The organism is Pseudarthrobacter sp. MOO14 (genome assembly GCF_058267675.1).
The window spans coordinates 3,625,327-3,738,818 of sequence record NZ_CM177849.1 but is presented as its reverse complement, the minus strand read 5'-3'; the positions used below and the strand labels follow the sequence as shown (position 1 = coordinate 3,738,818).

106 protein-coding genes, 1 tRNA gene and 1 riboswitch (2 of these 108 only partly in view) are annotated in these 113,492 nt (G+C 65.8%); of the genes, 43 read left to right on the top strand and 64 right to left on the bottom strand.

Going from position 1 to position 113,492, the window contains the following annotated elements; all coding sequences use genetic code 11:
• On the top strand, window positions 1-131 hold the 3' end of the coding sequence (locus AC4EEV_RS17320) for a TetR/AcrR family transcriptional regulator (RefSeq protein ID WP_043424020.1). Its footprint begins 541 nt before the window's first position; only the last 131 of its 672 coding nucleotides appear in the window; the start codon falls outside the window, past its left edge; the stop codon is at window positions 129-131.
• Complete coding sequence (locus AC4EEV_RS17315; RefSeq protein WP_491329574.1) at window positions 128-1,813, top strand: MDR family MFS transporter; 1,686 nt, start codon at window positions 128-130, stop codon at window positions 1,811-1,813. The genes AC4EEV_RS17320 and AC4EEV_RS17315 overlap by 4 nt, the downstream gene beginning before the upstream one ends.
• Before the next feature lie 89 nt (window positions 1,814-1,902).
• On the opposite strand, the gene AC4EEV_RS17310 is transcribed toward AC4EEV_RS17315, so the two are convergent.
• Together AC4EEV_RS17310 and AC4EEV_RS17305 are read right to left on the bottom strand one after the other, a co-directional pair.
• Window positions 1,903-2,373, bottom strand: coding sequence for an NUDIX hydrolase (locus AC4EEV_RS17310; protein WP_109863460.1), 471 nt, complete (start codon window positions 2,371-2,373; stop codon window positions 1,903-1,905).
• A gap of 44 nt (window positions 2,374-2,417) precedes the next feature.
• Window positions 2,418-2,963, bottom strand: a complete 546-nt coding sequence (locus tag AC4EEV_RS17305) for a prepilin peptidase (protein WP_491329573.1) — start codon at window positions 2,961-2,963, stop codon at window positions 2,418-2,420.
• 60 nt (window positions 2,964-3,023) lie between these two features.
• On the opposite strand from AC4EEV_RS17305, the gene AC4EEV_RS17300 reads away from it, so the two are divergent.
• Entirely contained in the window at window positions 3,024-3,818 is a 795-nt protein-coding gene (locus tag AC4EEV_RS17300; protein ID WP_491329572.1) for a hypothetical protein, read from the top strand.
• A gap of 42 nt (window positions 3,819-3,860) precedes the next feature.
• Window positions 3,861-4,508 (top strand): GNAT family N-acetyltransferase, encoded by a 648-nt coding sequence (locus AC4EEV_RS17295; protein WP_491329571.1) that lies wholly within the window; start codon window positions 3,861-3,863, stop codon window positions 4,506-4,508.
• 217 nt (window positions 4,509-4,725) lie between these two features.
• Here AC4EEV_RS17295 and phoH2 read toward each other — a convergent pair whose 3' ends face one another.
• Window positions 4,726-6,144 (bottom strand): RNA 5'-3' helicase PhoH2, encoded by a 1,419-nt coding sequence (phoH2, locus tag AC4EEV_RS17290; RefSeq protein ID WP_109863464.1) that lies wholly within the window; start codon window positions 6,142-6,144, stop codon window positions 4,726-4,728.
• 239 nt (window positions 6,145-6,383) lie between these two features.
• A complete protein-coding gene (locus tag AC4EEV_RS17285) occupies window positions 6,384-7,145 on the bottom strand; it encodes an isoprenyl transferase (RefSeq protein WP_018761888.1) in 762 nt (253 codons plus the stop codon).
• Between the two features lie 149 nt (window positions 7,146-7,294).
• Between AC4EEV_RS17285 and trhA the strand changes: the two genes are divergently transcribed.
• On the top strand, window positions 7,295-8,038 hold the full coding sequence (trhA, locus tag AC4EEV_RS17280; protein WP_018761889.1) for a PAQR family membrane homeostasis protein TrhA: 744 nt from the start codon (window positions 7,295-7,297) through the stop codon (window positions 8,036-8,038).
• Between the two features lie 7 nt (window positions 8,039-8,045).
• On the opposite strand, the gene AC4EEV_RS17275 is transcribed toward trhA, so the two are convergent.
• Window positions 8,046-8,375, bottom strand: a complete 330-nt coding sequence (locus tag AC4EEV_RS17275) for a hypothetical protein (protein ID WP_109863465.1) — start codon at window positions 8,373-8,375, stop codon at window positions 8,046-8,048.
• Between the two features lie 98 nt (window positions 8,376-8,473).
• Window positions 8,474-9,379 (bottom strand): mycothiol conjugate amidase Mca, encoded by a 906-nt coding sequence (gene mca / locus AC4EEV_RS17270; RefSeq protein ID WP_018761891.1) that lies wholly within the window; start codon window positions 9,377-9,379, stop codon window positions 8,474-8,476.
• Between the two features lie 128 nt (window positions 9,380-9,507).
• On the opposite strand from mca, the gene AC4EEV_RS17265 reads away from it, so the two are divergent.
• A complete protein-coding gene (locus AC4EEV_RS17265) occupies window positions 9,508-9,966 on the top strand; it encodes a DUF4307 domain-containing protein (protein ID WP_491329570.1) in 459 nt (152 codons plus the stop codon).
• A gap of 151 nt (window positions 9,967-10,117) precedes the next feature.
• Window positions 10,118-10,612 (top strand): transcription elongation factor GreA, encoded by a 495-nt coding sequence (greA, locus tag AC4EEV_RS17260; protein ID WP_018761893.1) that lies wholly within the window; start codon window positions 10,118-10,120, stop codon window positions 10,610-10,612.
• A 104-nt stretch (window positions 10,613-10,716) separates the two neighbouring features.
• Here greA and AC4EEV_RS17255 read toward each other — a convergent pair whose 3' ends face one another.
• Genes AC4EEV_RS17255 through AC4EEV_RS17240 form a run of 4 tightly spaced genes read right to left on the bottom strand, consistent with a single transcriptional unit; the run spans window position 10,717 to window position 14,898 of the window.
• The gene (locus tag AC4EEV_RS17255; protein ID WP_491329569.1) at window positions 10,717-11,331 is read right to left on the bottom strand and encodes a rhomboid family intramembrane serine protease; all 615 of its coding nucleotides are present in this window, start codon (window positions 11,329-11,331) and stop codon (window positions 10,717-10,719) included.
• 8 nt (window positions 11,332-11,339) lie between these two features.
• Window positions 11,340-12,578 (bottom strand): threonine ammonia-lyase, encoded by a 1,239-nt coding sequence (gene ilvA / locus AC4EEV_RS17250; protein ID WP_109863468.1) that lies wholly within the window; start codon window positions 12,576-12,578, stop codon window positions 11,340-11,342.
• Window positions 12,579-12,581: 3 nt separating this feature from the next.
• On the bottom strand, window positions 12,582-13,898 hold the full coding sequence (locus tag AC4EEV_RS17245) for an AI-2E family transporter (protein ID WP_240617806.1): 1,317 nt from the start codon (window positions 13,896-13,898) through the stop codon (window positions 12,582-12,584).
• Between the two features lie 25 nt (window positions 13,899-13,923).
• Window positions 13,924-14,898, bottom strand: coding sequence for an aldose 1-epimerase family protein (locus tag AC4EEV_RS17240; protein ID WP_491329568.1), 975 nt, complete (start codon window positions 14,896-14,898; stop codon window positions 13,924-13,926).
• 100 nt (window positions 14,899-14,998) lie between these two features.
• On the opposite strand from AC4EEV_RS17240, the gene galT reads away from it, so the two are divergent.
• Both galT and galK read left to right on the top strand, forming a co-directional pair.
• Window positions 14,999-16,153 carry a galactose-1-phosphate uridylyltransferase gene (gene galT / locus AC4EEV_RS17235; protein ID WP_491329567.1) on the top strand — a complete coding sequence of 385 codons (1,155 nt, stop codon included), beginning with the start codon at window positions 14,999-15,001 and terminating at the stop codon, window positions 16,151-16,153.
• Window positions 16,150-17,331 (top strand): galactokinase, encoded by a 1,182-nt coding sequence (gene galK / locus AC4EEV_RS17230; RefSeq protein WP_491329566.1) that lies wholly within the window; start codon window positions 16,150-16,152, stop codon window positions 17,329-17,331. The genes galT and galK overlap by 4 nt, the downstream gene beginning before the upstream one ends.
• Window positions 17,332-17,440: 109 nt before the next feature.
• Here galK and AC4EEV_RS17225 read toward each other — a convergent pair whose 3' ends face one another.
• The 28 genes from AC4EEV_RS17225 to AC4EEV_RS17090 all read right to left on the bottom strand — a co-directional run bounded on the left by AC4EEV_RS17225 (window position 17,441) and on the right by AC4EEV_RS17090 (window position 46,692).
• Window positions 17,441-18,340: a Bax inhibitor-1/YccA family protein gene (locus tag AC4EEV_RS17225; RefSeq protein WP_491329565.1), complete on the bottom strand. Its 900-nt coding sequence runs from the start codon at window positions 18,338-18,340 to the stop codon at window positions 17,441-17,443.
• Window positions 18,341-18,488: 148 nt separating this feature from the next.
• Window positions 18,489-19,202 carry an ABC transporter ATP-binding protein gene (locus AC4EEV_RS17220; protein WP_018761901.1) on the bottom strand — a complete coding sequence of 238 codons (714 nt, stop codon included), beginning with the start codon at window positions 19,200-19,202 and terminating at the stop codon, window positions 18,489-18,491.
• The gene (locus tag AC4EEV_RS17215; RefSeq protein ID WP_285320106.1) at window positions 19,189-20,136 is read right to left on the bottom strand and encodes an ABC transporter ATP-binding protein; all 948 of its coding nucleotides are present in this window, start codon (window positions 20,134-20,136) and stop codon (window positions 19,189-19,191) included. Before AC4EEV_RS17215 ends, AC4EEV_RS17220 begins: the two co-directional genes overlap by 14 nt.
• Window positions 20,133-21,377, bottom strand: a complete 1,245-nt coding sequence (locus AC4EEV_RS17210) for a branched-chain amino acid ABC transporter permease (protein ID WP_018761903.1) — start codon at window positions 21,375-21,377, stop codon at window positions 20,133-20,135. Before AC4EEV_RS17210 ends, AC4EEV_RS17215 begins: the two co-directional genes overlap by 4 nt.
• The gene (locus tag AC4EEV_RS17205; RefSeq protein ID WP_018761904.1) at window positions 21,374-22,381 is read right to left on the bottom strand and encodes a branched-chain amino acid ABC transporter permease; all 1,008 of its coding nucleotides are present in this window, start codon (window positions 22,379-22,381) and stop codon (window positions 21,374-21,376) included. Before AC4EEV_RS17205 ends, AC4EEV_RS17210 begins: the two co-directional genes overlap by 4 nt.
• 153 nt (window positions 22,382-22,534) lie before the next feature.
• A complete protein-coding gene (locus AC4EEV_RS17200) occupies window positions 22,535-23,767 on the bottom strand; it encodes a branched-chain amino acid ABC transporter substrate-binding protein (protein ID WP_018761905.1) in 1,233 nt (410 codons plus the stop codon).
• A gap of 246 nt (window positions 23,768-24,013) precedes the next feature.
• Window positions 24,014-24,087 (bottom strand) — tRNA-Leu (locus AC4EEV_RS17195).
• 105 nt (window positions 24,088-24,192) lie between these two features.
• Window positions 24,193-25,659, bottom strand: coding sequence for an NAD(P)/FAD-dependent oxidoreductase (locus AC4EEV_RS17190; RefSeq protein WP_491330908.1), 1,467 nt, complete (start codon window positions 25,657-25,659; stop codon window positions 24,193-24,195).
• Between the two features lie 34 nt (window positions 25,660-25,693).
• Complete coding sequence (locus AC4EEV_RS17185; RefSeq protein WP_018761907.1) at window positions 25,694-27,109, bottom strand: S8 family serine peptidase; 1,416 nt, start codon at window positions 27,107-27,109, stop codon at window positions 25,694-25,696.
• Between the two features lie 4 nt (window positions 27,110-27,113).
• Entirely contained in the window at window positions 27,114-28,061 is a 948-nt protein-coding gene (locus AC4EEV_RS17180) for a Ppx/GppA phosphatase family protein (protein WP_491329564.1), read from the bottom strand.
• Window positions 28,058-28,729, bottom strand: coding sequence for a DUF501 domain-containing protein (locus AC4EEV_RS17175; protein ID WP_133832122.1), 672 nt, complete (start codon window positions 28,727-28,729; stop codon window positions 28,058-28,060). The genes AC4EEV_RS17180 and AC4EEV_RS17175 overlap by 4 nt, the downstream gene beginning before the upstream one ends.
• 27 nt (window positions 28,730-28,756) lie before the next feature.
• The gene (locus AC4EEV_RS17170) at window positions 28,757-29,437 is read right to left on the bottom strand and encodes an FtsB family cell division protein (RefSeq protein ID WP_491329563.1); all 681 of its coding nucleotides are present in this window, start codon (window positions 29,435-29,437) and stop codon (window positions 28,757-28,759) included.
• 137 nt (window positions 29,438-29,574) lie between these two features.
• A complete protein-coding gene (eno, locus tag AC4EEV_RS17165; RefSeq protein ID WP_018761911.1) occupies window positions 29,575-30,855 on the bottom strand; it encodes a phosphopyruvate hydratase in 1,281 nt (426 codons plus the stop codon).
• 118 nt (window positions 30,856-30,973) lie between these two features.
• Window positions 30,974-31,546, bottom strand: coding sequence for a MazG nucleotide pyrophosphohydrolase domain-containing protein (locus AC4EEV_RS17160; protein WP_240617821.1), 573 nt, complete (start codon window positions 31,544-31,546; stop codon window positions 30,974-30,976).
• Between the two features lie 79 nt (window positions 31,547-31,625).
• Entirely contained in the window at window positions 31,626-32,762 is a 1,137-nt protein-coding gene (locus AC4EEV_RS17155) for an adenosine deaminase (protein ID WP_018761913.1), read from the bottom strand.
• Between the two features lie 39 nt (window positions 32,763-32,801).
• A complete protein-coding gene (locus tag AC4EEV_RS17150; protein ID WP_018761914.1) occupies window positions 32,802-33,533 on the bottom strand; it encodes a DedA family protein in 732 nt (243 codons plus the stop codon).
• Between the two features lie 134 nt (window positions 33,534-33,667).
• The gene (locus tag AC4EEV_RS17145) at window positions 33,668-34,297 is read right to left on the bottom strand and encodes a DedA family protein (protein WP_285320112.1); all 630 of its coding nucleotides are present in this window, start codon (window positions 34,295-34,297) and stop codon (window positions 33,668-33,670) included.
• Between the two features lie 6 nt (window positions 34,298-34,303).
• Window positions 34,304-35,626, bottom strand: a complete 1,323-nt coding sequence (locus AC4EEV_RS17140) for a thymidine phosphorylase (RefSeq protein WP_018761916.1) — start codon at window positions 35,624-35,626, stop codon at window positions 34,304-34,306.
• Window positions 35,623-35,973 (bottom strand): cytidine deaminase, encoded by a 351-nt coding sequence (locus AC4EEV_RS17135; protein ID WP_240617822.1) that lies wholly within the window; start codon window positions 35,971-35,973, stop codon window positions 35,623-35,625. Before AC4EEV_RS17135 ends, AC4EEV_RS17140 begins: the two co-directional genes overlap by 4 nt.
• Before the next feature lie 98 nt (window positions 35,974-36,071).
• Entirely contained in the window at window positions 36,072-37,580 is a 1,509-nt protein-coding gene (locus AC4EEV_RS17130) for an ABC transporter permease (RefSeq protein WP_109863480.1), read from the bottom strand.
• Complete coding sequence (locus AC4EEV_RS17125) at window positions 37,577-38,971, bottom strand: ABC transporter permease (RefSeq protein ID WP_491329562.1); 1,395 nt, start codon at window positions 38,969-38,971, stop codon at window positions 37,577-37,579. Before AC4EEV_RS17125 ends, AC4EEV_RS17130 begins: the two co-directional genes overlap by 4 nt.
• The gene (locus AC4EEV_RS17120) at window positions 38,964-40,559 is read right to left on the bottom strand and encodes an ABC transporter ATP-binding protein (protein ID WP_491329561.1); all 1,596 of its coding nucleotides are present in this window, start codon (window positions 40,557-40,559) and stop codon (window positions 38,964-38,966) included. The genes AC4EEV_RS17125 and AC4EEV_RS17120 overlap by 8 nt, the downstream gene beginning before the upstream one ends.
• 225 nt (window positions 40,560-40,784) lie before the next feature.
• On the bottom strand, window positions 40,785-41,897 hold the full coding sequence (locus AC4EEV_RS17115) for a BMP family lipoprotein (RefSeq protein ID WP_109863483.1): 1,113 nt from the start codon (window positions 41,895-41,897) through the stop codon (window positions 40,785-40,787).
• 264 nt (window positions 41,898-42,161) lie between these two features.
• Window positions 42,162-43,178, bottom strand: coding sequence for an NADP-dependent oxidoreductase (locus AC4EEV_RS17110; RefSeq protein WP_491329560.1), 1,017 nt, complete (start codon window positions 43,176-43,178; stop codon window positions 42,162-42,164).
• Window positions 43,175-43,606 (bottom strand): organic hydroperoxide resistance protein, encoded by a 432-nt coding sequence (locus AC4EEV_RS17105; RefSeq protein WP_109863485.1) that lies wholly within the window; start codon window positions 43,604-43,606, stop codon window positions 43,175-43,177. The genes AC4EEV_RS17110 and AC4EEV_RS17105 overlap by 4 nt, the downstream gene beginning before the upstream one ends.
• Before the next feature lie 47 nt (window positions 43,607-43,653).
• The gene (locus tag AC4EEV_RS17100) at window positions 43,654-44,088 is read right to left on the bottom strand and encodes a MarR family winged helix-turn-helix transcriptional regulator (protein ID WP_018761923.1); all 435 of its coding nucleotides are present in this window, start codon (window positions 44,086-44,088) and stop codon (window positions 43,654-43,656) included.
• A gap of 152 nt (window positions 44,089-44,240) precedes the next feature.
• A complete protein-coding gene (locus AC4EEV_RS17095; RefSeq protein ID WP_109863486.1) occupies window positions 44,241-45,458 on the bottom strand; it encodes an amidohydrolase in 1,218 nt (405 codons plus the stop codon).
• Window positions 45,459-45,558: 100 nt separating this feature from the next.
• Window positions 45,559-46,692, bottom strand: a complete 1,134-nt coding sequence (locus AC4EEV_RS17090; protein ID WP_026264626.1) for a mannose-1-phosphate guanylyltransferase — start codon at window positions 46,690-46,692, stop codon at window positions 45,559-45,561.
• A gap of 327 nt (window positions 46,693-47,019) precedes the next feature.
• On the opposite strand from AC4EEV_RS17090, the gene sdhC reads away from it, so the two are divergent.
• The 5 genes from sdhC to AC4EEV_RS17065 all read left to right on the top strand — a co-directional run bounded on the left by sdhC (window position 47,020) and on the right by AC4EEV_RS17065 (window position 51,438).
• Complete coding sequence (gene sdhC, locus AC4EEV_RS17085; protein WP_026264627.1) at window positions 47,020-47,355, top strand: succinate dehydrogenase, cytochrome b556 subunit; 336 nt, start codon at window positions 47,020-47,022, stop codon at window positions 47,353-47,355.
• Window positions 47,356-47,358: 3 nt separating this feature from the next.
• A complete protein-coding gene (locus tag AC4EEV_RS17080; protein ID WP_018761927.1) occupies window positions 47,359-47,820 on the top strand; it encodes a succinate dehydrogenase hydrophobic membrane anchor subunit in 462 nt (153 codons plus the stop codon).
• Window positions 47,821-47,928: 108 nt separating this feature from the next.
• Window positions 47,929-49,728 carry a succinate dehydrogenase flavoprotein subunit gene (gene sdhA / locus AC4EEV_RS17075; protein WP_018761928.1) on the top strand — a complete coding sequence of 600 codons (1,800 nt, stop codon included), beginning with the start codon at window positions 47,929-47,931 and terminating at the stop codon, window positions 49,726-49,728.
• Window position 49,729: 1 nt separating this feature from the next.
• Window positions 49,730-50,512, top strand: coding sequence for a succinate dehydrogenase iron-sulfur subunit (locus AC4EEV_RS17070; protein ID WP_018761929.1), 783 nt, complete (start codon window positions 49,730-49,732; stop codon window positions 50,510-50,512).
• Window positions 50,513-50,673: 161 nt separating this feature from the next.
• Window positions 50,674-51,438, top strand: a complete 765-nt coding sequence (locus AC4EEV_RS17065; RefSeq protein ID WP_018761930.1) for an alpha/beta hydrolase family protein — start codon at window positions 50,674-50,676, stop codon at window positions 51,436-51,438.
• Between the two features lie 37 nt (window positions 51,439-51,475).
• Here the strand turns inward: AC4EEV_RS17065 and AC4EEV_RS17060 are convergent, their stop codons facing one another.
• On the bottom strand, window positions 51,476-52,777 hold the full coding sequence (locus AC4EEV_RS17060) for an ABC transporter substrate-binding protein (protein ID WP_491329559.1): 1,302 nt from the start codon (window positions 52,775-52,777) through the stop codon (window positions 51,476-51,478).
• Between the two features lie 318 nt (window positions 52,778-53,095).
• Here AC4EEV_RS17060 and AC4EEV_RS17055 point away from each other — a divergent pair, with 318 nt between their 5' ends.
• On the top strand, window positions 53,096-55,363 hold the full coding sequence (locus AC4EEV_RS17055) for a hypothetical protein (protein WP_491329558.1): 2,268 nt from the start codon (window positions 53,096-53,098) through the stop codon (window positions 55,361-55,363).
• A 17-nt stretch (window positions 55,364-55,380) separates the two neighbouring features.
• On the opposite strand, the gene AC4EEV_RS17050 is transcribed toward AC4EEV_RS17055, so the two are convergent.
• From AC4EEV_RS17050 to glyA, 10 genes are all read right to left on the bottom strand, one after another.
• Window positions 55,381-56,304, bottom strand: coding sequence for a YihY/virulence factor BrkB family protein (locus AC4EEV_RS17050; protein WP_196803324.1), 924 nt, complete (start codon window positions 56,302-56,304; stop codon window positions 55,381-55,383).
• Between the two features lie 106 nt (window positions 56,305-56,410).
• Entirely contained in the window at window positions 56,411-57,115 is a 705-nt protein-coding gene (locus AC4EEV_RS17045) for a 2'-5' RNA ligase family protein (protein WP_018761935.1), read from the bottom strand.
• Between the two features lie 4 nt (window positions 57,116-57,119).
• Complete coding sequence (gene trpS / locus AC4EEV_RS17040; RefSeq protein WP_018761936.1) at window positions 57,120-58,163, bottom strand: tryptophan--tRNA ligase; 1,044 nt, start codon at window positions 58,161-58,163, stop codon at window positions 57,120-57,122.
• A gap of 16 nt (window positions 58,164-58,179) precedes the next feature.
• The gene (locus tag AC4EEV_RS17035) at window positions 58,180-59,013 is read right to left on the bottom strand and encodes an exodeoxyribonuclease III (protein ID WP_026264634.1); all 834 of its coding nucleotides are present in this window, start codon (window positions 59,011-59,013) and stop codon (window positions 58,180-58,182) included.
• 10 nt (window positions 59,014-59,023) lie between these two features.
• Complete coding sequence (locus AC4EEV_RS17030) at window positions 59,024-59,587, bottom strand: hypothetical protein (protein WP_026264635.1); 564 nt, start codon at window positions 59,585-59,587, stop codon at window positions 59,024-59,026.
• A gap of 65 nt (window positions 59,588-59,652) precedes the next feature.
• Window positions 59,653-60,489, bottom strand: a complete 837-nt coding sequence (locus AC4EEV_RS17025) for an ABC transporter permease (RefSeq protein WP_491329557.1) — start codon at window positions 60,487-60,489, stop codon at window positions 59,653-59,655.
• Window positions 60,486-61,334: an ABC transporter permease gene (locus AC4EEV_RS17020; protein ID WP_491329556.1), complete on the bottom strand. Its 849-nt coding sequence runs from the start codon at window positions 61,332-61,334 to the stop codon at window positions 60,486-60,488. The genes AC4EEV_RS17025 and AC4EEV_RS17020 overlap by 4 nt, the downstream gene beginning before the upstream one ends.
• Window positions 61,327-62,268, bottom strand: coding sequence for an ABC transporter ATP-binding protein (locus AC4EEV_RS17015; RefSeq protein ID WP_206073950.1), 942 nt, complete (start codon window positions 62,266-62,268; stop codon window positions 61,327-61,329). The genes AC4EEV_RS17020 and AC4EEV_RS17015 overlap by 8 nt, the downstream gene beginning before the upstream one ends.
• Before the next feature lie 160 nt (window positions 62,269-62,428).
• Window positions 62,429-63,331 (bottom strand): bifunctional methylenetetrahydrofolate dehydrogenase/methenyltetrahydrofolate cyclohydrolase, encoded by a 903-nt coding sequence (locus AC4EEV_RS17010; RefSeq protein ID WP_491329555.1) that lies wholly within the window; start codon window positions 63,329-63,331, stop codon window positions 62,429-62,431.
• A gap of 3 nt (window positions 63,332-63,334) precedes the next feature.
• Window positions 63,335-64,633, bottom strand: coding sequence for a serine hydroxymethyltransferase (glyA, locus tag AC4EEV_RS17005; RefSeq protein ID WP_133832107.1), 1,299 nt, complete (start codon window positions 64,631-64,633; stop codon window positions 63,335-63,337).
• 148 nt (window positions 64,634-64,781) lie between these two features.
• Window positions 64,782-64,867, bottom strand: a riboswitch (ZMP/ZTP riboswitch).
• Between the two features lie 43 nt (window positions 64,868-64,910).
• On the opposite strand from glyA, the gene purU reads away from it, so the two are divergent.
• Window positions 64,911-65,771 (top strand): formyltetrahydrofolate deformylase, encoded by an 861-nt coding sequence (purU, locus tag AC4EEV_RS17000; protein WP_018761944.1) that lies wholly within the window; start codon window positions 64,911-64,913, stop codon window positions 65,769-65,771.
• Window positions 65,772-65,879: 108 nt separating this feature from the next.
• Window positions 65,880-66,398, top strand: coding sequence for a gamma carbonic anhydrase family protein (locus AC4EEV_RS16995; protein ID WP_133832106.1), 519 nt, complete (start codon window positions 65,880-65,882; stop codon window positions 66,396-66,398).
• Window positions 66,399-66,418: 20 nt separating this feature from the next.
• Here the strand turns inward: AC4EEV_RS16995 and AC4EEV_RS16990 are convergent, their stop codons facing one another.
• Entirely contained in the window at window positions 66,419-68,152 is a 1,734-nt protein-coding gene (locus AC4EEV_RS16990) for a flavin monoamine oxidase family protein (RefSeq protein WP_491329554.1), read from the bottom strand.
• The gene (locus AC4EEV_RS16985) at window positions 68,149-69,675 is read right to left on the bottom strand and encodes an amino acid permease (RefSeq protein WP_491329553.1); all 1,527 of its coding nucleotides are present in this window, start codon (window positions 69,673-69,675) and stop codon (window positions 68,149-68,151) included. The genes AC4EEV_RS16990 and AC4EEV_RS16985 overlap by 4 nt, the downstream gene beginning before the upstream one ends.
• A gap of 172 nt (window positions 69,676-69,847) precedes the next feature.
• Between AC4EEV_RS16985 and AC4EEV_RS16980 the strand changes: the two genes are divergently transcribed.
• Window positions 69,848-71,461, top strand: coding sequence for a PucR family transcriptional regulator (locus AC4EEV_RS16980; RefSeq protein ID WP_491329552.1), 1,614 nt, complete (start codon window positions 69,848-69,850; stop codon window positions 71,459-71,461).
• On the opposite strand, the gene AC4EEV_RS16975 is transcribed toward AC4EEV_RS16980, so the two are convergent.
• Complete coding sequence (locus AC4EEV_RS16975; RefSeq protein ID WP_491329551.1) at window positions 71,458-72,366, bottom strand: nitrilase-related carbon-nitrogen hydrolase; 909 nt, start codon at window positions 72,364-72,366, stop codon at window positions 71,458-71,460. The genes AC4EEV_RS16980 and AC4EEV_RS16975 overlap by 4 nt on opposite strands.
• Window positions 72,367-72,603: 237 nt before the next feature.
• Between AC4EEV_RS16975 and AC4EEV_RS16970 the strand changes: the two genes are divergently transcribed.
• The 4 genes from AC4EEV_RS16970 (at window position 72,604) to AC4EEV_RS16955 (ending at window position 77,958) form a co-directional block, all read left to right on the top strand.
• A complete protein-coding gene (locus tag AC4EEV_RS16970) occupies window positions 72,604-73,794 on the top strand; it encodes an ROK family transcriptional regulator (protein ID WP_018761950.1) in 1,191 nt (396 codons plus the stop codon).
• 131 nt (window positions 73,795-73,925) lie between these two features.
• Entirely contained in the window at window positions 73,926-75,485 is a 1,560-nt protein-coding gene (mmsA, locus tag AC4EEV_RS16965) for a multiple monosaccharide ABC transporter ATP-binding protein (RefSeq protein WP_018761951.1), read from the top strand.
• 45 nt (window positions 75,486-75,530) lie between these two features.
• On the top strand, window positions 75,531-76,814 hold the full coding sequence (gene mmsB, locus AC4EEV_RS16960) for a multiple monosaccharide ABC transporter permease (protein ID WP_018761952.1): 1,284 nt from the start codon (window positions 75,531-75,533) through the stop codon (window positions 76,812-76,814).
• Between the two features lie 49 nt (window positions 76,815-76,863).
• Window positions 76,864-77,958 (top strand): substrate-binding domain-containing protein, encoded by a 1,095-nt coding sequence (locus tag AC4EEV_RS16955; protein WP_043424015.1) that lies wholly within the window; start codon window positions 76,864-76,866, stop codon window positions 77,956-77,958.
• A gap of 78 nt (window positions 77,959-78,036) precedes the next feature.
• On the opposite strand, the gene AC4EEV_RS16950 is transcribed toward AC4EEV_RS16955, so the two are convergent.
• Window positions 78,037-79,422 carry a pectate lyase family protein gene (locus tag AC4EEV_RS16950; RefSeq protein ID WP_491329550.1) on the bottom strand — a complete coding sequence of 462 codons (1,386 nt, stop codon included), beginning with the start codon at window positions 79,420-79,422 and terminating at the stop codon, window positions 78,037-78,039.
• Between the two features lie 352 nt (window positions 79,423-79,774).
• Between AC4EEV_RS16950 and AC4EEV_RS16945 the strand changes: the two genes are divergently transcribed.
• From AC4EEV_RS16945 to AC4EEV_RS16915, 7 genes are all read left to right on the top strand, one after another.
• Window positions 79,775-81,208 carry an ABC transporter permease gene (locus AC4EEV_RS16945; RefSeq protein WP_491329549.1) on the top strand — a complete coding sequence of 478 codons (1,434 nt, stop codon included), beginning with the start codon at window positions 79,775-79,777 and terminating at the stop codon, window positions 81,206-81,208.
• Between the two features lie 2 nt (window positions 81,209-81,210).
• Window positions 81,211-81,918, top strand: coding sequence for an ABC transporter ATP-binding protein (locus tag AC4EEV_RS16940; RefSeq protein ID WP_018761956.1), 708 nt, complete (start codon window positions 81,211-81,213; stop codon window positions 81,916-81,918).
• A 119-nt stretch (window positions 81,919-82,037) separates the two neighbouring features.
• Window positions 82,038-83,108 (top strand): Gfo/Idh/MocA family protein, encoded by a 1,071-nt coding sequence (locus AC4EEV_RS16935; RefSeq protein ID WP_491329548.1) that lies wholly within the window; start codon window positions 82,038-82,040, stop codon window positions 83,106-83,108.
• 270 nt (window positions 83,109-83,378) lie between these two features.
• Window positions 83,379-84,185 (top strand): hypothetical protein, encoded by an 807-nt coding sequence (locus AC4EEV_RS16930; RefSeq protein ID WP_285320125.1) that lies wholly within the window; start codon window positions 83,379-83,381, stop codon window positions 84,183-84,185.
• Between the two features lie 91 nt (window positions 84,186-84,276).
• A complete protein-coding gene (locus AC4EEV_RS16925; RefSeq protein ID WP_491329547.1) occupies window positions 84,277-85,224 on the top strand; it encodes a hypothetical protein in 948 nt (315 codons plus the stop codon).
• A 272-nt stretch (window positions 85,225-85,496) separates the two neighbouring features.
• The gene (locus AC4EEV_RS16920) at window positions 85,497-86,693 is read left to right on the top strand and encodes a serine/threonine-protein kinase (protein ID WP_491329546.1); all 1,197 of its coding nucleotides are present in this window, start codon (window positions 85,497-85,499) and stop codon (window positions 86,691-86,693) included.
• Complete coding sequence (locus AC4EEV_RS16915) at window positions 86,690-87,184, top strand: hypothetical protein (RefSeq protein ID WP_491329545.1); 495 nt, start codon at window positions 86,690-86,692, stop codon at window positions 87,182-87,184. Before AC4EEV_RS16920 ends, AC4EEV_RS16915 begins: the two co-directional genes overlap by 4 nt.
• A gap of 88 nt (window positions 87,185-87,272) precedes the next feature.
• Here the strand turns inward: AC4EEV_RS16915 and AC4EEV_RS16910 are convergent, their stop codons facing one another.
• A complete protein-coding gene (locus AC4EEV_RS16910) occupies window positions 87,273-89,492 on the bottom strand; it encodes an NADP-dependent isocitrate dehydrogenase (protein ID WP_491329544.1) in 2,220 nt (739 codons plus the stop codon).
• Between the two features lie 325 nt (window positions 89,493-89,817).
• Here AC4EEV_RS16910 and AC4EEV_RS16905 point away from each other — a divergent pair, with 325 nt between their 5' ends.
• Together AC4EEV_RS16905 and AC4EEV_RS16900 are read left to right on the top strand one after the other, a co-directional pair.
• Window positions 89,818-90,789: a trypsin-like serine peptidase gene (locus AC4EEV_RS16905; protein WP_491329543.1), complete on the top strand. Its 972-nt coding sequence runs from the start codon at window positions 89,818-89,820 to the stop codon at window positions 90,787-90,789.
• Window positions 90,773-90,946, top strand: coding sequence for a hypothetical protein (locus AC4EEV_RS16900; RefSeq protein ID WP_018761963.1), 174 nt, complete (start codon window positions 90,773-90,775; stop codon window positions 90,944-90,946). Before AC4EEV_RS16905 ends, AC4EEV_RS16900 begins: the two co-directional genes overlap by 17 nt.
• A gap of 109 nt (window positions 90,947-91,055) precedes the next feature.
• On the opposite strand, the gene purH is transcribed toward AC4EEV_RS16900, so the two are convergent.
• Window positions 91,056-92,741, bottom strand: coding sequence for a bifunctional phosphoribosylaminoimidazolecarboxamide formyltransferase/IMP cyclohydrolase (gene purH, locus AC4EEV_RS16895; RefSeq protein ID WP_018761964.1), 1,686 nt, complete (start codon window positions 92,739-92,741; stop codon window positions 91,056-91,058).
• A gap of 143 nt (window positions 92,742-92,884) precedes the next feature.
• Between purH and AC4EEV_RS16890 the strand changes: the two genes are divergently transcribed.
• Window positions 92,885-94,237: an MFS transporter gene (locus AC4EEV_RS16890; protein WP_491329542.1), complete on the top strand. Its 1,353-nt coding sequence runs from the start codon at window positions 92,885-92,887 to the stop codon at window positions 94,235-94,237.
• Window positions 94,238-94,246: 9 nt separating this feature from the next.
• Here the strand turns inward: AC4EEV_RS16890 and purN are convergent, their stop codons facing one another.
• Window positions 94,247-94,822, bottom strand: coding sequence for a phosphoribosylglycinamide formyltransferase (purN, locus tag AC4EEV_RS16885; protein WP_133832093.1), 576 nt, complete (start codon window positions 94,820-94,822; stop codon window positions 94,247-94,249).
• 39 nt (window positions 94,823-94,861) lie between these two features.
• Here purN and AC4EEV_RS16880 point away from each other — a divergent pair, with 39 nt between their 5' ends.
• Window positions 94,862-95,293 carry a hypothetical protein gene (locus AC4EEV_RS16880; RefSeq protein WP_133832092.1) on the top strand — a complete coding sequence of 144 codons (432 nt, stop codon included), beginning with the start codon at window positions 94,862-94,864 and terminating at the stop codon, window positions 95,291-95,293.
• Between the two features lie 16 nt (window positions 95,294-95,309).
• Here AC4EEV_RS16880 and AC4EEV_RS16875 read toward each other — a convergent pair whose 3' ends face one another.
• Window positions 95,310-96,626: a cell division protein PerM gene (locus AC4EEV_RS16875; RefSeq protein WP_491329541.1), complete on the bottom strand. Its 1,317-nt coding sequence runs from the start codon at window positions 96,624-96,626 to the stop codon at window positions 95,310-95,312.
• A 380-nt stretch (window positions 96,627-97,006) separates the two neighbouring features.
• Window positions 97,007-97,474: a PRC-barrel domain-containing protein gene (locus tag AC4EEV_RS16870; protein WP_018761969.1), complete on the bottom strand. Its 468-nt coding sequence runs from the start codon at window positions 97,472-97,474 to the stop codon at window positions 97,007-97,009.
• Between the two features lie 256 nt (window positions 97,475-97,730).
• Between AC4EEV_RS16870 and AC4EEV_RS16865 the strand changes: the two genes are divergently transcribed.
• Window positions 97,731-98,885, top strand: a complete 1,155-nt coding sequence (locus AC4EEV_RS16865) for a glycosyltransferase family 4 protein (RefSeq protein WP_026264643.1) — start codon at window positions 97,731-97,733, stop codon at window positions 98,883-98,885.
• Complete coding sequence (locus AC4EEV_RS16860; RefSeq protein WP_491329540.1) at window positions 98,882-100,249, top strand: UDP-glucose dehydrogenase family protein; 1,368 nt, start codon at window positions 98,882-98,884, stop codon at window positions 100,247-100,249. Before AC4EEV_RS16865 ends, AC4EEV_RS16860 begins: the two co-directional genes overlap by 4 nt.
• Window positions 100,250-100,252: 3 nt before the next feature.
• Here AC4EEV_RS16860 and AC4EEV_RS16855 read toward each other — a convergent pair whose 3' ends face one another.
• Window positions 100,253-101,116, bottom strand: a complete 864-nt coding sequence (locus AC4EEV_RS16855; protein ID WP_491329539.1) for an HAD hydrolase family protein — start codon at window positions 101,114-101,116, stop codon at window positions 100,253-100,255.
• A 203-nt stretch (window positions 101,117-101,319) separates the two neighbouring features.
• Here AC4EEV_RS16855 and AC4EEV_RS16850 point away from each other — a divergent pair, with 203 nt between their 5' ends.
• Window positions 101,320-101,589, top strand: a complete 270-nt coding sequence (locus AC4EEV_RS16850; protein WP_133832087.1) for a GlsB/YeaQ/YmgE family stress response membrane protein — start codon at window positions 101,320-101,322, stop codon at window positions 101,587-101,589.
• Window positions 101,590-101,817: 228 nt separating this feature from the next.
• On the top strand, window positions 101,818-103,932 hold the full coding sequence (locus AC4EEV_RS16845) for a putative bifunctional diguanylate cyclase/phosphodiesterase (protein WP_491329538.1): 2,115 nt from the start codon (window positions 101,818-101,820) through the stop codon (window positions 103,930-103,932).
• 11 nt (window positions 103,933-103,943) lie between these two features.
• Here the strand turns inward: AC4EEV_RS16845 and AC4EEV_RS16840 are convergent, their stop codons facing one another.
• Window positions 103,944-104,387 carry a hypothetical protein gene (locus AC4EEV_RS16840; protein ID WP_491329537.1) on the bottom strand — a complete coding sequence of 148 codons (444 nt, stop codon included), beginning with the start codon at window positions 104,385-104,387 and terminating at the stop codon, window positions 103,944-103,946.
• Between the two features lie 220 nt (window positions 104,388-104,607).
• Between AC4EEV_RS16840 and AC4EEV_RS16835 the strand changes: the two genes are divergently transcribed.
• A complete protein-coding gene (locus AC4EEV_RS16835) occupies window positions 104,608-105,159 on the top strand; it encodes a dihydrofolate reductase family protein (RefSeq protein ID WP_018761976.1) in 552 nt (183 codons plus the stop codon).
• A gap of 1 nt (window position 105,160) precedes the next feature.
• Here AC4EEV_RS16835 and AC4EEV_RS16830 read toward each other — a convergent pair whose 3' ends face one another.
• Both AC4EEV_RS16830 and mmuM read right to left on the bottom strand, forming a co-directional pair.
• The gene (locus AC4EEV_RS16830; protein WP_491329536.1) at window positions 105,161-105,511 is read right to left on the bottom strand and encodes a DUF3846 domain-containing protein; all 351 of its coding nucleotides are present in this window, start codon (window positions 105,509-105,511) and stop codon (window positions 105,161-105,163) included.
• A gap of 85 nt (window positions 105,512-105,596) precedes the next feature.
• Complete coding sequence (gene mmuM / locus AC4EEV_RS16825) at window positions 105,597-106,538, bottom strand: homocysteine S-methyltransferase (protein ID WP_491329535.1); 942 nt, start codon at window positions 106,536-106,538, stop codon at window positions 105,597-105,599.
• Window positions 106,539-106,630: 92 nt separating this feature from the next.
• Here mmuM and AC4EEV_RS16820 point away from each other — a divergent pair, with 92 nt between their 5' ends.
• The 3 genes from AC4EEV_RS16820 to AC4EEV_RS16810 are packed head-to-tail and all read left to right on the top strand — an operon-like array spanning window position 106,631 to window position 108,654.
• The gene (locus AC4EEV_RS16820; RefSeq protein ID WP_491329534.1) at window positions 106,631-107,101 is read left to right on the top strand and encodes a hypothetical protein; all 471 of its coding nucleotides are present in this window, start codon (window positions 106,631-106,633) and stop codon (window positions 107,099-107,101) included.
• Window positions 107,098-107,847, top strand: a complete 750-nt coding sequence (locus AC4EEV_RS16815) for a cyclase family protein (protein WP_133832081.1) — start codon at window positions 107,098-107,100, stop codon at window positions 107,845-107,847. The genes AC4EEV_RS16820 and AC4EEV_RS16815 overlap by 4 nt, the downstream gene beginning before the upstream one ends.
• Before the next feature lie 30 nt (window positions 107,848-107,877).
• Window positions 107,878-108,654 carry an IclR family transcriptional regulator gene (locus AC4EEV_RS16810; protein ID WP_491329533.1) on the top strand — a complete coding sequence of 259 codons (777 nt, stop codon included), beginning with the start codon at window positions 107,878-107,880 and terminating at the stop codon, window positions 108,652-108,654.
• 15 nt (window positions 108,655-108,669) lie between these two features.
• Here the strand turns inward: AC4EEV_RS16810 and AC4EEV_RS16805 are convergent, their stop codons facing one another.
• The gene (locus tag AC4EEV_RS16805) at window positions 108,670-109,443 is read right to left on the bottom strand and encodes an IclR family transcriptional regulator (RefSeq protein WP_018761982.1); all 774 of its coding nucleotides are present in this window, start codon (window positions 109,441-109,443) and stop codon (window positions 108,670-108,672) included.
• A 148-nt stretch (window positions 109,444-109,591) separates the two neighbouring features.
• Entirely contained in the window at window positions 109,592-111,031 is a 1,440-nt protein-coding gene (locus AC4EEV_RS16800; protein ID WP_491329532.1) for an amino acid permease, read from the bottom strand.
• Between the two features lie 293 nt (window positions 111,032-111,324).
• Here AC4EEV_RS16800 and AC4EEV_RS16795 point away from each other — a divergent pair, with 293 nt between their 5' ends.
• Entirely contained in the window at window positions 111,325-112,377 is a 1,053-nt protein-coding gene (locus AC4EEV_RS16795) for a homoserine dehydrogenase (RefSeq protein ID WP_018761984.1), read from the top strand.
• Window positions 112,370-113,492, top strand: the 5' portion of a protein-coding gene (locus AC4EEV_RS16790; RefSeq protein ID WP_491329531.1) for an aldehyde dehydrogenase family protein. 293 nt of this gene lie beyond the right edge of the window; 1,123 of the gene's 1,416 nt are visible here — the first part of the coding sequence; its start codon is at window positions 112,370-112,372; the stop codon falls past the right edge of the window. Before AC4EEV_RS16795 ends, AC4EEV_RS16790 begins: the two co-directional genes overlap by 8 nt.

Genomic DNA, 113,492 nt, shown 5'->3' with positions numbered 1-113,492 from the left:
TGGCCTATTTCTCCGACGGCAACACACGCCCGTACCGGGACCTGCTCCTGGAGAACATCTCCGCTGCCAGCCTGCTCTTCTCCCAGCCATTCGACATTCCGGACCCCACCGCCGCAGAAGGACAATCATGAGTACCGCCACCACCAAGGCGCCGGCAGGCCCACTCCTGCTGACGCAAAAACGCATCTGGATCATCTTTTCCGCGCTGATCGCCGGAATGCTGTTGTCCAGCCTGGACCAAACCATCGTTTCCACCGCCATGCCCACCATCGTGGGCAAGCTGGGCGGCGTGGAACACCAGGCCTGGATCACCACGGCCTACCTGCTGGCCACCACCATCGTCATGCCCATCTACGGCAAATTCGGGGACATCCTGGGCCGCCGCAACCTGTTTTTGGTGGCCATCGCACTCTTCACCCTCGCGTCCGTGGGCTGCGCACTGGCCACGGATTTCTGGGGCTTCGTCATCTTCCGCGCCATCCAGGGCCTGGGCGGCGGCGGCCTGATGATCCTGTCCCAGGCCATCATCGCCGACATCGTGCCCGCCAAGGAGCGCGGCAAGTACATGGGCCCGCTGGGCGCCATCTTCGGCCTGTCGGCCGTGGCCGGCCCGCTGCTGGGCGGCTTCTTCGTTGACCACCTCACCTGGGAGTGGGCCTTCTACATCAACATTCCGGTGGGCGTTGCCGCGTTCGCCATCGCCTGGTTCGCCCTGACGCTGCCCAACAAGAAGGCCGACAAGCGGATCGACATCCTGGGCGTGGTCCTGCTCTCCGCGGCCACCACCTGCCTGATCTTCTTCACCGACTTCGGCGGCAAGAAGGACGAAGGCTGGGATTCACCCCTCACCTGGGCATTTGGCGCCGGCCTGCTGGTCTCCGCCGCCGCGTTCGTGCTGGTGGAGCGGCGCGCCGAGGATCCGATCATCCCGCTGAGCCTGTTCCGGAACCGGATCTTCATCAACGCCACAGCCATCGGCTTCACCCTTGGCCTTGGCATGTTCTCCGCCATCGCCTTCGTCCCGACGTTCCTGCAGATGTCCTCGGGTACGTCGGCCGCCGAATCCGGGCTGCTGATGCTGCCCATGATGGCCGGCCTCATGGGCACGTCCATCTACTCAGGCATCCGGATCTCCAAGACCGGCAAATACAAGATGTTCCCCATCCTGGGTGCCGCGTTCACCATGGCCGCCATGCTGTGGATGACCACCCTTGCCGCCAGCACCCCCATCTGGGTCATCTGCCTCCAGCTGTTCGTGTTCGGCGCCGGGCTGGGCCTGATCATGCAGGTAGTGGTCCTGGTGGTCCAGAACTCCGTCCCTGCGGACCAGATCGGCACCGCCACCAGCACCAACAACTACTTCCGCGAGGTTGGCGCCGCCATGGGCGTCGCCGTCTTCGGGTCCATCTTCACCACGCGCCTCTCCGAGGCCTTGACCGCTGCCTTCACGGGGGCGGGAGCCTCCGCCGAGCAAGCCGGACAGTCCACCCGGACGCTGGACCCGCAGGCGTTGAGCCAGCTTCCCGCACAGTTGCGCGACGCCATCGTGAACGCCTACGCGGATTCGCTGGCACCCGTGTTCTGGTATCTGCTGCCGTTCATTGCCGTGGCATTGCTGCTGGCCCTGACGCTCAAGCAGATCCCGTTGTCGGATACCGCCGGTATGGTGGCACGCGGCGAGGCAGTCGGCGGGGAGGAAGCAGAACGGCTCGCTGCCGGGCTGCCCGCCAGCTCCGCGGCCCGCGCTGCGGAGGCCGGTGTGGACGAGCATGCCAAGGACGACGACGGCGAGCTGGTCTCCCCGGGCCGCTGACCGTCGACGGAGGCCCGGGGAAGCCCTGGCGGGCCGGGTGCCGGGCCGGGGCCCGCAGGGCCGCCTGAGACCAACAGGGTTTGGCACTCCTACGGCTCGAAGTAGACGGCTCCTGCCGGCGTCAGCGCCTGACGGATGCTGGTCAGGTGGCCCGGCATGAGCTCGGGAAGCTCGTCCAGTCCGAACCAGCCAACCGCCAGGGACTCGTCATCGTTCACCCTGGCGTCGCCGGACACGTAGCGGCACAAGAACACGACATCGAGGAATTCGCAGACGTCGCCGTTCGGGTAGGTCACCGGACCTACCGCCCCCACGGATACCACGCGTTCGGCTTCCGCCACCACGGCCGTTTCCTCAAAGATCTCCCGGACCAGGCCCCGGGCAGGCTGCTCCCCCGGGTCCAGCATCCCGCTGATCAGGGCCCACTGCCGGTTGTCCGCCCGCTGGGCCAGCAGGATCCTGCCCCCGTCATCGACCACCACGCCCCGTACGCCGGGAACCCAGAGGGGGTCGTTGCCGATCTTCTTGCGCAGTTTCAGAACGTATTCAGGTGCAGGCATAATGCCAGCCTACCCAAGGCCAAAGACGTCCCAAGGCCGTAAACCTAAGCCGGCAGCAGCATGGCGGCCGCGGCCCCGGCAAGCATGAACGGGCCAAACGGGATGGCGGACTTCAGCGTTCCCCTGCGGGCCGCCAGCAGCGCCAGCGACCACAGGCCGCCGAGCAGGAACGCGAGGAAGGTGCCGGCGAAGAGATGTCCCCAACTGAGGTAGCCAAGGTACATGCCCAACACGCCCGCCAGCTTCACATCGCCGAATCCCATCCCGGGCGGATAGGCAAGGCGAAGGACGAAGTAGAAAAGCCAGAGGATCGCGGCCCCCGCCAGCACCCTGACAACAGGCATGATGGGGTTGCCGTTCGGATCCCCCGCGGCCGCCACCGCCCCGCCCCAGCCCGTCGCCGCTGCGGCCAGGAGAAGGAATCCTGCCACGGCATAGGAGGGAAACACGATTCGGTTGGGCAGGAGATGGTGCCGGACATCGATAACGGTGAGCCGCACAGCCATCACCACAAAGTAGAGGCAGGCGGCCAGCACCAGCCAGAAGGCCACGGGGGTGTACTGCCACAGGTCGCCCAGTCGTCCGATCACCCCTCGGATGCTACTGGATCCGGCAGTACCGGCCGTAGCGCCGCCGCGTAAACTGTGGATATGTCGACCTGGGAGTCCCGGCGCCGGACGGTTCCGGACCCTCCTGGCACACCCGCGGATCCGGCTGCCGCGTTCCGGAACCTGTGCCGGTCATCCCCCTGGAAGTGGCAGTCCCTGAGGTTCGAGTACTGGGACCAGCCATTCGATGCGGCTCCCGGACCGGGGGCGCCGTTCGTCCGGGCATGGCTGCGGCGGCCCGGGGCGCTCCGGCTGGAGAGTCCGGATGGCCTGGTGCTGCACAGCACCACCGGAATCAACGATTCCCGTGGTGACTTCTACGTCAGCTCCACCCGCAAGTCCTGGCTCCTGCCGCCCCATCTGGTCACCCCCGTCTATGACGACGCCGGACAGGTCCGCCGCAGGCCTGAGGCAGCGTACGGCGAACCGGGTTTCGGCAACGGACGCTTCTCGGCCGCCCTGGACCCCGTTGAGCTCGCCGGCAACGCTCCGGTTCCCATCGAATTCCCGGGCAGCAACGCACTGGACATCAAGGACATCCACCATGTCGAGCACGAAGGCAGGGCCGCCCTGGAAGCGGTGGTGGTCCCTAACGCCGCCTACCACCCGGGGAATGCCGCTGCTCCGCTGTGCCTTCCCGGGCGCACGCGCCTCCGCGTGGACGTGGGCACCGGGGTCTGCGTCGCCAGCCGGTCACTGGAACCGGGGACCGGTGATTACGGGCATTGGATCCGCATCATTGCCGTGGACGAATACATGCTTGATGACCTGTTCCTGGCCCAGTCCATGAACCTCACAGACGTCCGGCGGCACATCACCTGGGACCTCCCCGCCTGAGCGTGACAGGTACCGGCGGTGACGATCAGCTAGGCTTCGCGGATGACTTCCCTGAGCTCCATCTGGCCCCTGTTCGACCTTCGGCTGGCCACACCCCGGCTTGAGCTCCGGCCCATCACCGATCAGGACGTGCCCGCCGCCGTGGCAGCGGCCCGCAGCGGCATCCACGAGGCCGGCCGCAACCCGTTCAGTATGCCCTGGACGGAACTTCCGGACGACGAACTGGGCCCGAACATGGCCCGCTGGTACTGGCGGTGCAGGGCCGAATGCTCCCCGGAAAACTGGACGTTGCTGCTTGGCATCTGGCACGAGGGACGTTTTGTCGGCTGCCAGGACGTTGGTGCCAAGGACTTCGCAAGCCTCAAGACCGTCAGCACCGGCTCCTGGCTTCAGCAGTCCGTCCAAGGGCGCGGACTGGGCACGGAGATGCGTGCTGCCGTCGTGCTCTGGGCCTTTGACTGGCTGGGCGCCGACGTGGCCGAATCCGAGGCCGCATCCTGGAACGACGCCTCCCTGGGCGTCTCGCGCTCCCTTGGCTACGAACTGAACGGGATCACCCGCAAAGCCTGGGGTACCAAGGTCGAAACGCTCCAGCACGTCCGCCTCACCCCCGAAACCTTCAATCGCCCCGAATGGATGCTGAAGGTGGAGGGCCACGAAGCAGCGGCCAAGTTCCTGAAGGTCGCGTAAGTCCGGGCTGGGTTGGCCGGGCAGTGGCCGGGTCCGTCCGCTTCGAGCCCTTCGCCGTCGCTTAGACACCTCCCGGCGCGCCGCTACGCGAAGGACTCGAACCGGACATGTGCGCAGCTCGCCGAACGACCGCAGGTGCCCCTATGCGTCGTGTCTAAGCGACGGCGAAGGGCCGTGGCCCGGCGAACCCGGCCACGGCCCCTTGCCAACTCAGGTACTAGCCTTCGAGCAGCTCCGTCACCAGCGCTGCGATGGGCGAGCGCTCTGAGCGGGTGAGGGTGACGTGGCCGAAGAGCGGGTGTCCCTTCAGGGTTTCGACGACGGCGGCGATTCCGTCGTGGCGCCCGACGCGGAGGTTGTCCCGCTGGGCGACGTCGTGGGTAAGGACGATCTTGGAGTTCTGTCCCATTCGGCTCATCACCGTCAGCAGCACGTTCTTCTCCAGCGACTGCGCCTCGTCCACGATCACGAAGGCGTCGTGCAGGGAGCGGCCGCGGATGTGCGTGAGCGGCATGACCTCGAGCATGCCGCGGTCCATGACTTCCTCCACCACTTCCTGGCTGACCAAGGCCCCGAGCGTGTCGAAGACGGCCTGGGCCCAGGGGTTCATCTTTTCGGATTCCGAACCGGGCAGGTAGCCAAGTTCCTGGCCGCCCACGGCGTAGAGCGGCCGGAACACAATCACCTTCCGGTGTTCGCGGCGTTCGAGTACGGCCTCGAGGCCCGCACAAAGGGCGAGCGCCGATTTTCCGGTGCCGGCGCGTCCGCCAATGGACACGATGCCGACGCCCGGATCCATCAGCATGTCGATGGCGAGCCGCTGCTCGGCGGACCGGCCGTGGAGGCCGAAGACATCTCGATCGCCCTTGACCAGGCGCACCTGCTTGTCCGCCCCCACCCGGCCCAGGGCCGAGCCGCGGTTGGAAAGCAGGACCAGGCCGGTGTTGACGGGCAGTTCCGCCGCGGCGGGGATGAACACGGGTTCGTGCCCGTACAGGGTAGAGATCTCCTGTTCGTCGGCTTCGATTTCGGCGACACCGGTCCAGCCTGAGTCCTTGACGAGCTCATTGCGGTATTCGTCGGCGGTAAGGCCCATGGCGGACGCTTTGACCCGCATGGGGAGGTCCTTGGAGACCACAGTGACGTTGCGGCCCTCGTTGGCCAGGTTCTTGGCGACGGCAAGGATCCGGCTGTCGTTGTCACCGCTGCGGAAGCCCAGTGGCAGTACCTCCGCCGAAATGTGGTTGAGCTCCACCACCAGGGTGCCGCCGTCGTCACCAATGGGAATGGCCTGGTTCAGTCCGCCGTGCTTGACCCGGAGGTCGTCCAGGAGCCGCAGGGCCTTCCGGGCGAAGTAGCCCAGTTCGGGGTCGTGCCGTTTTGCCTCAAGTTCGGTGATCACAACGATTGGCACCACGACTTCATGCTCGGCGAACCGCAGGAGTGCCCGGGGGTCCGAGAGCAGGACTGACGTGTCGATGACGAAGGTGTGGATGTCGGCTTCCCTTCCGGAGACAGCGAAACCGGCCGCAGCATCAGTTGCTGCGCCGGTTTCAAAAGTGGCGCGCTCGGCGCGAGAGGTAGCTTTTCCGCCCTGTCCAGCCAGGACCTCGGGCAGTCGTTCAGAAGTAGCCACATCGACTCCAGCCCCGGGCACCAGCCCGGAATTGTTATTGGTGAGGCGGCTCGGCCACGAGGCCGGGTCCGGCCTCCCATACAACCGGTGCGATGTTTCGCTCCATGTATTGGCCTCCCCGATCAGCCGGCGGTTTTGCCTGCTGATGGATATAACGTAAATCCACCCGGCCAAGTTTCCGCAACCATTACGCGGCGATTCCCGTTGCGCGTCGATTAACTCGTGCTGAACCGGGGGTGTCAGGCGCCGAAGCGCCGCTGCCGCCCGGCGTAGTCACGCAGGGCGCGGAGGAAATCGACTTTTCGGAAGGCAGGCCACAGGGCCTCGCAGAAATAGAACTCGCTGTAGGCGCTTTGCCACATGAGGAAGCCGGAGAGCCGTTGCTCCCCCGATGTCCTGATCACCAGGTCCGGGTCAGGCTGGCCGCGGGTGTAGAGGAAGCGCGAGATGTCATCGACGCACAGGTCGTCGGCGAGCTTGGAAATGTCCATGCCCTTGGCGACGGCGTCGTGCAGGAGTTCGCGGACGGCGTCGACAATTTCCCGCCTTCCCCCGTACCCGACGGCGACGTTGACGTGGATCTTTTCCCGCACCGGAGTCCGCGCAGTCAGCTTGTTGAGCCGCTCGGCCAAGTAGTCCGGAAGCAGTTCAGGGGCACCCATCGCGTGGACGGAAATATTGGCGTCGTCATCGAGCCGGTCCAGCGTGTTGGCGATGATGCCCATCAGGAGGTCCAATTCCTCGCTGGACCGGTTCATGTTGTCAGTGGACAGCATGTACAGCGTGACCACCTTGACGCCGAGTTCCTGGCACCAGCCGAGGAACTCATGGATCTTGTCCGCGCCCGCCTGGTGGCCTTGGCTGGTGGGGGCGTTGAACTGCTTGGCCCAGCGCCGGTTGCCGTCTACCATGACGCCAATGTGGCGGGGAATCCGGTCGCGCGGGAGATCCTTCAGCAGCCGGCGTTCGTAGTAGCCATAGAGGAACCCGGGCAACTCCACGCGTCCACTCACCTGACTTTCCTGCCGTACGTACATCCACATCCTAGGCTACCGCCAGCAGCGCTCCGGGACGCGCCGGGGTCCGGGAGGCGGATCCGACGCTAAGTTACCAACGAGTAACTTACCGATGCGTAAGTTATTCTGGACCAATGAACAGCGACGCTCCGCACAGTTCCCGGCCGTCCGGGCCGGAGGGCAGCAACCCCGGCGACGGGCCCGGGCCCAACGCAGTGGATGATGCTGCCGTCCGCCTGGCGGAACTGCTGATGATCAAACCGAAATGGCGGGGTTGGATCCACACCGTCACCGCCCCGCTGGCGCTTGCCGCGGGCATCGTCCTGGTTGTCCTGGCCCCTACCGCGGACCGGCGGATCACCTCTGCCGTCTTTGCGGCCACCGGCGTGCTGCTGTTCGGTGTCAGTGCCGTCTACCATCGCGGAAATTGGTCCCCACGGGTCAAGCTGGTCCTCAAGCGGCTGGACCACACCAACATCATGCTCGTCATCGCCGGCACCTACACGCCGCTGGCATGGACGCTCCTGGAACGCCCGCAGGCGGTGATCCTCCTGTGGGTCATCTGGTCCGGGGCCATCCTTGGCGTGCTGTTCCGGCTGTTGTGGACCGATGCGCCCCGCTGGCTGTACGTGCCCATCTACATCGCGCTGGGCTGTGGCGCCCTGTTCTACCTGCCGCAGTTCTTCCAGGCGAGCCCGGCTTCAGCGGTCCTGATCTGCGTGGGCGGAGTTCTCTACATCACCGGCGCCGTCTTCTACGCCCTGAAGAAGCCAAACTTCAGCTACCACCACTTCGGCTTCCACGAACTGTTCCATGCACTGACGGTGCTGGCTTTCGCAGCGCACTTCGTTGCCATCGCACTGGCCGTCCTGGCCTGACGCCGGTTTACTCCCCCGGCCGCTGGAGCCCGTTTCCGTTGGACTCCGGCGCTGCCGGGCGCGGGCCGTCGTCGAGCCCGTCCTGCGCGTCAGCCGCCTCCACGTCTGCCGCGGTTGCGGCCGCCATGCGTTCTTCCTCCACCTGGGCGCGGTAGCGCACCCGGCGGATCCGGCGCACCATATCGACGATCAGCAAGGCCGTGGCCACCACGAAGAAGGCCGTCATGACGAACCCCAGCAGGCCGGGGGTCACCTGGTCCTCGGAGATCCCGTCCCGAAGCGTTGGAGTGGGCAACGGGGTCGGCGTGGTGGCGAGGCGGAGGAGCAGTGAATGCACGATTGATACCTTTTGGTGGAACGGATGCAGCAGGAGGCGGACAGCACGGGCCTGGGACGCACCCGACTTCTACGCTTGATAGAAAAAGCCTGCTCTGACTATCTTAGCCCGGCGAACAAGTCCTTCTCCGGGAGCTCGGACGGCACCCTCGAATGGATCAGGGAGTAGTCCTCCCAGGGCCAGGTCCGGCGCTGCATGTCGGGTGAGACGGCGAAGAAGAACCCCAGCGGGTCCACCTGCGTCCGGTGGGCGCGCAGGGCGTCGTCACGAACTTCAAAGTAGTCGCCGCAGTCGATCTGTGTGGTGGTGGGGTGCGGCGCCGGCGGCGGGGTGTGGCCCTCGGCGTCGGATTCGAGCCACGCGGCCAAACGCTCGGCATACGGGGACTGGAGGCCAGCCTCTTCCAGCGCAAAGTGCAGGGCCCGGAACCGTTCGGGGCTGAAGGCGCGGTCGTAGTAGAGCTTGCTCGGCTCCCACGCCTCCCCCGCGTCCGGGTAGCGTCCCGGATCGCCGGCGGCTTCGAAAGCTTCCACAGCCACACGGTGGGCCATGATGTGGTCAGGGTGGGGGTAGCCGCCGTTTTCGTCGTAGCTGAGGATGACGTGCGGTTTGAACGAACGGACCAGCCGCACCAGCGGCGCCGCAGCCCGTTCCAGGGGCAAGGTGGCGAACGAACCGGCCGGAAGCGGCGGAAGGGGATCGCCTTCGGGAAGTCCGGAGTCGACGAATCCAAGCCACGCCTGCTTGATGCCAAGGATGGAGGCTGCGTTGGCCATTTCCAGCCTGCGGGCACCGGCCATGTCCCGCTTCGGGTGTGGTTCGCCTTCGACTGCCGGGTTCTGGATGTCGCCGCGCGACCCGTCCGTGCAGGTTGCCACCATGACATCCACGCCCGTGGCTGCGTACATGGCCATGGTCGCAGCGCCCTTGCTGGATTCGTCGTCCGGGTGGGCATGGACTGCGAGCAGCCGGAGCGGCACCTGGGAGTTGCTGGACGCTGTCATGGAAAGGACGGCTCCTTATTCTTGTTTCGCGGCTTGTGGCAGCCGAAGGATGTTGAAGCGGGCGTCGTGCCCCACCGGCGGCCACGGCCGCCGCAGAGAGCCGGCGGAAAGGGCACTAAACTGGTCTGGTGACTTCCCCGGACCAGCCGGCCCAACCCGCGCCCGCAGACACTAGCCTAGCCAATCGGTATGGTGCTAAAAAGCGCCGGTTCACTCCCAAGGCCACCCGCACCGCCATCGGCATCGCCCTCGCGGCCGGAATCGGGTTCCTGGCATGGGTTTCGACGTCGAATTCCCTGTCCGGGGTGACGTACAAGGACATCGGCTACAGCACCACCGATTCCACCGTTGCCGAGGTCGACTTCCAGGTCACCCGCGAGCCCGGAAACGCCGTGAAGTGCGCCGTCAAGGCACTGGATTCCAAGTTCGCCGTCGTCGGCTGGAAGGTGGTTGACATCCCGCCGTCGGCGGCGGATGGAACGGCCGACGGCGGCAGGACAGTCGCCCAGCGCGTCACCGTGCTCACTGAGTCGGAGTCCGTGTCGGGCCTGGTGGACAGCTGCTGGATTCCCAGCCAGGCGCAATAAGGGATGTGACCGGCGACTCGTCCAGGTTGGGTTATCTCCAAGTGATTGACTACACTGGATAGATACCTTTACCCCGCTGAGCTGGTTGCTGCTCCACAAGTGGCCACCATGGCGGGGTCTTTTGCATGTAGGACCACCAGAGGAGAAGTCCGTGTCTACCACCAACAGCGCTTCTGCAGCCTGGCTCACCCAGGAAGCTTTTGACCGCCTGAAGGCAGAGCTGGACCACCTTTCCGGCGCAGGCCGGGCGGAGATCGTCCAGAAGATTGAAGCAGCGCGGCAAGAGGGCGACCTCAAGGAAAACGGCGGTTACCACGCAGCCAAGGAGGAGCAGGGCAAGATTGAAGCCCGCATCCGCCAGCTGACCGTGCTGCTTCGGGATGCCCACGTGGGCGAAGCACCTGCCGATGACGGCATCGTGGAACCGGGCATGATCGTGGTGGCCAAAATCGCCGGGGACGAAGAGACGTTCCTGCTGGGCTCCCGTGAAATCGCCGGCGACTCGGATCTGGATGTCTTCAGCGAAAAGTCGCCGCTGGGTGCCGCCATCGTGGGCCATAAGGAGGGGGACACCCTCAGCTACGTCGCTCCGAACGGCAAAGACATCAAGGTGGAGATCCTCTCCGCCAAGCCCTACGCAGCCTAGCCTTCGCCGGCCTGGCCGACGCTGGCACACTGCGGCGGCCGTCCCCTCAGGGGACGGCCGCCGCAGTGTTTAAAGCCGACCGTGCCGGCACACAGGCGCTTTGCTCAGGGCCCCACGGTTGCCGGGACGCGGGGCCGGAGCAGGAGCGCAGCCACGACACCGCCGGCAGCACCGCCCAGGTGCGCTTGCCAGCTAACGTAACCGGCAACGAACGGCAGGGCGCCCAACAGGATGCTCCCGTAGCCCATGAACAGGACCACGGCGAGCAGGATCTGCCGCCAGCTCCGGTTGAAGAAGCCTCGCACCAGGAGGAACGAGAACAACCCGAAGACCAGGCCGGATGCCCCCACGGTAACGCCGTCGCCAATGAGCCACACGGTCAGGCCGCTGCCCAGCCAGCTGAAGGCCAGCGCGGTCAGGAAGACGCGCAGCCCGGACAGGAACACCAGGAACCCGAAGATAACCAGTGGAAAACTGTTGGAGAGCAGGTGGTTCAGGTTGGCGTGCAGCAGCGGGAAGGTGAAGATGTCCAGCAGCCCGTCGGCGCTCCTGGGCCGCAGCCCGAATGTCCTGACCAGCGCGCCCATCATCAGCGAGTTGGCCACCTCCAGGGCGAACAACAGGGCAAGGAAGCCGCCCAGCACCGCCAGGCCGCCCTTCGCGCGCGACGCCAGGGTTTGGCGCCCGGGGAGGCGTCCGTTACCAGCAGGTCCGGCCATGCCCTGTCCTAATGGACCACGATCGGCTGGAAACCTTCAGCGCGGAGTGCGCTGAGGACCTGCTCACCGTGCTGGTGGCCCTTGGTCTCAAGATTCACCGTGATGGATACGTCGCCCATGCTGATGGAACCACCCACGCGGGTGTGGTCCAGGCCGGTGACGTTCGCATCGTTTTCGGCGATGATGCGCGCAATGGTTGCCAGGGAGCCGGGACGGTCGTCCAGCATCATTCGAACGGTCATGTAGCGACCGGCGGCAGAGAGGCCGCGCTGGATGACCTTGAGCATCAGCATGGGATCGATGTTGCCGCCGGAGAGGACGGCCACGGTGGTTCCCGGGTTCTCGATCTTGCCGTCCATCAGGGCCGCGACGCCCACCGCACCTGCGGGCTCCACCACCATTTTGGCCCGTTCCAGCAGGAAGATCAGGGCACGGGCCAGGGAGTCCTCGCTGACGGTGACCACGTCATCGACCAGTTCGCGGATTATGCTGAAGGGCAACTGCCCCGGGCGGCCCACGGCGATGCCGTCAGCCATGGTGGAAACCTTCTTCAGCGGCACCAGGGCATCGGCGGCCAGCGAGGGCGGGTAGGCGGCGGCATTCTCCGCCTGGACGCCGATGATGCGGATCTCGCGGCCGAGTTCCCTGGCCCGGGCCTTGATGGCGACGGCGACCCCAGCAAGGAGCCCTCCGCCACCCACGCCCATGAGTACGGTGTCGACGGTGGGCACCTGCTCCAGGATTTCGAGGCCAACGGTCCCCTGCCCTGCCACGACGTCCACGTTGTCGAACGGGTGGACGAAGACCATTCCGGTCTCATTGCTGTAGCGCTGTGCTTCGGCCAGCGCCTCGTCAACGTTGTGTCCATGGAGGATCACTTCGGCGCCATGGCTGCGGGTCGCGGCGAGCTTGGGCAGAGCCACTCCCAGGGGCATGTAGATGCGGGCCTTGATGCCCAGGCTCTTGGCGGCAACGGCTACACCCTGGGCGTGGTTGCCGGCGGACGCTGCCACCACGCCGCGCTTCTTCTCGTCCGCGGAGAGCCGCGCCATGCGGACGTAGGCACCGCGCACCTTGAATGACCCGGCCCGTTGCAGGTTTTCGCATTTGAAGTAGACGTCACCGCCCACCATGCCGCCCAGCGCGCGGGACGATTCCACGGGGGTGCGCGCAATAATCCCGTCAAGCAGCTTCTGCGCCTCAAGGACATCGTCCAGTGTGACGGGAAGGGTTTCAAGGATCTTCACGGACTACTCTCCTCTGGATTCGGCTCCGGTGCCCTCTCGGGAGGCGGTGCGGGCATCGCGGTTTTCGGCTGTTGCGCCGGCCGCCTCCAGCCCCGCATCGGATGCAGCCTGCGGTTCAACGTCCTCGATGGTGTTGTCCCCGCCCGCTCCTGCTGTGATGGGCTTTCCGGCGATGACCGGCACTTGTTCATGTTCCCACGTTCTTGCGGCAATGTAGCGAACGGCCGAGTTTGCTACGGCCAGGATGGGTACCGAAAAGAGCGCCCCGGGGATTCCGGCGAGGTACGAGCCCGCCGCAACGCTGAGGATTACCGCCACAGGGTGCAGCGAGACGGCCTTGCCCATGACCAGGGGTTGCAGGATGTGGCCCTCGAGTTGCTGGACCAGCAGGACGATGGCCAGCATGACCAGCGCGTTGACCGGGCCGTTGGCCACCAAGGCGAGCAGGATGGCGACGGCGCCCGTCACCAGGGCGCCCACCACCGGGATGAAGGAGCCGAGGAAGACCAACACGCCGAGCGGAAGCGCCAGCGGGACACCGATTATGGCCGCGCCTACGCCGATACCGATCGCGTCGACGGCAGCGACGAACATCTGGATGCGCGCATAGCTGACCATTGACGCCCAGCCCTTGCGGCCTGCACCGAACGTCGCTGCCCGTGCCTTTCGGGGCAGCAGCCTGACCAGGAAAGCCCAGATCCGGTCTCCTTCCAGCAGGAAGAAGATAAGGATGAACAGTGACAGGAGCATCCCGGCCGCAAAGTGTCCGGCGGTGCTGCCGAAGGAGAGCGCACCGCTGAGGATGCTGCTGCTATTGTTCTGCAGCGCGTCACTGGCGTCTTTGACGTACTGGTCCACCTGGGCGTCCGTGAGGTGCAGGGGGCCCGTGGACAGCCAGTCCTGGACCTGCCGTATGCCTTCGAGGGCCTGTGACCAGAGTTCTCCGAACCCGACCGCAAGCTGGCGGCCCACCAGGGCCAGCGCACCGGCGATGACCCCGATGAAGCCCAGGACCGTCACGGCCACGGCGAGGCCGGCGGGCAGGCGCCGGCGTTTCAACCAGTGCGTGACCGGACTCAGGAGTCCTGCAAGGAGCGCGGCCACCATGATCGGAATGATCAGGAGCGTGATCTTGCTCAGCAGCCACACGAGGGTTCCTGCCATCAGCAGGATCAGTCCCAGCCGCCACGACCAGGACGCCGCAATGCGGACGCCGTAGGGAATGTCCTTGTCGAGTTCACGATCCGTCAGCACCCTCAGCGGGGCAGCGGGGGCAGAAGGTTGGTTTGCCTGGGTTACGGCGTCCTCATGTGGCGTCATAACCCAATACTTCCGCAGCCTTGCGCTAATGGGAAACCAACGCCCCGGCCGGGGCCGGGACATAGTCAATCCCCCATTCGATGCTGAAGGATTCGCCCGGCGCCAGCCAGCGAAGGCCGTCTCCGGAGTTGAAAGCGTTCGCTGGTCCGGTCATCGGTTCCACGGCCACGGCGCGGGTCCGGCCGGGGTATTCGGTGCTGACGAAAACGTGGACATAGCGGCAGGCTTCGTCCTGCCAGAGCGACACCGCGGCGCCGTCGGCGGCGGCCAGGGTGTGCCGCGCCCTGCCCCCGTCGTAGCGCAGGTCGGTCAAGGCGACATCCACTGCGAGATTGGCAATCGCGCTGCCGGAGCGGAAGTCGGTATCTCCGTCCACCGGCGCCGTGCTGCGCGGGATCAGGCGGTCATCGGCCACCAGCCGGGTTTCGGCGGCGACTGTCAGCTTCAGGTCCTCGACCGGCGTGTCGCCGACCCGCAGGTAGGGGTGTGCGCCCAGGACGAAGGGAGCCGGAGCCGTGGAATCGTTGATGAGCGTCTGCCTGACGTGCAGTCCCAAGTCGTCGGTGAGCTGGTAGTGCACCCGGTGCCGGGCCAGGAAGGGGTACCCATGCTGCGGAAAGACGGTGGCTTCAAGTTCCACCGAATGTTCCGACCTCCCCACGAGGGAGTAGCCGGTGTTCCGGAGGAGTCCGTGGCTGGCGTTGTTGCGGGACACTTCCGTGATGTCCAACTGTTGCTTCTTCCCGTCCAGGAACCAGGTCCCGTCCTCCACCCGATTGGCCCAGGGCGCCAGCGTAATCCCGGTGGCGCCGGGAGCGATCTGGTCATCGCCGTAGGTTTCCGTGAGCAGGACACCGCCCCGGTGGTACGAGCGCAGGCCTGCCGCCAGCTCGGTGACCACGGCCGCGGCATCGCCACGGTGCAGCTCGTATTGGCGGCCGGTCGCGCAGGACGGGAGGGACGCGGCACCTTGGTTTTCGGGTTCGGAAGAGGCAGTCATGGGCCTACCGTACAACGGGCGGCACCGCACCCGCATGAGCGTCACTGTTACTTTTTGTTGTTAACTATTCTTTCTTGAGCGTTTATGAGAAACTTTTGCCATGACAGGGATGACCACCACCACGCTCTCCGACGGTCGGGAACTGATGTACTTCGACGATGCGGGCAGCACCACGCCCCGGACCGCGGAACTCACCACGGACCATCGCGGGCTGCCGCCCAGGGGCGAACCGGGCGAGATCCGGTTCGACGCCCTCACCGGGGAATGGGTGGCTGTGGCTGCCCACCGGCAGACACGGACACACCTGCCTCCGGCGGACCAATGCCCCATTTGCCCCACCACTGACTCGAACGCGTCAGAGATTCCGGCTTCCGACTACGACGTGGTGGTATTCGAAAACCGCTTCCCGTCCCTCGGCCCTGCGTTGGGGCCCGTTCCGGCGGTTCCGGGATGGGGAACGAAAGGTCCCGCCTACGGGCGCTGCGAGGTTGTCTCCTTCACTCCTGAACACACCGGTTCGTTCAGCGGACTGACCCGGGAACGGTCCCGCACGGTGATCGAGGCGTGGGCACAGCGCACCGCTGCGCTCAGCGCCATGGCCGGCATCAAGCAGGTGTTCCCGTTTGAGAACCGGGGCGCCGATATCGGCGTGACGCTGCATCACCCACACGGACAGATCTACGCCTACCCTTACGTCACACCCCGCGCCGGCGTCCTGGGCGCTGCCGCCCGGAAGTACTACGACGCCAAGGACGGGAGCGAAACCCTGACCGGCTCCCTGCTGCGTGCAGAACGCGAAGATGGCAGCCGGATGGTGGTGGAGGGGACGCATTTCAGCGCCTATGTGCCCTTCGCCGCCCGGTGGCCCCTGGAGATCCACTTGGTGCCGCATCGCCACGTCCCCGACCTTGCCGCCTTGGACGGGGAGGAGAAGGACGAGCTGGCGGAGGTGTACCTCGACCTGCTCAAGCGGGTGGATGCCCTCTACCCCACGCCCACGCCCTACATCTCCGCGTGGCACCAGGCTCCCCTGGATGAAGTCCTCCGCCCGGCCGGCTACCTCCACCTGCAGCTGACCTCCCCGCGCAGGGCAGCGGATAAGCTGAAATACCTCGCCGGCTCGGAGGCAGCGATGGGCGCGTTCATCAACGACACCACGCCGGAAAGCGTGGCGGAGCGCCTGCGCAGTGTCTCTGTCCCGGCGTCCACAGAGCCGTCCGCCGTGGCGGCCGCACCAGAAGGAGCTTCCGCGTGAGCAGCCAGGACCAGGCCGGCACAGCCCAGGTTTCCGCCGTCGATCTCGCCGTCCGCTTCGCCGAGGCTTTCGGTGGCACTGCAGACGGCGTGTGGCAGGCGCCGGGCCGGGTCAACCTCATCGGCGAGCACACCGACTACAACGAAGGGTTCGTGCTTCCGTTCGCCATCGACCGCACCGCCCGGGTGGCCGTCGCGGTCCGCCCGGACCGGACCGTGCGGCTGCTGTCCACGTACGGTGACCAAGGCGTCGTTACCACCTCGCTGGAGTCCCTGCAGCCCGGAACAGCCAAGGGCTGGACCAAGTACCCCCTGGGTGTAATGTGGGCCCTCCGGGAGCGCGGCATCGACGTCCCCGGCCTGGACCTGCTCCTTGACTCCACGGTGCCGCTGGGCGCCGGCCTGTCGTCGTCGCACGCCATCGAATGCGCCGTGATCTCCGCACTCAACGACCTCACCGGCGCCGGGCTTACGGCCCAGGAGATGGTGCTGGCAACGCAGCGTGCGGAGAACGACTTCGTGGGCGCGCCCACGGGGATTATGGATCAGTCCGCGTCGCTGCGCGGCGCCAAGGGCCATGCGGTGTTCCTCGACTGCCGGGACCAGAAAGCCGCCCTGGTTCCGTTCGAGACAGAACCCGCCGGCCTGGTGCTGCTGGTCATCGACACCAAGGTGTCCCATTCCCATGCCGACGGCGGCTACGCCTCCCGGCGCGCGTCCTGCGAGCTCGGGGCGGAGGTCCTCGGGGTCAAGGCGCTGCGGGACGTCCAGGTGGGTGACCTTGAAGAGGCTGCCGGGCTGCTCGATGAGGTGACGTTCAGGCGGGTGCGGCACGTGGTGACTGAAAACGACAGGGTGCTCCAGACCGTCGAACTCCTGGACGGTGCCGGCCCGGTTGCCATCGGACCCCTGCTGGATGCCAGCCACGCCTCCATGCGGGATGATTTTGAAATTTCGTGCCCGGAGCTGGACCTGGCCGTGGACACGTCACGGGCGAACGGGGCCCTCGGTGCCCGCATGACCGGAGGCGGGTTCGGCGGGGCAGCGATCGCCCTGACCCCCGTGGATGCGGAGCAGAGGGTGCGGACCGCCGTCGCGAAGGCCTTCTCCGACGCCGGCTTCACGGCACCGGACATCTTCACTGTGTCCCCTGCCGCCGGCGCCATGCGTATTGCCTAGGCGGGCTACCGCTCAGCCCTGACGGGCTGCGGACGCAAAAGGCCGCGGGCCCCACCGTTTGGTGGGGCCCACGGCCTTTGCTGACGACGGCGGCAGTTGCCGCCGGTGCCTAGTCGTCGCCGCGCAGGATGGCCAGCAGGCGGATGATTTCCACGTACAGCCAGACCAGCGTGACGGTGAGGCCGAAGGCCGCCGTCCAGGAGAAGCGCTGCGGAGCGCCACTGCGGACTCCGGCCTCGATGCTGGTGAAGTCCATGACCAGCGAGAAGGCGGCAAGCCCAATCGCCAGCAGGCCGATGACGACGCCGATCATGCCGCTGCGCAGGCCGAAGGGCTCCTGCGTCAGGCCGGTCATCATCATGACAAGGTTGACGATGGAGAACAGGGCGTAGCCGCCGAGTGCGATCATGAAGAAGCGCATGGCCTTGGGTGTTGCACGCACCTTGCCACTCTTGAACAGCAGGAGGGTTACGGCGAAGACCGAAAGCGTGCCGACGACTGCCTGCAGGCCCACACCTGGGTACTGCGTATCCAGGATCCGGGTCAGGCCGCCAAGGAAGAGTCCTTCCAGGGCGGCATAGGCGAGGATGAGTGCGGGCGAGGGCTGCTTCTTGAACGTGTTGACCAGGGCCAGCACGAAACCGCCCAGGGCTCCGACGATCATCAGCAGGGAGGCCAGCCCCAGGCCAACGGTCAGCGTGATGGCTGCGCCTACCAGCACGGCGCCGAGGCAGGCCGCGGTCTTCATGATGACGTCGTCGAACGTCATCCTGCCGGTGTCGGCGGGGCCGGCAGACGGCTGGTTGTACATCTGCTGGAGTTGTTCGTCCGTCATGCCCTGGGATTGGGTGCCCCACCCCTGCTGGCCGTAGGACGGCTGGCCGTACGGCTGCTGACTGTACGGCGCCTGGCCGTAAGGAGCACCGTACGGAGCCTGCGGGACAGGCGGTGCCTGGGTGGCGCCACGGAAACTCTTTCCGTTGAAGATCGGGTTGCCGCCAAGTGCCATTGCGCAATTCCTCCATGTGGGTGTGGGTGATGAGCTGATTGTTACGCTACCAAGTCCCACGTGGAGGCCGTGGTGAAAGTTCCCGCGGGGCCCGGTTGCAACCGAACCGTGACCGTTGCCTCCCGGACAACCGGGCCCCGCAGGGCAGCTATCCCACGCCCAGGTAGGCCTCTTTGATGGAGGGATCTTCCAGCAATTGCTTGCCGGTGCCACTGTGCGTGATCTCGCCGGTCTCCAGGACGAAGGCCCGGTGCGCTCCCGCCAGGGCCTGGTTGGCGTTCTGCTCCACCATCAGGACGGTGGTGCCTTGGTTGTTGATCTCCTTGATGATCTTGAAGATCTGCCGGATGAACTGCGGTGCCAGCCCCATGGACGGCTCGTCCAGCAGGAGCAGCTTCGGGTTGGACATCAGGGCCCGTCCGATGGCGAGCATCTGCTGCTCGCCCCCGGACATGGTTCCGCCGAACTGCTTCTCGCGTTCCTTCAGCCGCGGGAACAAGTCGAAGACGCGGTCCAGGTCCTTGGATACGCCGCTTCTGTCCTTGCGCCCGAAGGTGCCCATGTCGAGGTTTTCCATCACCGTCATGCCCGGGAAGATCCCACGGCCCTCGGGCGCCTGCGAAATCCCGTGCACCACCCGGATGTGCGCCTTCATCTTGGTGATGTCCTGGCCCGCGAAGGTGATCTTTCCCTCGGAGCAGTTCAACAGGCCGGAGATGGTGCGCATGGTGGTGGTCTTGCCGGCGCCGTTGGCGCCGATCAGCGCCACCACTTCGCCTTCTTCCACCGTGAAGGAGATGTTCCGCAGCGCCTGGATGCGGCCGTAGTGGACGGAAACGTCCTCAAGTTCAAGCAACGTCATCTTCGGGCTCTCCTAGGTAGGCGGCAATGACCCTCGGGTCTTCGCGGATCTCGCGCGGCAGTCCGTCCGCGATCTTCTTCCCGAACTCCAGCACCACGATCCGGTCGGTGACACCCATCACGAGCTTCATGTCGTGCTCGATCAGCAGTACGGTGTAACCCTCGTCCCTGATGGTGCGGATGAGCGCCATCAGCTCCTCTTTCTCGGCCGGGTTGAAGCCGGCGGCCGGCTCGTCGAGGCAGAGTACCTTCGGATCGGTAGCCAGTGCCCGGGCGATCTCCAGCCGGCGCTGGAAACCGTAAGGCAGCTGGCGGGACAGGACGTGGGCGTGGCTGCTGATGCCCACGAAATCAAGCAGTGCCATGCCGCGCTCGATGGCGGACTTTTCCTCCTTGATGTGGGTGGGCAGTCGCAGCAGGGCCCCGCCAACGCTGGTCCGGTGCCGCGCGTCCAGGCCCACCACCACGTTTTCCAACGCCGTCATTTCGCCGAAGAGCCGGATGTTCTGGAAAGTGCGGGACAAGCCCAGACGGGTGATCTTATGCTGCTTGATGCCGTTCAGGACCTGGCCCTCCAACACCACCTTCCCGCTGGTGGGCTTGTAGACCCCGGTCATGGCGTTGAAGCAGGTCGTCTTGCCGGCGCCGTTGGGACCGATAAGCCCCAGGATCTCGCCGCGCTTGATGTTGAAGCTGACGTTGTCCAATGCCACGAGGCCGCCGAACTTGATCGTGAGGTTCTGGACCTCCACGATGTTGTCGCCCACCGCAACCGCGATATCGCGGTCCGGTGCCACTTTCTCGGCCAGTTCCTGGTCCACCCCGGCTTCGGCCAGGGCTTCGATGTCCATTTCGGGTGCTGCAACTGCCGGGCTGCCCTTGTCCGGCTGCTCCCCGACGCTGCCGGAGCCGGCCTGCCGTTCCTCGGAACTCATGCCTCCGCTCCCCTCTCTCCGGCCGTGCGGGTCCCGGGGCCGGCTGTTGGATTGTCCGTGTCTTTGGTTTGCGTGTCCCGGGCCGCGACCTTATTGAAAGCTGTCCGGCCATAGGCGAGCAGGCGCTGCCGTGCCGGGAGCAGCCCCTGCGAGCGGAAGATCATGATCAGGACCAGGGCGATGCCAAAGATCAGGTATTTGTACTCGGCGATGGCCGTGAACCTCAACGGAATGTAGCTGACCAGGGCCCCACCCAGGATGGCGCCGACCTTGTTGCCGGCCCCGCCGAGCACGACGGCAGCGAGGAACAGGATTGAGGTGGTGACGTCGAACTTCTGGTTATTGACGAACCCCACCTGCCCGGCAAAAAGCGCGCCGGAAAGGCCGCCGATCGCGGCGCCGATGGCAAATGCCCACACCTTGTACTTGAAGGTGGGAACACCCATGATTTCAGCTGCGTCCTCATCCTCGCGGATGGCGATCCAGGCGCGGCCAACCCGGCTGCGCTCCAGGTTGCCCACCAGGAGGGTGACGATGATGATGATGGTCAGGGTCAGCCAGTACCAGGGCACACCGTTCGAGTTGGAGAAGATGGGCGTACCGTCAGCTTCGGTACCGGGCGGATGGCCGACGTTCTGGAAACCGACCTGGCCCTTCATGGCGGGAATGATCGTGGCCAGGATGCGGACGATCTCACCAAATCCAAGCGTCACGATGGCCAGGTAGTCGCCCCGAAGCCGGAGGGTGGGGACACCCAGCACCACGCCGAAGAACATTGTCACGGCCATGGCCACCGGAATGGTCCACAGGTAAGGGATGTGCAGGAAGGGTGAATCGGGGCTGGTCAGCATCGCCGCACAGTATGAGCCAACGGCGAAGAAGGCAACATACCCAAGGTCCAGCAGGCCTGCGTATCCCACCACCACGTTGAGGCCTACCGCGATGAGGGCAAACCGTGCCATATCGAAGCATGCCAAGGCGAAATTGTTGCCCGGCTCGGTGGTGATGATGGGCGGGTTGAGCAGCGGGAGCAGGTAGGCCAGGACAACGACGATGACCAGGAATGCCCACTGCTGCTGGCGCGACAGGGCGTGCCACCGGTCGGAGAAGTACCCGGACTTGCGTTTCCCGCGCTGGCGCAGATCGCTCCTGCCGGCCGCCTTGGACGAGGCTTCCCGGTCCTCAGCAGCCTGTGCGGCGGCCGCCGTCTGCAGCGGCGTGGGTCCATCCGTCATGCTCATGCTTTGCTCCTTCCAAGGGACGTGCCCAGGATGCCTTCGGGCCGCAGCAGCAGCACGAGCACCAGCACCACGAAGGCCACGACGTCGGTCCACTGCGAGTTTCCGAGCAGGATCTGGCCGTAGTTGCCGATCAAGCCGAGCAGCAGTCCACCCAGCAGGGCGCCGCGGACGTTGCCGATGCCCCCGAGCACGGCTGCGGCGAAGGCCTTGATGCCGAGGACGAATCCGCCGCTGTACTGGACACCGGAGGGGATTTTCATGACGTAGAACAATGCTGCGGCTCCTGCGAGCAGGCCCCCGATGATGAAGGTGGTAATAATGATGCGCTCTTTGTTGACACCCATCAACGTCGCGGTGTCCGGGTCCTGGGCGACTGCCCTGATGCCGCGGCCGGTGCGGGACTTGCTGATGAAACGGTCGATGCCGACCATCATGATGACGGCTGCGATGATGATCACCAGCTGCTGGGAATCGACGATGGTGCCGAAGACATCAAAGATGGGGGTGGGCCGGAACATTGTCAGCGCAAGTTCGGGGCTGGGACCGCGCCACAGGTAGATGAGGTACTGGATGGTGAACGAGGCGCCAATGGCGGTGATCAGGAAGACCAGGCGCGGGGCGTTGCGTTGCCGGAGCGGTTTATAGGCAATGCGCTCAAGCAGGAAGGCCGTGACTGCGGAGGCCAGCATGGCAAGGACCAAGGCCAGCAGCAGGTTCAGGATGATGGCCCAGATGTCGAGGCGGGGAACGGACGGGCCGAAGCCCAGGCTGCTCAGGGTGAAGAAGACGGCGTAGCAGCCAACGATGAACACTTCAGAGTGTGCGAAGTTAATCAAGTTCAGGACGCCGTACACGAGGGTGTAGCCAAGGGCGACCAGCGCGTAGATGGCGCCGAACGTCAGGCCGTCAAAGGTGGCACTCCAGAAATTCTGGGCCAGGGACGGTATATCGAAAGTGATCCAGTCATTTTCAGTCGGGAGCAGTGGGACGAGAGAGGGAAGCATGGGAACATCCTGATCCAGTTGCACGGGGCCTTGTGGGCCCGGCCGAGGGACTTATGTCTAGTGACGTAGCTTGGTCCTGGGTTTGTTGCCAAGCGAAGAAAAGGCTGTGGGGGCCTGCAGTGCTGGCCCCCACAGCCGATTCCCGCCGGTTTGCTACTCCCCGATGGGGCCGATCGGAACGATCTTCCCGTTTTCCACCTTGTAGCCGTAGACGGTCGGAGCCTGGAGCTCGCCCTTGGCATCCCACTTGTAGTGCTTGCTGAAGCCGTCCTTGTCGTAGGACTTCACCCACGACAGCAGATCTGCGCGGCTCTGCTTGCCCGCGTCGATGCCGGACAGGAGCACCGTTGCGGCATCGTAGCCTTCGATGGAGTACGTACCGGGCTCGGCGCCCTTGGAGACGTCCTTGTAAGCGGATGCGAAGTCCGGGATCAGTTCACCCGGGAGGCAGGGGCAGGTGAAGTAGGCGTTGTTCGAGGCATCGCCTGCCTGCTTGATGAACTGGTCATCCTTGACACCGTCGGGTGCCACGAATGTTCCGGTGAATCCCTTTCCAACCAGCTGCTGGTCGAACGGTGCGCCTTCGGCGTAGTAGCCGGCGTAGAAGACGGCGTCGGCCTTGGCGTTCATGATCTTGGAGATGACTGCGGAGAAGTCCTTCTGCCCCGTGGTTACCTTCTCCGTGCCGGCCAGGGCACTGCCCAGGCCTGCAGAGGTGGAGGTGCCCAGGCCGATGCCGTAGTCGGAGTCATCCTGGACCAGGTATACCTTCTTGGCCCCGAGCTTGCCGGTGAGGAACTTCGCGGCGGCCGGCCCTTGGACGGCGTCGTTGCCGAGGCCGCGGAAGAAGGTGGTCCAGCCGTTTTCGGTCAGCGTGGGGTTGGTGGCCGACGGGGTGATGTGGACCAGGCCCTTCTGCTCGAAAATGTTGCCGGTTGCCTTGGACTCGCCGGAGAACGGCAGGCCGATGACACCAAGGATGTCGGGCTCGCTCACCAACTGGGTCACCGGGCCGGTGGCCTTGTTCGGGTCACCTTCGGTGTCGAACTTCTTGAACTGGACCTGGCAGCCCGGGTTGGCCTTGTTGTGCTGGTCGATGGCGAGCTGGATGCCGTTGAAGATGTTGACGCCCAGCTGTGCGTTCGGGCCGGTCTGAGCGCCGGCATAGGCCAGCGTGGTGGTGGCCGGGCAGGTTGCCTTGCCGTCGCCGGCCGGCTTGACCGCGCCGGAAGGAACATCCACCTTCGAAATGGCGGGGATGTTCACTTTGCTGGAGGAGCCGGAGCTTTCGGTGGTGCCGGGGCCCGCCTGGTTGGCGCAGGCCGACAGCAGCATGCTGAATGTGGCTGCTGCTGCCAACGAGGTGAGGACTTTCTTTCGGTACATTTGTCTGCCTTCCGAAACAGGGCCATGCGATGCGCGTGCGGATCAATGGGGCGCTGCGGCGCCCGAAAATGGGACCAGGTATTCCTGATTTAGGTTCAAGCTAGTGCATGGAAGGCAGCGAATCTAAGTGACTGAGGTCACAGCCTTATAACAGTCGTTGCCTATGTGGAATTAAATGGCGAAAGCCGCCTGCAATGCAGGCGGCTTTCGATGGTGGGGGCGTAAGTTCCCCGTGCGTCGCAGTTGTACCCCAGGTGGGACTCGAACCCACAACACGCGGATTTTAAGTCCGCTGCCTCTGCCAATTGGGCTACTGGGGCGCCGGGTCAATGGTACCTGCCGGCGACGTATTGCAGGGAAACGCCGACGGCGGCCGTCCCCGGGAAAGGGAACAGCCGCCGTCGGCGTGCTGAAGCGCGGAGGCGCTACTTGGCGTTTGCCGCCACCGTTTCCTTAGGAGCGGTCGTGGCGGATGAACCGGAGCCGGACGCAGGAACGGCTGCGGGTGCAGCCGCAGGCTTGGGAGCCGGGGTGGCCGCCGCGACGAAGGCGCCGCGCGGGTTGTCCAGGTCCAGCAGCTGCGTGGTGTCGCGGCCGGCAAAGAAGCTGATGATCCAGTTCAGGATGACGCGGAACTTGCGCTCAACGGTGGGCATGGCCATGCCGTGGTAACCGCGGTGTGCCAGCCAGGCAAGACCGCCCTTGAGGCCGATCCGGCCCAGGAGGTTGATGTTGGCAACACCCTTCCATTCGCCGAAGCCGGCCACGGCACCGAGGTTCTTGTGCTTGTAGTCCCCCAGCGGCTTTTCCCAGCGCGAGGCCCAGAGGTTCTTCGCGAGGCGCTTGGCCTGGCGGAGGGCGTGCTGGGCGTTCGGGACGCAGGTGCCGTCCGGGAGGCCCTTCCCGGTGAGGTCCGGAACAGCCGCGATGTCACCGGCTGCCCAGGCGTTCTCCACGATGCCTTCGTCGCCGGCGATGCGCAGGTCCGGCAGGACGCGGACGCGGCCGCGCGGCTCGAGCGGGAAGTCGGTGGAACGGACCATGGGATTGGCCTGCACGCCTGCAGTCCACACCAGGGTGTCGGCCTCGAATTCCTGCGCGGGCGTCTTGTCCGGCAGGTTGATGAGTTTCAGGCTGCCCTCGGCGCTGTCCAGCGACGTGTTCAGCAGGACCTCGATGCCACGGCTGCGGAGGTGCTCCACGACCCAGTCGGCCTGCTTGGCGGTGACCTCGGGCATGATGCGGCCCATGGCTTCAACCAGGACGAAGCGGATTTCCTCCTGCTTGACGCGCGGGTTGTTGCGCACGGCGGCGCGGGCGAGGTCTTCCATTTCGGTAATGCACTCGATGCCGGCGAAGCCGCCGCCGACCACCACGAAGGTGAGGGCCTTGGTGCGAGCAGCGGGGTCCGTCATGGTGGAGGCAACTTCGATGCGCTCCAGCAGCTTGTTGCGCAGGGCAACGGCTTCTTCGATGGTCTTCAGGCCGATGCCCTTGTCCGCCAGGCCCTTGATGGGGAACGTGCGGGTGATGGCGCCGGCTGCGAGGACGACGTCGAAATAGGGAACCTCAAAGTTTTCGCCGCCGTCGGCGGGTGCCACCACAGCCGTCCGGTTGACGTGGTCGATCGAGGTGACGCGGCCCTGGATCAGTTCCGTCTGCTTGAGGTGCTGGCGGTGGGACACCACCGCGTGGCGGGCTTCGATGTTGCCGCCGGCCACTTCGGGAAGGAAGGGCTGGTAAGTCATGTAGGGCAGGGGATCAACGACGGTGACAATTCCACCGGCATTCGCGATCTTCTTCTGCAGTTTCAGTGCTACGTACAGGCCGACGTACCCGCCGCCGACGACGAGTACCCTGGGACGGTCCTGGAGCTGTGGGGTGGTTGCCAGAGTTTAAGGATAGCGCAGTTTGTGAAAATCTTCACTAACTTGGTCGCTGGTCCGTAACGTGACGTTCCCGGGGCAGATCCACCCGTTCCACCACTCCTGTGTCCGGGTCCTCCCTGGCCAGGGCCGGGTTGCGGGATGCCCGCCTGAGCTGGAAGGCCGCTGCCGCGATGATGGCCACGAACAGGGCGGCGAAACCAATCACGACGGCGGCGCCGATGGCACTGTCGCGCTGCGAGGGGGCCTTGGCGGCGGGGACGGTTGCCTCCGGCAGGGTTGGCGCGGCGCTGGGCACCGGGGTGGCGGAGGGAAGCGGGGTTGCCGGTGCTGCGTTGCCGCGCCGGTGGACCCGGATCCATTCGGCAATGGTGCCCAGCGGGTTCACCGACACTTCCGGGACCTCTGCCTTGAGGGCGGCCTCCGCGTTGAGGATGCCGTAGCCGTACAGCGGGTCCTTTCCGGGGGCCCCGGCATCCTTCGCCGTTGAGACGATCCTGTTAATGACCTGCTCGGCACTCATGTCCGGCCATTTGGACCGGATCAGGGCGGCCACCCCGGCAACGATCGGCGTGGACCCTGACGTTCCGGCCCACTCCGCGTAGCTCCCGCCGGGGAGCCCGCCCACCAGGTTCTCCGCAGGCGCGGCCACCCCGATGCTGATCCCTTGCGAGGAAGCATCCACGCTGGCGGTGTTCTTGCGGTCCAGGCCGGCGACGGTGAGGACACCGGGAATGGTTGCGGGAGCGCCCACCTGGGTGTTGCCGCCTACCCGGTTGCCGGCCGCGGCCACGATGACCACGTCCTTTTGTTCGGCATACAGGAACGCCGCATCCCAGCTTTGGGGCCATTGGGGTGTGGTGCTGCCGAGCGAAATGTTGATGACCTTGGCACCGTTGTCCACGGCCCAGCGGACGGCCTCTGGAATCTGGTCCTGGTCGCTCTTGCCGGAAGGGTTCGGGGAACCCAGCCAGGTGGAAACGGAAAGGAGCTGCGCTTCCGGCGCCACGCCCATGATCCCGTCCGGCGGCGTGCCGGCGGGCCCGGGGCTGGGGCTGGGGCTGGGCGAGGGACTGGCCGGCTGGTGCCCGCGGCCTGCCAGCATGGTGGCCACCAAGGTGCCGTGTTCGGGCTTGGAACCGACGCTTTTCTGGCCGTCCGGCTGGCCGGATCCGGACGCGTCATAGCCGCCGGTGACCACACCTTTGAGGTCCGGGTGCTGGGCGTCTATGCCGCTGTCGATGACGGCTACCTTGACTCCGGCGCCTTTGGAGACCTCCCAGGCCTTGGTGATGCCGGAATCTGCCAGCCAATATTCCTTGTCGCGCCAATCGTCGGCCTTGGCGGCCGGGGCGGTAAAGAGGCCGGCGCACAGGCAACATGCTGCGAGCAGGACAGCGACAAGGGCCGCGGCGGCCCGGCGCGCAGGCGGGGTCGGAGCTGGGGTGGACTGCATGCGGCTAGCCCATGCCCAGGGCGATGCCGTCAAGGATGTCGTGCTCGCTCGCGGTGGCGGAGGTGATCCTGCCGCCGGTCAGCGTGCCCATCCGTTCCAGGATGCGGCGCCATACCAGTCCCCCGGCGCCAATCACATCCACCCGGCCCGGGTGCATGTACGGCAGGTCCGCGCGCCGGGCGCGGGTCATCTCGAGCAGGTCACCGGCCGCGGCCGTGACGACCTCGATGGGCAGCTCAGCGCCGTGGATGGCCTGCGGCGAATATTCGGGCAGGCGGAGGGCGTGCGCGGTGATGGTGGTGACGGACCCGGCCACACCGACGACGGCGGTTGCGCGTTCGAGCGGAACGTCGCGTCCGGCGCGGTCCAGGGCGGCGTCAACGTCGGCTTCGGCGGCCGCCACCTGTTCGGCGGTGGGCGGATCATCGCGCAGGTGCCGCTCCGTGAGGCGGACACAGCCAATGTCCACGGACTTGGCGGCCGTGACCCCGGCCGCGGTGCCGAGGACGAATTCGGTGCTTCCGCCGCCGAGGTCGACCACCAGGACTTCGTGGCCGTCCAGGATGGGCAGCACACTGCTGGCGCCGGCGAAGGACAAGGCCGCTTCCTCATCACCGGAAATGACCTCCGGTTCAACTCCCAGCAGGTCCCGGATGCCGTCTACGAAGACGTCGCGGTTGCGTGCGTCGCGGGTTGCCGAGGTCGCAACGAACCGGGTGCGTTCCGCGCCGTGCTCACGGATGAGGCGGGCATAGTCTGCGGCGGCGGCAAAGGTGCGTTCCAGCGCTTCCGGAGCCAGTTCGCCGGTGGCGTCCACCCCCTGGCCCAGCCGGACCACGCGCATTTCCCGGACGACGTCGGTCAAGGCCGCACTGCCGCTGCTCCGGTCGATGTCCGCGATCAGGAGCCGGATGGAGTTGGTGCCGCAGTCGATGGCGGCCACGCGCGTCATTCCGCCACCCCGGCGTCGCGGGCAGGCTTTCGCACGGGCGCGGGGCGGCCAACGATGTCCGGCAGGCCCTGGGGGCCGTGGCGGCTGAGATCCCGGGACGGCGCTGCCCCGGTGGTGTCCCAGGCGCCGTCACAGTAGCATTTGTCCGCCGTCCACCACTCGCTGATCATTCCAAGGGCCTGGTCGCCGAGCGGGTTGACGCCGGGACCGGACGCCAGGGAGTGGCCCACGAGGACGTGCAGGCACTTGACGCGTACGGGCATGCCGCCGGCCGAGACGCCGTCGATTTCCGGCACCGGGCCGATGCCGGAACGCTCTCCGATCGCATTCCGGGCGGCCAGGTATTCGTCATGGGCCGACCGGTAAGCCGCAGCGAGGGCGGGGTCCCCGGCGAGCTGGTCATTCATCTCATTCATGACGCCCGCAGCTTCCAGCCTGGACACCGCGGAGGTGATCACCGGATGGGTCAGGTAGAACGTGGTGGGGAACGGGGTCCCGTTGCTGAGACGGGGGGCGGTCGCGGCGACGAGCGGGTTGCCGCAGACGCACCGTGCCGGAATTTCCACGACATCGCGGACAGGACGTCCCAGCTGCCTGCTCAGTACGTCAAGGTCGTGTGCTGTCGGTTGGCGGGATTCGTCCCGGGCGGCTTCCGTGCTGTGTTCCATTGTCGCGGGCCGTCCTTCCTGTGCGGTTCAGTCTGTGGCCGCGCGCCTGATGGACTCCCACAGGGAATCCACCCACGGCAGATCGGCGGGGTCTTGTGCTGTTGCGCCGGCGGGGCTACTGCTCTCTCCGGCCGGTTCATCGCTGCCAAAAACCCAGTAGCCGGTTTCGCCCGGCATAACCATGTTAATGCGGTCGCGGGCCTGCTGCTTGACGTAGTTGGGGTCCTGCCACCGCGAAACCTGCTGCCGGAGGGCATCCCCCTGGGCCTGGCGTGCGGCGATATCGGCATTCAGCGCGTCGATTTCGGCCTTTTTGTCGAAGAAGATCTTCACCGTGGGCGCCAGCATGATGGTGATGGCCACCATCACCACGGCCAGGGCCAGCATGCGGCCCGAGAACGCTTTGGCGGGGACGGGGTGCTGATCGCCATCGCTGTCCCGGCCGTCCTTGCCGTCAATGGAGCTGCTGCCCTTGCGTCCGGCGGACGCCTTGGGCGTGGTTGGCTCCCCCGACTTTCCGGCCGGGCGGCCTGCAGTTCCGCGGCTGCCGGCGCCATGTCCCGGTGACGCGCCTGCTGCGCCGGTGTCCTTGGCCGGGCGGAAATCCGCCCGGATGACCTCGGCCCCGCCGGAGGTACCGTCGTCGGCCGTATCCTTTGCCGGACGGGCGGGGGTGACCTTGGGAACTTTGGGGCGGCGGGTAGCCATGACACTCCTGAAACGCAGCCTCCCTGGGCCGCCACTATCTGTGCTGGACAAACACTGCTGGGACCATTGCTGCGAAAAGCAACAGCGGTGGCTATGGTCTTCCAACCATAGCCACCGCCGATGGGTTTAGCCGGTTACTAGCCCTTGAAACGCGGGAAGGCGCTGCGGCCGGCGTAGCGTGCGGCGTCGTCGAGTTCCTCTTCGATGCGCAGCAGCTGGTTGTACTTGGCAACGCGCTCGGAGCGGGCAGGTGCGCCGGTCTTGATCTGGCCTGCGTTGGTGGCCACCGCGATGTCGGCGATGGTGGTGTCCTCGGTTTCACCGGAGCGGTGCGAGGTGATGGTGGTGTAGCCGGCGCGCTGGGCCAGGCTGACGGCGTCCAGGGTCTCGGTCAGGGAACCGATCTGGTTGACCTTGACCAGCAGGGAGTTGGCCGTCTTGGTGTCGATGCCGCGCTGCAGGATGGACGGGTTGGTGACGAAAAGGTCATCGCCCACCAGCTGGACCTTGTCGCCGATGGCGTCGGTGAGGGTCTTCCAGCCTTCCCAGTCGTTCTCGTCCAGCGGGTCCTCGATGGACACCAGCGGGTAGTCGGCAACGAGTTCGGCGTAGTAGGCGCTCATCTCGCTGGCGGACAGGGCCTTGCCTTCGAACTGGTAGGCACCGTCCTTGAAGAACTCGGAGGAGGCGACGTCCAGGGCCAGGGCGATGTCCTTGCCCGGGGTGTAGCCGGCGTTCTTGATGGCTTCCTGGATCAGGTCCAGTGCCGCGCGGTTGGACGGCAGGTTCGGGGCGAAGCCGCCCTCGTCGCCCAGGCCGGTGGACAGGCCCTGTTCCTTCAGGACGGACTTGAGGTTGTGGTACACCTCAACGCCCCAGCGCAGGCCCTCGGAGAAGGTTTCGGCGCCGATAGGGGCGATCATGAATTCCTGGATGTCGACGTCGGAGTCGGCGTGGGACCCACCGTTGAGGATGTTCATCAGCGGCACGGGCAGGACGTGGGCGTTCGGGCCGCCCAGGTACTTGTAGAGGGGCAGGTCGGCGGATGCTGCGGCAGCGTTGGCGACGGCCAGGGAGACGCCCAGGATGGCGTTGGCGCCGAGTTTGCCCTTGTTGGGGGTGCCGTCCAGGTCCAGCATGGCCTGGTCGATGCTGCGCTGGTCGGTGGCGTCGAAGCCGGTCAGGGCGGGGGCGATCTGGTCGATCACGGCGTCGACGGCCTTCTGCACGCCCTTGCCGAGGTAGCGGCCCTTGTCGCCGTCGCGCAGTTCAACGGCTTCGTGCTCACCGGTGGAAGCACCTGAGGGAACTGCGGCGCGGCCGATCTGGCCGTCGGACAGCAGGACTTCAACTTCAACAGTGGGGTTGCCGCGGGAATCAAGGATCTCGCGGGCGTGGATGGCATCGATAAGCGCCATGAATTTGCTCCTTATGGGCGATTAACGGGGGGAATCAGGCAGAAAACTCGACGTACTCGTCAGGGACTAGCGTAGTCGAGAGTGCTCCGGGTTACTCAAACCGGTCAAGGCCCGGACGTCATGATGCCGCTTGGTCGCCGTGGTAGCGGCGTACGGCGGTACGGAGGGCGCGCTCGCCGTCCATGCCGCGGTCCCGGGCCGAACGCACGACGGCGAGCAGCAGGGTTCCCAGTTCTTCCTCGCTTTCGGGGACGGGAACCCCGTCGGGCAGCCCGAGCCCTGCCCGGGCCGCCCGGTCAAGCGATTTTTGCGCCTTGGCCAGCGCCGGGAGGGCAGCGGGGACTCCTTCGAAGGCATGGCGCCGCTCCGGGCGCTCCGCCCGTTTGACCGCATCCCACGTCTGCTCGATTTCCGCCACCGTGGCGGGGAAGGTGTCCTGCAGGGAACCGTCGGGCCGGAAGACGTGGGGGTTCCGGCGGACCATTTTGGCAGCCAGTCCGCGCGCGACGTCGTCGAACGTGAACGCGCCTCGTTCCTCGGCAAGGCGGGCGTGCAGCACCACCTGGAGCAGGACGTCACCGAGCTCGCCCTGGAGTTCGGCGTCGGGGTGGCCCTCCTCGATGGTCTCAGCCACCTCATAGGCCTCCTCGAGGAGGTATTCCACCAGCGAGGCGTGCGTCAGGGCACCCATCCAGGGGCAGTGCTCGCGCAGCTGGGACATCTTTTCCAGCAGCTCCGCAGTGGCGGAGCTGCCGGGAGGAGGATCCTGGTCAGCCAAGGTTGGCGTAGGCGTCGTTGATGTATTCCACCAGTGCTTCCTTCTCCTCCAAGGGCAGGAAGGACGCCTCGGCCGCGTTCAGGGTCAGCTCCAGCAGGTCGTCAAGGTCGTAGTCGAACGTCTCCACCAGCAGGTTGAACTCGTCCGTCAGCGTGACGCCGCTCATCAGGCGGTTGTCGGTGTTGATGGTGACGTTGAAGCCCAGCTGGTACAGCATGTCCAGCGGGTGGCTCTCGATACCCTCGCCAAATTCGGCGATGGCTCCGGTCTGGAGGTTGGAGGACGGGCAGATTTCCAGGGCGATGCCGCGGTCACGAACCCAGCTGGAGAGGTCGCCGAGGGTGACCAGGCCGACGGTGTCGCCGGCCTCGTCGTCATCGTCGAATTCCACCATGATGTCCTCGGCGATCCGGACGCCGTGCCCCAGGCGGAGGGCGCGGCCGTCCACCAGTGCAGACTGGATGCTCTCCAGCCCCGCAGCCTCGCCGGCGTGCACCGTGGCGGGGAAGTTGTGCTGGGCCAGGTAGGTGAACGCGTCCTTGAAACGGCTGGGCAGGAAGCCGTCCTCGGCCCCTGCGATGTCAAAGCCCACTGCGCCCTGGTTGCGGTGGCGCACGGCGAGTTCGGCGATTTCCTGGCCGCGGTCCGCGTGGCGCATGGCGGTGATCAGCTGGCCCACCTGGATCTCCCGGCCGCTCTCCGACACGGCCTCGACGCCGGCTTCCAGGCCGTCCTGGACCGCTTCCACGGCTTCATCCAGGCTGAGCCCCTTCTGCAGGTGCTGCTCCGGCGCCCACCGGACCTCGCCGTAGACCACGCCGTCATCCGCCAGGTCTTCGACGAACTCCTTGGCCACGCGGAACAGGCCGTCGTAGGTCTGCATTACGGCCACGGTGTGGTCGAAGGTTTCCAGGTAGCGGACCAGGGACCCGGAGTCGGCGGATTCGCGGAACCACTCCCCCAGGGCAACCGGATCCGTCGAGGGGAGGGTGTGCCCCACGGCTTCCGCCAGCTCGATAATCGTTGCCGGACGGAGTCCCCCGTCCAAGTGGTCGTGAAGGGAAACCTTGGGCAGGCTCTTCAGGTCGAAATCAATGGCAGGGGCAGCGTCAAGAATGGGCTCAGTCACGTTCCCACCTTAGGGTGGGGCGGGGTTCAAAGCCAGCCGCTACTTGGCTGCGGGACCCGCATCGGCCGATGGCACCGTTAGGGGCCGGGTGCCGGGCCGTCCTTCCTGGCCCGGGGTGTTTTCGGCCCATCCGTCCACGTCGGCGTCAGCCTCGGGCGCATCGTGGCGTCCGAGCCGTTTGTGCCACCAGCGCAGGGCGTGGTCGATCACGACGCCCAGGACTATCGCGAAGACGACGGCAATGCCGGCGCTCAGGAGCGGGTTGTGGTGCAGCCATGGGAAGGAGCTGGCCAGCACCCCGATGCCCAGGGAGTAGCCCACCCATGTGACGCAGGCAAAGGCGTCGAAGACGAAGAACCTGCGGTGTGAGAACCCGGTGCTGCCGGCCACGTAGTTGACAGCCACCCGGCCCCAAGGGATGTACCGGGCGGTGAAGATGAGGACCGCACCGCGCTTCTCGAGCTCGTAGCGGGCCCAGGCGAAGACTTTCCGGACCTTGGGCCGGCGCATCCACGCCCACCGGTCCAGTCCGATCTTTCGGCCGAGCATATAGGCCATGTTGTCGCCGCAGATCGCGCCGATCAGGGCGGTCAGACCAAGGATCCAAAGATTGGGTTCGCCGCTGTGCCGCGAGAAAGCCGCCAAAGCCACAATGAGAGTCTCACTGGGCACCACCATGGCGAAGCCGTCCACGAAGAAGAACACCAGCAGTACGGGGTAGATCCACCACTGGCCCGCTGCATGGAGCACGGCCTCATTAATAAACTCCACGCGGTGTTGCTCCTGTAAAAAAATGGCACGGCCGAAGCGCCGCAGCCAAAGCGGAAATCGTTCCTAAGTGTCCCATGGCGGGGACGCAGTACGCTACGCCCCGGCGCCCGGAATTATCCGGTTAAACGCGGGGCTCAGGTCCCGGGTTCCCGGATCCGTTCCACCACGTTGGGTTTACCCCGGAATTTGTTGATCACCAGGTCCACCAGGATGCCCAGGGCTACGGCACAGACAATGGCGATCGCGGCGCCCAGGACGTGGTTGTCCTCGAACCATTGGCCGAAGAACAGCCCGATCGTCACGGAGTATCCGGCCCACAGGCTTGCGGAAAGGACCGTCAGCCCCACGAACCGCAGGTGGGGATAGTGGGTGACTCCGGCGGTCAGGTTGACCGCCACGCGGCCGATCGGAACGAACCGGGCCACCAGGATCAGCGACGCCGGCCGCTTGCGCAGTTCCCGGCCCGCCCAGCGGAAGGCGGCCTGCATCCGCGGTCCGCGCATCCAGGCCCAGCGGGTGGTGCCCACCCGCCGGCCCAGGAGGTAGGCAATGTTGTCGCCCGCGAAGGCTCCGGCGGCAGCCACCCCTGCCAGAAGCAGGGGGTTGGGGACATCCGCGGTGGCGGCGACGGCGGCGAGGCCCACCACCACGGATTCACTGGGCACGGGCGGGAAGAAGCCGTCAATGACGCAGCACGCCAGCACCAGGACCAGCACCCAGGGCTGTCCGGCTGCGGCGAGGATGAAGTCGTTGATGGCCTGCATTGGTACCTATGCTATGCGGTCAATGATGAGCTGCTGGGCAGGCCGTGAACCATCCGGCGCGATGACCACCGCGTGTTCGAGGGCTTCCCGGGCGCGGGCAAACCGGTCCGGTGTGTCCGTAAGCAGGGTCATCAAGGGTTCCCCGGCCCTGACGGTGGCGCCCGGTTTGGCGTGCATCCGCACCCCGGCTCCGGCCTGGACGGCATCCTCCTTGCGGGCACGGCCGGCCCCCAGCCGCCAGGCGGCAACCCCGACGGCCAGGGCGTCGAGTTCCACCAGCACTCCGTCTGCGGGGGCGTAGACGACATCGGATTCCCTGGCTGCCGGGAGGGGGGCATGCGGATCGCCACCCTGGGCGGAGATCATCCGGTTCCAGACGTCCATGGCGCGGCCGTCCTTGAGCGCGGCGGCGGGGTCGGCGTCGTGCACTCCCGCAGCGGCGAGCATCTCTTCGGCGAGCCTGACGGTCAACTCCACCACGTCTTCCGGTCCGCCACCGGCGAGGACCTCCACGGACTCCTCGACTTCGATGGCGTTGCCGGCTGTGAGGCCCAGTGGCGTGTTCATGTTGGTCAGCAGCGCAACCGTGTTGACGCCGGCGTCCTTGCCCAGGGCCACCATGGTCTCGGCCAGTTCCCGGGCCCGGGACTCATCCTTCATGAACGCTCCGCTGCCCACTTTGACGTCCAGGACCAGCGAGCCCGTGCCCTCGGCGATCTTCTTGCTCATGATGGACGAGGCGATGAGCGGGATGGCTTCCACGGTGCCGGTCACGTCACGCAGCGCGTAAAGCTTCTTGTCCGCCGGGGCCAGGCCTGCGCCGGCGGCGCAGATCACTGCCCCGACGTCCTGGAGTTGGGCCAGGATCTCACCGTTGGTCAGGTTTGCGCGCCACCCGGGAATCGACTCAAGCTTGTCCAGGGTGCCGCCCGTGTGGCCCAGGCCGCGGCCGGAGAGCTGCGGGACGGCGACGCCGAACACCGCCACGAGCGGGGCCAGCGGCAGGGTGATCTTGTCCCCTACCCCGCCGGTGGAGTGCTTGTCCGTGGTGTACTTCAGGCCGCCGTCGGGGCGCCGAAGGCTGGAGAAGTCCATTCGCTCCCCTGACGCGATCATGGCGGCGGTCCAGCGGGCAATTTCCGCCCGGTCCATGCCGTTGAGCAGGATGGCCATGTTCAAGGCCGCCATCTGTTCATCGGCAATGGCTCCACGCGTGTAGGCGTCGATGGTCCAGTCGATCTGTTCGGGGCTCAGAGTGCCTTTGTCCCGCTTGATGCGGATGATGTCCACGGCATCGAATGCCTCGGCGTTGCTGGTGGTTTGGGTCACCGGGTCTCCTCCAGATGTTGGGGGCCAAATGCGTCGGGCAGCACCTGGTCCATCGTCCTGATGCCTTGGGTGGTCATGACTTCCATGTCCGGGGCGCGGAATTCGTACAGCAGCTGGCGGCAGCGGCCGCACGGCATCAGGACCGTGCCGCCGGCATCGACGCAGTAGAAGGCGCGCAATTGGCCGCCGCCGGTCATGTGCAGATTGCCTACCAAGGCGCATTCGGCGCAGAGGGTGAGGCCGTAGCTGGCGTTCTCGACGTTGCAGCCGCTGACGATCCGGCCATCCGTGGTGAGGGCGGCCGCCCCCACCGCGAAATTCGAATACGGCGCGTAGGCATTTGCCATGGCGGCAACGGCGGCAGCCTCGAGGGCGGCCCAATCGACGCCGGTACCTCCGCCGGGCTTGCATTGGTTGCCGGGGGCTCCGGTTTCTGTCACCGTGGTCACCCCTTGACGTACGGGATGCCGTCGGCCGCGGGCGGCCGGGACCGCCCCACGAGGCCGGCCACGGCGATGACGGTCAGGGCGTAGGGGAGCATCGCCATGAACTGGCTGGGCACGGGCGAGCCAATGATGGTGATGATGCTCTGCAGGTTGTCGGCGAAGCCGAAGAGCAGGGCGGCCAGGAAGGCCCCGATGGGATTCCAGCGCCCGAAGATCATGGCGGCAAGGGCGATGTAGCCGCGACCGCCGGACATGTCCTTGCTGAAGGCGTCCACCGACACCAGGGTGAAGAAGGAACCACCGATGCCGGCGATCGCGCCGCCCATCAGGACGTTGATGAAGCGGGTGCGGTTGACGTTGATGCCCACGGTGTCCGCCGCCTGGGGGTGTTCGCCGACGGCGCGCACCCGCAGGCCCCATTTGGTGTGGAACAGCCCGACGTAGACCACGATCACGGCCACGTACATGAGGTAGCCCACCAGGGACTGGCGGAACAGGATGGGTCCGATGATCGGGATGTCTGCAAGGAACGGGATATCCACTGCCTGGAGCCGGCCGGGCTTGTTGAGGTGTTCCGGGTCCGCCGTGAGCAGGGTGGAGAACAGGAAGCTGGTGAGGCCGCTGATCAGGACGTTGAGGACCACGCCGACGATGATCTGGTTGACGAGGTACTTGATGCTCACCACGGCCAGGACCAGGGACACGAGTGCGCCGGCGACGGCCGCCGAAATGAGTCCCACGTAGACATTGCCTGTCACGGTGGCTACGACGGCGGCGGAGAACGCACCGAGCAGGAGCTGTCCTTCGATGGCGATGTTGACCACGCCGGCCCGTTCGCACAGCACTCCGGACAGCGACCCGAACACCAGTGGTACGGCCAGTGTCACCGCTCCTGCCATCAGGCCGCCCAGGGAAATGGACGGTTCGGGGTCACGGCCGCCGGCGACGATCCAGATCATGAACCCGACCAGGAAGACGACGGCGAAGAGACCGCCCAGCCATCCGGGGGTGCGCCGCCGTTGCAGGGTCAGCAGGATGGCGTACCCGGCCAGGCCGAGCAGCAAGAGGGCGCAAATCCAGCCGAAGACCATCGAGGGCACGGTGATCTTCTCCACCTGGGCAACGCCGAGGGCGGCGAGGCCCAGGACGACGACGGCAGCGATGGTGGTGGCGGGAATCCAGCGGTCCACTCCCCCGCCCTCGCGGCGCTGGCTGATCCAGCGGTAGCCGAGGTAACCGGCGGCAGCCAGCGCCACGACAAGGGTGATCCAGGCTGCGGTGGACGAGGCGTTTGGGTCGCGGGCTTCGGCGATCCGGAACCCGGCGGATTTTGTGTTGGCGAGGAATCCAAACAGCACGGTGCCCAGGATGGCGAGCAGGCCCAGGCCGACGCCGGCCTTCCAGCTCACCAGTTCCGTTGTCCCTGCCCGGCCTGCGGCACGGTTGGCTCCGGTGGTTTTCCCGGTTCCAGGTTGTTTGCTCGCGGGAGATTGTGTGGTGGCGCTCATGCTGCCGCTCCGCTCTTGACGCCGCCGGTATGCGAACCTGCGGTCCCACTTGTGGTGGTCTTCTTCTTACGGGGGTTGAGTCCGAATATCGCACGGACCAGCGGCGGTGCTGCGATGAACAACACGATCAGGGACTGGATGACGAGCACAATGTCGATGGGGGTTTGCGTCTGTGCCTGCATTGCCACGCCGCCGGCGCGGAAAGCGCCGAACAGCAGGCCCGCAAAGAAGGTTCCCCACGGCGTGGAGCGTCCCAGCAGAGCGACGGTGATGGCGTCAAAGCCGATGGAAGCGGCCACACCGCCGGAAAGGTACTTTTCCGTGCCGGACACCTGCGCCACCCCGGCCAGGCCGGCCAGCGCACCCGCGATCGCCATCACCAGGATGGTGCTGCGGGCAACGTTGATGCCGGCGGTACGGGCCGCGCTCGGGTTTGCCCCAACGGCGCGGAACTCAAAACCGATCGTGGAGCGGTTCAGCAGCCACCAGACGAAGGCGGTGGCCGCTATCGCAACCAGGAACCCGGCGTGCAGGCGGAACTGGGGTCCGAGCAGTTCGGGGAACAACGCGGTGGAGTCAAGGAACGGGGAGATCGGGTTGGTGGAACCCTTGCGCTGGAAAGCGGGGGTGGTGAGCAGGAAGAGCAGCAGGAAGTTGGCGATGTAGTTGAGCATGATGGTCACGATCACCTCGTGGGCGCCGGTCCGCGCCTTCAGCAGGCCCACGACGCCACCCCAGACCGCGCCGCCAACCAGGCCGGCGAGGATGACGACCAGCAGGTGCAGGCCGATGGGCAGGTGCCAGGCGAAGCCAACGTAGGCGCCGAAGAGCGCACCGAAGATGATCTGCCCCTGGGCGCCAATGTTGAACAGGCCGGCGCGGAACGCCAACGCGACGCCGAGCCCGGCACAAATAAGCGGAGTTGCGACCGTGAGGGTCTCGGTGATCGGGTACAGCTGGGCGGCCAGGTCGGCGCCGGCCCAGTTGAAGATGGACCCCTGCACCAGTGCGGTATAGGGACGGATGACCTCGGTCAGGAGGTCTCCGGGCTGGGCAAAAAAGTAACCGGCCGTGACGGCGACCTTGGGGTTGGTCACCGCCATCAGGATGCCGCCGAGCACGATGGCCAGCAGCACGGAGAGGAAGGAGACCATGGCGTTGCCGGTGAAGATCTGGTGCAGGACGGATCCGTCACCGTCCCGGTGGTCCCGGCCGCGCAGCTGGGTGGCCGCCGGAACGGCGGACGGCGGCATCTGGCCGCCGGCGGTGTCCAGCGCGACGTCGGAGGCGACGGCCTCGGAGGTGGTGCCGCCTGGCACCAGGGTCGGGGCGGGCTCCGGGGCGCTGTCATTGCCTGTGGCCAGCGGGTCCGGGGTTGTCTTCTCAGACATGGGTTTCTCCTTCGTGGCCGGCAGGCTCAGATACCGTCGGTGCGGCCGTTACGCCGGAAGCATGGGCGGAGGCGTTGGCTTCGGCTTCCGCGGCCGGGACACCGGCCATCATCAGGCCCAGGACGTCGCGGGACGTGGTGGCGGGGACGATTCCCACCAGCCGGCCGCGGTAGAGCACCGCGATCCGGTCTGCCAGCTGCAGTACTTCGTCAAGTTCCGTGGACACGATCATGACGGGCGTTCCGTGGTCGCGTTCGGCGATGACGCGCTTGTGGACGAATTCGATCGAGCCGACGTCAAGCCCGCGCGTGGGCTGCGAGGCAATGAACAGGCGGAGCGGGCGGGAGAGCTCACGGGCCAGGACGACCTTCTGCTGGTTGCCGCCGGAGAGGGTGCCCACCGCGGCGGATACGGAGGGCGTGCGGACATCGAATTCCTCGACCTTCTTGGCAGCGTTCTCCGCGATGACGCCCGGTTTCATCCCCACGCCTCGGGCGAAGGGTGCCTTGTCGTAGAGGTCCAGGATCATGTTCTCGGCGATGGTGAACGTGCCTACCAGGCCGTCAAGGGTGCGGTCCTCGGGGACGAAGCCCACACCCGCACCGAGCACATGCTTTACGCTCTTGCCCAACAATTCCTCGCCGTCGAGCGTGATGGACCCGGCCACGTGCGGCTGCACGCCAAGGATCGCCTCGGTCAGCTCCGTCTGGCCGTTGCCTTGCACTCCGGCGATGGCGAGCACCTCGCCCTTGGCGATGTCGAATGACAGGTCATCGACCACATGCTGGCCATTGTGGTCGGTGACGGTCAGGTTGCGGACCTTGAAGGTCACCTCACCCGTCTTGGCCGGCGCCTTGTCAAGCGTCAGGCTCACGGTGCGGCCCACCATGGCGGACGCCAGTTCGGTGGGGGAAGCTGTGGGGTCCGCCTGCCCCACCACCTTGCCGCGCCGGATGACTGTGATGGTGTCCGAGATGGCTTTGACTTCGCGCAGTTTGTGGGAGATGAAGACGATCGATTTCCCGTCGCGCTTCAGCTGCCGGATGATGTCCAGGAGTTCGTCGGTCTCCTGCGGCGTCAACACGGCGGTGGGTTCGTCGAGGATGAGCACCTCGGCATCTCGGACCAGTGCCTTGATGATCTCGACCCGCTGCTGGACGCCAACGGGCAGGTCCTCCACCATGGCGTCGGGGTCGACGTCGAATCCGTACTGGTCCGAGATGCGGCGGATCTTCTCGCGCGTAGCTTCCAGGTTGAGCAGGCCGGCGGCCTTGGTGGTCTCATTGCCCAGCGCGACATTCTCGGCCACGCTGAAGACCGGGATGAGCATGAAGTGCTGGTGGACCATTCCGATGCCGGCCGCCATGGCCTCGCCGGGGTCTTTGAAGACGACAGGCTTGCCATCGACCAGGATTTCGCCTTCGGTCGGATCGTACAGGCCGTAGAGCACGTTCATCAGGGTGGATTTCCCTGCGCCGTTCTCGCCCAGGAGGCAGTGCACCTGCCCCGGTTCGACGACCAAATCGATGTGGTCATTGGCTACCAGGGACCCGAATCGCTTCGTGATCCCCTTCAGTTCGAGTTTCAAAACCCCAACCAATCTGTGTGTGTATGGATCTGCTCCGCCGCGCTGTCGGCGGCAAGGCAGCGGGTAGTCCCAGCCTAGTGTTACGGGTGGTTTCTGGGCAGGGCGGGCAGGCAGGAAAAGTAACGCCTGCGTGGCGCTGGCAAGCGTGCGTTGCCAGCAAAACAGAACGCGCTGCCCTCCGGCCGGGGTAACGGCGGAAGGGCAGCGCGCCCCGCTGTTCAGTGCTTACTTGGTGGGGCTGGACTTCGACTCGACCTTGACGGTGCCGGAGATGATGTCCTTCTTCAGCTGGTCCAGTTCGCCCTTGAGGTCCGCCGGCACGGCGGAATCGAGGTCGTGGAAGGGAGCCAGGGCAACACCGCCGTTTGCAAGGGTTCCGATGTACGGCGAGGCGTCGAATTTGCCGTCCTTGTCGTCCTTGATGACCGTCTCCACAGCGGTGGCCATGGTCTTCTGGACAGAAGAAAGGATCACGGACTTGTAGTCGGGGGCCGTCAGGTAGCCATCGGAGTCAACCCAGATGAGCTTGGCATCCTTGCCCTTGGACTTGGCGTCGAGGATCGCGCTGCCCGCGCCGCTGCCGACGGGTCCGGCCACGGGAAGGACGATATCTGCGCCCTGGTCGAGGAAGCCCTGGGTGAGGACCTTGCCCTTGTCCACCTGCTTGAAGTCGCCGACGAAGGTGCCGTCCTGCTTGTCCTTGTCCCAGCCGATGAGCTGGACGCTCTTGCCCTTCTTTTCGTTGTAGTACTTCACGCCGTCGGCAAAACCGTCCATGAAGATGGTGACGGTGGGGATGTTGATGCCGCCGAAGGTTGCCACCTTGCCGGTCTTGGACGTGCCTGCTGCCAGGTAGCCGGCCAGGAACGCGGCCTGGGCCGTGTCATAGACGATCGGCTTGACGTTCTTGGGGAAGGTGGGGTCGTTGTAGTCGATGATCGCGAAGTGGCTGTTCGGGTTGGCCGTCGCGATGGACTTGGTGGCATCGCCGAGCAGGAACCCGACGGTCACGGTGAGCTTGCAGCCCTGCTGGACCATGGAGCGGAGGTTGGGGTCGTAGTCGGTGTCAGCCTTGGACTGGACGTGCTTCTCCTTGATGCCAAGGTCCTTGACGGCGGCCTGCAGTCCCTCGTAGCCGGACTGGTTGAACGACTTGTCGTCGAATCCACCGGAGTCGGACACCATGCAGGCGGTGTAGTCCGAGGCGGTGGCTGAACCCGAGGGGCCGGACGCGGACGGGGCGGCCCCGCAGCCGGTCAGCAGCAAGGCGGACGCACCGAGGGTGGCCACACCGGCCATTGAACCGCGCTTGAAGCCGGCACGCAGTGATTTCTTCAATTTTCCTCCAGGGATGATGCGAGTGGCACTACGGGCTGAGATTCAATGAGTGTCCGTTTCGGCGCTGAAATTCTGTTTTCACTGAAGGCACGCAGCACTGCGCCGGAGCGCACTGATGGCACTTACTTTAGTGGCCTGCGCCACGTCCCCATAGCACGTCGGAAGCTGACCCCGAAGATTGTTTACAAGTTGTTACCAAGCAGTAGGGGCGCCTCCAAAGGAGGCGCCCCTACTGCTGATTGTTCTTTAGTTGTAAGCGCCGGGCTACAGCCGGACAAGCATCTTTCCGGTGTTCGCACCGTCCAGGAGATCCATGAACGCCTGCGGCGCGTTCTCCAGTCCGTCCACGATCGTCTCGTCGTAGCGCACGGTGCCGTCGGCCAGCCAGCCGGACATCTTCTCGGCAAACTCCGCCGCGTGCTGCCGCTGACCGCCTACCAGGAAGCCGCGGAGCGTCAGTTGCTTGCCGATGGCCTGCATCAGGTTGTGGGGCGCCGGAGTCGGTTCGGTGGAGTTGTACTGCGCGATGGCACCGCACATTGCCACCCGGCCGCCGACGTTGAGGACTGCCAGGGCCGCCTCGAGGTGTTCGCCGCCGACATTGTCGAAGTAGACGTCGATGCCGGCTGGGCCTGCGGCCTTCTGCAGCTGTTCCAGCACGGGGCCATCGTGGTAGTCGAAGGCCGCGTCGAAACCGAGCTCCAGCAGCCGGGCCACCTTGGCCGGCGAACCGGCGGAGCCGATCACGCGGGCGGCGCCCATGGCCTTGGCGATCTGGCCAACCAGGGAGCCCACCGCACCGGCGGCACCGGAGACGAACACGGCGTCCCCCGGCTTGAATTCGGCGACCTTCAAGAGGCCGGAGTAGGCGGTCAGCCCGGTCATGCCCAGGGCGCCGAGGAAGGCGGATGCCGGGGCCAGGTCAGTTCGGGCCGGGGTGGCTGCAGCGCCGTCAACCACGGCGTACTCCCGCCAGCCGAGGGAATGCACGACGACGTCGCCCTCCTTGTGTGCCGACGAACGGGACGCGACCACCTCGCCTACCGCGCCGCCGTCGAGCGCCTTGCCCACGGCAAACGGCGCGGAGTAGGACTTCACGTCATTCATCCGGCCCCGCATGTAGGGGTCGACCGACATGAAGAGGTTCCGGACCAGGATCTGGCCGTCCTCGAGGGCGGGCAGCGGGGACTCGGCGAGCTCGAAGTTATCGCTGGCAGGACGGCCCACAGGGCGCGAGGCCAGGCGGATTTCACGGGTGCTGGTGGCAAGTGCGGTGCTCATGCTGCGTACTCCAAAATCTTGATGTCGACGGTGATGTTGCCCCGGGTGGCGTTCGAGTAGGGGCACACTTCATGCGCCTTGGCCACCAGTTCCTCGGCGGTGGAAAGGTCCAGCGCCGGGAGGGCGATTTCCAGTTCGGCGGCAAGCCCGAAGCCCGTTCCGCCGTCCAGCTGTCCCAGGTGAACTTTCGCCGCAACGGCCGAATCGGTGAGGTCGGCGCCTGCCTTGCGGCCCACCAGGCGCAGTGCGGAGTGGAAGCAGGCGGCGTACCCGGCGGCGAAAAGCTGTTCAGGGTTGGTCCCGCGGCCGCTGCCGCCCAACTCCACGGGGCTGGCCAGGTCCACGGCCAGCTTGCCGTCATTGCTGCGTGCAGTGCCGTCACGGCCTTCGCCGGAGGCAAGCGCCTCGGCGGTGTAGAGAGTCTTCACGAAAAATGTCCGTCCTGTAGGTGGGATGGTGCAGGGTGGCGCGCCGCTTAGAGCGACTGGTGCAGTGCGGCCGTGAGCTTGCCCAGGGTGGCGCGCAGTTGTTCGAGCTCTCCGTGCGAGAGCCCTGCGGCGTCAGCCAGCCGCTGCGGGATGGCCCGGGCCGGGACGCTGAGTTCCCGGCCTGCCGTCGTGAGGTGAATGGCAACGCGCCGTTCGTCCTCGCCTGACCGGCGGCGTTCCACGAGCCCCAGTGCTTCCAGCCGCTTGAGAAGGGGCGACAGGGTCCCCGAGTCCAGCCCGAGCTCCCCGCCAAGTTCCTTGACCCCGCGGGGCTCGTCCTCCCACAGCACCAGCATCACCAAGTACTGCGGGTAAGTGAGCCCCAGTTCATCCAGCACTGGCCGGTACACGGCGGTGGCGGCCCGGGAAGCCGAATACAAGGCAAAACACACTTGGCGGTCCAGGCGGGGAGCTTCGGTCATGAGAAAACAATAGCCCACAATTAGATTGTGCACAACTCAACTGGACTCACGAGACCATCCCGTTGACCGTCGTCGTGATCCACCAGCGTTACCGGCGCCGGCGCAAACAAGCCGCCAAGGCACGGACGCGGCGTGGACGGTGTGCGGGGCGGCTACAGCGCGGGCGGCTGCTCGATGTCCCTGATGGTCCTCAACGCTGCCGCGGTGAGCACGCGGATCCCCAGGCCCAGCGATCGCTCGTCCAGGATGTAATCGCCGCGGTGGAGGTCGTAGTCCTCCCCGCCCGGCGTCTTGGTGCCCAGGCGCATCATGGCTCCCGGAAGTTCCGCAAGGAACCAGGCAAAGTCCTCGCCACCCATGGATTGCGGGGTCAGCACCACGGCGCTTTCGCCGATCTCTGCGCGCGCAGCCGCCTCGATAATTGCCGTTTCGTGTTCCGAGTTCACCACGGGCGGCACTCCCCTGGTGTGCTCCAGGTGGACGTCCACCCCATACGGCGCGGCCACCTGGTGGACCACCTCGTCGAGGAGTTCGCCGGCGGCGTGCCAGGCGTCACGGTCCAGGCAGCGCATGGTTCCGGCCATGTAGCCCGAGCCGGGAATGGCATTGGGCGCCGATCCGGCGGTGATCTGGCCCCACACCACGGACACGCCACTGCGGACGTCCACCCGGCGGGACAGGACGGCCGGAACGTTGACGGCGATCTGGGCAAGCGCGAAGACGAGGTCCTCGGTGAGGTGCGGTCGGGACGTGTGGCCGCCGCGGCCGGACAGTTCAATCCGGATGGTGTCCGAGGCCGAGGTGATGGCGCCAATCCGGGTTCCGACCTTGCCCACTTCGATGCGGGGGTCGCAGTGCAGCGCGAGGATCCTGGGAACTCCCTCCAGCACGCCCTGCTCAATGCACGCGTGCGCCCCGCCGGGCATGGTTTCCTCAGCGGGCTGGAAGATGATCCGCACCGTCGCGCCCAGGGGCGATTCCTGGTGCATGCGCTGCAACACCAGGGCAATACCCAGCATGGTGGTGGTGTGCACGTCGTGGCCGCAGGCGTGGGTGACGCCGTGGTTCTTGGACGCGAAAGCCAGGCCGGTTTCCTCGATGATGGGGAGGGCGTCGATGTCACCCCGCAGCGCGGTGGCGATGGGGCCTTCGCCGACGTCCACGGTCAGGCCGGTGCCTTCGAGCCGGCGGGGGCTCAGCCCAGCGGCCTCCAGCCGCTCCGCAAGCTTGTCGGTGGTGCGGAACTCCTTGAAGGAAAGCTCCGGGTGCGCATGGAGGTCCCGCCGGAATTCGATCAGTTCCGGCAGGAGCGGTTCAAGCCACGGCGCCACCAAGGCGGTGGGCTCGGCTTCAGTAGTGTAATTGCGCACTGTTTTACTCTAGCGATCACGGCCCCGATAAGGGCCATTCACTGACGCCCCGTTACAACGTGAACCTGCCGGCGCCGTGACGCGCCGGCAGGTAGGGCGATCAAAGGACGTCCGTGTCCCCGCTGGCCTTGAGGGCGTCGACCGCTGCCTTGACCCGCTGGGAGTTGGCCATGGTGGTGACCAGCAGCGCGTCCGGCGTGTCCACGATGACCACATCCTGGATACCGATCAGGGCGATGACGCGCTTGGTGTCCGTGACCACCACACCGCTTGAGTTCTCCGTGAATACCCGCGCTCCTTCGCCCAGGACGGTGACGTCGTCCACTTCCTTGGCGCTGTTGAGCCGCCCGACGGAGGCAAAGTCGCCAACGTCGTCCCAGCGGAAGGTCCCGGGCACGACGGCGACGTCCCCGGCTTCGGCGGCGGGCTCGGCCACTGCGTAGTCGATGGCGATCTTGGGCAGGGTGGGCCAGATCCGGGCAGTGACCTCGTCGCGTTCGGGGGTGTCCCAGGCCTGCGCGATTTCCTGCAGGCCCTTGAACAGCTCCGGCTGGTTGGCCTCGAGGTGCTTGAGCATCAGTGCCACGGGGGCTACGAACATGCCGGCGTTCCACACGTAGTCACCGCTGTCGACGTACTGCTGGGCCACCACTTCGTCGGGCTTTTCGACGAATTCCACCACATCGTGGGCGCTCGGAGCTCCGTCGATGTGCAATTCCTTGCCGGAGCGGATGTACCCGAACCCGGTGGACGGGTGCGTGGGCTTGATGCCGATGGTCACGATCTTGCCGGCCGCGGCGGTATGGATTGCCTCCCGGACGGCGTCCTGGAAGAGGTGGTCCGGGCTGATCACCTGGTCGGCGGCGAAGGACCCCATGATGGTGTCCGGGTCCCGCGCGTGCAGGATGGCTGCGGCGAGGCCGATCGCCGCTGCGGAGTCCTTGGGCTCCGATTCCAGGACAAGGTCCGCGTCCTGGACCTCGGGAAGCTGGCGGCACACGGCGTCGCGGTGCGCTTTTCCGGTGACCACCAGCACCCGGCTGCCCGCGAGCGGGTGGAGCCGGTCGTAGGTGGCACGCAGCAGGGTGCTGCCCGATCCTGTGAGATCGTGAAGGAACTTGGGAGCTGCTGCTCGTGACAGGGGCCAGAGGCGGGTCCCCACTCCGCCTGCCGGAATCACCGCAATGAAGCGGTCAAGGGGTGAGGCCGGGCTTGTCACTTTGTCTGTACTCATCACCGCTACTTTAGCTGACGGCCCACGGCCGGCGGCGGCGGCCCGCCACGGGCTGTCCACCGGCGCGCTCCGTCATCGCATGGCCCAAATCACCGCATCCGTGTGGCGTTCGTCTCATTCTCGCCGAAAAACCGCTCCAGCACTGGTCTCCAAGAATCTCCTAAATTGAATAAGCTGTAAGCGAAGCCTAGATTTAGGCCTGAGCTACGAGTGCTCTCGCAGCAGGCGTTCCCCCCGCATGGATCTCATGCCAGCGCCGCTGTGTTGCAGGGAGGTTTATCAGTGCCGACAAAACCAGCTGGCACCTTGTACCGCGGCCGTGAAGGCATGTGGTCCTGGGTAGGACACCGCATAACCGGTGTAGTGATCTTTTTCTTCTTGTTGGTCCACGTCCTGGACACCTCCTTGGTGCGTGTGTCGCCGGAGGCCTACACCGCTGTGATCGGCGCCTACAAGAACCCGCTGATGGCGCTGGGCGAGACCGGGCTTGTGGCCGCGATCGTGTTCCACGCCTTCAATGGCTTGCGGATCATCGCGGTCGACTTCTGGAAGAAGGGCGCCAAGTACCAGCGGCAGATGCTGTGGGCAGTCCTGGCCCTCTGGATCGTGACCATGCTTGCGTTCTCCATCCGCCACCTGTCCCTCGCCCTCGGAGGTCACTAAGCCATGACTGCAACCATCGAGAGCCCCCGCAGCGGCCGGGTAGCTCCCCAGTACCGCCGCAGCGGCGGTTCGCGCGGCAACTTCGAGATGATCGCCTGGCTGTTCATGCGCCTCTCCGGCGTGGTGCTGGTGGTCCTCATCTTCGGGCACCTGTTCGTGAACCTCATGGTCGGCGAAGGCATCCATGCCATTGACTTCGGTTTCGTCGCCGGCAAGTGGGCGGACCCGTTCTGGCAGTTCTGGGACCTGGCCATGCTGTGGCTGGCAATGCTGCACGGCACCAATGGCGTGCGGACCATCATTAACGACTACGCCGAAAAGACGGGGACGCGGCGCTGGTTGAAGACCGTCCTCTACGCAGCCGCCGTGGTCATCATCCTGCTGGGCACCCTGGTGATCTTCACCTTCAACCCCTGCCCCGTTGTGGACGGCGTGGCCCTTCCGGGCGGATTTTGCCCTGCCTAGTCCAGGCACAACCCCGGGCCCGCGGGCTTACCCGCGGGCCCTGTTTTGCGGAGCAGGCGAAGCCGCCCCGTTGTTTGATAGCGAATTTTGAGAGAAAGAGCGTCTGGTATGCAGGTCCATAAGTACGACGTCGTCATCGTCGGTGCCGGTGGCGCTGGCATGCGCGCCGCGATCGAGTCCGGTCAGCGCGCGCGCACAGCAGTACTGACCAAGCTCTACCCCACCCGCTCGCACACGGGTGCGGCGCAGGGTGGCATGTGTGCAGCCCTTGCCAATGTCGAGGAAGACAACTGGGAATGGCACACGTTCGACACCGTCAAGGGCGGCGACTACCTGGTTGACCAGGACGCTGCAGAGGTCATGGCGAAGGAAGCCATCGACGCCGTGCTGGACCTCGAGAAGATGGGCCTGCCGTTTAACCGCACGCCCGAGGGACGCATTGACCAGCGGCGCTTCGGCGGCCACACCCGCGACCACGGCAAGGCTCCCGTGCGCCGCGCCTGCTACGCCGCAGACCGCACCGGCCACATGATCCTGCAGACCCTGTACCAAAACTGTGTCAAGCACAACGTTGAGTTCTACAACGAGTACTACGTCCTGGACCTGCTGACGGTCGAAGAGGATGCTGTCCGCGAGGACGGCACGCCCTACAAGCAGAAGCGTGTGGCCGGCGTCGTGTCCTACGACCTCGCCTCCGGTGAACTGCACGTCTTCCAGGCCAAGTCCGTGGTCTTCGCCTCCGGCGGCGCCGGCAAGGTCTTCAAGACCACCTCGAACGCACACACCCTCACGGGTGACGGCATGGGCATCGCCTTCCGCCGCGGCATCCCGCTGGAGGACATGGAATTCTTCCAGTTCCACCCCACCGGCCTTGCCGGCCTCGGAATCCTGCTCTCCGAAGCAGCCCGTGGTGAAGGTGCCATCCTGCGCAACTCCGAGGGTGAGCGCTTCATGGAGCGCTACGCTCCCACCATCAAGGACCTGGCGCCCCGCGACATCGTGGCCCGCTCCATGGCCAACGAAGTCCGTGAAGGCCGCGGCTGCGGTCCGAACAAGGATTACGTGCTCCTGGACCTGACCCACCTGGAACCGGCGCACATTGACGCCAAGCTCCCGGACATCACCGAGTTCGCCCGGACCTACCTGGGCGTGGAACCGTACACCGAGCCCGTACCGGTGTTCCCCACGGCCCACTACGCCATGGGCGGTATTCCGACGAACATTCAAACCGAGGTACTGCAGGACAACGACACCGTGGTGCCGGGCCTCTACGCCGCCGGTGAAGTGGCATGCGTGTCCGTCCACGGTTCCAACCGCCTGGGCACCAACTCCCTGCTGGACATCAACGTTTTCGGCAAGCGGGCCGGCGTGGCCGCCGCCGAGTACGCGAAGACTGCCGACTTCGTGGAACTGCCGGAGAACCCGTTGGCTTACACCACCGAGCTTCTGGACATTGCCCGCAACGGCACCGGTGACGAAAAGGTTGCCCAGATCCGCAAGGAACTGCAGGACACCATGGACGCCAACATGCAGGTGTTCCGTACCGCCGATACCCTGAACCAGGTGCTGCGCGACATCGCCTCCTTCGAGGAGCGGTACAAGCGCATCAACGTCCAGGACAAGGGCAAGCGGTTCAACCTGGACCTGCTCGAGGCCGTTGAGCTCGGCTTCCTGCTGGAACTGGCCAAGGTGATGACCGTGGCTGCCCTGCACCGTGAGGAATCCCGCGGCGGCCACTTCCGCGAGGACTTCCCCGAGCGTGACGACGAGAAATTCATGAAGCACTCCATGGCGTACAAGGATGACCATGCGCCGGCCGACGGATCGGCGGAATCAATCGCCGGCATCCGCCTCGCCACCAAGCCGGTTGTCTTTACCCGCTACGAGCCGATGGTGAGGAAGTACTAAGATGACCGCTGAAATCGCTGAGCCAGCCTCAAAGGTTGAACTGCCTGCCGGCGTTGGCGGGGGCGGGGAAATCCCCACGTTCGATGTCCACCTGCGGGTCCGCCGGTACAACCCGGAGGTTTCCGAGGAAGCCACCTGGGACGACTTTCACCTCACCATGTACGGCACGGACCGTGTCCTGGACGCCCTGCACAAGGTGAAGTGGGAGACGGACGGTACCCTCTCCTTCCGGCGCTCCTGTGCCCACGGCGTGTGCGGTTCCGATGCCATGCGCATTAATGGCCGCAACCGCCTCGCGTGCAAGACCCTCCTGAAGGACCTGGATACGTCCAAGCCCATCACGGTGGAGCCCATCAAGGGCCTGCCGGTGGAGAAGGACTTGATCGTGGACATGGAGCCGTTCTTCCAGTCATACCGCGAAGTCATGCCCTTCCTGATCAACAAGGGCCACGAGCCCACCCGGGAGCGCCTGCAGTCCGCCGAGGACCGTGAACGCTTCGACGACACCACCAAGTGCATCCTGTGTGCTGCGTGCACGTCCTCCTGCCCGGTGTTCTGGACGGACGGGCAGTACTTCGGGCCCGCCGCGATCGTCAACGCCCACCGTTTCATCTTCGATTCCCGTGATGACGCCGGCGACATGCGCCTGGAGATCCTGAACGACAAGGAAGGCGTGTGGCGCTGCCGCACCACCTTCAACTGCTCAGAGGCTTGCCCCCGCGGCATCCAGGTGACCCAGGCCATCGCAGAGGTCAAGCAGGCCATCCTCGCCCGCAAGATCTAGCAGGTCCAACAACAGCAAGAACGGCCGACGGCGTCACTCACCACATGTGGTGGGGGCGCCGTCGTTGTTTCTCCCCACCCGTCCCCTGACCGTGCACGCCTGGCCCGGGAACCCGGCGGGCGTGGGCGCACAGCCATTCCTACCAAGCGAAAGGGAACAGCATGTCCCGCTCCGAAAAAGTATCCTTCGCAGGCTCAACCGGTGAGACGCTGTCCGGAATAATCGACGTCCCGGAAGGCGCGGTCAAGGGCTGGGGAGTCTTTTCGCATGGGTTCACGCTCGGCAAGGACAGCCCGTCCGCGTCCCGGATGTGCAAGGCACTGGCGGACAGCGGCATTGGCATGCTGCGGTTCGACAACCTTGGCCTGGGCGGCTCGGCCGGCGAATGGTCCGCCGGCTCGTTCAGCCACAAGGTGGCCGACACGGTGAAGGCCGCGGAGTTCATGCGTGCGGAGGGGAAGGAAATCTCCTTGTTGGTGGGCCATTCCTTTGGTGGTGCCGCCGTGCTGGCGGCCGCACGGGAGATCCCCGAGCTCGACGCCGTGGCGACGGTGGGCGCGCCCTTCTCCCCCAAGCATGTGGCACATGTCTTTGACGCCGCCCTGGACCGGATCCTCAGCGAGGGGAGCGCCGAGGTGGACCTGGGCGGGAAGCGGGTGGAGATCCGCCGGCACTTCGTGGAAGACCTGGAGAACGCCGACTTGACTGACTGCATCCGGCAGCTGCACAAACCGCTGATGGTGCTGCACTCCCCCACCGACAACACCGTGGGGATCGAGAACGCCAGCACGATTTTCCAGACCGCCCGGCACCCGCGCAATTTCGTCTCCCTCGAGGGTAGCGACCATCTGCTGACGGGCAAGGGCCAGGCCGCCCGCGCGGCCCGGATCATCGCGGCGTGGGCCGACCAGTACCTCGACGCATGAATCACGCCCCGTTCCAGGGAGCGCCCGGGCACCGGGACTATTTGCCGATGGCAGCCTTGCTCTCGCTGATCCACTGCTCGGCGGCCTTGTCCGGCGCCAGCCTCTTGAACAGGACATCGGTGTTGATCCGGGCCGTGATTTCGGAGACGGCCGTCGAGCCGGTGGGTCCGATGTACGTCGGGGCAAAGTCCATCTTGCCGATCTGGTTGATGTAGTCGGCCTCCACCTTCCCCTGCGGCGTGAGCATGTCCTTGATGGCGTTGCGCATGTCGGCGTTACTGGGAACGCCCCGGTCGCTCTGGATGATTTTGGCCGCCGACTGGTCGTTGACCAGGAAGCTCACGAGCTTTGCCGCCGCGTCAGCGTGCTTGCTGCGGGCCGAGATGGTGTAGAACTGCGAGGACTGGAGCCAGATGCCGGGCGTGGGTTTTTCACCCGGGAGCTTGAGCAGCTTGAGGTCGGCGCCGGATGCCTTGCTGAGGGCGGACAACGAGTTGCTCCAGGTCAGCATCATGGCCGCTTTGCCCATGCCCAGAAGGGTTTGCTCGGTGCTGACGTTGAGCTTCTCGACGGTCTCGGAGGCGCTTGGGGCCGCCCCGGTTTCGCTCAACTTCAGTGAGTAGTCGAAGTAGTCCTGGACCGTTTCCTTGCCGAGCCCCAACTGGCCGTCCTGGGTGTAGAGCGATTCACCCCGCTGGCGGGCGAAGGCGTCCAGGGAGTCGTGGGTGAGCACGGTGGCGGTTCCGTAGGTCCCCTTGGGGCTGTGGGCCGTGACATCCGCCGCGATCTTCGCGAAGTCGTCCCAGCTCCAGGAAGTATCGTCCGGCAGCGGGACTCCCGCCGCCGAGAACACCGCCGGATTGGCGACGATCGCCAGGGCATTGGCACCGGTGGACACCCCGTATTGCTTGCCCTTGACCTGACCGTTTTCCAGTGCGCCCTGGTCCATCTTTGACAGATCCAGCGGGCCCTTGACTGTGGCCAAATCCAGCAGGGCACCCCGGTTGGCATACTCCGCCGGATAGGCGCCACCCATGGTGATGACGTCGGGAGCATCATTGGCGGCCACCTGGGTGGCAAGCTTGTCGAAGTATCCGCCGATGTCGCCGTACTCCGGCTTGACCTTGATGTTCGGGTTGGCCTTCTCGAATTCGGCGATGGCCTTGTTGGTCAGGTCGGCGCGGCCTGCGTTGCCCCACCAGGAGAAACGGATTTCGACAGGGCCGTCCTCAGGCTTGTTGGATGGGGTACTGGAGCATGCCGCGGTGAGGCCAAGGAGTGCCGCGGCCGTGAGGATGGCAGTTGATTTACGAAGGGTTCGGATAACTTTTCGCGTCATTGGGCAAGCTTCTTCCGAGATGAGAAAGCGATTTCGTGAAACGTATCAAAGGCCTGCTTCCGACGTCAAGGGCTCATTCCCACCCGAATGTGCACCATGGCTTCGCCTGCCAATGCCGTGAGTTTCTGACGCGCATATCGCGTACCAAGGGTTGACAGTGGCCCCGGCGCGCCGCAAGGATAAAGGCGGGAAAACGTTTTCTAACTCTTCGCCTTTCCCGCACCACGCCTTTCCCGCAGGGTAAGTTACCCGGTCAGGCGGCTTGTCGTAACGGTGCTTTACCCCCGCATTCCCGCATTCCCCAGGAGGCCGTTCAGCGTGCACAGCCAAGGCACCACCGACCGCGCGGTGACGCCCAAAGCCTCGCCGGGCAGCACCGCGCCCATCGACAGGAGGGCCTTGGTCACGAGGCACAACGTCAGCCAGCGAACAGTGGACCCGCGAAGTCCGGTGTCGGTGGGCAACGGCGAGTTTGCCTTCACAATGGACCTGACCGGCGTCCAGACCTTCCCGACCGACTATCCGGTGGGTGCCCGCGACGACGCCCTCCCGCCCGGGACACTCCTCGGTACGCAGTCCCAGTGGGGCTGGCATTCCCGTCCCGCCGAGGAACCCTACGGACTGGCCGGCTCCACCGTTTCCTACGATTCCCCCCGCGGGCCTGTGCCCTACGTGGACATGGTGGGAGACATCGTCAACGACCGCGAGACCGGCACCTCGGCCGCCGAAACATGGCTGCGGGCCAATCCGCACCGGCTGGACCTGGCACGCATCGGCTTCATGCTGGCGCCAGGCTCAACCGAACAGGCCATCAGCCGAACAGACCTGGCAGGCACCGTGCAGACCCTCGACCTGTGGACTGGCACCGTCCACAGCCGCTTCACCCTTGGTGGCCGTCCGGTCGACGTCCTCACCGCATGCCATCCGCGTCGCGATGAACTGGGCCTCCACGTGGAATCACCCGCCCTCCACGAGGGGCTGGTGCTCTGCATTGATTTCCCCTACGGATCCGAGGCCTGGCACAACGCCGCCGATTGGAGCCGGCCCGAGGCCCATACCACCACCCTCGGGAAGCCTGTCGCGTCAGAGGTCCATCCCGGCTCGACAACGTGGACCATTCACCGCGAACTGGACAACGCCCGCTACCGGATGGTGGTCAGCGGCAGCGGACTCGTCGTGGAGCAAACGGGCAGGCACCGGATCCGGATCAGCACATTGCCCGGCGGCCCCGGCGTACTCGACGTCGCGCTGGCCTTTGTACCCGCCGGCGACGGCGACTGTATCCCGCGACCCGGGGATGACGCCCTCCTGCCAACGGACCTGCCGCCCGGAGACGCAAAGGCCAGTGCCGCCGTCGGGCCCCTCCCCGGCAGCAACAGCCCCGGCAACGGCATTGCCGCTGCCTCCGCGGCCCATTGGGAGGGGTTTTGGACCACGGGCGCCGCCGTGGAACTGGGTGCGACCGGAGACGCCCGCGCCAAGGAACTTGAGCGCCGCATTGTCCTCTCCCAGTACCTGACGGCGGTCAACTGCGCCGGCTCCCTCCCGCCCCAGGAAACCGGGCTCGTCTGCAATTCGTGGCGCGGACGGTTCCATCTGGAGATGCATTGGTGGCACGCTGCACACTTCGCCCTCTGGGGCCGTTCGGAACTCCTGCTGCCGTCCCTGCGGTGGTACGCCACGGTCCTCGAAACATCGCGGCAGACGGCGAGGGCCCAAGGGTTCGACGGCGTCCGCTGGCCCAAGCAAGTGGGCCCGGACGGGCAGGAGAGCCCCAGTCCGATCGGCACCTTCCTTCTCTGGCAGCAGCCGCACCCCATCTACCTGGCAGAACTTGTCTATCGCGCCAACCCCTGCAAGCAGATCCTGGATGAGTTCGCGGAGATCGTGTTCGAGTCGGCCTCGTTCATGGCCAGCTTCGCGCACCCCACGGCGCGCGGATTCGAATTGGGGCCGCCCATCGTACCGGCCCAGGAAAGCTACGGCCCGATCCGGGCCTCCGTCACGAATCCCACCTTTGAACTGGCGTACTGGCAGTGGGGCCTCCGGACCGCCGCCTCATGGCGGGAACGGATGGGCCTGGAACCTGTGGCGGCGTGGCAGGACGTTGCGGGAGGACTCGTTCCGCCGCGGGTCATCGACGGCGCCTACGCAGCGATAGACGTGGAGCCGTTCACCATCAGGACCGACCACCCGTCAATGCTGTGCGCTTTGGGGGTCCTGCCGCGGACGGACCTCATTGACGAAGACATCATGCGGGCCACGCTGGCCGATGTCCTGGCCGGCTGGGATTGGGAAAGTACCTGGGGTTGGGATTACCCGGTCATGGCCATGACCGCTGCCCGCCTGGGCGATCCGGAGGCCGCTGTGGACGTCCTTTTGCAGGATGCGGGCAAGAATACGGTCCTGCCCAACGGGCACAACCGCCAAACCGATTCCTTGCCGTTGTACCTGCCCGGCAACGGCGGCCTCCTGGCCGCCACAGCATTGATGGCTGCCGGATGGGACAACGGCCCCGACCATCGCTCCCCCGGTTTCCCGCCGGGCTGGACGGTGCGGTGGGAAGGGCTGCTGCCCTTTCCCTAGGTGCCCGTTCGCCCGGGTCAGGTTTGGGGTGTCGCCCGGCGGGCACCAAGGATCGTCTTGCGGGGCTTGCCGCCGGACGCGAGGTCGGCCTCGCGCACCGCTGACCACCCTGCGGAGACGAGGTAGGCCTGGCTGACCAGGTTGAACCAGATGAGCAGGCCGATGATGATGGCAAACGGCGCCAGGATGGGGTTCCGGCTGGCTCCGCCCAGCAGTTCCGTGCTGAAGATCTGCAGCACGGTGGTGCCCACGGCAGCAAGGATGGTCCCCTCGAGCAGGGCCTGGCGGGAAAGCTTCAACCCGGCAGCCAGCCGGAACATGATCAGCGCGGTGACCCAGTTCAGGACCAGTGGCACCACAATCTTGACGGACGTGGTCAGCGGGCCGGCCAAGGCGTCACTGAGATGCAGGAAATCGGCAACCCAACCTGCGGCGGTGCCGAACACCAGCGATGCGCCAGCGCTGATCACCAGCGCCACGCCCAGCAGGAGCAGGGTCCCGGCGTCGCGCAGCTTGAGCAGGATGGGATTGACCACCAGCGGAGGCAACTCAACAATCCCGCGGAGTCCGTCCCGGAGGCCGTTGATCCAGCCGAGCGAAGTAACCACGGTGACCACGGCGCTGATCACGGCCGTCCAGCCCAGTCCGCTGGGATCCAGCAAGTCCTTGGGGTCCACCAGGCCATCGCCGCCATTGACCTTCAACAGACCCGGGGCGCTCCTGGCCACGCTGCTGATGATGGTGTCCAGCAAGGCCGGCTGGCCGCGGAGTACCAGGCCGGCCACGGAAAAGCCGGTGGCCAGCAGGCCCGTGATGGAGAAGAACATGTTGAAGCCGATGCCCGCGCTCATCAACGGTCCGTAATGGAGTCCGTAATGCCTGAATGCCCGCATGGGCCGCACGACGTTCAGCCGGGCAGTGAACAACTGTATCCACGCCATCAGGGCAGGAACCTTGCCGCCGGAGCGGCGCGCCTTATGCCAGTCGCTGCGTTTCTGGATGACGTCCAGCTTCAGCCGGGCGATTTCAGTAGGCAGGGGCTGCTGGTCAGCCGGCGTCCGTTGCGGTGTTCGCGGCAGCGTCCGTGAAGGGGGTGCCGGCGTCGTTGTTAGTTTCGGTCCCAAAATCCAGCTCTTCCCTTAGCTGCCAGATGCCGTCGGCATCATGCTCATAGAGTCCCATGCTAACCACGGGGAAGGTTGCCTTATAGTTCTTTAGTGCCGTTTCGGCCTCGTCCAGGCTTTCCGGGGCGACGTCGTGGGCAATCGTGACGTGCGGATGGTAGGCGAACGGCAGCTCGCGGTGCAGTGGACCCTGCTGCAGCCTGCGGTGCAGATCCACGCAGTGTTCGAACCCGTCCTCCACTTTGATGAAGACAACAGGCGAGACTGGGCGGAACGTTCCCGTCCCGGCGATGGTGACCGTGAAAGGCCTTTGGCAGCGGGCAACCTCGCGGACGTGCTGTCGGGTTGCCTCCCAATCCTGCGTGGGCGTGGTGGTGATCAGGGTTATGTGCGCCGGTATCACTCCGGCCATCGGGTCCCCAAATGACGCGCGCCAGCGCTGCAGCTCCGCGGCAATCTCGTCCGGGAAACCCAGGATGACGCCCACGCTGACGTCTTCGGTCCCGGCCGCGCCGCCTTCCGCCACGGCATCCTGGCCGGGCTGGTCCTCGTAACGGTTACGCCGGGTCCGCTCCGCCTCGCCGGCAGAGCACGCGCTTCCCCTGGCGGTAGCGTTTTTCGAAGACATGGCGCTAGCGGACTCCAGCGAGGGTGAGGGACGGCAGGAAGCCCATGCGCTCGTACACCCGTGCGAGGGTGACCGAAGCGATCTCCCGGGCCCGGTCGGCGCCCAGGGCCAGCAGCCGGTCGAGCTCGGCGGGATCAGCCATGAGCTCGTTCGTGCGGTTGCGGATCGGTGTGATGAAATCCACCACCACCTCGGCGAGGTCCACCTTGAGGTGGCCGTACATCTTCCCCTGGTACTCGGCTTCCAGCTCGGTGACCGTTTTGCCGGTGAGGGCGGAGTAGATGGTCAACAGATTGGACACACCGGGCTTTTCCTCGGCGTCAAAGCGGATCTCCGTTCCGGCGTCGGTGACAGCGGACTTGATGCGCTTGGCTGCGATCTTGGGATCTTCCAGCAGCTGGATGGCACCGTTGGGCGACTCACCCGTCTTGGACATCTTGGCGCTGGGGTTTTGGAGATCGTAGATCTTGGCGCTTTCCTTGACGATCGTTGCCTCGGGCACAGTGAAGGTCTGGCCGAACCGGGTGTTGAAACGCTGGGCCAGGTTCCGGGTCAGCTCAAGGTGCTGGCGCTGGTCCTCGCCAACGGGCACGAGGTCGCTCTGGTACAGCAGGATGTCGGCCGCCATCAGCGTGGGGTAGGCGAACAGGCCCAGCGTGGCGGAATCCGCTCCGGACTTCTGGGTCTTGTCCTTGAACTGGGTCATCCGCGACGCCTCGCCGAAGCCCGTGATGCAGTTCAGGGCCCAGGCAAGCTGCGCGTGCTCGGGCACATGTGACTGGACGAAGAAGATGCTCTTGTCCGGGTCGATACCGGCGGCGATGTACTGGGCCGCGACGATGCGGGTCCGTTTGGCAAGTTCCCCGGGCTCAAAGTCCACCGTAATGGCGTGCAGGTCCGGGACGAAGAATACGGCGTCGTACTCCGCCTGCATATCCACCCAGTTGCGCACGGCTCCGATGTAGTTGCCCAGGTGGAGGGAATCGGCGGTCGGCTTGGCGCCGGAGAGTATGCGCTTCTTGGCTGGCTGGGAAGTCTGGCTGGTCATGGAAGAACTTTCGGGCTCAGAGCTGGTAGTCCACTACCAGCGGGGCGTGGTCGGAGAAGCGGGTGTCCCACGAGGCGGCACGGTCGACGACGGCGGACAGGGCACCGGACGCCAACCCTGCGGTGGCCAGGTGGTAGTCGATGCGCCAGCCGGTGTCATTGTCGAAGGCCTTTCCGCGCTGCGACCACCAGGTGTAGGGGCCGTCCATCTCGCCGGACAGGTTCCGGTGGACGTCGTGCCAGCCGATTTCCTCGCCCAGGAAGCGGTCGAAGTATGCGCGTTCCGCCGGCAGGAAACCGGCCTTCTTCACGTTGCCCTTGGCGTTCCGGATATCGAACGGTGTGTGGGCGACGTTCAGGTCTCCCACCACCAGCGCATGGTCGCTGTGCTTGGCCAGCTCCGGCAGCCGGGTGATCATGGCGTCCAGGAAACGGAATTTGTCGTCCTGCTTTGGCGTCCCCACCTCGCCCGAGTGCACGTAGGCGCTGGCTACGGTGAGCTGGACGGGGTTGCCGGCGGCATCCGGGTACCGGAAGTCGGCCTCCACCCAGCGCCCGGCCGTGGCAAAGTAGTCGTCGCCGATGCCGTTCCTGGTGGCGAGGGGTTCCTGCCGGGACGCGATGGCGACGCCGGCACGGCCTTTCGCTTCCGCTTCGGCGTGCAGGATATGCCAGTCATCCCCGAGCAGCTGCCGGACGATCGCGTCAGGGGCGCGTACCTCCTGCAGGCAGAGAATGTCCACGTCCCGCGGCTCAAGCCACGCCGCCATCCCGTTCTTGTAGGCAGCCCGAAGGCCGTTTACGTTGACGGATGCGATGCGAAGGTGGTCCTTGTTCAATGCCGAGCTCACCCGCTCCACTCTAGTCGATGATGGTTCCGGCGACCGGCTCTCCGCTGCCGCCGGAGGACTTGATCATGTCCCGGGCGTTGGTGGCTGTGATCTCGATGGTCTCCAGGGCACGGTTGATGGTGTCCTGGTTGGCGGACGCACCCTTGGCGCGCTCGTCTTCCACCACGCGGACCTGCACCTGGACGATCTTGAAGGAGTGGTCAAGCTTGAGGTCACGTACTTCGTCAGCTTCGGAGCGTTCGTAGATCACGCGGGTTCCGCCGTGGTCGGCGGAAGCGGGCGCGGGAGCGCGGCCGGTGGCGGTGTTGAAGGCGCTCTGCGCCTCGGTGAGCCTTGCCCCCGCCTTCCTGGCGGCCCGTTGGATGCTGAAGACCACGAACGCTGCCAGCGCCAGCCAGAAGCCGGCAATGATGGCAACAACCCAACCCACGACGTCGTTCTGGTTTGCCGCAAAGAGGACGGCAACGATGAACGCCGTTACCAGGACCATCAGGCCCGGCCCGCTGATGCGGAACATCGAAAAGCCGCCCCTGGCGGGTTTGGAGGATGACGGTGAGCTGCCCAAAGTTCGCATGCAGCCATTGTCTCAAATGGCGGGCAGTGCTCCGGCCGTCTTCCACCCCGGGCGAACAGGGGCTGCTACCTGAGGAAGAGGCTCCGCAGGCGGAGGGTGGTCAGGAGCATTCCGACGGCGGTCATGGCCAGGTAGTAGCCCACGTGCAACGGTGTGGCGGCCGTGAAGCTTCCCACGCTGATCTGCCGCAGCAGTTCCACCCCGTGCCACAGCGGCATGGCCTGGATGAACCACTGGATGGGCCCGGGGTAGACGCTCAGCGGGTAGAACGTGGCGCTGAACAGGAACATGGGCAGCAGGATGAAGTTGATCCAGTCCATTTGTTGGAATGTCTTGAGGAAGCTGGTGATCCCCATGCCGAGGCTGGCGAAGCCGAAGGCAATCAGCACCGAAGCCGGAATCATGAGCAGCGCCCAGGCCGTGGTAATCAGCCCCATGGCTCCCATGACGGCGGTGAAGCCGGTGGCGTAGAGCATGCCCCGCAGCAGGGCCAGGAAGATCTCCCCCACCGCAACGTCCAGGGGCCCCAACGACGTGTAGAGCATGCCCTGGTAGAGCTTGGCGAAGTTCATTTTGAAGAAGACGTTCCAGGTGGAGTCGTACACGGCGCCGTTCATCGCCGACACGGCAAGCAGGGCAGGGGCGATGTACGCCGCGTAGCTGATGGAAGTCCCGTCGGGTCCGCGGACGTCTCCCACGATGGCACCCAGGCCCACCCCCATGGACACCAGGAACAGCACCGGTTCGAAGAATCCGGACACCATCACCAGCCAGTTGGTGCTGCGCGTGGCCATCAGTCCCCGGGAGACGACGGCCTTTGCATTGCGCGAGTACAGCGGCCCGAACGTCCGGTTGCGCGCCGCCTCGGTGACGCTGGCGGCGCGGCCTGAGACGGCGCTCATTGGCCCATCCTCAGGGCAAAGCGGCGCCGGGTCAGGAGCCATCCCATCGTAGCAAGTCCGCCGAGGACGGCGATGTGCAGGATGGTCAGCAGTGGCGCTTCGTGGTAGCCGAAGCTGAGTACCCGGCCAAGTTCGGTACCGTGCCAGATGGGCGAGATCCATCCGACCCAGCGCACTGCCGGCGGGAGGTTCTCGAGCGGGAAAAATGTCCCGGAGAAAAGGAACAGCGGCATCACGATGAACCGCATCACCAGCGCAAACTGGCCCTTGTCTTCCGTGATCGACGCGGAGTAGGCCATCAGCGGAAGCCCAAAGGCAAGGCCCGTCAGGGCGGCCACCAGGATCCCGGCCCAGCCCCAGCCGGACGGCGAGGCGCCGAACAGCGCCACGGCGGCGAAGTAGATGGCAGACTGCAGCAGCAGGCGCAGTGTTACGGCCATGATTTGTCCTGCCGCGATCTGCTGTGGAGTCAGCGGTGACGCGTGCGGCCCGTAGTAGATTCGGCGCCACTTGAAGCCGTCCATGACGGGGAACGTGAACTCGTTCGCGGCCGTCATCACGGCAGCGGAGACCAGCAGCGCCGGGGCGATGAAGGCCAGGTAGGACACGCCGCCGAACGCCGCGTTGCCGGAGTCCACCAGGGTGGCCAGGCCCACGCCCATGGCAAACAGGTACGCCACGGGCTGGCCCACGCTGTACATCACAATGGACCAGGAGTACCCCTTCATGACCCGGAGCACCTGCTCCGCATAGTAGAAGGCGCCCCAGCGCCGGGCCTTGGCAGCCGAGATGTCGGGCCGGTGCGCCCTAAGGGCGGACTGCGGAGCGGCCAGTGGTTCAGTCAACGAGGCTCCGCCCGGTGAGCCGGAGGAAGACGTCCTCCAGCGAGGACCTGCGCACCAGCGACGTCAGCGGCCTCAGGCCGCGGGCCGAGACCTGCTCAAGGGCAGACTCGCCGTCGTGCGCGTACATCAGCACCCGGTCCGGCAGGACTTCGAGGCGGTCACCTATGCCTTCAAGCCGGGACGCGATGGCTGCGTTGCGTTCCGAGCCAAAACGCAACTCCACCACTTCCCTGGTGGAGTGCTCGCGGATCAACTGCGCCGGTGACCCTTCAGCCATGATCCGGCCTTTGTCCACGACGATCAGCCGGTCGCAGAGCTGTTCGGCCTCATCCATGTAGTGGGTGGTCAGGATCAGGGTGACGCCTTGTTCCTTGAGCCGGAACAGCCGGTCCCAGAGGATGTGCCGCGCCTGCGGGTCCAGGCCCGTGGTGGGTTCGTCAAGCAGCAGGATCCTGGGCTCGTTGATGAGGGACCGGGCAATCGTCAGGCGCCGCTTCATGCCGCCGGAGAGCGCGTCCACCTTGGACTTGGCTTTGTCCGTCAGCTGCGCGAACTCCAGCAGTTCGTCGGCTTTGGGCTTCAGGTAGCTCATGGGCAGGCCAAAGTAGCGGCCGTAGACCAGGAGGTTGTCGCGGACGCGCAGTTCTTCGTCGAGGTTGTCCTGCTGCGGCACCACGCCCAGGTGCGCGCGCACTTCCGGCCCGTGCGTGTCCGGGTCCAGCCCCATGATGCTGAGGTTGCCCGAGGTGCGCCGGGTGACCCCGCCGATCATCTTCATGGTGGTGGACTTGCCTGCCCCGTTCGGACCCAGCAGCCCGAAGGACTCCCCCGCCGGAACGCTGAAGGTGATGCCGTCCACGGCCGCCACATCGCCGTACGTCTTGGTCAGGTTCTCTGCGGAGATGACCACTCCGGATGGCCGATGCGCGGTCATGGTGCCGGAGGGCAGGATGGCTTCGTTGTGCACCTGTGCAGACTAGTTGAGGTGCGGCGCATGTGGAAGTGCGCTTGCAGTTTCGTTATAACGGCGGACGGCGGCACGGCGCCTTTCCTGCGAAAGGCGCCGTGCCGCCGTCGTGCGCCCGGTGGCGGGACTACTGCGCGATGCCGGCTGCGCGTTCTGCCGCTTCCACCACGTTGGTCATCAGCAGCGCCACGGTCATGGGTCCGACGCCGCCAGGGTTCGGCGAGATCCAGCCGGCCACCTCCGCAGCGGCGGGATCGATGTCGCCGTAGACGCGGCTCTTGCCCGTCTCAGGATCGGTCTCGCGGGTAACTCCGACATCCAGCAACGCGGCGCCGGGCTTGACGTCCGCCGCCTTGACGATGTGCTTGACGCCGGCAGCACCCACGATCACGTCCGCCTGCCGGAGCAGTTCGGAGAGGTTCGTGGTGCCGGTGTGGGTCAGGGTCACCGTGGCGTTGACGTCCCGGCGGGTCAGCAGCAGGCCGATGGACCGGCCGATCGTGACTCCGCGGCCCACCACCACAACATGCTTGCCTGACAGGCTGTATCCGTTGCGCTCAAGGAGCTCGATGACGCCGCGGGGGGTGCACGGCAGCGGTGTGGTGATCTTGTGGTTGACGTTCAGCACCAGCCGGCCAAGGTTGGTCGGGTGCAGCCCGTCGGCGTCCTTGGCGGGATCGATGCGTTCCAGGATCGCGTCGGTATCCAGGTGCTTGGGCAGCGGCAGCTGCACAATGTACCCGTGGCAGGCAGGGTCCGCATTGAGTTCGTCAATGAGGGCCTCCACCTGCTCCTGGGTGGCGTCCGCGGGAAGTTCGCGCTGGATGGAGTTCATCCCGATCTGCGCAGATTGCTTGTGCTTCATGGACACATACAACTGCGAGGCCGGATCCGCACCGACCAGCACGGTGGCGATCCCCGGAATGACGCCCTTGGCCTTGAGTGCGGCCACGCGGTCAGTCAGCTCGGCCTTGATGGCAGCGGCGGTGGCCTTGCCGTCAAGGATCTGCGCGGTGGTGGTTTCAGTCATTGGTCACCACTGCTCGTGCTGCGGGTACAGCGGGAAATCGGCGGCCAGCTTGTCAACGCGGGACTGCAGGGCCTCGACGTCGGCGCCGGTGCCGGCCTTGAGCGCGGTGGCGATGATCTCGGCGACCTCGGTGAACTCGGCAGCGCCGAACCCGCGGGTGGCCAGGGCCGGGGTACCGATGCGCAGGCCGGAGGTGACCATAGGCGGGCGGGGGTCGAAGGGCACGGCGTTGCGGTTGACGGTGATGCCGACCGAGTGCAGGAGGTCCTCGGCCTGCTGGCCGTCCAGCTGGGAGTTGCGCAGGTCAACCAGTACCAGGTGGACGTCGGTGCCGCCGGTGAGGACGGAGACGCCTGCCTCGGCGACATCGGCCTGGTTCAGCCGGTCGGCGATGATCCTGGCGCCCTCGAGGACACGCTCCTGGCGCTCCTTGAATTCCTGGGTGCCGGCGATCTTGAAGGCCACAGCCTTGGCGGCGATGACGTGCATGAGCGGGCCGCCCTGCTGGCCCGGGAAGACGTTGGAGTTCAGCTTCTTGGCCCACTGTTCCTTCGCCAGGATCACACCCGAGCGGGGACCGGCGAGGGTCTTGTGCACGGTGGAGGTGACGACGTCGGAGTGCGGCACCGGGCTGGGGTGCAGTCCGGCGGCAACCAGGCCCGCGAAGTGTGCCATGTCGGTCCAGAGCAGCGCGCCCACCTCATCGGCGATGGAGCGGAACGCGGCGAAGTCCAGGTGGCGGGGGTAGGCGGACCAGCCGGCGATGATGACCTGCGGCTTTTCGGCGATGGCCTGCTCACGCAGCTTGTCCATGTCGATGCGGAAGTTGTCTTCCTCGACCTGGTACGCGGCAACCTGGTACAGCTTGCCGGAGAAGTTCAGCTTCATGCCGTGGGTCAGGTGGCCGCCGTGCGCCAGGGACAGGCCGAGGATCTTGTCGCCCGGGGTGATCATGGCGGAGAGCGCAGCGGCGTTGGCCTGGGCACCGGAGTGCGGCTGGACGTTGGCGTACTCCGCACCGAACAAGGCCTTGACCCTGTCGATGGCCAGTTGCTCGGCGACGTCGACATACTCGCAGCCGCCGTAGTAGCGGCGGCCCGGGTAGCCTTCGGCGTACTTGTTGGTGAGGACGGAGCCCTGGGCTTCCATCACGGCGCGGGGCGCGAAGTTCTCGGAGGCAATCATTTCCAGGGTGCCGCGCTGGCGGCCAAGCTCCTGGTCCAGGACTGCGGCGATTTCGGGGTCGAGCTCTGCCAGCGGCTGGTTGCTGACGGCTGTGGTTGAGGTGGCTGTAGTAGTCACGAAGAACTCCTGGCTAGGGATACGGGCACTGCTTAGGTCAGGCTACCGGCTGGCGCGCCCCCGCACCGCGTTGATGACAGCGCGTGGAAGCACTGGGCATGGTGCTGCTGCACTGACGCAGGAGCAGCCCCACAACCGGCAAAACATGACCCTCGGCCCAGGCGTACGATCCGTGGTCTTCGTGATTGCCGCTCCCTGGTGGTTAGCCACCCAACGCCAGTTGCGACCACTCCAGCCTATCAAAAGCACCGTCCGCAGCGCGGGTAGGCTATTACGCGTGAATGAACAGCTGCTGAACCAAGCGTATGTGGTAACCCTGTCCTGCCCGGACCGTCCCGGAATCGTCCACGCGGTGGCCGGCGCCCTTCTGGTGGCAGGATGCAACATTACGGATTCACAGCAGTACGGCAGCCCCTCAACCGGCAACTTCTTCATGCGCGTCGAGGTCACCACACCCGCCGCCAAGTCCGAACTGCGTGCGGCCCTTGAACCGGTGGCGGAGGCCTTCTCCATGCAGTGGAGCCTGAACACCGTCGGCGACAAGGTGCGCACCCTGGTGCTTGCCAGTACCGCCGCCCACTGCCTCAACGACCTTCTCTTCCAGCAGCGCTCCGGGACACTGCCCATCGAGATCCCCGCCATCGTGTCAAACCACCGGGACCTGGCCGGACTCGCGGAGTTCTACGGCATCCCGTTCCATTACATCCCCGTCACCAAGGACACCAAGGTGCAGGCGGAAGACAAGCTTCGTGGCATCATCGCCGAACACGGCATCGAACTGACGGTCCTGGCCCGTTACATGCAGATCCTGTCCGACGACCTCTGCACCGAGCTGACCGGCAAGGCCATCAACATCCACCACTCGTTCCTGCCGTCCTTCAAGGGCGCCAAGCCGTACCACCAGGCCCACGCGCGCGGCGTGAAGCTGATCGGCGCCACGGCCCACTACGTGACCGCAGCCCTGGACGAGGGTCCGATCATCGAGCAGGAAGTCATCCGGGTGGATCACGCCCGCACGGCGGAGCAGTTCGTCCAGATGGGCCGTGACGTGGAGGGGCGGACCCTGGTCCAGGCCGTGCAGTGGCATGCCGAGCACCGGGTGCTGCTGGACGGCAACCGGACAGTGGTCTTCAACTGACGCGGTCTTCGACTGGCTTCAACCAGCTGGCAGAGGATGCCGTTTTGGGGCCGCAAAACGGCATCTGCCGCGAGTCAGTTGGGCGCAGGCGTGGCTTAGGGTGAAGCCATGGCTCCTCTGTACCCTTTCGCCGGCAACTCCCCGGCTGTCCATGAAACAGCGTTCGTAGCGCCCTCAGCCTCCATCGTTGGCCGGGCGACCCTGGACCAGGATTCCAGTGCCTTCTACGGCGTTTCCGTCCGCGCCGACACCGCGGCCATCACCGTGGGTGCCGGCAGCAACCTGCAGGACAACGTGGTGCTGCACGCCGACCCCGGCTTCCCCTGCACGGTGGGCCGGGGTGTCAGCGTGGGGCACGCCGCCGTCGTGCATGGCTGCACGGTGGAGGACGACTGCCTGATCGGCATGGGCGCCACCGTCCTTAACGGCGCCGTGATCGGTGCCGGCTCGCTGGTGGCGGCCGGCGCCGTCGTCCTGGAAGGAACCGTGGTTCCGCCGCGGTCCCTGGTTGCCGGGGTACCCGCCAAGGTGCGCCGCGAACTCACGGAGGAAGAGTTCGACGGCGTCCGAGCCAATGCGGCGCACTATGTGGAGCTCGCAGCGAAACACCGCGAGCTCCACCAGTAGGTTTCGACGCCGAGCCGGCGCTAGTCCAGGCTGATTGGCCCCATTGCGTCCAGCAGGTCACCCGGGCCGGGGTTGCCGGGCGCGGATGTCCCGCCCAGGTGCTTCACCACGCCCCATACGGCGTTCAGCCCGGTGGTGACGGCGCCTTCGGCCCAGCCGGCTGTGAAAGAGACGTCGTCGCCGGCCAGGAAGATGCCGCGCTGGGATTCGGGCAGCGCGTCCTGCTTGAAGTGCGTGAACAGCCGCTGCTGGTAGCGGTAGTGCCCCGGCAGGTTGGCTTTGAAGGCGCCCATGAAGTTGGGGTCGGCTTCCCAGGACACGGTAATGGGCTGCCCCACGATGTGCCCGGCGATATCCACGCCGGGGTAGATCTGTTCCAGTGAGTGCAGCATCAGCTCCACGCGTTCGTCCGCGTCCAGGGCAAGCCATTTCAGGGCGTCGTCGTTCCAGGTGTAGGACAGCAGGATGACGGCGGGCTGGTCCGGGCCGTTGTCCAGCAGGTACGTGGCGCGGTTCAGCCGGTCCGTCAAGGTCATGGACAGGACCTCGTGCCCGGTGTCCGGGTCGATGTCCTTCCAGAACGGCCGGTCCACCATGACGAACGTCTTGGACGACTGCATGTAATGCGAGCGCTCCATGGCGGTCCACAGCTCAGCCGGGAACAATGCTTCCTCGGTGTGGATGCGGGTGGACAGCAGCCACGACTGGCACGTGCTCACCACCGCCGGGTAGCTGGCCTCGCGGCCCCAGCGTTCCCGGATCCGCAGGTTTCCGTCCGGGTCGCGGCTGATCTTCCCCACAGCGCCGCGGGGGGAGCCGGAGTGGAGCGAAGCAAGGGAGGTGCCGTCGGGCCAGTGCACCAGGTCCGACGGCGCGTGCTGCCAGAGTGCCTCGGGGAGCCGCTGCGCTCCTCCGCGGATGAACCGGTGCTGGTCGTCCGCGTCGGTGTAGACCACGCGGAGGATCTCCAGGATGGAGTTGGGGAAGTCGGTGTCCCAGCCGCCCGTGCCGAATCCCACTTGGCCGAAAGCCTCGCGGTGCGCGAACCCTGCCTCCTTGAACGAATCGCTCGCGGCGATGAACCCGTAGAAGGTCTGCTCATCCATGAGCGGGAGCAGTTCGTTCCACAGTTCCTTGATCCGGGCCGTGTCGCGGGAGCGGATGGCGTCCTGCATTTCGGTGAACTTGGCGCCGTCGTTGACGGCCGCTTTCCAGGCGTCCGCAACCTCACGGAAAAAAGGCGGGAGGTCTGCCGGCTTTTCCGCGTAGTGCTTCTTACCTGCCAGCTCGATCACGGTGCTGGAGGTGGCCTCGGCCAGGGGGTTGGGGAACTCACAGGTTTCCAGGCCCAGCAGGTCAACGTAGTGGTAGAAAGCCTTGCCCGAGACCGGGAACCGCATACCGCCGAGGTCCGCCACCACGCCGGGAGCTGCCGGGAAGGCTGCCGTGCGGAGGCGGCCGCCGATCTGGTCTGCCTCGTAGACCACCGGGCGCAGGCCGAGTTTCATCAGCTCGTAGGCGGTCACCAGGCCGGAGAGCCCGGCTCCGATGACGGCCACTTCAGTGCCGTAGAGCTCCGGCGGGACGGAGCCCATGCCGTCCGGGTGGGCCAGGTAGTGGTCGTAGCTGAAGGGGAAATCGGGGTTCAGCATGGTGATGGGCGCCCGGCCGTCGGGGCCCTGCCCGGTTGCTGTGTCCGGCCCGGTTGAGGTGCTGGAGGGATCAGGGGCCGGCAGTTCGGTGGCGGTGGTCATGAGTGTTCTGCTTTCACAGGTTCCTGGCGCGGGGCCTTGGCGGTCAGTTCACGGTAGTCGAGCTCGCTCAGGGCCGCTACCTTCGAGTTTCGGCGTCCGTAGCCGAAGTAAATGGCAATCCCTACGAGCATCCAGGCGCCGAAAACCACCCAGGTATCGGCACCAAGGTTCGCCATGAGGTAGGCGCACATGAGCGTTCCCAGCACGGGCGTGACCGGGTACAGGGGCACCCGGAAACTGCGCTCCAGGTCCGGGCGGTTGCGCCGCAGGTAGATGACGGCGACGTTGACCAGGGCGAAGGCGAACAGCGTTCCGATGCTGGTGGCGTCCGCCAGCGCGCCGAGCGGCACGAGCCCTGCGGTCAGGGCGACGGCGGTTCCCACGATGAGCGTTCCGGCGGCAGGAGTGCCGGTCCGGGCGGAGACGCGACCGAAGACCTTGGGCACCAGGCCGTCCCGGGACATCGAGAGCAGGATGCGCGTCTGGCCGTACAGCACGGTGAGGACGATGCTGGCGATGGCCAGGACGGCGCCGATGGAGAAGACCAGCGCAATCCACGGCTGGTGGGTGGTCTCCTCCAGGATCTGGACGAGGGCGGCCTCGGTACCGTCGAACCAGCCCCAGGGCCTGGCCCCGATGGCGGCAACCGCCACGAGGACATAGACGCTGGTGACGATCACCATCGAGAGCAGGATGGCCCGGGGAAGGTCGCGCTTGGGGTTCCGGGCCTCTTCGCCGGCGGTGGAGGCTGCGTCGAAGCCGATGTAGGAGAAGAACACCCGCGAGGCAGCTGCGGAAACACCGGCGGCGCCCATGGGCAGGAGCGGTTCGAAATTGCCCGCATTGAACGCGGTAAAGGCAACGGCGCAGAAGAAGAGCAGGATGCCGATCTTGATGATCACCACTGCCGTATTGATCCAGGCGCTTTCCCGGGCGCCGCGGACCAGCAGGACCATGGCCAGGACCACGATGGCCATCGCCGGGATGTTCACCAGTCCGCCGTCGCCGGGAGGCTGGGACATCGCATCCGGCAGCACCTGCCCAAACGCCGCCAGCGCTTCATTGACGTACTGGCCGGCACCTACGGCTACGGCGGCCACGGAAACGGCGTACTCAAGGACAAGGCACCACCCGCAGATCCACGCCATGCCCTCGCCCATGGTGGCGTAGGAGTAGGAATAGCTGGAGCCCGCTACCGGAACCAGGCCGGCCATTTCGGCATACGACACCGCCGAGAGGAGCGCGGCCAGGCCGGCAATGACGAACGAGATCCAGATGGCCGGCCCGGCCAGCGGCACCGACTCGCCAAGGATCACCAGGATCCCGGTCCCGAGCGTGGCGCCAACACTGATCATGGTGAGGTGGAGGACGCCGAAGCTGCGGACCAGCGCAGTGCCGCCCTCGCCGCTTCCGGCTTCGCTGACCATCTGGCCGATTGGCTTGCGGCGCAGGAGCTGGTCTGCCAGGCGCGGCCGGGAGGCACCCGGCGCAATGGGTTTTTCGGTGGTCACAGGCACAGTCACCGTTGACGTCCCTTCAGAGTAGTTTTCGGTTTCCCCTCCCCAAGGTTGGCATGTGAGCCAACTCTCAAGGCGGTGCAATATGACCTATAGTTGCCAACCATGAGACTATCTGCACACCGCCACCACGGGTCAACCGCGGCCCGGGCGGGCCGCTCCGCCGGGTCGGTCCGCCATGCCCACTGAGCCCGCAGCAGCCGGCCGGCTGAGCTTCGTCACGCTCCAGCAGTTCCTCGACCAACTGCCGCCGGTGTTGAAGACGCTCCACGACGGCGGCAGCGGCGACCGGCTGCTGCGCTGGGTGGAACCCAGTGAGCTGGAGGATCCGACGCCCTACCTGCCCGAGGGTGAGTTCCTGCTGACCGCCGGCCTTCCCTTCCTGGGCAGCGGCGGGGCGCCCGCCAGCGTGGACGCGTATGTCCGGCGGTTGGTAGACGCCAAGGTAGCGGCCTTGGGATTCGGAATCAGGCCCTACTTCGACGCCGTCCCGGACGTGGTCATCGACGCGTGCCGGCACCACAACCTCACCTTGTTCGAAGTACCGGAATCGCTCCCGTTCGCGGCCATCGGCCTCCAATTCTCCCAGCTGCTGGAGTCCGATACTGCGCGGGTCTTCCGGCAACTGGCGGAAACCAACCGGCAGTTGATGCGCGCAGTCCTCTCCCCCAGGCCGGAACACGAACTGCTGGCGGCGCTGGTGCAGCGCGTGCCCGTCTGGGCAGTGATGGTGGGAGCGGACGGCCGGGTCCGGGCCCGCGGCACCAGCGGCGGCGGCAGCCCCGCCGTCGAGCTTTCCCTGCTGGAACCCATGCTCAAACGCTTGTTCTCCGGCAGCGGCCCCCGGGTGGAGATGGACGGGTTTGACCTGCCGGGCTCGGCCTTGGTGGTTGGCCATCCGCTGCGCAGCACCAAGGACGCGAACCTGGGGGCACTGGTCCTGGGTTCAGACGCACCGTTGACGCCGGCGCAGAACAATGTGGTCCAGACCGCCGTCGGACTCCTCGAACTGTTGGTCCGGCAGCGAACCAGCGGTTCGCTGGCACCCAGCCAGCTGGCTACGGCTGTGCTTCTGCACCCCGAAAGCCTCACCAGCGGGAGCGCCAGGCACCTGAACGCACTCAGGGACCTGATGGCGCAGAGCCTGTCCTCCACCCGGTCCGCGGCCATGCGCGTGGTGCAGGGCATCAAGATGGACGCACCGGAGTGGCCCGCCGGGGACAGCCCGGTCCGGGAGCTCCTCCAGTGGCGGCGCCTGTTCGATACCAAGCTGGTGGAAATCACCGATTACGGATTCGCTGCAGTGACCCGGTTGAAGGTGGACGACTCCCTGCTCGCCGAGGTCGAAAAGCTCGGGTGGCGCCTGGTGGTTGGCGAACCCACCGAACTCACCGGCCTTGCCGCCGCATATCAGGATGCGGGTTCCCTGCGGAGCCGCGTGCAGAGGAGCGGGCAAAGCGTCCGCGCCGACGAGGTTCAATGGTCGGTGGCCGGGCTGCTGGGCCGCGAAGCAGGGACCATGCTGGCGGAACGGCTCCTTCATCCGGTGCTGTCCCTGGAACCGGACCGGCGCGATCCGCTGCTGGCGGTGCTTCGCGGCTGGCTTACCGAGAACGGCAGCTGGGACGGCTCCGCCAAGCTGCTGGGACTTCACCGCAACAGCGTGCGGCGCCAGGTCGGGGTCCTTGCAGACCTCCTCGGGATGGACTTGAACCAGGCGCAGGTGCGGGCAGAGCTGTGGATTGCACTGCAGTACGCGGACGCATTGACCGGCCCGACGGCGGGCAGCTAGGCCAGGTGATCCGCGGACCGGGCCGGGCCGGACGCAAGCCCGGCCTCCCACGCGCGGTACAGCTCCGGCCGGCGCTCCCTCAGGTAGGGCACGTCGTTCCTGGCGGCGCGGACAGCCTCCGTGCCCACGGTGGCGAACAGCAGTTCCGGAGCAGTGCCCGCCGCAGCCAGCACGCCGCCATCCGGCCCCGCCACCACGCTTCCCCCGCCGAACGTATAGGAATCCTCGGCGCCACAGTGGTTGGCATAGGCCACGTTGAGCTGGCTTTCCAGCGCACGGGCGCGGACAAGGACCTGGGGCACCGCCCCATAGCCCGCGGACAAGGCGGTGGGCACCAGCAGCAGTTCCGCGCCGCGCGCGGCTGCGGCCCTCGCGGCTTCGGGGAATTCGATGTCGTAACAGATCAGCAATGAGGTGCGGATGCCGAGGAAGTCGACGACGGCGGGCGGCTCGCTGGCCGCAACGAATGCCTTGCGTTCCTCGTCGCCAAAGAGGTGCACCTTGGCGTACCGAAGAAGTTCCGCGCCGGCGGCGTCCACCAGGGACGCGGAAATGTGCCAGCCGGGACCGCCCGCGCGGTCCATGTCCCGGGAGCCGTTCCCCTTTTGGGCGGCGGCAGCGCCGTCACCTGCGCCACCGGCGGCTTCGGCCGGGAGGCTGTAAGCGAGGCCAATCCCGTTGCGGCGGGCAATCCCTGCGAGGCTTTCGCGGAGTGCGGGAAGGATTGCCGGGTCCAGTTCGCTGCGCAGCCGCAGTGGGGCGTAGCCCACCGGAAACAGCTCCGGCGTCAGGAGCAGGCCGGCGCCGGCGCGGGCGGCCCGGTTGGCAGCCTCGTCAATGGTCCGGAGATTCGCCTCAACGTCCAGGACCGCGGCGTTCGCCTGCAGGACGGACAGCAGCATCATTACCACCTTCTGTATGCCTGTCCGTGGTGACTGGACAGGCCGGACTGTTGACTGCCTCCAGCCTAGCCAGCGCCGCAGGGAAGGAGACGGGTCGTTTGGACCCGTCCGCCCCCTGCCGCGGGACGGAATGCCCACGGCCGGCTCGCAACAGAGGTCAGACGCGTTTACCGGACACCCGTCCGACGTTATGCGTTAACTTCTTGACTACAAGAGGAACGATAGGGCAATCTTCTTAGCATGTCCGCAACCACGCGCTCAACGAGGAGCAAGCCCAAGAATCCCGGCTCGCAGTCAGCCCTGCGGCAGCTGAACCAGCAGCGGATCATTGAGGCCCTTATGGGGGGTCCGTCCACGCAGGCGGAGCTCGCCCGGCAGACGGGGCTTTCCACTGCCACCGTCTCGAACATCGTCAAAATCATGCTGGACTCCGGCTTGGCCTCCACCGAACCGATTACCAGTTCCGGCCGCCGGGCATTGAACGTGCGGCTCAACAGCAATGGCGCCGTTGCGGTCGGCATCGACTTCGGCCGCCGGCACCTGCGGGTGGTCTTGGCCTCCCTCAGCTACCACGTCATTGCAGAAGAGTCGGTGATGCTTCCGCTGGGCCACCAGGCGGACGACGGCATCCAGGCGGCGGTGGTGCTGCTGGAGAAACTGCTCCGGGAAAGCGGGGTGGAACGGAGCTACATGGTGGGCGCCGGCGTCGGAATTCCAGGCCCGATCGACCGGCGGACCGGCACCGTCGCGCAGGGGGCAATCCTTCCCGAATGGGTGGGCATCAACATCCTCCAGCATCTTGAGGAAACCTTGAGAATCCCCGTGTTTGTGGACAATGACGCGAATCTGGGCGCATGGTCAGAAGTGACCTGGGGGCAGCATTCGGGGGTCAGCAACCTGCTGTTCCTGAAGATCGGTTCCGGTATCGGCGCCGGCCTGATCCTCAACGGAGCGCCGTACTACGGCAACGTGGGAATCACCGGCGAAATCGGCCATGCCACCATCCACGAGCAAGGGCTGGTGTGCCGGTGCGGGAACCGCGGATGCCTGGAAACCATCGCGTCCACCACCACCATGATCGAGCTCCTGAGCCGCGGCGAGGACCGGCCGTTGACGCCCGCCGACATCGTCAGGAAAGCCTTAAACCGGGACTCGGCAACCCTCCGCGTGGTGGACGACGCAGGCCTGGCGGTGGGGCGTGCCCTGGGCAACGTGGCCAATCTGATCAACCCCGAAGTCATCGTGGTGGGCGGGCCGCTGGCAGGCCTGGGCGACATCCTGCTGGACCCTATCCGCAGGGGGCTGATCCGGCACGCCGTGCCGGTGATCGGCGAAACAACCACCTTGGCCATGTCCTCGCTGGGCGACCGCGCCGAGGCCCTGGGGGCGGCGGCTTTGGTGTTCCAGCATGCAGGTATCCGACGCTCGTAGACCATTTCGTTATCCGGCAATTGCGTTAAAGACTTGACGACAACAGCTGTGATCCAGTTTACTTTTGGTTCAGACGGCCCTGCGCTTTGCCGGCCGGACAAAGAAGTCATTGCATTGGAGGGTTAGGGCTCATGACGTCCCAGACCACGCATACGGATCCGATCATCCTTGAGATGCGGTCCATCACCAAGGAATTCCCCGGCGTTAAAGCCTTGTCGAACGTGAGCCTCCGGGTCAGGGCCGGCGAAATCCACGCCATCTGCGGCGAAAACGGCGCCGGCAAGTCCACCCTCATGAAGGTCCTCTCGGGCGTCTACCCCTACGGCAGCTACGACGGTGACATCGTGTACCAGGGCCAGGTCCAGCAGTTCAAGGACATCAGGGCCAGCGAGCATGCCGGAATCGTCATCATCCACCAGGAACTGGCGCTGATCCCCGAGCTGTCCATCATGGAGAACATCTTCCTGGGCAACGAACCCACCAAGCGGGGCGTCATCGACTGGGCCGAGGCCCGGCTGCGGTCCCTGGACCTGCTGGCGCGGGTAGGCCTCCGGGATGACCCGGACACCCCCATCAAGGAAATCGGCGTCGGCAAGCAGCAACTGGTGGAAATCGCCAAGGCGCTGAACAAGTCCGTGAAGATCCTGATCCTGGACGAGCCCACTGCAGCCCTTAACGAATCCGACTCCCAGCATCTGCTGGATTTGATGCTGGGCCTGAAGGCGAAGGGCATCACCTCGATCATCATTTCGCACAAGCTCAACGAGATTGAGCAGGTGGCCGATTCGATCACCATCATCCGCGACGGCAAGTCAATCGAGACGCTGGACGTCAAGAAGGACGGCGTGGACGAGGACCGGATCATCAAGGGCATGGTGGGCCGGACACTGGAATCCCGGTTCCCGGACCACACACCCAAGATCGGCGAGGTGTTCTTCGAGGTCAAGGACTGGACTGTTGGCCACCCGGCCATCCAGGACCGCCTGGTCTGCAAGGGCTCGAACTTTTTTGTCCGCCGTGGCGAAATCGTCGGTTTCGCCGGGCTCATGGGTGCCGGGCGCACGGAACTGGCCCGCTCGGTCTTCGGCCGGTCCTACGGCCGCTTCATCGACGGCCACATCTACAAGGATGGCAAGGAAGTCGTCCTCAAGAACGTCCGGCAGGCCATCGACGCCGGACTGGGCTACGTCACCGAGGACCGCAAGTCGCTGGGCCTGAACCTCCTGGATGACATCAAGACGACCACCGTGGCGGCCAACCTGCGCAAGATCAGCCACAACTTCGTGGTGGACGCCAACCAGGAATTCACGGTTGCGGAGCAGTACCGCAAGTCGCTGCGGACCAAGACGCCCTCTGTCGAGGAAGGTGTCGCCAAGCTCTCCGGCGGCAACCAGCAGAAGGTGGTCCTCGCCAAGTGGATGTTCACGGACCCCGACCTGCTGATCCTCGACGAGCCGACGCGCGGCATCGACGTCGGCGCCAAGTATGAGATCTACGGCATCATCCAGCAGCTCGCCAACCAGGGCAAGGGCGTCATCGTTATTTCCTCGGAGCTGCCCGAGCTCCTGGGCCTGTCCGACCGCATCTACACCATCTTCGAAGGCGCCATCACCGGTGTCCTGACCAAAGACGAGGCCAGCCAGGAAAGCCTGATGAAACTGATGACCTCCGCTACCCGAAAAGCCGCCTGACCTTCTGGCAATCCCCAGAACCTTCCGGACACAAGGACTGACACCATGAACGCCCTCAAAAAGCTGTTTGGCGGCAACACCCGCCAATTCGGCATGATCTTCGCCCTGGTTGCGCTGATCATTTTCTTCCAGATCTTCACCGACGGCCGCACCCTCACACCCGGCAACGTCATCAACCTCTTCAACGGCAACTCCTACATCCTGATCCTGGCGATCGGCATGGTCCTGGTGATTATCGCCGGCCACATCGATCTTTCCGTCGGTTCGGTCGCGGCGTTTGTCGGGGTCAGCGTCGCCCTGGCCATCCGCGACTGGGGAATCCCCTGGTATGCGGGCGTTCTCCTGGGCCTGCTGCTCGGAGCCCTGATCGGGGCCTGGCAAGGCCTGTGGACAGCGTATGTGGGCATTCCGGCCTTCATCGTCACCCTGGCCGGCATGCTCCTGTTCCGCGGCTTCAACCAGTTCGTAGGCAAGTCCAACACCATTCCCGTCCCGGAAGACTTCCAGTACCTCGGCTCCGGCTACCTCCCCGAGGTAGGACCGGACACCGGGTTCAACAACCTGACACTCCTGATGGGCATCGCCGTTGCGGTCTTCGTCGTCGTAGGCGAACTCCGGGCCCGGGCACGGGCCAAGGCGCTGGGCGCCGGCGTCCCCGAAATGTGGGTGACCGTGGTGAAGCTGGTGCTGATCTGCGCCGCCATCCTTTACGCCACGTACCTGTTCGCCACGGGCCGGCCCGGCACGTCCTTCCCCATCCCCGGCCTGATCCTGGCCGTCCTGGTCCTGATCTACGGCTTCATCTCCTCGCGCACCGTCGTTGGCCGCCACGTCTACGCTGTCGGTGGCAACCGCCACGCAGCCGAACTGTCCGGCGTCCAGTCCAAGAAGGTCAACTTCCTGGTCATGATGAACATGTCCATCCTGGCCGGGCTGGCCGGCATGATCTTCGTGGGCCGCTCCACCGCGTCCGGCCCCTTTGACGGCGTCGGCTGGGAACTGGACGCCATCGCCGCTGTCTTCATCGGCGGCGCGGCAGTGACAGGCGGCGTGGGCACCGTGGTCGGCTCCATCATCGGTGGCCTGGTCATGGCCGTGCTCAACAACGGCCTGCAGCTCCTGGGCGTCGGCGCCGACCTCACCCAGATCATCAAGGGCCTGGTCCTCCTGATCGCCGTCGCCTTCGACGTCTACAACAAGTCCCAGGGCAAGCGGTCCATCATCGGCATGCTGACCCGGAACATGAACCGCAACACCGCCGGCCCCAGCGGCCCCATCCAGCCTGACGAAACAACCTCCACCAAGGAAGCGATCGCCAGGGAAGCCTGAAGTTTGCAGCCTGAATACTGTTCCATCACACAAAGAAAGAGAACCAACAATGCGAATGTTTGGTAAAGCAGGGAAGGCCGCAGCGGTTGCTGCCATCGCAGCACTGGCGCTGACGGGCTGTGGACGCTCGGAACCCTCCGGTGGTTCCAGCAGCGGTGCCGCGGGATTCGACCAGAACTCCTCCATCGGCGTCGCGCTTCCGCAGAAGACCAGTGAGAACTGGGTCCTGGCCGAGAAGCTGTTCAACGACGGCCTGAACGGCGCAGGGTTCAAGGCTGACGTCCAGTTCGCCAACGGCGGCGTTTCCGAGCAGCAGAACCAGATCAGCGCCATGGTCACCAAGGGTGCCAAGGTCATCATCGTGGGCGCCATCGACGGCTCCCAGCTGGGTACCCAGCTCAAGCAGGCAAAGGACGCAGGCGCCACCATCATCGCCTACGACCGCCTCCTGCTGAACACCGCCAACGTGGACTACTACGTGGCGTATGACAACTTCAAGGTCGGCGTTCTCCAGGGCCAGGCCCTGCTGGACGGCCTCAAGGCCAAGAAGCCGTCCGGTCCCTACAACATCGAACTGTTCGCGGGTTCACCGGACGATGCCAACGCCAAGGTGTTCTTCGACGGCGCCATGAGCGTCCTGAAGCCCAAGATCGACGACGGCACCCTCAAGGTTGTCTCCGGACAGGCCAGCTTCGAGCAGGCCGTGACCCAGGGCTGGAAGGCTGAGAACGCCCAACGCCGCATGGACACCCTGCTCAGCGGCAGCTACAGCAGCGCCAACGTTGACGGCGTTCTGTCCCCCAACGACACCCTGGCCCGCGCGATCCTGACCTCCGTCAAGGCCGCAGGCAAGCCGATCCCGGTGGTCACCGGCCAGGACTCCGAGGTTGAGTCGGTCAAGTCCATCCTCGCCGGCGAGCAGTACTCCACCATCAACAAGGACACCCGCAAGCTCGTTGAGCACGCAATCACCATGGTCAAGGACCTGCAGGCCGGCAAGAAGCCTGAGGTCAACGACGACAAGTCCTACAACAACGGCAACAAGGTTGTACCCGCCTACCTGCTGGAGCCGGTCATCGTGACCTCCGCCAACGTGAAGACGGCCTACACGGACGACCCCGTACTCGGCCCGATCACCAAGTAGCACCCGTGCAACAGCCGGCGTAAAACCGGCTGCAGGAAAGCCCGGTCCCTTCGTGGGGCCGGGCTTTCCTGCGTCTGCCTAGCGCTGGACCCGAAGCACTCCCGGACCGGTGAACTGCAGCGCGTGGTTCTTCACGGCCGCAGGGGTGGTAAACGCCTTGTAGGCGTAGGCGTCGGCGGGGTTCCAGCCCACATCCGTGGTGAAGTGCCAACCGGTCCAGTCCGGGGCAATAGTTCCGGTCTCTTCTGCTTCGGCAAGGGCTTGCGCACGATGTTGGTCGAAGGAGGCACGGGCTATGGCATTCAGGTCTGCTTCGGCCCCGTTGAACCAGGACCCGGTATCGCTGAAGCGGTTGCCGTTGTAGCTGCTGACCATGACGCTCTGGTCAGCCCCGGGACCGGTGTATTCGAATGCGTTTCGCTCTGAAAAGATTCGTGATTCATATCCGGCGCCGAGGAAGTAGCTGTGGCCGCCCTGCCCTTCGCTGATCATGGGGTACTCGGGATCATCCGTGCTGCCAACGAAGTAGTTGTTCACCACATGGACCTCGCCGAAGCGTACGCGCGGTCCGCGCTGCTGGATGTTCTCGAAGAGGTTTCCGATATATGTGACACGAAGCTTCCCGCCGTCCTTGTCCACGTGCTCATCACCCGATCCCAGGAGCATGGTCTTGTCGTGGTCGGACAAGCTGCTGTTCGAAACGGTGACGAAATCGGTGCCGTCCTTAAGGTCCAGCAGTCCATCGTGCCGGTTGGCAGGCTTGTTCCGGAAGCCCATCGGCGCCTCGCTGTCGGGGAACCTGCCGTCGGACAGGTGGACGTGATCTATCCACACGTGGTTGGACGTCACTGAAGAGACAGCATCAAAGCGCGCGTTCCAGGCTCCGTCGCCGTCGTCGGGAGACCATGTGGTGAAGAAGTCCACGGGCGCTTCAATGCTGAGGTTTCGAATGACCACGTTCGAGGCGCTAAGGATCACGATGTTGGCACCCACGAAGCCAGCGCCGCCATCCACCCCAACGAGGGTGGTGTTGCTGGGGATGCTGACCTCGATCTGCCGCTTCATGTTGTTGCTGCCCGTCTGGCGCAGTTGGCGCTGCTTTTTGCAGTAATCGAAGGCCTGGTCGCTCCACTCCTTGCCCTCCGGCCCGAAGCAGGACATGTACTTGGTGATGTCGTATCCGGGCGCGTAATCCTGTTCCCCGAGGATGCGGCCGTCCGGTGCCTGGTTGCCGTCGATGGTGCCGCTGACATAAACCACCTTCGGCGCCGTGGGCTCACCATGGTTGGCCAGCGCAGCCTTCAGCCCGGCAAGTGTGCTCACCTCATAGGTGTTTGCGGCAGGTGCGCCGGCGCCGCCATTGGTACCGCTTCCGACGGCGGCCCAGCCAGTGGGTGCCGCATCATCAGCACGGATGATGCCGCCGCCAGCTGGCGCCGGGGTGGCCGGGGCGGGAGCTGCCACAGTAATTCCGACGGCCAGCGCGCAGAGGACGGAAGTGGAGAACGCAGCGACACGCGGCAGACACCGCTGCGCTAAGGGGAAGGGTCGAAGCATTTTCAGGGACGTCATTGGCCTGGTTTCCGGCATGCCAAATAGAACCACATGCCTTGGTACGTGGTGCATCGGATGGGTTACGACTCGAGTCAGAAAACGCTTTCTGAGGAGACTCTTAATATTTAGTACTTCTGTGACAAAGCTGTCAATAGCGCTTCACAGCGCAAACACAGGTGTGGCCGGATTCCCGCACAGCATGCCCGGCGAGTGTTGATGCGAAGCCGGCCCTCAGCGCCGGCACCTGAGTCCTAGGAGTAACGTGAGCGTCCTTGCCCGAAGCGTAGGCAATGCCTTCAGAAACAAGGTCCGCACCGCAGCTGTTGTCGCGGTGCTGGCCGTCGCCATTGGACTGGCCCTGGCCATGCTGGTGGCCAACCAAGCGGTCGGAGCGAAAGAGCAGGAGCTCAACGCCTCCGTGGGCACGGTGCTGACCGTAAACCCCGCCGGTGGGCAAGGCTTCGAAGGCGGCGGAGAGCCGCTCACCGCCGACCAGGCAGCTGCCGCCGCTGCCGTGCCCAACGTCAGTGCCGTCGTCGGGACCTCATCGCTCCGCCTCCGCAACGCCACTGAAGCCGCAGCGCAAGCAGCAGCGGGGCAGACCGGGCAGACTGGTCCCGGGGGCCAGGGCGGCCCCGGCGGCCAGTCGGCAGCGACCCTGACCACCAGCCTGACTGCGGCGGTGGACGCCGGCACTCTGGGAAACCGCAACCAGCAGGCCAACGGAACCACCGGTTCCACCGGGGGCACCCAGGCCGTCAGGTCCCTGCCCATCACTGCCACGGGGATCGGCGCAGAGGTGGACACCACGGGCAAAGCCTTGAACATCACGCAGGGCTCCGGACTCGGAGACTACTCAACCGCTTCGACCAGCGCGCTGCTCGGCACCACACTGGCTGAGAAGAACAACCTCACGATCGGTTCCACCTTCACCATCAATGACCAGGCCTACACAGTGGCGGGACTGTTCGATGCAGGCACCGCGTTCGGCAACAACGCCGTATACGTGACACTGCCTACTGCCCAGACCTTGGCCGGGACGCAAAATGAGCTGTCCAGCATGATTGTCACGGTCAACTCGATGGACAATGTGGCCTCCACCAAGACAGCGCTGCAATCGGCTCTCGGCACCGACAAGGCTGACGTCACCCAAGGCCAGAACCTGCAGACGGCGGTCAGCTCCCTGGACAGCGTCAAGAACATTTCCTTGATCGCGTTCATCGCCGCCCTTGGCACGGCAGGCCTGATCATCCTGCTCATTATGGTCATGCTGGTCCGCGAGCGCCGCCGCGAGATCGGCGTACTGAAGGCTATCGGGGCACCCAACCGCACCATCGGACTGCAGTTCGTGCTGGAAGCACTGGTCCTCGCCGCACTGGGCAGCGCGGTGGGAGCCGGCATCGCATCATTCGCCAGCGGCGGCATTGCCTCTGCCCTGATCAGCAGCAACACCACCACGACGGCGGCCACAACCACCGGCCGCGGATTCCCGGGCGGGGCCGGTGGCTTCCCCGGTGGCCAGGGCGGTCCCCTGGGTGGCGCCTCCCAGCTGTTGAACTCCGTGACCGCGAGCGCATCGCCGGGAGTCATCGCCGGTGGCATTGCGGCCGTCTTCGGCGTCGCCATCGTCGGCGCCCTGGTTCCCGCGCTGCTCACGGCGCGTATCCGTCCCGTCGAAGTCCTGCGAGGAGAATAGCCATGATTGAAGTCAAGAACCTGATCCGTACTTTCAACTCCGGTGACCGCACCATCAAGCCGGTCAACGATGTCAGCTTCGCCTTGGAGCAAGGAACCCTTGCCTCGATTGTTGGCAAGAGCGGCAGTGGCAAGAGCACCCTCTTGTCCCTCCTGGGCGCGCTTGACAAGCCCACCAGCGGTGACGTGCTGGTCAACGGGGTCAGCCTCGCCAGGATGCCCGACGCAAAGCTGACCGAGTACCGCCGGCGCGATATCGGTTTCGTTTTCCAGCAGTTCAATCTGATCCCCAACTTATCGGCAGTGGACAACGTCATGCTGCCCATGGAGTTCGCCGGCATGCGCAAGGCAGCCCGGCTGCAGCGGGCAAAGGAGTTGCTGGAGCAGGTCCAGCTGGACCCTTCCAAGCATGAGCGGCGCATCAACCGGCTCTCCGGTGGCGAGCAGCAGCGCGTGGCCATTGCCCGGGCACTGGCCAACGAACCCAAGCTCATCCTGGCCGACGAGCCCACCGGGAACCTGGACGAGCAAACCGGCGACCACATCATCGAGCTCCTCAGTTCGCTGAGCCGGGACCACAACACCACCATCCTGGTGGTCACGCACGACCGCGCCTTGGCCAACAAGACCGACCGCCGTTTCCGGCTCCAGCAGGGCAAGTTGACGGAGGAACCCGTCCGCGGCCGGGCCGCCGTCGCCGCTTCTGCCTGAGGCGTCCGGGGCTCGAGGCGGGGCACCGCGCCCCGCCTTGGGCCCGTTGTGCTGGTGCCGTCCTCCCCCGTGGCGGCGCACTCCCCCACCCCGCAGCGCGCTGTGACAGGATGGCAGTTATGACTGCTCCCATCGCCACGCCATGGCTGACCGGCCAGCCTGACCAGGACCCCCGCTCCGCCACCGGAACGCCCCTGCGCTGGGGAATCATCGCAACAGGCAGCATTGCCCGCGCCGTCTCACAAGATCTTGCGTTGCTTCAGGACGCCAGGCTGTACGCGGTCAGTTCCCGGGCCCAGGACTCTGCGGACGCGTTTGCTGTCGCCTACGACTTTGAGAAAGCCTACGGGGACGACGACGGCGTGCCCGGCTACCAACGGCTCCTCGCCGATGACGCCGTGGACATCGTCTACGTCGCAACGCCGCATGCGCAGCACCACGAGATTGTCCTCGCCGCCCTCAACGCCGGCAAGCACGTGCTGTGCGAAAAAGCCTTCACCATCAACGCCCGGGAAGCGGCCGAACTCATCGACGTCGCCCGCAAACACAAGCTCTTCCTGATGGAGGCGGTCTGGAGCCGGTTCCTGCCGTCAATGCAGCGGGCTTTCGAAATTGCCGCATCGGGTGAACTGGGCGACATCCACTGGATCAGCGCCGACCTCGGCTTTCCTGCACCGTACTCCCCCACCGCCCGGCTCTGGGCGCGCGAAGACGGCGGGGGTGCGCTGCTGGATCTGTCGGTTTATCCGCTTCTCTGGGCCTTGGGGACCCTCGGTTTTCCGCAGACCGTGAGCGCCACCGGATTCGTGAACGACGACGGCGTGGACGCCCAGAACGCGATGACCCTCGGCTACAGCCACGCGGCCCAGGTCCAGCTCACCTCATCGCTGCTGGCGCATGGGCCCCGTACCGCCACCGTTGCCGGAAGCCTGGGGTTCCTGCAGAGCGTTGGGTCGATCAACAGTCCGCGCGAACTCATCATCGCCAACGGGTGGGAGAACCGCCGGACGGAAACGTTCGACGTCGTCGGAAAGGGCTACACCTACGAGCTGCGCGAGGTGATGAGGTGCGTCCAACAGGGGATCACGGAGAGCCCGGTGATGCCGCTGGAGGATTCACTGAACACGATGCGGCTGTTCGACGGTGTTCGCGCGCAGCTGGGCGTCACCTACCCGAACGACAACCGCTAGGGCTTGGGGCGGAGTTCCCAGATTGTTTGCGCCAACCCCTAGACTTCCCGGAATGCCCGGTCCTACCCTGTAGGCAGCATCGATTGCGCCGGTCACTGGGGGGTGGTACGCATGGCTCGAAGGAGTTCGCCATGGTGTGCCCTGCGCCCTGCGCTCCTCGCCGGAGCGGCCGCAGTCTTGTGGCTGACGCTGTCATCAGCCACAGCGTCGGCGGATTCCGGTCCTGGCTCCCCGCCCGTGCTCGGCGACGTGACCGGCTCGGTTTCAGCAATGACCCACGATCTTGCGAATCCGGCGTCCCCAGTGGCCCCTCCGGCCGGACCTGCTGCAGCACCCGGACTGGTGCAGACGGTGGCACCGCCGGTATCCGAGGCTGGGGACACTACCATTTCCACGGTTCCCGTGGTGGACCAGCTTGTTCCGGGGGGAAGCGTTTCCGCTGTCTCCGCTGCAGTTGGTGGCATGGCCGACCAGATAGCGGCCGGGGTGGCGGAGGTTGTTGCGGCCCCTGCAGCCGAGGCCGTCCCGGCACTCGAACCGGCGCTCCAACCGGTTGCTGATCTTCTGACCCGTGCCACCGCAACACCGCTTCCGCTTCCCGTTCCGACCGTCGACGCCGTGCTGGCAGATCTGCCTTCCGTGGTTGCTCCTGTTCCCGCAGCTGGGCCCGAGGCCTTGGAAGCGCTTCCGGATGTACCGGGAATGCTCCCGGAAGCGGATCAGGGAGCAGGGGCGTTGCCCACGGCGCCGGCCGGCAGCAGCAGCGCTGGCTTTGTGACGGTACGCAGCGCAGCCTTGGCGAACACGTCTGCCCCGCAGGCTGGCATGTCTGTCCCTGCTGGGCCCGCTTCAGGACAGCCCCTTCCCGTCGATCCGGCACCGCTGCCTGCCCAGGTTCCTGCCGCACCGGCATCCGGCACGGGCAGCGGTGCATCATCCGGCGGTGCAGCCGGTGCCGCAGCATGGCTGAGCCCTGCCTACTTTGGCTTTGAACGTCCCGGCGCTGTTCCCGCCGGTGAGACCTTCGAGCACGCCCCTGCGCCGGTGTCATTCGACCCCGGTTCTTCCCCTGACTAGTTGAGGCCGCCTGCCCTCTAACGGGCAGCACGTGGCTTTACGGGCAGCTGATCAGCGCCCGAACAACATCAACCATTCAGGAGTCACCATCATGAACTGCACCCTTCGCAGGGGGCTGCTTTGCACCCTCTTTGCCGGCGGCCTTCTGGCCTTTGGCTGCGCTGCCGCCAACGCGGCGGACACAACCAGCGGGACGGATCTTTCCGCGTCCGCCCTGATCTCGGCGGCGCCCGCTGACTCGACGTCGTTGGGCCTGCTGGGTGGCCCAACGCCGTCCAGCTCAACGGGCGTCGCCGCTGCAGTGGATGTCAACCTCGGCCTCGGCACCAACGGCACCGGGACCACAGACGGCACAACCGCCGAGCTCGGGGCAGCCGTAAACCTCGGCACCGCCACCACCCCCGAAACCGGCACCACCGACCTCGCCGCTGAAGCCGACGTCAACCTCGGCCTCAGCACCAACGGCACCGGGACCACAGACGGCACAACCGCCGACCTCGGCACAACCGTAAACCTCGGCACCGCCACCACCCCCGCAACCGGCACCACCGACCTCGCAGCCGCAGCCGACGTCAACCTCGGCCTCAGCACCAACGGCACCGGGACCACAGACGGCACAACCGCCGACCTCGGCACAACCGTAAACCTCGGCACCGCCACCACCCCCGCAACCGGCACCACCGACCTCGCAGCCGCAGCCGACGTCAACCTCGGCCTCGGCACCAACGGCACCGGGACTACAGACGGCACCGCCGGAGACGCCGGAACAGCTGATCCGGGAACAAGCACCCCCGGCGTAAGCAATGCTGCCTCCGGCGACGTCCCGGCGGCCTCCGCAGGCTCCAGGGCCGTCAGCGGAGCCATCGCACCTGTCACTGTCCCGCTCAGCAACCCCGCGCAGGGCCGTCCCGGCCTCGCCACCACGGGAACCGCGAACACCGGCCTCGCCAAGACCGGCTGGGATGGATCCTTGGCGCCTCTGGCACTGCTGCTCCTGGTGGCAGGACTCCTGGTGCTCCGGAAACGCAAGGTCTCCTAGGGGTTCGTCTTTCAATAGGCAGCGCCCGCGCGGAGGCGCCTGAAAGGGCTGCCTCGCGCGGGCCGGCGAGAGGAGGACATCCACCCAAATCAAACCTGAGCACAACACAAAACATGTCATCAGCACACATGTCCTTGTAGCCAATGGTCCGGCGGAAATGCTTCAACACACCGCCGGACCGTTGGCATGCGCACCGCCAAATCTGTGGTTTAACCGCGCCCCTCGTATAATTTGGGGTACGACAGTGCCGCAGCGCACCGGGAGGAACGGTCATGGTGGCGGAATCGCCTAGCTCCATCAAGAATGAAGTGGTCGGCGGACGTTACCGTTTGAGCGAAGTAATCGGCCGCGGCGGAATGTCATCGGTGTACTGCGCCCGCGACGAAAACCTCGGCCGCGACGTCGCCTTGAAACTCTTCGCTCCGCAGGCCCCGGACGCGGACGAGCTCAAGCGCCAGGAAGCCGAGATCCAGCTCCTTGCCACGCTCAACCATCCCGGCCTGGTCACGCTCTTCGACGCCGGGATTGATGACCGGATCCCGGACGAACCCCGGCCCTTCCTGACCATGGAGCTCGTCGACGGACAAGACCTCCGCAGCCGCATCCGGCACAGCCGGGTGCCCCTGGAAGAATTGTCCGTCATCGGTGCCGGCATCGCCGATGCCCTGGCCTACGTCCACGGCCTGGGCATCATCCACCGCGACATCAAACCCGGCAACATCCTGCTGGTCCAGATCCGTCCCGGCGAGCCGCTGCGCCCGAAACTCACGGACTTCGGCATCGCCAGGATCGTGGATTCCACCAGGCTCACTGCCACCGGGACCATGGTGGGCACCGCCGCCTACCTCAGCCCCGAGCAGGCACTCGGCAAGCCCCTGTCCCCCGCAACCGACATTTACTCGCTGGGGCTGGTGTTGCTCGAGTGCATTAAGGGCACCGTGGAGTATCCCGGCAGTGCGGTGGAATCGGCTGTGGCGCGGCTGCACCGCGCCCCTGAAATTCCCGACGACGTGCCCTCCGAATGGGCTGAGCTCATCCGCTCCATGACGTCCATCGAGCCGCTTGAACGGCCAACGGCTGCCGACATCGAGACCTCGTTGCGCCAGGCCCTCGTCTCGCCCGCCTCCACCCCCGGGGAACTGGCTGCGGAGACCACCCGGGTGCTGCCCGCCATGCCCTTCCACCCACCCTCCATCACTGCCGAAGAATCGATGGATGAGCTGCGGGAAGCGGCTGCCCCTGGGAGCGCGCGACGCCCTGTAAAGAAGAGCGCCTCTTCGCTGCGCCGGTTCCTGTGGAGCAAGCGAATCTGGCTGGCCGTGGTCCTCGGCGTACTGGTGGTTGCCGCTGCTGCGGCAGCGGTGATGATCAGCCTCTCCGCCCGGCCCGCCGACGTCGTCCCTTATCCCACGGTCACAGGCACCTTGGGTGACCATCTGAAGGAACTCCAAAAGAGCGTGGCCCCGTGACGTTGCACCCGACCACAGTTGCGCGGTTTGCCTTGGCCGGCACCGCGGCGCTGCTTGTGTCCGGTTTCCTGGGCGCGTGTGCCTCGCCCGGTTCCGGCCTGCAGCGAGAGGCCGCCACACAGTTCCAGGCGCGGGTACTTGAGGTTACCCAGGCGGCCTCGCAGGACGATCCTGCCTCGGCCCTGAAGGCGCTGGACGGGCTTGAATCCGACCTCTCGGCGGCAACGGCGAAGGGCCAGGTCTCCGAGGAGCGGAGCCGCAGCATCACCACGGTCGCCAGCGCCGTCAGGGCAGACCTCAACGAGGCCGTTGCCGCCCAGCAGGCTGCCGCCAAGGCCGCCGAGGACGCGCGGACAGCAGCACAGCAAGCGGCGCAGAGCGCGTCCCCCACGGCGGATGCGCCCGTGCCCCAGCCTGCCCCCGCCCAAGGTAGTTCCGGCAGCGGCGGCGCAAAGAACAGCGGCGGCGACAAGGGCAAGGGCAAGAACTGACCTGCACCCATCCGCCGACATGCAAAGGGGCGGTGCCCCGGAATCATCCGGAGCACCGCCCCTTTCATTGCTGCCGAAGCCGCGGCGGCTAGGCCAGGCTGGCGATGACCTTGTTGAGGGTGGCGGAAGGACGCATCACGGCGGAGGCCTTGGCGTCATCCGGGCGGTAGTATCCTCCGATGTCTACTGGCGAGCCCTGGACTTCAGCCAGCTCGCCAACGATCGTTTCCTCGTTGGAAGAAAGCTCGTTGGCGACCGAGCTGAACGCGGCGGCAAGGTCGGCGTCGGACGTCTGCTTGGCCAGCTCCTCAGCCCAGTAACGGGCCAGGAAGTAGTGGCTGCCGCGGTTGTCCAACTCGCCGGCGCGGCGGCTGGGCGACTTGTTCTCGAGCAGGAACGTGCCGGTGGCGCGGTCCAGGGTGTCTGCGAGGACCTGGGCGCGGGCGTTGCCGGTGGTGGTGGCCAGGTGCTCGAAGCTGACGGCAAGGGCCAGGAACTCACCCAGGCTGTCCCAGCGAAGGTGGTTTTCCTTGAGCAGCTGCTGGACGTGCTTGGGGGCGGAACCGCCGGCGCCGGTCTCGAAGAGGCCGCCACCGTTCATCAGCGGCACAACCGAGAGCATCTTGGCGCTGGTGCCCAGTTCCAGGATGGGGAACAGGTCCGTGAGGTAGTCGCGGAGCACGTTGCCGGTGACGGAGATGGTGTCCTCGCCCTTGCGGATCCGCTCCAAGGTGAAGGCGATGGCCTTGACCGGGGACATGATCTGGATGTCCAGGCCCTCGGTGTCGTGGTCCTTCAGGTATTCGTTGACCTTGGCGATGAGGTTGGCGTCGTGGGCACGCTCCTCATCCAGCCAGAACACGGCGGGGGTCTGCGAGGCGCGGGCGCGGGTGACAGCCAGCTTGACCCAGTCGCGGATGGGGGCGTCCTTGGTCTGGCAGGCGCGCCAGATGTCACCGGGGACGACGTCGTGTTCGATCAGGACGTTGCCGTTGCCGTCAACGATCTGCACCGTACCGGCTTCCTGGATTTCGAACGTCTTGTCATGGCTGCCGTACTCTTCGGCGGCCTGGGCCATCAGGCCAACGTTCGGGACGGTGCCCATGGTGGTGGGGTCGTAGGCGCCGTTGGCGCGGCAGTCATCGATGACCACCTGGTAGATGCCGGCGTAGGAGCTGTCCGGCAGGACGGCCAGGGTGTCGGCTTCCTTGCCGTCCGGGCCCCACATGTGGCCGGAGGTGCGGATCATGGCCGGCATGGAGGCGTCGACAATGATGTCGGAGGGCACGTTGAGGCTGGTGATGCCCTTGTCGGAGTCCACCATGGCCAGCGCGGGGCCATCTTCCAGGCCCTTCTTGATCAGGTTCTGGACGCCGTCGCGGACATCCGCCGGCAGGTCCTCGAGGCTGCTCAGGATGGCGGCGAGGCCGTTGTTGGGGCTGATGCCGGCGGCGGAAAGCTGCTTGCCGTAGGTCTCGAAAAGTTCGGAGAAGTAGGCCTTCACCACGTGGCCGAAGATGATGGGGTCCGAGACCTTCATCATGGTGGCCTTCAGGTGCGCGGAGAACAGCACGCCCTCTTCCTTGGCACGGGCCACCTGGGCCTTGAGGAACTCGTCAAGGGCGGCGGCGCGCATCACGGTGCCGTCGATGACCTCGCTGGCCAGGACGGGGAAGGCCTTCTTCAGGACCTTGACCGAGCCGTCCTCCCGGACCAGCTGGATGGCGATGGTGCCGTCGGCCTCGATGACCACGGACTTCTCGTTGGAGCGGAAGTCGTCCTGGCCCATGGTGGCCACGTTGGTCTTGGAGTCTGCGGTCCAGGCGCCCATGGAGTGCGGGTTCTGCCGGGCGTAGTTCTTGACGGACAGCGGTGCACGGCGGTCCGAGTTGCCTTCGCGCAGGACGGGGTTCACGGCGGAGCCCTTGATCTTGTCATAGCGGGAGCGGATGGCGGTCTCTTCGTCCGAGGTGGGGTTGTCCGGGTAATCCGGCAGTGCATAGCCCTGGCCCTGCAGCTCGGCGATGGCCGCCTTCAGCTGCGGGATGGAGGCGCTGATGTTGGGCAGCTTGATGATGTTGGCTTCCGGCGTCTTCGCCAGCTCACCAAGTTCAGCAAGGGCGTCACCGATCTGCTGTTCCGGGGTGAGGTAGTCACCGAACACGGCAATGATGCGGCCGGCGAGCGAGATGTCGCGGGTCTCCACCTCCACACCTGCAGTCGAAGCGAAGGCCTCGATGATGGGCAGGAACGAATAGGTAGCCAGCATCGGCGCTTCGTCGGTGTGGGTGTAGATAATCTTGGACATGCGCGGGCGTCTCCCTGAAGGTCGGCTTGGTTGTGAAATCTTTGTCTATTTCACCAAGTACAACTTACCCGAGGACGCCGGTTTGAACCTTAACGGGCCTCCCGGATTACCCCGGTGAGAGCAGCATTACAGCGATGGAGAACGCCCGACGACGGCACGCTTCCGGGTGCACCGCCGCCGTTGCCACAGGTGGGGCGGTACCGGGCGGCCGCCCGGCTCGTGCCGCCTGATGATTGGTCACGAGTGTGTACAAACGCCGCGCGCGGCGATAAGTTCGCTAAGTCACTCCCGATCCCGGGCCCAACCCCGTTCAGACAGGACAACAATGACACGTACCAGGTCCCTGGCATCCGGCTTCCTGACCTTCTCCGCAGCCGCGGTGCTGGCACTTACGTCCGCCGGCGGGGCTTCCGCCACCCCCGCACCGTCCGACGGTACGTCGAATCCCTCGGTTGCCAGCATCTCAGTCGACGCCGGCGGAGCAGCTGACTACTGGACCCCCGAACGGATGCAAAGCGCCCTTCCAGGTGACACCCTTGCAGGGAAGGCGCTCGAGCGCGGCAACCGCTCCAGCCTCGCCGTGGTGGAGAAGGGCAAGCCCTCCACCACCAAGGGAACCAAGGGAACCAAGGGAAAGCCCACCATCGCCAAGAGTGAAAACCCCGTCGCCCACATCGGCAAGGTCTTCTTCACCATGGGCACAACCAACTACGTGTGCTCGGGCAACGCCGTCTCCTCCGCGAACGGCAGCACTGTGGCAACGGCCGGACACTGCGTTAACGAAAGTGGCGCCTACGCCACCAACTTCGTCTTCGTGCCCGCCTACGACAACGGCGCAGCCCCCTACGGCAAGTGGACCGCCAAGGCCCTCTACGCCCCCACCCAGTGGGTTTCAACCGGGGACATGACCTATGACACCGGCTTCGCGGTCATGAACCCCTTGAACGGCCAGAAGCTGACAGACGTCGTTGGCGGCTCGGGCACTGCCTTTAACCAGGCCCGCGGCCTGACCTACACGGCCTACGGCTACCCGCAGGCCTCACCGTTCGACGGCACGTCCCTGTGGAGCTGCACCGGCACGGCCAGCAACGATCCCAACAACCCGCAGTTCGGCACCCAGGGCATTCCGTGCGACATGACCGGCGGTTCCTCGGGCGGTCCGTGGTTCATCGGCATCGGGTCCGACGGGCTGCAGAACTCGATCAACAGTTACGGCTACAACGGCTCCGCCGTCATGTACGGCCCTTACTGGGGCTCGGTTATCGAGGCCACGTACACCAATGCAGCGAAATCCTAAAGAACCCGCACCGGACCAGGACCCCGTCAGCCATGTCGACCTTGAACAGTCCAGCGAGGAAGTCCTCGAATACTGGACCGAGGAGCGGATGGCTGAAGCCCGGCCCCGGGAGGTAAAACTTCCGGAACCCGGCCCCGGCCCGGCGGCCCGGCACTAACCGCACAACAGACGACGGCGCCCGTCCCCTTCTCAGGGGACGGGCGCCGTCGTCGGTTCAATCCGCCATCGATTGCTCCGTACCCGTGGGGAGCAATCGATGCAGCCGATCAGTGGAAGAAGTGCCGGGCTCCGGTGAAGTACATGGTGATGCCGGCCGCGTTGGCTGCCGCGATGACTTCCTCGTCGCGGACCGAGCCACCGGGCTGGACTACGGCGCGGACACCGGCGTCGATCAGGATCTGCAGGCCATCGGCGAACGGGAAGAACGCGTCCGAAGCCGCCACGGCACCGCGGGCGCGCTCAGGTGCGCCGCTCGCGTCCGCATTCGAGGCGCCGCCGGCGCCGTCGACGTCGGAGGCAACCTCCACGCCCAGCGTGTTGGCCCGCTCAACGGCCAGGCGACAGGAATCGAGCCGGTTCACCTGGCCCATGCCGATGCCCACGGCTGCGCCGTTGTCGGCAATCAGGATGGCGTTCGACTTCGCGGCCCGGCACGCGGTCCAGGCGAAGGCGAGGTCTGCGAGGGTCTTCTCATCCGCGGCCTCACCGGCGGCGAGGGTCCAGTTGGCGGGGTTGTCGCCGTCGGCGTCCACCTTGTCGCTGACCTGGACCAGCATGCCACCGGATACCTGGCGGAACTCCGTCGGATACCGGCCGTAGCCTTCGGGGAGGGCAAGCAGGCGGATGTTCTTCTTTTTGGACAGGATCTCCACGGCCTCGGGTTCAAAGCCGGGGGCGATGACGACCTCGGTGAAGATGTCCTTGACGGTATTGGCCATGCCGGCGGTGACGGTGCGGTTGGCCGCGATGACGCCGCCGAATGCGGAGACGGGGTCGCAGGCGTGGGCCTTGGCGTGTGCGTCGGCGATGGGGTCGGCGGCGTCCGCGGAGCCGACGGCAACACCGCAGGGGTTGGCGTGCTTAATGATGGCGACGGCGGGTTCGCTGAAGTCGTAGGCGGCGCGCAGGGCGGCGTCGGCGTCCACGAAGTTGTTGTAACTCATGGCTTTGCCGTGCAGCTGGTCCGCCTGGGCGATGCCCACCGGCGCAGCCTTGTCCACGTAGAGTGCCGCCTGCTGGTGCGGGTTCTCGCCGTAGCGCAGGACCTCCGAGCGTTCCAGGGAGAGGCCCGCGTAGGCCGGCCAGTCGATGACGCCGTCGCCGTCTTCATCCAGGAACTGGCTGGCGGTCCAGGTGGCCACTGCGTTGTCGTACGCGGCGGTGTGGGCGAACGCCTTGGCAGCGAGGCGGCGGCGGGTCTTCAGGTCGAAGCCGCCGGCGGCAGCGGCCTCAACCACCTGACCGTAGAAGGTCGGGTCCACCACAATGGCGACGGCGGCATGGTTCTTCGCGGCAGAGCGGACCATGGCGGGGCCCCCGATGTCGATCTGCTCAACGACATCGTCCTGCGCGGCACCGGACTTCACCGTCTCCACGAACGGGTAGAGGTTCACCACCACCAGGTCGAAAGCCTCAATGTCCATGCTTTCGAGCGTCTCCATGTGGGCGGGGACGCGGCGGTCGGCCAGGATGCCGCCGTGGACGCGGGGGTGCAGCGTCTTGACGCGTCCATCCAGCATTTCCGGGGAACCGGTGACTTCCTCAACCTCTTGCACGGGGATGCCGGCGGCGGCGATCTTCTTGGCCGTGGAACCGGTGGAGACGAGCTTCACGCCGGCCGCGTGCAGGCCCGTAGCGAGTTCCTCCAGACCGGTCTTGTCGTACACCGAGATGAGGGCCCGGCGGATGGGTACACGGTCAATGGATACGCGCTCATGCTGCGTGAAGCTCACAAATGTCTCCGTCTTATCTCGCGGAACAGGGCCGCGGTTGGTGGGGATACGGCCAGTTTATCGCGAAGGCAGCGGTTACCCCCTGTGTGCTCCGGAGTGTGAACGTCCGCGGGCCCGGATAGAGTCTTCACCAGGAGGCGGCGATGAATACTTACACCACTGTGCCCAGCGGCGAACAGGTGGTCCAGGAACTGCCCTGGCGATGGAAAGTCCAGGGCAGGATATTCCTGATCGGGGGCCTCGGCTTCATGTTCGACGCCTGGGATGTGACCCTTAACGGCATCCTCATCCCGCTGCTGTCCACGCACTGGGCCCTGACACCGGGCGAGGCCGCATGGGTGGGTACGGCCAACCTGATCGGGATGGCCCTCGGGGCGTTCGTCTGGGGAACCATTGCGGACACCGTGGGCCGCAAAAAGGCGTTCACGGCCACGCTGCTCCTGTTTTCCATCTTCACCGTACTTGGCGCTTTCTCACCCGACTTCATGTGGTTCTGCATCTTCAGGTTCCTGGCTGGTTTCGGACTGGGCGGCTGCATTCCGGTGGACTACGCCCTGGTGGGTGAGTTCACGCCGCGGAAGCAGCGCGGCAAGGTCCTGACGGCCATGGACGGCTGGTGGCCCATTGGCGCGGCCCTGGCCGGGTTCGTCTCGGCCGGCCTGGTGGCCCTGAACGGTGACTGGCGACTGACCATGCTGGTGATGGTGCTCCCGGCCCTGCTGGTGTTCTGGGTCCGGCGGAGCGTCCCCGAGTCCCCCTTGTTCCTGATCCGAAAGGGCCGGCGGGAAGAAGCGGCCAGGATTATTGACGGGCTGGTGGTGGCCACAGGCGCCGAAGCCCGGGCCTACAGCCTGCCCGATGCCAAGGATGCCCCGAGGCTTTCGGCCGGCAGCGCCTGGACCCAGCTGCGCTCTGTCTGGCAGTTCAACTGGAAAATCACCACCGCCGCCTGGGCCCTGTTCTTCAGCATCCTGCTGGTCTATTACCTGTCCCTGACCTGGATGCCCAGGATCCTGATCGGCGCCGGATTCGCCGAGTACAAGGCGTTCGTCACCACGGCGTCCATGGCCGCCGTCGGCTTCCTCGGCGTGGTGGCGGCAGCGCTGCTCGTGGAACGTGTGGGGCGCAAGTGGATCCTGGCCATCACCGGACCGCTGTCCGCCCTGACCCTGGTGATCGTGGCGTTCGTGGTGGACATTCCCACGGCCGCGGTGTTCTGGCTGCTGGTCTTCGGGTTCGTGGTGCAGGTGGCCATCCCGGTGCTCTATGCGTACGTCTCCGAGCTCTACCCCACGGAACTGCGGGGCAGCGGCTTTGGCTGGGCATCAACGTTTTCCCGCCTGGGCGCCGGCTTTGGGCCGCTGATCTTCGCCAACTACTTTTGGCCGGAACTGGGCCTCGCCACGTCCTTTGCGCTGGCGGGTGCCCTGGTGCTGCTGTCGGTGCTGTGGATGGCTTTCTTCTCCCCGGAAACCCGGCAGCGCCGCCTCCAATAGGGTGGACCGCTACGCGTACGAGGGGTCTGCGGCGAGGGCGGCCAGGGTGGACACCAGCAGCCGGCGCTCCACGACCTTGATGCGCTCGTGCAGCGTCTCCTCAGTGTCCGAGTCCTCGATGGTCACAGCCTCCTGGGCAATGATGGGCCCGGTGTCAACGCCGGCGTCAGCCCAGTGCACGGTGCAGCCGGTCACCTTCACGCCGTAGGCCATGGCATCCCGTACGCCGTGGGCCCCGGGAAAGGCCGGCAGCAGGGCGGGGTGGGTGTTCAGGTACCTGCCCTTGAATGCGTCAATGAACTCGGGGCTGACGATCCGCATGAAGCCGGAGGACACCACCACGTCCGGCTTGAAGGCGGCCACGGCCTCGGTCAGCGCGGCGTTCCAGTCCGCGCGGTCCCGGTACGACCTGAAGTCCACCACAAACGTGGGGATGCCTGCCGCGGCGGAACGTTCGACGCCGAAGGTCCCCTCCCTGTCGGCCCCCACCGCGGCGATTTCCACGCCGAGTTCCCCCGCCTTGACGGCGTCGATGACTGCTTGGAGATTGGACCCGGTGCCAGAGACGAGGACGACGATACGCATTGGTCCAGCTTAGGTGCACGCTCGCGTACGCTGGAAAACATGAACAGCCAACCGGGCCGGGGCGTCCAGCAAGAGGCCAAACCCCCGCTCAGCGAGGCAGCAAAGGCCTCCCGCACCAAGACCTTTGCCCTGTTCCGGATGTTCCTGGTTTCGGTCCTCGGCGCTCTGTTCGTCTACCAGTTGGACGTCAACTACCTGTGGTTGGCAACTGTCCTCACGGCAGCCGGCCTGGCCCTGGGGATCTCCCTGCTGGTCAGGGCCATCCGGTTGAAGGAATCCAAACTGGTCCTGGTTGGCACCATCTCGGGCCTGGTGATGGCCGTGGTCATGGTGCCGCTGCTCGTGACCGCCATGGTCTTCTTCAACCAGGTGCGCGACTACCAAGGATGCATGGGACGGGCGCTGACGGACCGGGCGACTAATGCGTGCGTGACGCAGTTCCAAAATGTCTTACCCACCAAAGTGGGTTAGCGCGCCGGCGAAGCGCCTAGCTGACGAGTTCGGCGTCCCGTTCCGCGGCCCCGCTTTCCTCACGTTCCAGCCACGGCCCGGCCGCGTAGCCAATGACGACGCCGATGCCGACCTCGGCCGCCACCCACAGGCCGGTCCAGAGCGGGTCGGGTCCGATATCCGTTAGTCGGCCGATTCCCGCGGACCCCCTCGCCACCCAGGAAAGGCACATCGTCAACACCCCGGCGGCCAGCCCGGTGAGTGCCCCGAGCACCAGGGTGGAAACGGTGGCGGTGAACCAGCGTGCATGGATCTTGATGGCGAGCCATTCGTCGAAGTGGTTCTCCCCTTCCCGGAGGAACCACCACCCGGCCACGACGCCGGCCAGCACCGGTACGAGCAACGCCACGAAAGCGTAGTCCATGGGGCCGGACGGGATGGCCGCCAGGACCGGAACGGATGGCATGGGCCCCACCGCGGTGCCCAGCGGCCCCGCCTGGGACCCCACGCCCATGGCGAAACCGGCGCCTGAGGTCCAGGCGAGGGCGAAAACCACCAGGTTCGGCAGGAATCCGAGCTGCGCGATGGTGAGGGCGGCGCCTCCTACCGGACCGGCGTCGAGCGCCTCATAGACAGAAACCACGAGGTTCCAGTGGATGAACAGGTCCACGGCCAGCAGCACTGCGGCCAAGGTAAGGGCCGACACCACGGCCACGAAGCCGGCCTTCGCGGCAGAGCCAAAGTATGAGCCCGCCCAGCGGGAGTGCTGGCTGGTGCGCGAAATCCAGTCCACCGCGTCGACGCCGATGAGCCGGCTCCAGGAGCCTGCTTCCCTGCGGGCGCCGATCACCATGCCGAGTCCGTAGGGAATGAGCGGCACCAGCATGGCATACCAGAGATTGATGACGACGTCGGTGCTGCGGCACACGAAACCGGTGGCTGCACCGAAGGCGGCGTAAACCAGCCATGAGCCCAGCAGGGCCTGCCATAGCTGGTCGGTGTAGGAGGCCCGGGCCAGGCGGCGGCCGGCGCGCCAGGCCAGCAGGAAGGGGATCAGGGTCAGGCCGAGGGGAATCAGGTTCAGGATGTCCGAGCCGGCATGAGCTGCCGGGGCCGGCCCCGCTCCCGTGAGTTCCAGTGGCACGCCATGGACCAGGAGCCAGGACTGGCCGGCCAAGCGGGCCAATACCTCGAACTGCCCGTTCTGGAAACCCGCAGTGGCCCAGACGGCGACAATGGGGGCTATCACCACCAGCGCGGAAATGACGGCCGCCTGTGCTGTTTCAAGGGCGCCCTGCAGCCACAACGGCATGGGGAGGCCACGGTTTCCGGTCTGATCAGCACGCAGTTTCATCGTCTTCCATGGTGTCACGCCGGGTGCCTCCTGCCCGCGAACGACAGGCTCCGCGGCGGCACTGGGTGAACAATCAAGTGGGGATGCGACCGGTGCTTTTCCAAGGGCCTCGCCGTAAAATTGGTATCTAAACCAACACCCGCCCACCCGGGCGCAGTGCGATGTGTTTCGGCGCCGGACATTTGCCGCGCCGGCCAATGACCCGGATCCGTAAACCGGGAAACAGGAGCCGCGAATGAGAGATGAACCGTAAGTTCTGACGATATTCGTCCTACTGGCTGGTGCACCCATGGCATACAGCGTGGTTGCACCAGCGCTTAACGGTGCGGCGCCGGGAACCCCCAAGGTTCCCGGCGCCGTTCACTGCCAAAGGGGCCAGGTCAGTGGCCGTACTTCCGAAGCCGGGGTGCGGTGTCCCGTTCGGAGCTGATTCCGGCGGTGGGGGTGCCGGCGTTCAGGTCGGCGTCGCCCTGCAGGTCCACGTCTCCGGCGTCGGAGTCCATGCCGGTCCGGGCTTCCGAATACGTCCGTGCGCCGCGGTCGTAGTACGTGTACAGCCGGTCCTCTTCTTCAGGGGTGAGGTGGCCGTCAGCGTCCACCCGCGGAGCGTCCTTCACGTGCTCCTTGGTGAACGGGACCACCAGGTCCTCTCCCTCGCTGCGGGCCCCTTCGACCGGGACGAAGGTCTCGGACGTGCCAAAGAGGCCGGTTTTGACGGTGACCCAAGTGGGCTCGCCCGTGTCGTCGTCAGCGTACAGCTGGCCGATCGAGCCGATCTTCGCCCCATCGGTACCCACGACGTTGCCGCCCTTGGCAAGCAGGCTTTCGAGGTTTTCCCTGTTGAGCATGACGTCTCCTTGGTTGTGTCTTTGTACCGGGTTTGCCAGCCCGGAGCCCGGGCACCGGGTCACCCCGGTGTCCGGCCCCTGCCCCGGCTGCTTGAGGCTAGTGCTGGCTACCCGTTTAACGTAAGCATGCTTAGCATCAAATGCCAAGCTTACTTAGTAGTTTTCCTGGTTGAGGGGGGCAGCTGTTCACCCAACCTTTCCCTGCGGGTCATGCCCCCTCCCCCGCCATTTCAAGGCGGCCACCCACGGTTGAAGGGTGAGGATCGCAATCGTTGCCGAATCATTTTTGCCGCTGATGAATGGCGTCACCCATTCAATCCTGCGGGTCCTGGACCACCTCCAGGACCGGGGCGACGACGTCCTGGTCATCGCCCCGTCCGCCCATGACGGACAGGCGCCGGGACGGGTCAAGGGCGCTGCGGTCCACCGGCTTCCCGCGGTTCCGCTGGCGGGATACACGAACGTGCGGGTGGCACTGGGAGGTGTGTACCGGGTCAAGCGAATCCTTGCCGAGTACGCCCCTGACGTGGTGCACCTTGCCTCGCCGTTCGTGCTGGGCTGGCGGGCCGCCCAGGCTGCCCATCAGCTCGGCATTCCGTCGGTGGCCATCTACCAGACCGAGGTTCCCAGTTACGCCGCCCGGTACGGAGTGCCGTTCCTGGAGAACTGGGCCTGGAACCGGGTCGAGAACATCCACCTGCTGGCCACCCGCACCCTGGTGCCGTCCACGTTCGCGCTGAACCAGTTGCGCGGGCGGGGGATCCCCCGGGTGCGGATGTGGCGCCGCGGGGTGGACACCGCGCGGTTCTCGCCGGGAAAGCGCGACGACGGGTGGCGGGCTTCGGTTGCCCCCGGCGGCGAGCGGATCATCGGCTACGTCGGCCGGCTCGCGGTGGAAAAGCAGGTGGAAGACCTTGCCGCGCTGGCCGGGCTCCCCAACTCGAAGCTGGTGGTGGTGGGCGACGGGCCGCAGCGGGCCGCATTGGAAGCCGCGCTTCCCGGTGCAGCCTTCACGGGATTCCTGGGCGGTGATGAGTTGGCACGCGCCGTGGCGTCGTTCGACTTGTTCGTCCATCCGGGCGAGTTCGAAACCTTCTGCCAAACCATCCAGGAGGCCATGGCATCGGGCGTGCCGGTGGTGGCCACGGGCCGGGGCGGCCCCCTGGATCTGGTCGAGAATTCACGGACGGGTTGGCTGTACGAGCCGGGCGACTTGTCCGCCATGCGTGCCCGTGTGCAGGACCTGATGGGCGACGATGCCAAGCGCCGCGCGTTCGCCGCCGCCGCACACGCCTCCGTACAGGACCGAACCTGGCCCGCCCTCTGCACCGAACTGGTGCAGCACTACGCCGACGTCATCGCGGACGTCCAGATGGCAACGGCGGTCAACAGCAAGGGAGCAACCCTGTGAAAATCTCCGTGATCGGCTGCGGTTACCTCGGAGCAGTCCACGCTGCAACGCTGGCTTCCATGGGCCACACCGTGGTGGGCATCGACGTCGATCCCCGCAAGGTGGCGCAGCTGTCCAGCGGCGCGGCACCGTTCCACGAGCCCGGACTCGATGAGCTCCTCCGGGACGGCCTCGCCACCGGCCGGCTGCGCTTCTCCACCGACCCCGCCGGGGCCACGGCAGCGCAGGTGCACTTCCTGTGCGTGGGGACGCCGCAGGAGAAGACGTCCGACGCCGCCGACCTCACCTTCCTCGTCTCCGCTTCGGAAGCCTTGCTGCCGCACCTGGCCGCGGGCGCCGTCGTCGTTGGCAAATCAACCGTGCCCGTGGGCACCGTGGACATGCTCCGCGGTGTGCTGGCGCCCCGGCCTGACGTGCTGGTGGGTTGGAATCCCGAGTTCCTGCGGCAGGGAACCGCCGTCAAGGATTCCCTGGTGCCGGACCGGCTGGTGTACGGCGTGGAAGGGGGCCGGACCGCCGCCTTCAACCGCGACACCGGCGCGCCGCTGGGCGTGACGGCGGCACTGGACGCCGTCTACGAACCGCTGCTTCGCGCCGGAATCCCCCGGCTGGTCTGCAACTTTGCCACGGCGGAACTCATCAAGTCGGCCGCGAACGCATACCTTGCCACCAAGGTCAGCTTCATCAATGCCGTCGCCGAATTGTGCGACGCCGCGGGAGCCGATGTCAGCGAACTCGGCGAAGCGATGGGGCTGGATCCGAGGATCGGCAGCCGCTACCTGCACGCGGGCCTGGGCTTCGGCGGAGGCTGCCTTCCCAAGGACATCCGCAGTTTCCGGACCCAGGCCGCGGCGCTGGGCGTCCCTGCCGTGGAGGACTGGATGGGCCTGGTCGACTCGGTGAACCTGGACCAACGGGCGCGCACGGTGGGCCTGGCAGCGGCTATGTGCGGAGGCTCGCTGGCAGGGCGTTCCATCACAGTGCTCGGAGCCTCCTTCAAGCCGGACACGGATGACATCCGCGACTCCCCCGCCCTGGACGTGGCGGACCGGCTGGCCGCCGCCGGCGCGCACGTTACCGTGACGGACCCCAAGGCGGTGAACCACGCGTGGCGCCGCTACCCCGGGCTCCGGTTCGAGGTGTCCACCAGGCGGGCACTCCAGGACTCAGAGCTGGTGCTGCTGCTGACCGAATGGGACGAGTACCGGCAGCTTTGCCCTGCCGCCACCGGCAGGCTGGTCCGACGCCGGGCGGTCCTGGACGCGCGGAACGTGCTGGACGCCGCGGCATGGCAGGCAGACGGCTGGACCGTGCGGGGGCTTGGAAGGTCCGCCGCGGTCACGACCGCAGTTGCGGTCGGCTGAGGTTCAGCCCAGGAGCCCCAGATCGTCGAACGCCAATGCGACACCTGCCCCTGCCGGTCCGGCGGTGGTCCTGTCGGCCACGGCGAGGACTGCCGGGTGGCCGCCTTCGACGGCAATGCCCACCCCGGCGTATTCGAGCATTTCAATATCGTTGGCACTGTCACCGATGGCAACAATGTCCGCCCGGTGGAGGCCAAGCCGGGCCTCCACCACCTGGATGCCCACCGCTTTGTGCGTGCCCGCCATGAAGATCTCCCCCGCACGGTCTCCCAGCGCCGAGAGCGAACTGGGGATCAGCCCGACGCCGGGACCGAGCTTATCCATCAGCCGCCTCAGCGGGACCGTCGAATCGAAGACCGAGATCTTGGCATAGGAGGTGCTGCGGAGGTCGTCGCTGTACTGCATCGGCCCCAGGATGTCCTCCAGCGGATCAACGTCGGTGCTGAGGATTCCATCGTGCCGGGGGCGGCCGGCGAAGATGGGCCCCAGGACCTCCCTCAGCCGCCGGTCCACGCCGGTGCGGCCGTGCAGGGCCTCGGGTGCTTCCAGGATGTAGGCGGACCCGTGGGCATCGAGGGTTTCCACGATGAGCGCCGCCAGGTCCGGCTCAAAGCGCTGGTCCCGAAGGACCTCACCGTTGACTTCCACCCTGGCACCGGCCCCGGTGATGGTCCCGTCGAAGCCGGCGTCCAGGATGTGGCCGGGCACCATGGACAGCGGGCGCCCGGTGCAGACGAACACCAGATGGCCCAGCCCGCGGGCGGTCCGGACCGCGTCCACATGGGCATCCGGGGCCAGGCCGTGGTCCGCATACGTACCGTCGATGTCGAGGAACACGGCACGCGGCCTGGCGGTCTGGCTTGGCATGCCTGGGCTCCTTCGTCAGTTGCGGGACATCCAAATCCTATCCCCGGCCCCTGGTTCACCAGGGTGGACTACGGTGGCCAGTTCCGCCTTAAGTGACAGCCATCCTGTGATATTCAAAGCCTTGCCTAACAAATAAGCCTGCTGATTGAATAAGGGAACCGGAAATGGGGGCCCGGCACAACTTACTGACAAGGAGTGACAACATGGGCATTCTCGGATTTCTCATTTTGGGCCTGATCGCCGGCGCTATTGCCAAGGCCATCCTTCCGGGCCGCCAAGGCGGCGGCTGGGTGGTAACCCTGGTTCTCGGAGTTGTGGGGGCCATCCTGGGCGGCTGGATCGGATCGCTGATTTTCGGCGGCGGACTGGCCGAATTCTTCGACCTGCGGACATGGCTGCTGGCGATCCTCGGCTCGATCATCGTGCTGCTGGTCTACGGAGCAATCACCAACCGCAGCGGCCGCAGGGCATAGCCACACCACAGTCTTTACCATCAGTAAAAGGCGCCGGACTCCGCGCAGGAGACCGGCGCCTTTTCACGTTCCCGAAGAACGCATCCGCAAAAAGGAAACCCGCCCAACAGCTTTGCCGGTGAGCCGCCCAATTTGGGGATCTGCCCTTTATGATGGCCAAGGGGTGGTGTTATGACCGGTATTTCGGGCCGTGGCAATGATGTGGCATTACAAATTTTTGGCGCGGCCATGAATGCCAGTCCGGACGCCCTCCTGGCACTGGACGCCGACGGCATGGTTCTCTGCGCCAACGCCGCTGCGGCCAGGCTCTTTGGGTTGCCCCAGGACGCGTTTGCCGGCCTGGACCACCGGCCCCTGATCGCCGAAGGATTCCGCGGTGAGGTGGCGAACCTGTTCCGGCAGCTCCTGGCCCACCCTGACCAACCGCAGCCGCCGCGTGAGATCGCGGGCCTCCGCAGCGATGGATCCGAGTTCCCCCTGGAGGTTGCCGCTGCGGTCCTCCCCGCCGGGCCGCGGTCCGATCCCGCCCTCATTCCTGCCGGGGACACCGGCCCTGCCGGAGCACGCCTCCTGCTCTCCGCCCGGGGCACAGCACACCGCCAAGCCACCAACGAAAGCCTTCGCGAAGCCATGTCACTGCTCACGGCCACCCTGGAATCCACGGCGGACGGAATCCTGGTGATGGGCATTAATGGCAGTGTGGCCGGATTCAACGAGCAGTTCCTCACCATGTGGGGCATCCCGCCCGCCTTGTTGGAAGCGGACAGCGAGGAGCCTGCGGTCCGGGTGGTGATGGCCCAGGTGGCCGACCCTGTTTCCTTCACGGCCCGGCTGAACGAGGTCCAGAAAGACCCGTCTGCCGAAAGCCACGACGTCGTCGAGTTGCTCGACGGGCGGACCTTTGAACGGTACTCACGCCCGCAACGGGTGGGCGAGAAGATCGTAGGCCGGGTGTGGAGTTTCCGGGATGCGACGCCCCGGCGGAAGGCACAGGAGCAGGTGCACCAGGCGTTGAAGGACCTCGCGGAACAGGCCGAGAAGCTACGGGCCATGGCTTTCCAGGACCCGCTGACCGGGCTCGCCAACCGGGCGGTGTTCAACGAGGCCTTGGCCAACTCGCTGGCGGAGCCACGGCTGAAGACGGTCGACGTCCTGCTCCTTGACCTGGACGACTTCAAGGAGGTCAATGACATCCTTGGCCACCAGGCCGGCGACGACATGCTGGTGGAGGTGGCGCGCCGGCTCCGCGGCTGTACACCTACGGCGGACGTGGTGGCACGCCTTGGCGGCGACGAATTCGTGGTGCTCCTGACGGCCTGCCCCGACCCCGACGAGATCGCGGCGTGCATTGTGCGCTGCCTGCATGTGCCGGTGACCATCGGTGGCACCGTCCTGCGTCCGAGCCTGAGCCTGGGGCTTGCCTCCCTGGGGCAGGACAGCGTGGGTCCCTCCGAACTGCTCAGGCACGCGGACATCGCCATGTACGCGGCCAAGGCTGCGGGCAAGAACCGTTTCCTGCGCTTCCACCCGGACATGATGCAGGCGCTGGTGCAGCGGACGCACATGGAAAGCGGCCTGCAATTGGCGGTTCCGCGCGGCGAGATCACAGTCGATTTCCAACCGATCGTTTCGCACCGCATGGGGCAGGTAGTCCAGCTCGAGGCGCTGGCCCGGTGGGACCGCGGCGGTGAACGGGTGCCGCCGTCGATCTTCATTCCGCTCGCCGAGCGCACCGGCCTGATCAATGAGATCGGGGCAGAGGTGATGGCCAGCGGCATGGTGCAGCTGGCGCGCTGGCTGAGCGAGGATCCGTCCCGGTCGCTCGCCGTGAACGTCTCCGGCGTCCAACTGCAGGAGCGGGACTTTGCCGGGACGGTCCTCAAGCTCGCGGAAGCCAGCGGGGTGGCCCCCTACCAGCTTGTCCTGGAAGTCACCGAAAGTGTCTTCTTCGACGCGGACGGCGACCTGATCGACCAGCTGGGAACCCTGCGCGCCGCCGGCGCCCGGGTGGCGCTGGACGACTTCGGCACTGGGTATTCCTCGCTTGGCCGGCTGCAGGACCTGCCCGTGGACACGGTCAAGATCGACAAAACCTTTGTCTCAATGGTGCGCACCGGAAACGAGCGGCTGCCGATCCTCAGCTCCATGATCAACATGGCCCACAGCCTGGGCCTGACCGTCACCGCGGAAGGGATCGAGACGGCGGCGCAAGCAGACTATCTGACCGCCCTGGACTGCGACTCCCTTCAGGGCTACCTGTTCTCATTGCCGGAGCCGGGCGACCGGCTGATACCGGCCCTGCATCACGCCGAAGAGGCGCTCAATGCTTTGAAAGGACGTTAGGGCGGGAAGGCCTAGGCTGCTTCCCGGCCGGATTGCCGCGGCTTCTTCGCGGGCAGCGGAGGGCGTGAGGCTTGCGCCGCAGCGGGAGAAGGCGTCACGGCATCTGCCTCGGCTGGGCCCGCAGGCACGGCGGAGGGCGCAGTAGTGGATTCCGACGGTGGTGCCTCACCGCTGAAGATCTCCGCCTCGAATTCCGTGCGGGCTTCAGGAGCGGCGGCGCGGTTGCGGCGCCAGCGGCGGACCAGGTCGATGCCGGCCACCAGTCCGGCGACGGGGCTGAGGACGGCAGCGGAGTAGACGAACAGCAGCCAGGTCAGGGTGGTCAGCGGCGGCTGGTTGTTGTTCAGCAGCGACAGCCCGCCGAGCAATCCCACCACCCAGAAGAGCAGCACGGCCGCCAGCACGGATCCGGCAGGAAAATACTGGTTGGTCACGATTTTCTTCAGCGTTTCCATGCACTTCCTCCTGCCTGGCCCGGGGACGGCAAAGGCCGTTCAAGACAAGTATGGGGCCCGGCCCGTGCGAAACTGCGCAAGACGCCACGGCGAGTGACCAAACTAACCCGGCCGCCCGGCGTCGTACGGATTTCCGGGCCGAAGAAGCCCTGCAGAACCCTTCCGCCCGGCGCCTCCGGACACATAGCGTAGGGCTGACCACTCGATCAATGGAGGACCCATGCGCAAAGTCACTGCCGGCCTGTTCCACTCAGTCGACGGGGTGGTGTCAGAACCATTCAAGTTCCAGTTCGACAGCTTCGATGAGGAACTCGGCCACGGGCTGACCCGGATGATGAACACCGTGGACACGGTGGTGCTGGGCCGTGTCAGCTACCAGGAGTGGGCGGGCTACTGGCCCAACGCCTCCGCCGACCAGGACTTTGCCGCCTTCATCAACCCCGTGGAGAAGTACGTGGCGTCGCGGACACTGGCGGGGCCGCTGGAGTGGGAGAACTCCCGGCTGATGGATGCACCGCTCGAGGACTTCGTGGCAGCCCTGAAGGAGCGCGAAGGCGGTGAGATCGCCGTGTGCGGCAGCATCTCCGTGGTGCGGCAGCTGCTGTTTGCCGGGCTGCTGGATTCGCTTCAACTGATGACCCACCCGGTCATTGCGGGCACCGGCCGCCGCCTGTTTGAGGACGGCGACCCGTTGACCCGCCTGGAGCTGCAGGAGCAGTCCCGGACCAGCAAGGGGAACGTGCTCAGCACGTACGGAGTCCGCGCCGGCTAGGTCATGCCGCCAGCCGTGCCCCGAACAGCTCCTCCGCGAGCCGGGGCAGGTGTTCCGGCACGTCCGCTTCGGTTCCGTGTTCGCCGCGGCCGAGGAAGACGGCGGTGCCGCGGATCCCGTCCAGGTCCAGGCCGCATTCGTGCATGAGCTGGCCTGCACGGAAATTCACCGGCAGCAGCATGGCCACGCTTTCGGCGTTCAGGTACACGTGCCAGTCGCCGTGGATCACGGATTCAAGGGGCCCGTCCACCAGGGATTCCAGGGCCTGCGGCTCCGCTCCCACCTGCTCCATGCGGATGGGCTCGGCGTTGTTGGCCGGTACAACGAGTGCTTGGTACGTTCTGCTGTCCATGATTGGTCTCTCCACAGGGTTTAACATGCGGGGAGGGTGTGGTGTTCCCGGGCCGGGCGCGGGCGAGTGGACCGTGCCCGGCCGACTACAAAGCGGCGACGGCGGCGATGTCACCCGGAGTGGTCCGGCAACAACCCCCGATGATCCGGGCACCCTCTTCGCGCCAGGCAGGGACTCCGCCGGCGAGGTCCTGTGGTGCCCCGTCCGGCGTCCCGCCGATTCCGGGCGCACCCCACGTCTTGGTGTCCGCGTGGTACGTTTCGCCGGAATTCGGGTAAGCCAGCAGGGGCTTGTCCGTGTACTGCCGCAAGGCTGCGAGTGCCGGAGCCACCAGGTGCAGGGGCACGCAATTGACCCCGACTGCGGCAACGTGGGGGTGCATATCGAGAAGCCTGGCCACGTCCGCCAGGGGTGTGCCGTCGCTGATACTGGCGCCGTCGCGCAGCGTAAAGGAGAACCAGGACTCGACGCCGGCTTCCGCAGTGAGCGCCAGCAAGGCCTCCGCCTCGGCGAAGGAGGGCAGCGTTTCACAGGCCAGGACGTCGACGCCGGACTGAACCAGGGCGTTGATGCGGGGTCCGTGGAACGCACGGAATTCCGCAGGGCTGAGGACGTAATCTCCGCGGTACTCAGACCCATCTGCGAGGTAGGCGCCGTACGGACCCACCGATCCAGCGATGAGCAGGGGACCGGCGTCAGGGTGGTCCAACATGTGCTCCCGCCGGGCCTCCTCCGCGAGCCGGACCGACAAACCAACAAGGTCCAAGGCCTCCTGCCGGCCGATCCCCCGGGCAGCAAATCCTTGCGGCGTGGCCTGGTAGCTGGCGGTGGTTGCGATGTTCGCCCCGGCGGCGAAGTAGTCCCGGTGCACGTCCCTGATGAGTTCGGGTTGCTCCAGGAGGACCTTGGCGGACCACAGCGGATCGTTCAAGTCGCAGCCGCGCGCTTCAAGTTCGGTGGCGAGGGCGCCATCGGAGACAAGGGTCCTGCCTTCAAGCGAGGTGGCAAGGGGAAAACGGTGGGGCATCGCAACTCCGGTCGATTTGTGCGGTTTTACTCATTATAGACAAGTTTCCATGCTTGTAATGAATATCACTCTGTGTCACCATGACTGCATTGATGACCACCCCAGAGGAGAATTTCGTGAGTGTGCACCTGAACAGCGTCCGTAAGCTGCGGGTCCATTGGCCCATCAGCGCAGAAACCTTCAGCCGCATCGCAGCCGGAAACGCTGACGCGGTCCAGCAGGATCCAGGGCTGGCAAAACTCCTGAAGGCCGTTGAACAGTTTCCCGACCTTGGTGATTTCGGAAACTACAAGCACGTCTTCGAATCCGGAATCGGGTTCGAGGGATTCTCCTGCGGCGAGGGGGCGACGCCCACCCTCGGCCGGGTAGGCGAGCAAACGCTTTCGCCCACGTTCGTCTTCACCACCTATTTTGATTCCGCCTTGGACGATTCCGTCCTGGAGCGTGCCGTGCAGGAACTTGTGGACATCCACCCGTGGGAACTGCCCGTCATCGAGGTGACCGGCCCACTCAGCGTTGCCGGAGGACTGCACCGCAAAACTCCTTCAAAGGCGGCATCATGACCCTCACCACCACCGCCGCTTGGCCGGCACTGCAGTCCGCGCTGGCAGGCAGGACGTTTACGGACCTCACCCACGCCTTCCACCCGGGCCAGCCCCGTTTCGCCGCCTTTCCGGACGAAAGCCGGGAAGCGCTTTTCGATCTTGAAAAAGGCGACGGATTCACGGCCCACCGGTATTCGATCGTGGGGCAATGGGGAACGCATGTGGACCCCCCGTCCCACTTCATCCGCGGGGGCCGCACCCTCGACCGGATTCCGGTCCAGGACATGATCCTGCCCCTTGTGGTGCTGGACATCACCCGGCGCGTTGAGGAAGATCCTGACGCCACCCCTGCCTTGGAGGATGTGCGGGCGTGGGAGGACCGGAACGGAACCATACCCGCAGAATCCTTCGTCGCCCTGAGGACCGGCTGGAGCCGGCGGTGGCCGGACGGGGAGGCCATGGCCAACAGGGATGCAGACGGCGTGAGCCATACACCGGGCTGGTCCCGGGAGGTGCTTTCCTTCCTGATCGAGGAACGTTCGGTCTCGGCTGTCGGGCACGAGCAGACGGATACGGACCCGGGGTTGGCAACGTCCCGGGGAGACTTCGCCCTGGAAACCTATATCCTCGCCCAGGACCGCTGGCAGATAGAGCTGTTGGCGGACCTGGCCGGGCTCCCTGAGTCCGGGGCCGTGGTGGTGGCCAGCTGGGCAAAGCCACGCGAAGGCAGCGGCTTTCCCGCCCGCGTCTTCGCCATCTCCTGACCGCCACAAAGGGTCATCTAGACTCGGACCATGTTGAGGACAACAAGCATGGGGCGGGGAATCATGGCAGTCCTGGCCGCCGGGGAGCGCCACGCGCGCGGCCTCCCCGGCGGCACGGTGGCCGAGATCGCCGCAGACCTCGGCAAGGACCGCAGCCAGGTCTCCAGGAGCCTGCGGACAGCGGAGCAGGAGGGGATCCTGCAGCGGACGCCACAGCGCACTTTTGCCTTGGACTGGAGTGTCTTGACGGACGCCCATCTGCTGACCCGCCGTCGGCTGCATTCGGACGGGGCGGCCGCGCTGGACCACCTTGCGGGCCAGACCGACGAGGGGTGTTTCCTGGGGGTTCTCAGCGGCAACAGCACTGTGACTGTGGGGGAAAGCATCCCCGCCAGCAGCAGAATGGTGGGGTCCTGGCTGGGCCGGCCCTACCCTGCGTACTGCAGTGACGCCGGGCAGGCGCTCTTTTGGGAAACCTCCGATGACGCAGTCCGTACGATCTTCGCGGGCGTAACTTTCCAACAGCACGGCCCCAACACTCCGGCCAACGTTGAGGAATTCCTGGAGCGCCTAAGGATGGCACGCCTGCGCGGTTATTCAGTCGTCGACGAGGAAGCCGAACCGGGTCTCTACTCCCTGGCCGTGCCCGTGAGGGATTTCAGGGGTGGAGTCGTGGCCGCGCTCCAGGTGGTTGGGCTGAAAAGCCGCATCGAACCCAGGCAAGCCGAACATGCAAAGGCGCTCCGAAGCGAAGGTGAATGGCTTGAAGCCATGCTCGGAGGGCATTCGCCGAACGACCATCCGTAGGCCCTGCGGACGGCATTACCGGGGCACGGGGAGACGGCCGGATCCGAGCCTGTCTGCGGCCCCGGCGAGGATATCCGCCACTTCCCCGGCCCGGCCGTCAACATCGGCACGGCCACCCAGCACACTGAGCGACGCCAGGATGCCGCCCTCCGGATCGCGGATGGGTACGGCCACTTCAGTGATGCCGTGCTCGAACTCTTCGGCCGCTACGACGTAACCCTTGGGCTTGTCCCTGGCCATCAGCTCCCAGGCCTCCGCGCTGGAATGCGGGGCTCCGGGGCCTCCGACCCCTACGAAGTTCACGTCGGCAAGCAACGCCTCAAAACCTCGCCGCCTATGGTCCCACAGCAGGGCCCGCCCCGCTCCCGTGCACCAGACGGGGGTGACCATGCCGGGCTGGACGAAGCTGCCGGCCTGCGAATCGTTGCTGGACGCCAGCAGCAGGATGGCCCGGTAACCGTCACGGACGGATACCCGGGCACGCAGCCCCGTGGAGGCCACCAGGGTCTCGAGTTCCGCTCCCGCGTCCCGTACCCAACCGGTGTTAAGTGTGGCGGCAAGGCTGAAGAAGCCGCTTCCCACCCGGAACGGGCCCCGCTCGCGCCGCTCCAGCAGGCCAAGGTCGCAGAGCTCCTGAGTCAGGCGGGAGACGCGGCTCTGGTCCATATCCAGTTCGGCGGCCAGTTGCGAGACGCCTAAGAGCTGCTTGCCGGCCTTTTCCCGGTCAACCACCAGGCGCACGATCCGCAGCCCCTGCGCCAGGGATGACGCCTCAGGGGAGTTATCCACGCTTACTGCTCCTTCCGACCGGCAACCACCCTATCCTCACACGGGCTTGGCTTTCACGGCCCCAAAGCGCACCGGGCCCCGCCCAACAGGCGGGGCCCGGTGCTGGTGGTTCAGCTGTCCTCATCAGGCCCCAATACGACCTTTTGCGCTAGTCTGCCCTGTCAGCCCGGGACTTCCGTCCGTACCTGAAGTGGAAATAGCCGTAACAGACGGCCACGAAAGGAACACCAAAGTACAGGGCCGCGACTTGGGCCGGGTCCAAAGCGATGCCGACGAGGGAAAGTACGCAGAGGGAAAACGCCAGGACCGGTACCACCGGGAAGAGCGGGGCACGGTATGGCAACGTGGAAACGTCGCCGCCGTTCCGGACGAAAGACCGTCGATGGAAGAAATGCGAGGCTGTGATGGACATCCACACCCCCACCACGGCGAAGCCCGCAACCGAGACGAGCGCCAGGTAAACCGACTCCGGGGCGACCACGCTGCTGATGAGTGAGGCCAGGCCGCCGAGCATGCTCACCGAGAGTGCGATCATGGGAATGCCGCGCCCCGTCAACCGCTTCAGTGCCCGCGGTGCGTGGCCTTCGTCGGCGAGGGAATAGAGCATCCTGGCGCATGAGAACAAGCCGCTGTTGCCGGCAGACAACAGCGCCGTAATGATGACGAAGTTCATCAGGTCTGCGGCGAACGGGACACCGGTCGCCGTGAACACGGTAACGAAGGGGCTTTCGTCGAGGCCAACTTCCTGGTACGGAATGGTGGCCGCAATGACAGCGATGGCACCCACGAAGAACACCAGGAGGCGGATAACCGTACTCCGCATCGCCTTGGGGATGCTGGTGGCGGGGTCCTTCGTCTCGCCCGCCGCCACACCAATCAGCTCGGAGCCGGAGAAGGCGTAAAAGACTGCGAGCGCGGTCACGAGGACGCCGGTAAACCCGTTGGGAAACAGCCCGCCGTCGGTGTTGAAATTCTCGAACAGGAAAGGATGGGCGCCGGATGCGCTCAGCGGATGGAAGCCCAGAAGGGCCGCCCCGCCAAGGACGATGAGCGCAATGATGGCGCCTACCTTGATGATGGCAAACCAGAATTCCGACTCACCGAAGAACTTGGACGACACCGCGTTGAGTCCGAACAGCGTAGCGGCGAACACGAGGCACCAAACCCACACGTCAACGCCGGGGAACCACCGCTGCATCAGCAAGCCCGAGGCGGTGAACTCGGATCCGATGGCAACGGCCCAGCACAACCAGTAGAGCCAGGCTGTGGCGAATCCGGTGGCGGGACCGATGGACCGCGCAGCATAGATATGGAAAGCGCCGGACACCGGGTACGCAATGGCGAGCTCACCCAGGCAGGCCATCACCAAATAGACCACGAAGGCGCCCACGAGGTAGGCAAGCACGGCGCCCAGGGGGCCGGCCTGGGAAATGGTGTATCCCGAGCTGAGGAACAGGCCGGAACCGATCACGCCGCCCATGGCGATCATGACCAGGTGCCGGGGTCCCATGGAGCGGCGCAGGCCCGACTCTGTGGCCGGCGGTGCACCCGGCTCCGGCTTGAGGGTTAGGGGGGTCGAAGATTCCAAGAGATGCCTCCAGTGGGGAACGGTAGGAAGGAAGGAAGGACGGCCGCGGTCGGATGGCCCGTCCGCGAGGAGCTGTTAGCGCGTCGACAGTGACGAAAGTAACACGAAAAGGAAGTTTTAGTCATCAAAATCATATGAAATTGCGAATGTTGCACGCATCCGCAATTACGCCGGATGTCGATGTGGTTCTCCAATGGTCGATATGGCCGCCCGATAGTGCGTTTGGACATGTCCCGACGGACAGCGGCCCGGGCCACGATGGGAACACCAAACCACCACATCAAAGGAGCACCATGACCACCTACGACATCGCATTGATCGGGTTCGGCGGCGTCAACCGAACGCTGGCCGAACTGATCGCAAACCGGGGCGATGACCTCAACCGTGAATTGGGCTTCGGCCTGCGGGTTGTGGCCATCACGGACCTTCGGCTCGGTTCCCTGGTCCGGGACGGCGGAATCGACATGGACATGGCCCTGCGGATAAACCCGGCGGAGGAGACCTTCGCAGCGCACGGAGGATCCGCGGACCCGGACAACGAGCGCGTCATCAGGACGTGTTCCGCCGACATCATTTGCGAGGCGACCTTCACCAACCCCGCAACCGGGGAGCCGGCCGCTTCGCATGTGCGGTGGGCCCTCGAATCGGGGAAGAGTGTCTGCACCACCAACAAGGGCCCTGTCGCCCTGCACGGTGCCGAACTCACCGGACTTGCACAGCGGAACGGGTTGCATTTCGAATTCGAAGGCGCGGTCATGAGCGGGACCCCCGTCATCCGCTTCGCCAAACAACTGTTTCCCGGTCTGGCCCTTAACGGGTTCGAGGGCATCCTCAACGGCACCAGCAACTATGTCCTGGGCCGGATGGAAGAAGGCCTCGGGTTCGAGGAGTCGGTCCGGGAAGCCCAGGAGCGCGGGTATGCCGAGGCGGATCCCACGGCCGACATCGACGGCTATGACGTCCAGCTCAAGGTCCTGATCCTGGCCAACGAACTGCTCGGCGCGGACCTTCGGCTGGCGGACGTTGAGCGCCAAGGTATCTCGTCCCTGACCCCGGAGGACCTCAGCAACGCAAGGAACGAGGGCCGCCGCTGGAAACTCGTGGGCTCAGCACGGAGGAACCCGGACGGAACCGTCAGCGCCTCGGTATCCCCCGCGGCCCTCCCCCTGGACCACGGCCTCGCGGGAGTGTCCGGCGCAAATAACGCGGTCTCGTTCAATACCAACCTCCTCGGTCCAGTGACCGTTTCAGGGCCAGGAGCCGGACGGGTGGAGACTGCGTTCGCCCTCCTGTCGGACATCATCGCCATGCACGGTGCACGGAACCAGGTGGCTGCAGATGCGTGAATCGGTGATTGCACCCCTTGGCGCCGAATCAGCCGTCTTCCGCGACGTTGTGAGCCCCTACGATGGCCGGGTGGTGGGGACAGTCGCCATGGCCCAACCGGAATCCGTGGACGCGATCGTCGCGTCGGCCCGGGCCGGAGCGAGGCAGGCGCGGGCGATGTCCCGCCATGCCCGGGGAAGAATCCTGGACAGCGCCGCCTCGAAGATCGAGGAACGGCGCACGCAATTTGCCCGCACCATCACAGCCGAAAGCGGAAAAACCATCCGCCAGGCACGCAAGGAGGTGTTGCGCGCAGTCAACACCCTGCGCCTCTCCGCGGCTGAGGCCCGCCGCAACGCCGGCGAGACCATACCATTCGATTCCTACGAGGGCTCGGAGGACCGCACGGGTTGGTTCTCCCGCGAACCCCTGGGGATCATCGCGGCCATAACGCCCTACAACGATCCCTTGAACCTGGTAGTGCACAAAGTAGGGCCCGCCATCGCGGGAGGAAACGCCGTCATCCTCAAGCCATCCGCCCTGACGCCTTTGTGCGCGGAACTGCTGGCGGAGGTCCTTTCCGAAGCCGGCCTGCCGCCCGGGGTGCTTACGGTGGTCCACGGGGACAGGGGCGTTGCGGAGGCGATCGTGGCAAACCGCGGGATCCGCATGGTGTCCTTCACCGGCGGTTTTTCCACCGGCGAAGCCATCGCCAGGACCGCAGGCCTGAAGAAGCTCTCCATGGATCTTGGTGGGAATGCCCCGGTGATCATCATGGATGACGCGGACATCGACGCTGCCGTGGAGGCCTGCGTCTCGGGCGCTTTTTGGGCGGCAGGCCAGAACTGCGTGGGTGTGCAGCGCATCCTTGTCGCCGAATCCCGCTACCAGGATTTCCGCCGCGACTTCCTGCATGCGACGGCGCACCTCGTATCCGGTGACCCGGACGACGAAGCAACCGACATGGGGCCGATGATCACTGGCGCAGCCGTGGACCAGCTCACGGCAAAGATAGGAACGGCCGTCGCCGCCGGGGCTGCCGTCCTCGCGGGAAACACCAGGATTGGCAACGTCTTCCAGCCCACGGTCCTGGAGAAAGTCAGCCCGTCCAGCCGGCTGTGGATGGAGGAGGTTT

What these genes read in the sequence shown, in the direction of transcription:
- AC4EEV_RS17315 (WP_491329574.1), top strand. Translation starts at nt 128, where the DNA reads ATGAGTACCGCCACCACCAAGGCGCCGGCAGGCCCACTCCTGCTGACG.
- AC4EEV_RS17310 (WP_109863460.1), bottom strand. Translation starts at nt 2,373, where the DNA reads ATGCCTGCACCTGAATACGTTCTGAAACTGCGCAAGAAGATCGGCAAC.
- AC4EEV_RS17300 (WP_491329572.1), top strand. Translation starts at nt 3,024, where the DNA reads ATGTCGACCTGGGAGTCCCGGCGCCGGACGGTTCCGGACCCTCCTGGC.
- AC4EEV_RS17295 (WP_491329571.1), top strand. Translation starts at nt 3,861, where the DNA reads ATGACTTCCCTGAGCTCCATCTGGCCCCTGTTCGACCTTCGGCTGGCC.
- trhA (WP_018761889.1), top strand. Translation starts at nt 7,295, where the DNA reads ATGAACAGCGACGCTCCGCACAGTTCCCGGCCGTCCGGGCCGGAGGGC.
- mca (WP_018761891.1), bottom strand. Translation starts at nt 9,379, where the DNA reads ATGACAGCGTCCAGCAACTCCCAGGTGCCGCTCCGGCTGCTCGCAGTC.
- AC4EEV_RS17255 (WP_491329569.1), bottom strand. Translation starts at nt 11,331, where the DNA reads ATGGCCGGACCTGCTGGTAACGGACGCCTCCCCGGGCGCCAAACCCTG.
- AC4EEV_RS17245 (WP_240617806.1), bottom strand. Translation starts at nt 13,898, where the DNA reads ATGACGCCACATGAGGACGCCGTAACCCAGGCAAACCAACCTTCTGCC.
- AC4EEV_RS17240 (WP_491329568.1), bottom strand. Translation starts at nt 14,898, where the DNA reads ATGACTGCCTCTTCCGAACCCGAAAACCAAGGTGCCGCGTCCCTCCCG.
- galT (WP_491329567.1), top strand. Translation starts at nt 14,999, where the DNA reads ATGACAGGGATGACCACCACCACGCTCTCCGACGGTCGGGAACTGATG.
- AC4EEV_RS17225 (WP_491329565.1), bottom strand. Translation starts at nt 18,340, where the DNA reads ATGGCACTTGGCGGCAACCCGATCTTCAACGGAAAGAGTTTCCGTGGC.
- AC4EEV_RS17220 (WP_018761901.1), bottom strand. Translation starts at nt 19,202, where the DNA reads ATGACGTTGCTTGAACTTGAGGACGTTTCCGTCCACTACGGCCGCATC.
- AC4EEV_RS17215 (WP_285320106.1), bottom strand. Translation starts at nt 20,136, where the DNA reads ATGAGTTCCGAGGAACGGCAGGCCGGCTCCGGCAGCGTCGGGGAGCAG.
- AC4EEV_RS17210 (WP_018761903.1), bottom strand. Translation starts at nt 21,377, where the DNA reads ATGAGCATGACGGATGGACCCACGCCGCTGCAGACGGCGGCCGCCGCA.
- AC4EEV_RS17205 (WP_018761904.1), bottom strand. Translation starts at nt 22,381, where the DNA reads ATGCTTCCCTCTCTCGTCCCACTGCTCCCGACTGAAAATGACTGGATC.
- AC4EEV_RS17200 (WP_018761905.1), bottom strand. Translation starts at nt 23,767, where the DNA reads ATGTACCGAAAGAAAGTCCTCACCTCGTTGGCAGCAGCAGCCACATTC.
- AC4EEV_RS17185 (WP_018761907.1), bottom strand. Translation starts at nt 27,109, where the DNA reads ATGCAGTCCACCCCAGCTCCGACCCCGCCTGCGCGCCGGGCCGCCGCG.
- AC4EEV_RS17180 (WP_491329564.1), bottom strand. Translation starts at nt 28,061, where the DNA reads ATGACGCGCGTGGCCGCCATCGACTGCGGCACCAACTCCATCCGGCTC.
- AC4EEV_RS17175 (WP_133832122.1), bottom strand. Translation starts at nt 28,729, where the DNA reads ATGGAACACAGCACGGAAGCCGCCCGGGACGAATCCCGCCAACCGACA.
- AC4EEV_RS17170 (WP_491329563.1), bottom strand. Translation starts at nt 29,437, where the DNA reads ATGGCTACCCGCCGCCCCAAAGTTCCCAAGGTCACCCCCGCCCGTCCG.
- eno (WP_018761911.1), bottom strand. Translation starts at nt 30,855, where the DNA reads ATGGCGCTTATCGATGCCATCCACGCCCGCGAGATCCTTGATTCCCGC.
- AC4EEV_RS17160 (WP_240617821.1), bottom strand. Translation starts at nt 31,546, where the DNA reads ATGGGTGCCCTGACGCACGCCTCGCTGGTGGAATACCTCCTCGAGGAG.
- AC4EEV_RS17145 (WP_285320112.1), bottom strand. Translation starts at nt 34,297, where the DNA reads ATGCAGGCCATCAACGACTTCATCCTCGCCGCAGCCGGACAGCCCTGG.
- AC4EEV_RS17135 (WP_240617822.1), bottom strand. Translation starts at nt 35,973, where the DNA reads ATGGCAAATGCCTACGCGCCGTATTCGAATTTCGCGGTGGGGGCGGCC.
- AC4EEV_RS17130 (WP_109863480.1), bottom strand. Translation starts at nt 37,580, where the DNA reads ATGAGCGCCACCACACAATCTCCCGCGAGCAAACAACCTGGAACCGGG.
- AC4EEV_RS17125 (WP_491329562.1), bottom strand. Translation starts at nt 38,971, where the DNA reads ATGTCTGAGAAGACAACCCCGGACCCGCTGGCCACAGGCAATGACAGC.
- AC4EEV_RS17110 (WP_491329560.1), bottom strand. Translation starts at nt 43,178, where the DNA reads ATGAGCACCGCACTTGCCACCAGCACCCGTGAAATCCGCCTGGCCTCG.
- AC4EEV_RS17100 (WP_018761923.1), bottom strand. Translation starts at nt 44,088, where the DNA reads ATGACCGAAGCTCCCCGCCTGGACCGCCAAGTGTGTTTTGCCTTGTAT.
- AC4EEV_RS17090 (WP_026264626.1), bottom strand. Translation starts at nt 46,692, where the DNA reads ATGAGTACAGACAAAGTGACAAGCCCGGCCTCACCCCTTGACCGCTTC.
- sdhC (WP_026264627.1), top strand. Translation starts at nt 47,020, where the DNA reads ATGTGGTCCTGGGTAGGACACCGCATAACCGGTGTAGTGATCTTTTTC.
- AC4EEV_RS17080 (WP_018761927.1), top strand. Translation starts at nt 47,359, where the DNA reads ATGACTGCAACCATCGAGAGCCCCCGCAGCGGCCGGGTAGCTCCCCAG.
- sdhA (WP_018761928.1), top strand. Translation starts at nt 47,929, where the DNA reads ATGCAGGTCCATAAGTACGACGTCGTCATCGTCGGTGCCGGTGGCGCT.
- AC4EEV_RS17070 (WP_018761929.1), top strand. Translation starts at nt 49,730, where the DNA reads ATGACCGCTGAAATCGCTGAGCCAGCCTCAAAGGTTGAACTGCCTGCC.
- AC4EEV_RS17065 (WP_018761930.1), top strand. Translation starts at nt 50,674, where the DNA reads ATGTCCCGCTCCGAAAAAGTATCCTTCGCAGGCTCAACCGGTGAGACG.
- AC4EEV_RS17060 (WP_491329559.1), bottom strand. Translation starts at nt 52,777, where the DNA reads ATGACGCGAAAAGTTATCCGAACCCTTCGTAAATCAACTGCCATCCTC.
- AC4EEV_RS17050 (WP_196803324.1), bottom strand. Translation starts at nt 56,304, where the DNA reads ATGGCGTGGATACAGTTGTTCACTGCCCGGCTGAACGTCGTGCGGCCC.
- AC4EEV_RS17045 (WP_018761935.1), bottom strand. Translation starts at nt 57,115, where the DNA reads ATGTCTTCGAAAAACGCTACCGCCAGGGGAAGCGCGTGCTCTGCCGGC.
- trpS (WP_018761936.1), bottom strand. Translation starts at nt 58,163, where the DNA reads ATGACCAGCCAGACTTCCCAGCCAGCCAAGAAGCGCATACTCTCCGGC.
- AC4EEV_RS17030 (WP_026264635.1), bottom strand. Translation starts at nt 59,587, where the DNA reads ATGCGAACTTTGGGCAGCTCACCGTCATCCTCCAAACCCGCCAGGGGC.
- AC4EEV_RS17025 (WP_491329557.1), bottom strand. Translation starts at nt 60,489, where the DNA reads ATGAGCGCCGTCTCAGGCCGCGCCGCCAGCGTCACCGAGGCGGCGCGC.
- AC4EEV_RS17015 (WP_206073950.1), bottom strand. Translation starts at nt 62,268, where the DNA reads ATGACCGCGCATCGGCCATCCGGAGTGGTCATCTCCGCAGAGAACCTG.
- AC4EEV_RS17010 (WP_491329555.1), bottom strand. Translation starts at nt 63,331, where the DNA reads ATGACTGAAACCACCACCGCGCAGATCCTTGACGGCAAGGCCACCGCC.
- AC4EEV_RS16995 (WP_133832106.1), top strand. Translation starts at nt 65,880, where the DNA reads ATGGCTCCTCTGTACCCTTTCGCCGGCAACTCCCCGGCTGTCCATGAA.
- AC4EEV_RS16990 (WP_491329554.1), bottom strand. Translation starts at nt 68,152, where the DNA reads ATGACCACCGCCACCGAACTGCCGGCCCCTGATCCCTCCAGCACCTCA.
- AC4EEV_RS16980 (WP_491329552.1), top strand. Translation starts at nt 69,848, where the DNA reads ATGCCCACTGAGCCCGCAGCAGCCGGCCGGCTGAGCTTCGTCACGCTC.
- AC4EEV_RS16975 (WP_491329551.1), bottom strand. Translation starts at nt 72,366, where the DNA reads ATGATGCTGCTGTCCGTCCTGCAGGCGAACGCCGCGGTCCTGGACGTT.
- AC4EEV_RS16970 (WP_018761950.1), top strand. Translation starts at nt 72,604, where the DNA reads ATGTCCGCAACCACGCGCTCAACGAGGAGCAAGCCCAAGAATCCCGGC.
- mmsA (WP_018761951.1), top strand. Translation starts at nt 73,926, where the DNA reads ATGACGTCCCAGACCACGCATACGGATCCGATCATCCTTGAGATGCGG.
- mmsB (WP_018761952.1), top strand. Translation starts at nt 75,531, where the DNA reads ATGAACGCCCTCAAAAAGCTGTTTGGCGGCAACACCCGCCAATTCGGC.
- AC4EEV_RS16955 (WP_043424015.1), top strand. Translation starts at nt 76,864, where the DNA reads ATGCGAATGTTTGGTAAAGCAGGGAAGGCCGCAGCGGTTGCTGCCATC.
- AC4EEV_RS16940 (WP_018761956.1), top strand. Translation starts at nt 81,211, where the DNA reads ATGATTGAAGTCAAGAACCTGATCCGTACTTTCAACTCCGGTGACCGC.
- AC4EEV_RS16935 (WP_491329548.1), top strand. Translation starts at nt 82,038, where the DNA reads ATGACTGCTCCCATCGCCACGCCATGGCTGACCGGCCAGCCTGACCAG.
- AC4EEV_RS16930 (WP_285320125.1), top strand. Translation starts at nt 83,379, where the DNA reads ATGACCCACGATCTTGCGAATCCGGCGTCCCCAGTGGCCCCTCCGGCC.
- AC4EEV_RS16925 (WP_491329547.1), top strand. Translation starts at nt 84,277, where the DNA reads ATGAACTGCACCCTTCGCAGGGGGCTGCTTTGCACCCTCTTTGCCGGC.
- AC4EEV_RS16920 (WP_491329546.1), top strand. Translation starts at nt 85,497, where the DNA reads ATGGTGGCGGAATCGCCTAGCTCCATCAAGAATGAAGTGGTCGGCGGA.
- AC4EEV_RS16910 (WP_491329544.1), bottom strand. Translation starts at nt 89,492, where the DNA reads ATGTCCAAGATTATCTACACCCACACCGACGAAGCGCCGATGCTGGCT.
- AC4EEV_RS16905 (WP_491329543.1), top strand. Translation starts at nt 89,818, where the DNA reads ATGACACGTACCAGGTCCCTGGCATCCGGCTTCCTGACCTTCTCCGCA.
- AC4EEV_RS16900 (WP_018761963.1), top strand. Translation starts at nt 90,773, where the DNA reads ATGCAGCGAAATCCTAAAGAACCCGCACCGGACCAGGACCCCGTCAGC.
- AC4EEV_RS16890 (WP_491329542.1), top strand. Translation starts at nt 92,885, where the DNA reads ATGAATACTTACACCACTGTGCCCAGCGGCGAACAGGTGGTCCAGGAA.
- purN (WP_133832093.1), bottom strand. Translation starts at nt 94,822, where the DNA reads ATGCGTATCGTCGTCCTCGTCTCTGGCACCGGGTCCAATCTCCAAGCA.
- AC4EEV_RS16880 (WP_133832092.1), top strand. Translation starts at nt 94,862, where the DNA reads ATGAACAGCCAACCGGGCCGGGGCGTCCAGCAAGAGGCCAAACCCCCG.
- AC4EEV_RS16875 (WP_491329541.1), bottom strand. Translation starts at nt 96,626, where the DNA reads ATGAAACTGCGTGCTGATCAGACCGGAAACCGTGGCCTCCCCATGCCG.
- AC4EEV_RS16870 (WP_018761969.1), bottom strand. Translation starts at nt 97,474, where the DNA reads ATGCTCAACAGGGAAAACCTCGAAAGCCTGCTTGCCAAGGGCGGCAAC.
- AC4EEV_RS16855 (WP_491329539.1), bottom strand. Translation starts at nt 101,116, where the DNA reads ATGCCAAGCCAGACCGCCAGGCCGCGTGCCGTGTTCCTCGACATCGAC.
- AC4EEV_RS16850 (WP_133832087.1), top strand. Translation starts at nt 101,320, where the DNA reads ATGGGCATTCTCGGATTTCTCATTTTGGGCCTGATCGCCGGCGCTATT.
- AC4EEV_RS16845 (WP_491329538.1), top strand. Translation starts at nt 101,818, where the DNA reads ATGAATGCCAGTCCGGACGCCCTCCTGGCACTGGACGCCGACGGCATG.
- AC4EEV_RS16840 (WP_491329537.1), bottom strand. Translation starts at nt 104,387, where the DNA reads ATGGAAACGCTGAAGAAAATCGTGACCAACCAGTATTTTCCTGCCGGA.
- AC4EEV_RS16835 (WP_018761976.1), top strand. Translation starts at nt 104,608, where the DNA reads ATGCGCAAAGTCACTGCCGGCCTGTTCCACTCAGTCGACGGGGTGGTG.
- AC4EEV_RS16830 (WP_491329536.1), bottom strand. Translation starts at nt 105,511, where the DNA reads ATGGACAGCAGAACGTACCAAGCACTCGTTGTACCGGCCAACAACGCC.
- mmuM (WP_491329535.1), bottom strand. Translation starts at nt 106,538, where the DNA reads ATGCCCCACCGTTTTCCCCTTGCCACCTCGCTTGAAGGCAGGACCCTT.
- AC4EEV_RS16820 (WP_491329534.1), top strand. Translation starts at nt 106,631, where the DNA reads ATGACCACCCCAGAGGAGAATTTCGTGAGTGTGCACCTGAACAGCGTC.
- AC4EEV_RS16815 (WP_133832081.1), top strand. Translation starts at nt 107,098, where the DNA reads ATGACCCTCACCACCACCGCCGCTTGGCCGGCACTGCAGTCCGCGCTG.
- AC4EEV_RS16810 (WP_491329533.1), top strand. Translation starts at nt 107,878, where the DNA reads ATGTTGAGGACAACAAGCATGGGGCGGGGAATCATGGCAGTCCTGGCC.
- AC4EEV_RS16795 (WP_018761984.1), top strand. Translation starts at nt 111,325, where the DNA reads ATGACCACCTACGACATCGCATTGATCGGGTTCGGCGGCGTCAACCGA.